This window comes from Shewanella piezotolerans WP3 (genome assembly GCF_000014885.1).
Classification (GTDB): Bacteria; Pseudomonadota; Gammaproteobacteria; order Enterobacterales; family Shewanellaceae; genus Shewanella; species Shewanella piezotolerans.
This window is the reverse complement of sequence record NC_011566.1, coordinates 2,625,857-2,741,199: the sequence shown is the minus strand read 5'-3', so window position 1 is coordinate 2,741,199 and position 115,343 is coordinate 2,625,857. Positions and strand designations below refer to the sequence as shown.

At 40.8% G+C, this 115,343-nt stretch carries 97 protein-coding genes, 5 tRNA genes and 2 pseudogenes (2 of these 104 running past the window's edge); 53 read left to right on the top strand and 51 right to left on the bottom strand.

Annotated features, from left to right (window positions below):
- Positions 1 to 124: the end of a replication initiation negative regulator SeqA gene (seqA, locus tag SWP_RS11770; RefSeq protein WP_020912703.1), read on the top strand. Its footprint begins 434 nt before the window's first position; the window shows 124 of its 558 coding nt (coding positions 435–558); its start codon lies beyond the left edge, outside the window; it ends in the stop codon at positions 122 to 124.
- Between the two features lie 35 nt (positions 125 to 159).
- The gene (gene pgm, locus SWP_RS11765; RefSeq protein ID WP_020912702.1) at positions 160 to 1,803 is read left to right on the top strand and encodes a phosphoglucomutase (alpha-D-glucose-1,6-bisphosphate-dependent); all 1,644 of its coding nucleotides are present in this window, start codon (positions 160 to 162) and stop codon (positions 1,801 to 1,803) included.
- Between the two features lie 378 nt (positions 1,804 to 2,181).
- Here the strand turns inward: pgm and msrA are convergent, their stop codons facing one another.
- The gene (msrA, locus tag SWP_RS11760; RefSeq protein WP_020912701.1) at positions 2,182 to 2,661 is read right to left on the bottom strand and encodes a peptide-methionine (S)-S-oxide reductase MsrA; all 480 of its coding nucleotides are present in this window, start codon (positions 2,659 to 2,661) and stop codon (positions 2,182 to 2,184) included.
- Positions 2,662 to 2,907: 246 nt separating this feature from the next.
- On the opposite strand from msrA, the gene astE reads away from it, so the two are divergent.
- The 7 genes from astE to SWP_RS11725 all read left to right on the top strand — a co-directional run bounded on the left by astE (position 2,908) and on the right by SWP_RS11725 (position 11,582).
- Entirely contained in the window at positions 2,908 to 3,945 is a 1,038-nt protein-coding gene (astE, locus tag SWP_RS11755; protein WP_020912700.1) for a succinylglutamate desuccinylase, read from the top strand.
- A gap of 183 nt (positions 3,946 to 4,128) precedes the next feature.
- Positions 4,129 to 5,307, top strand: coding sequence for a thiamine pyrophosphate-dependent dehydrogenase E1 component subunit alpha (locus SWP_RS11750; RefSeq protein ID WP_020912699.1), 1,179 nt, complete (start codon positions 4,129 to 4,131; stop codon positions 5,305 to 5,307).
- Positions 5,308 to 5,310: 3 nt separating this feature from the next.
- Positions 5,311 to 6,288, top strand: coding sequence for an alpha-ketoacid dehydrogenase subunit beta (locus SWP_RS11745; protein ID WP_044555875.1), 978 nt, complete (start codon positions 5,311 to 5,313; stop codon positions 6,286 to 6,288).
- 9 nt (positions 6,289 to 6,297) lie between these two features.
- Complete coding sequence (locus SWP_RS11740) at positions 6,298 to 7,839, top strand: dihydrolipoyllysine-residue acetyltransferase (protein ID WP_020912697.1); 1,542 nt, start codon at positions 6,298 to 6,300, stop codon at positions 7,837 to 7,839.
- A 240-nt stretch (positions 7,840 to 8,079) separates the two neighbouring features.
- Positions 8,080 to 9,147, top strand: coding sequence for a quinolinate synthase NadA (gene nadA, locus SWP_RS11735; protein ID WP_020912696.1), 1,068 nt, complete (start codon positions 8,080 to 8,082; stop codon positions 9,145 to 9,147).
- 184 nt (positions 9,148 to 9,331) lie between these two features.
- Positions 9,332 to 11,326, top strand: coding sequence for a methyl-accepting chemotaxis protein (locus tag SWP_RS11730; protein WP_020912695.1), 1,995 nt, complete (start codon positions 9,332 to 9,334; stop codon positions 11,324 to 11,326).
- A gap of 166 nt (positions 11,327 to 11,492) precedes the next feature.
- Positions 11,493 to 11,582 (top strand) — tRNA-Ser (locus tag SWP_RS11725).
- Between the two features lie 77 nt (positions 11,583 to 11,659).
- Here the strand turns inward: SWP_RS11725 and SWP_RS11720 are convergent.
- Together SWP_RS11720 and cls are read right to left on the bottom strand one after the other, a co-directional pair.
- The gene (locus tag SWP_RS11720) at positions 11,660 to 12,286 is read right to left on the bottom strand and encodes a sulfotransferase (protein WP_044555874.1); all 627 of its coding nucleotides are present in this window, start codon (positions 12,284 to 12,286) and stop codon (positions 11,660 to 11,662) included.
- 54 nt (positions 12,287 to 12,340) lie between these two features.
- Positions 12,341 to 13,798, bottom strand: a complete 1,458-nt coding sequence (gene cls / locus SWP_RS11715) for a cardiolipin synthase (RefSeq protein WP_020912693.1) — start codon at positions 13,796 to 13,798, stop codon at positions 12,341 to 12,343.
- Between the two features lie 164 nt (positions 13,799 to 13,962).
- On the opposite strand from cls, the gene SWP_RS11710 reads away from it, so the two are divergent.
- The 4 genes from SWP_RS11710 (at position 13,963) to SWP_RS11695 (ending at position 19,585) form a co-directional block, all read left to right on the top strand.
- Entirely contained in the window at positions 13,963 to 14,823 is an 861-nt protein-coding gene (locus SWP_RS11710; RefSeq protein ID WP_020912692.1) for an endonuclease/exonuclease/phosphatase family protein, read from the top strand.
- A 32-nt stretch (positions 14,824 to 14,855) separates the two neighbouring features.
- Positions 14,856 to 16,790: a RecQ family ATP-dependent DNA helicase gene (locus SWP_RS11705; protein WP_020912691.1), complete on the top strand. Its 1,935-nt coding sequence runs from the start codon at positions 14,856 to 14,858 to the stop codon at positions 16,788 to 16,790.
- Between the two features lie 164 nt (positions 16,791 to 16,954).
- Positions 16,955 to 18,727, top strand: a complete 1,773-nt coding sequence (locus SWP_RS11700; protein ID WP_020912690.1) for a DUF885 domain-containing protein — start codon at positions 16,955 to 16,957, stop codon at positions 18,725 to 18,727.
- Between the two features lie 177 nt (positions 18,728 to 18,904).
- A complete protein-coding gene (locus tag SWP_RS11695) occupies positions 18,905 to 19,585 on the top strand; it encodes a response regulator transcription factor (RefSeq protein ID WP_044555873.1) in 681 nt (226 codons plus the stop codon).
- Positions 19,586 to 20,156: 571 nt separating this feature from the next.
- Here SWP_RS11695 and ald read toward each other — a convergent pair.
- Positions 20,157 to 21,272 (bottom strand): alanine dehydrogenase, encoded by a 1,116-nt coding sequence (gene ald / locus SWP_RS11690; RefSeq protein ID WP_020912688.1) that lies wholly within the window; start codon positions 21,270 to 21,272, stop codon positions 20,157 to 20,159.
- A 180-nt stretch (positions 21,273 to 21,452) separates the two neighbouring features.
- On the opposite strand from ald, the gene lrp reads away from it, so the two are divergent.
- The 7 genes from lrp to SWP_RS11655 all read left to right on the top strand — a co-directional run bounded on the left by lrp (position 21,453) and on the right by SWP_RS11655 (position 29,817).
- Entirely contained in the window at positions 21,453 to 21,956 is a 504-nt protein-coding gene (gene lrp, locus SWP_RS11685; protein WP_044555872.1) for a leucine-responsive transcriptional regulator Lrp, read from the top strand.
- Positions 21,957 to 22,149: 193 nt separating this feature from the next.
- Entirely contained in the window at positions 22,150 to 24,639 is a 2,490-nt protein-coding gene (locus SWP_RS11680; protein WP_020912686.1) for a DNA translocase FtsK, read from the top strand.
- 88 nt (positions 24,640 to 24,727) lie between these two features.
- Positions 24,728 to 25,354 carry an outer membrane lipoprotein periplasmic chaperone LolA gene (lolA, locus tag SWP_RS11675; protein WP_020912685.1) on the top strand — a complete coding sequence of 209 codons (627 nt, stop codon included), beginning with the start codon at positions 24,728 to 24,730 and terminating at the stop codon, positions 25,352 to 25,354.
- Between the two features lie 9 nt (positions 25,355 to 25,363).
- Positions 25,364 to 26,695 carry a replication-associated recombination protein A gene (locus SWP_RS11670; protein WP_020912684.1) on the top strand — a complete coding sequence of 444 codons (1,332 nt, stop codon included), beginning with the start codon at positions 25,364 to 25,366 and terminating at the stop codon, positions 26,693 to 26,695.
- Positions 26,688 to 27,062: a fluoride efflux transporter CrcB gene (crcB, locus tag SWP_RS11665; protein ID WP_020912683.1), complete on the top strand. Its 375-nt coding sequence runs from the start codon at positions 26,688 to 26,690 to the stop codon at positions 27,060 to 27,062. Before SWP_RS11670 ends, crcB begins: the two co-directional genes overlap by 8 nt.
- A gap of 18 nt (positions 27,063 to 27,080) precedes the next feature.
- Entirely contained in the window at positions 27,081 to 28,367 is a 1,287-nt protein-coding gene (gene serS, locus SWP_RS11660; RefSeq protein WP_020912682.1) for a serine--tRNA ligase, read from the top strand.
- 256 nt (positions 28,368 to 28,623) lie between these two features.
- Positions 28,624 to 29,817 (top strand): amino acid aminotransferase, encoded by a 1,194-nt coding sequence (locus SWP_RS11655; protein ID WP_020912681.1) that lies wholly within the window; start codon positions 28,624 to 28,626, stop codon positions 29,815 to 29,817.
- Between the two features lie 43 nt (positions 29,818 to 29,860).
- Here the strand turns inward: SWP_RS11655 and yvcK are convergent, their stop codons facing one another.
- Positions 29,861 to 30,775: a uridine diphosphate-N-acetylglucosamine-binding protein YvcK gene (gene yvcK, locus SWP_RS11650; protein ID WP_020912680.1), complete on the bottom strand. Its 915-nt coding sequence runs from the start codon at positions 30,773 to 30,775 to the stop codon at positions 29,861 to 29,863.
- A gap of 156 nt (positions 30,776 to 30,931) precedes the next feature.
- Between yvcK and SWP_RS11645 the strand changes: the two genes are divergently transcribed.
- Both SWP_RS11645 and SWP_RS11640 read left to right on the top strand, forming a co-directional pair.
- Positions 30,932 to 31,759, top strand: coding sequence for a glucosaminidase domain-containing protein (locus SWP_RS11645; protein ID WP_020912679.1), 828 nt, complete (start codon positions 30,932 to 30,934; stop codon positions 31,757 to 31,759).
- Positions 31,737 to 32,358 (top strand): annotated as a pseudogene (locus SWP_RS11640) (DUF2987 domain-containing protein). Before SWP_RS11645 ends, SWP_RS11640 begins: the two are co-directional and overlap by 23 nt.
- 61 nt (positions 32,359 to 32,419) lie before the next feature.
- Here SWP_RS11640 and ttcA read toward each other — a convergent pair.
- The 11 genes from ttcA to ccoN all read right to left on the bottom strand — a co-directional run bounded on the left by ttcA (position 32,420) and on the right by ccoN (position 42,439).
- Positions 32,420 to 33,358, bottom strand: a complete 939-nt coding sequence (gene ttcA, locus SWP_RS11635; RefSeq protein ID WP_044555871.1) for a tRNA 2-thiocytidine(32) synthetase TtcA — start codon at positions 33,356 to 33,358, stop codon at positions 32,420 to 32,422.
- A gap of 79 nt (positions 33,359 to 33,437) precedes the next feature.
- Positions 33,438 to 34,370, bottom strand: a complete 933-nt coding sequence (uspE, locus tag SWP_RS11630; protein ID WP_020912676.1) for a universal stress protein UspE — start codon at positions 34,368 to 34,370, stop codon at positions 33,438 to 33,440.
- Positions 34,371 to 34,459: 89 nt separating this feature from the next.
- Entirely contained in the window at positions 34,460 to 35,212 is a 753-nt protein-coding gene (etrA, locus tag SWP_RS11625; RefSeq protein ID WP_044555870.1) for an electron transport transcriptional regulator EtrA, read from the bottom strand.
- Positions 35,213 to 35,267: 55 nt separating this feature from the next.
- Positions 35,268 to 35,960 carry a sulfite exporter TauE/SafE family protein gene (locus SWP_RS11620; protein WP_020912674.1) on the bottom strand — a complete coding sequence of 231 codons (693 nt, stop codon included), beginning with the start codon at positions 35,958 to 35,960 and terminating at the stop codon, positions 35,268 to 35,270.
- Positions 35,953 to 36,177 (bottom strand): cbb3-type cytochrome oxidase assembly protein CcoS, encoded by a 225-nt coding sequence (gene ccoS, locus SWP_RS11615; protein WP_020912673.1) that lies wholly within the window; start codon positions 36,175 to 36,177, stop codon positions 35,953 to 35,955. Before ccoS ends, SWP_RS11620 begins: the two co-directional genes overlap by 8 nt.
- Entirely contained in the window at positions 36,174 to 38,570 is a 2,397-nt protein-coding gene (locus tag SWP_RS11610; RefSeq protein WP_020912672.1) for a heavy metal translocating P-type ATPase, read from the bottom strand. Before SWP_RS11610 ends, ccoS begins: the two co-directional genes overlap by 4 nt.
- A 44-nt stretch (positions 38,571 to 38,614) precedes the next feature.
- Positions 38,615 to 39,094 (bottom strand): FixH family protein, encoded by a 480-nt coding sequence (locus tag SWP_RS11605; RefSeq protein ID WP_020912671.1) that lies wholly within the window; start codon positions 39,092 to 39,094, stop codon positions 38,615 to 38,617.
- A gap of 137 nt (positions 39,095 to 39,231) precedes the next feature.
- On the bottom strand, positions 39,232 to 40,188 hold the full coding sequence (ccoP, locus tag SWP_RS11600) for a cytochrome-c oxidase, cbb3-type subunit III (protein ID WP_020912670.1): 957 nt from the start codon (positions 40,186 to 40,188) through the stop codon (positions 39,232 to 39,234).
- Positions 40,188 to 40,364 (bottom strand): CcoQ/FixQ family Cbb3-type cytochrome c oxidase assembly chaperone, encoded by a 177-nt coding sequence (locus tag SWP_RS11595; RefSeq protein ID WP_020912669.1) that lies wholly within the window; start codon positions 40,362 to 40,364, stop codon positions 40,188 to 40,190. The genes ccoP and SWP_RS11595 overlap by 1 nt, the downstream gene beginning before the upstream one ends.
- 11 nt (positions 40,365 to 40,375) lie before the next feature.
- Positions 40,376 to 40,990, bottom strand: coding sequence for a cytochrome-c oxidase, cbb3-type subunit II (ccoO, locus tag SWP_RS11590; protein ID WP_020912668.1), 615 nt, complete (start codon positions 40,988 to 40,990; stop codon positions 40,376 to 40,378).
- Between the two features lie 12 nt (positions 40,991 to 41,002).
- Positions 41,003 to 42,439, bottom strand: coding sequence for a cytochrome-c oxidase, cbb3-type subunit I (ccoN, locus tag SWP_RS11585; RefSeq protein ID WP_020912667.1), 1,437 nt, complete (start codon positions 42,437 to 42,439; stop codon positions 41,003 to 41,005).
- 263 nt (positions 42,440 to 42,702) lie between these two features.
- Here ccoN and SWP_RS11580 point away from each other — a divergent pair, with 263 nt between their 5' ends.
- Entirely contained in the window at positions 42,703 to 43,173 is a 471-nt protein-coding gene (locus SWP_RS11580; protein ID WP_228371131.1) for a hypothetical protein, read from the top strand.
- A 792-nt stretch (positions 43,174 to 43,965) separates the two neighbouring features.
- A complete protein-coding gene (locus SWP_RS11575) occupies positions 43,966 to 45,258 on the top strand; it encodes a tyrosine-type recombinase/integrase (RefSeq protein WP_044555869.1) in 1,293 nt (430 codons plus the stop codon).
- Between the two features lie 1,306 nt (positions 45,259 to 46,564).
- Here SWP_RS11575 and SWP_RS11570 read toward each other — a convergent pair.
- From SWP_RS11570 to SWP_RS11540, 7 genes are all read right to left on the bottom strand, one after another.
- On the bottom strand, positions 46,565 to 47,713 hold the full coding sequence (locus SWP_RS11570; protein ID WP_020912663.1) for a zonular occludens toxin domain-containing protein: 1,149 nt from the start codon (positions 47,711 to 47,713) through the stop codon (positions 46,565 to 46,567).
- Positions 47,710 to 48,027, bottom strand: a complete 318-nt coding sequence (locus SWP_RS11565; RefSeq protein WP_020912662.1) for a DUF2523 family protein — start codon at positions 48,025 to 48,027, stop codon at positions 47,710 to 47,712. The genes SWP_RS11570 and SWP_RS11565 overlap by 4 nt, the downstream gene beginning before the upstream one ends.
- Before the next feature lie 2 nt (positions 48,028 to 48,029).
- Positions 48,030 to 49,613 carry a hypothetical protein gene (locus SWP_RS11560; protein ID WP_044555868.1) on the bottom strand — a complete coding sequence of 528 codons (1,584 nt, stop codon included), beginning with the start codon at positions 49,611 to 49,613 and terminating at the stop codon, positions 48,030 to 48,032.
- Between the two features lie 115 nt (positions 49,614 to 49,728).
- Positions 49,729 to 49,863 carry a Major coat protein precursor gene (locus tag SWP_RS24625; protein WP_020912660.1) on the bottom strand — a complete coding sequence of 45 codons (135 nt, stop codon included), beginning with the start codon at positions 49,861 to 49,863 and terminating at the stop codon, positions 49,729 to 49,731.
- A 39-nt stretch (positions 49,864 to 49,902) separates the two neighbouring features.
- The gene (locus tag SWP_RS11550; protein ID WP_020912659.1) at positions 49,903 to 50,142 is read right to left on the bottom strand and encodes a hypothetical protein; all 240 of its coding nucleotides are present in this window, start codon (positions 50,140 to 50,142) and stop codon (positions 49,903 to 49,905) included.
- Positions 50,143 to 50,558: 416 nt separating this feature from the next.
- A complete protein-coding gene (locus SWP_RS11545; RefSeq protein WP_020912658.1) occupies positions 50,559 to 50,873 on the bottom strand; it encodes a hypothetical protein in 315 nt (104 codons plus the stop codon).
- A 61-nt stretch (positions 50,874 to 50,934) separates the two neighbouring features.
- Positions 50,935 to 53,073, bottom strand: coding sequence for a replication endonuclease (locus SWP_RS11540; protein WP_052634174.1), 2,139 nt, complete (start codon positions 53,071 to 53,073; stop codon positions 50,935 to 50,937).
- Between the two features lie 108 nt (positions 53,074 to 53,181).
- On the opposite strand from SWP_RS11540, the gene SWP_RS11535 reads away from it, so the two are divergent.
- Entirely contained in the window at positions 53,182 to 53,532 is a 351-nt protein-coding gene (locus tag SWP_RS11535; RefSeq protein ID WP_020912656.1) for a helix-turn-helix domain-containing protein, read from the top strand.
- A 774-nt stretch (positions 53,533 to 54,306) separates the two neighbouring features.
- Here the strand turns inward: SWP_RS11535 and SWP_RS11530 are convergent.
- Together SWP_RS11530 and SWP_RS11525 are read right to left on the bottom strand one after the other, a co-directional pair.
- Positions 54,307 to 54,576, bottom strand: coding sequence for a hypothetical protein (locus SWP_RS11530; protein WP_020912655.1), 270 nt, complete (start codon positions 54,574 to 54,576; stop codon positions 54,307 to 54,309).
- Positions 54,577 to 54,747: 171 nt separating this feature from the next.
- Complete coding sequence (locus SWP_RS11525; RefSeq protein ID WP_020912654.1) at positions 54,748 to 55,641, bottom strand: LysR family transcriptional regulator; 894 nt, start codon at positions 55,639 to 55,641, stop codon at positions 54,748 to 54,750.
- 201 nt (positions 55,642 to 55,842) lie between these two features.
- Between SWP_RS11525 and SWP_RS11520 the strand changes: the two genes are divergently transcribed.
- The 3 genes from SWP_RS11520 to SWP_RS11510 all read left to right on the top strand — a co-directional run bounded on the left by SWP_RS11520 (position 55,843) and on the right by SWP_RS11510 (position 58,530).
- A complete protein-coding gene (locus tag SWP_RS11520; protein ID WP_020912653.1) occupies positions 55,843 to 56,481 on the top strand; it encodes an NAD(P)-dependent oxidoreductase in 639 nt (212 codons plus the stop codon).
- 255 nt (positions 56,482 to 56,736) lie between these two features.
- A complete protein-coding gene (locus SWP_RS11515; protein ID WP_020912652.1) occupies positions 56,737 to 57,558 on the top strand; it encodes a GNAT family N-acetyltransferase in 822 nt (273 codons plus the stop codon).
- 132 nt (positions 57,559 to 57,690) lie between these two features.
- Positions 57,691 to 58,530, top strand: a complete 840-nt coding sequence (locus tag SWP_RS11510; protein WP_020912651.1) for a helix-turn-helix domain-containing protein — start codon at positions 57,691 to 57,693, stop codon at positions 58,528 to 58,530.
- A gap of 34 nt (positions 58,531 to 58,564) precedes the next feature.
- Here the strand turns inward: SWP_RS11510 and SWP_RS11505 are convergent, their stop codons facing one another.
- Both SWP_RS11505 and SWP_RS11500 read right to left on the bottom strand, forming a co-directional pair.
- Positions 58,565 to 59,029, bottom strand: a complete 465-nt coding sequence (locus SWP_RS11505; RefSeq protein WP_020912650.1) for a GNAT family N-acetyltransferase — start codon at positions 59,027 to 59,029, stop codon at positions 58,565 to 58,567.
- 107 nt (positions 59,030 to 59,136) lie between these two features.
- Positions 59,137 to 59,772 (bottom strand): protein disulfide-isomerase, encoded by a 636-nt coding sequence (locus SWP_RS11500; RefSeq protein WP_020912649.1) that lies wholly within the window; start codon positions 59,770 to 59,772, stop codon positions 59,137 to 59,139.
- A gap of 426 nt (positions 59,773 to 60,198) precedes the next feature.
- Between SWP_RS11500 and SWP_RS11495 the strand changes: the two genes are divergently transcribed.
- Together SWP_RS11495 and SWP_RS11490 are read left to right on the top strand one after the other, a co-directional pair.
- Entirely contained in the window at positions 60,199 to 62,514 is a 2,316-nt protein-coding gene (locus SWP_RS11495; protein ID WP_020912648.1) for a peptidase U32 family protein, read from the top strand.
- Between the two features lie 248 nt (positions 62,515 to 62,762).
- Entirely contained in the window at positions 62,763 to 65,144 is a 2,382-nt protein-coding gene (locus tag SWP_RS11490) for a Lon protease family protein (protein ID WP_020912647.1), read from the top strand.
- A 61-nt stretch (positions 65,145 to 65,205) separates the two neighbouring features.
- Here the strand turns inward: SWP_RS11490 and SWP_RS11485 are convergent, their stop codons facing one another.
- Positions 65,206 to 66,126 (bottom strand): manganese-dependent inorganic pyrophosphatase, encoded by a 921-nt coding sequence (locus tag SWP_RS11485; RefSeq protein ID WP_020912646.1) that lies wholly within the window; start codon positions 66,124 to 66,126, stop codon positions 65,206 to 65,208.
- Between the two features lie 219 nt (positions 66,127 to 66,345).
- On the opposite strand from SWP_RS11485, the gene SWP_RS11480 reads away from it, so the two are divergent.
- The 3 genes from SWP_RS11480 to SWP_RS11470 all read left to right on the top strand — a co-directional run bounded on the left by SWP_RS11480 (position 66,346) and on the right by SWP_RS11470 (position 71,561).
- On the top strand, positions 66,346 to 66,681 hold the full coding sequence (locus SWP_RS11480; protein ID WP_044555866.1) for a PBPRA1643 family SWIM/SEC-C metal-binding motif protein: 336 nt from the start codon (positions 66,346 to 66,348) through the stop codon (positions 66,679 to 66,681).
- A 477-nt stretch (positions 66,682 to 67,158) separates the two neighbouring features.
- The gene (locus SWP_RS11475) at positions 67,159 to 68,355 is read left to right on the top strand and encodes an efflux RND transporter periplasmic adaptor subunit (RefSeq protein WP_044556407.1); all 1,197 of its coding nucleotides are present in this window, start codon (positions 67,159 to 67,161) and stop codon (positions 68,353 to 68,355) included.
- Complete coding sequence (locus SWP_RS11470) at positions 68,352 to 71,561, top strand: efflux RND transporter permease subunit (RefSeq protein ID WP_020912642.1); 3,210 nt, start codon at positions 68,352 to 68,354, stop codon at positions 71,559 to 71,561. Before SWP_RS11475 ends, SWP_RS11470 begins: the two co-directional genes overlap by 4 nt.
- A gap of 235 nt (positions 71,562 to 71,796) precedes the next feature.
- On the opposite strand, the gene SWP_RS11465 is transcribed toward SWP_RS11470, so the two are convergent.
- A tRNA-Ser gene (locus SWP_RS11465) sits at positions 71,797 to 71,887 on the bottom strand.
- 90 nt (positions 71,888 to 71,977) lie between these two features.
- Positions 71,978 to 73,222: a purine nucleoside transporter PunC gene (gene punC, locus SWP_RS11460; protein WP_044556406.1), complete on the bottom strand. Its 1,245-nt coding sequence runs from the start codon at positions 73,220 to 73,222 to the stop codon at positions 71,978 to 71,980.
- Between the two features lie 118 nt (positions 73,223 to 73,340).
- Between punC and punR the strand changes: the two genes are divergently transcribed.
- The 6 genes from punR (at position 73,341) to SWP_RS11430 (ending at position 76,534) form a co-directional block, all read left to right on the top strand.
- Positions 73,341 to 74,243 (top strand): DNA-binding transcriptional activator PunR, encoded by a 903-nt coding sequence (gene punR / locus SWP_RS11455; protein ID WP_020912640.1) that lies wholly within the window; start codon positions 73,341 to 73,343, stop codon positions 74,241 to 74,243.
- A 200-nt stretch (positions 74,244 to 74,443) separates the two neighbouring features.
- Positions 74,444 to 75,097 carry a Bax inhibitor-1/YccA family protein gene (locus SWP_RS11450; RefSeq protein WP_044556405.1) on the top strand — a complete coding sequence of 218 codons (654 nt, stop codon included), beginning with the start codon at positions 74,444 to 74,446 and terminating at the stop codon, positions 75,095 to 75,097.
- 57 nt (positions 75,098 to 75,154) lie between these two features.
- A complete protein-coding gene (tusD, locus tag SWP_RS11445; protein WP_020912638.1) occupies positions 75,155 to 75,544 on the top strand; it encodes a sulfurtransferase complex subunit TusD in 390 nt (129 codons plus the stop codon).
- Between the two features lie 20 nt (positions 75,545 to 75,564).
- On the top strand, positions 75,565 to 75,921 hold the full coding sequence (tusC, locus tag SWP_RS11440; protein ID WP_020912637.1) for a sulfurtransferase complex subunit TusC: 357 nt from the start codon (positions 75,565 to 75,567) through the stop codon (positions 75,919 to 75,921).
- Positions 75,921 to 76,202: a sulfurtransferase complex subunit TusB gene (gene tusB, locus SWP_RS11435; protein WP_020912636.1), complete on the top strand. Its 282-nt coding sequence runs from the start codon at positions 75,921 to 75,923 to the stop codon at positions 76,200 to 76,202. Before tusC ends, tusB begins: the two co-directional genes overlap by 1 nt.
- Positions 76,203 to 76,204: 2 nt before the next feature.
- Positions 76,205 to 76,534 (top strand): TusE/DsrC/DsvC family sulfur relay protein, encoded by a 330-nt coding sequence (locus tag SWP_RS11430; protein ID WP_044555865.1) that lies wholly within the window; start codon positions 76,205 to 76,207, stop codon positions 76,532 to 76,534.
- A 337-nt stretch (positions 76,535 to 76,871) separates the two neighbouring features.
- On the opposite strand, the gene SWP_RS11425 is transcribed toward SWP_RS11430, so the two are convergent.
- From SWP_RS11425 to SWP_RS11410, 4 genes and pseudogenes are all read right to left on the bottom strand, one after another.
- A tRNA-Leu gene (locus SWP_RS11425) sits at positions 76,872 to 76,957 on the bottom strand.
- An 82-nt stretch (positions 76,958 to 77,039) separates the two neighbouring features.
- Positions 77,040 to 77,113: transfer RNA gene (locus SWP_RS11420), tRNA-Cys, on the bottom strand.
- A gap of 9 nt (positions 77,114 to 77,122) precedes the next feature.
- Positions 77,123 to 77,198, bottom strand: a tRNA-Gly gene (locus tag SWP_RS11415).
- Positions 77,199 to 77,776: 578 nt separating this feature from the next.
- A pseudogene (locus SWP_RS11410) lies at positions 77,777 to 79,212 on the bottom strand (glyceraldehyde-3-phosphate dehydrogenase).
- A gap of 184 nt (positions 79,213 to 79,396) precedes the next feature.
- On the opposite strand from SWP_RS11410, the gene SWP_RS11405 reads away from it, so the two are divergent.
- Together SWP_RS11405 and gap are read left to right on the top strand one after the other, a co-directional pair.
- A complete protein-coding gene (locus SWP_RS11405) occupies positions 79,397 to 80,269 on the top strand; it encodes a DUF2989 domain-containing protein (RefSeq protein ID WP_338057173.1) in 873 nt (290 codons plus the stop codon).
- 216 nt (positions 80,270 to 80,485) lie between these two features.
- A complete protein-coding gene (gene gap / locus SWP_RS11400) occupies positions 80,486 to 81,496 on the top strand; it encodes a type I glyceraldehyde-3-phosphate dehydrogenase (protein WP_020912629.1) in 1,011 nt (336 codons plus the stop codon).
- Between the two features lie 384 nt (positions 81,497 to 81,880).
- Here the strand turns inward: gap and SWP_RS11395 are convergent, their stop codons facing one another.
- The 4 genes from SWP_RS11395 to SWP_RS11380 form a co-directional block, all read right to left on the bottom strand.
- On the bottom strand, positions 81,881 to 82,210 hold the full coding sequence (locus tag SWP_RS11395) for a hypothetical protein (protein WP_020912628.1): 330 nt from the start codon (positions 82,208 to 82,210) through the stop codon (positions 81,881 to 81,883).
- 132 nt (positions 82,211 to 82,342) lie between these two features.
- Complete coding sequence (locus tag SWP_RS11390; protein WP_020912627.1) at positions 82,343 to 82,618, bottom strand: hypothetical protein; 276 nt, start codon at positions 82,616 to 82,618, stop codon at positions 82,343 to 82,345.
- A 68-nt stretch (positions 82,619 to 82,686) separates the two neighbouring features.
- Entirely contained in the window at positions 82,687 to 84,027 is a 1,341-nt protein-coding gene (locus SWP_RS11385) for an NAD(P)/FAD-dependent oxidoreductase (protein ID WP_020912626.1), read from the bottom strand.
- Between the two features lie 15 nt (positions 84,028 to 84,042).
- Positions 84,043 to 84,597: a GNAT family N-acetyltransferase gene (locus SWP_RS11380; RefSeq protein ID WP_020912625.1), complete on the bottom strand. Its 555-nt coding sequence runs from the start codon at positions 84,595 to 84,597 to the stop codon at positions 84,043 to 84,045.
- A 293-nt stretch (positions 84,598 to 84,890) separates the two neighbouring features.
- Between SWP_RS11380 and SWP_RS11375 the strand changes: the two genes are divergently transcribed.
- From SWP_RS11375 to SWP_RS11365, 3 genes are all read left to right on the top strand, one after another.
- The gene (locus SWP_RS11375) at positions 84,891 to 85,934 is read left to right on the top strand and encodes a hypothetical protein (RefSeq protein ID WP_020912624.1); all 1,044 of its coding nucleotides are present in this window, start codon (positions 84,891 to 84,893) and stop codon (positions 85,932 to 85,934) included.
- 293 nt (positions 85,935 to 86,227) lie between these two features.
- On the top strand, positions 86,228 to 88,681 hold the full coding sequence (locus tag SWP_RS11370; RefSeq protein WP_228371130.1) for a M1 family metallopeptidase: 2,454 nt from the start codon (positions 86,228 to 86,230) through the stop codon (positions 88,679 to 88,681).
- 3 nt (positions 88,682 to 88,684) lie between these two features.
- On the top strand, positions 88,685 to 89,182 hold the full coding sequence (locus tag SWP_RS11365; protein ID WP_044555864.1) for a DUF6702 family protein: 498 nt from the start codon (positions 88,685 to 88,687) through the stop codon (positions 89,180 to 89,182).
- 61 nt (positions 89,183 to 89,243) lie between these two features.
- Here SWP_RS11365 and SWP_RS11360 read toward each other — a convergent pair whose 3' ends face one another.
- Complete coding sequence (locus tag SWP_RS11360) at positions 89,244 to 89,633, bottom strand: glycine zipper family protein (protein ID WP_020912621.1); 390 nt, start codon at positions 89,631 to 89,633, stop codon at positions 89,244 to 89,246.
- 127 nt (positions 89,634 to 89,760) lie between these two features.
- Here SWP_RS11360 and SWP_RS11355 point away from each other — a divergent pair, with 127 nt between their 5' ends.
- On the top strand, positions 89,761 to 90,786 hold the full coding sequence (locus SWP_RS11355) for a phosphotransferase (protein WP_020912620.1): 1,026 nt from the start codon (positions 89,761 to 89,763) through the stop codon (positions 90,784 to 90,786).
- 461 nt (positions 90,787 to 91,247) lie between these two features.
- Entirely contained in the window at positions 91,248 to 93,476 is a 2,229-nt protein-coding gene (locus SWP_RS23050) for a hypothetical protein (RefSeq protein ID WP_048908465.1), read from the top strand.
- A gap of 161 nt (positions 93,477 to 93,637) precedes the next feature.
- Here the strand turns inward: SWP_RS23050 and SWP_RS11345 are convergent, their stop codons facing one another.
- Complete coding sequence (locus SWP_RS11345) at positions 93,638 to 94,153, bottom strand: hypothetical protein (RefSeq protein ID WP_020912618.1); 516 nt, start codon at positions 94,151 to 94,153, stop codon at positions 93,638 to 93,640.
- 404 nt (positions 94,154 to 94,557) lie between these two features.
- Here SWP_RS11345 and SWP_RS11340 point away from each other — a divergent pair, with 404 nt between their 5' ends.
- Positions 94,558 to 95,601 (top strand): tyrosine-type recombinase/integrase, encoded by a 1,044-nt coding sequence (locus SWP_RS11340; RefSeq protein ID WP_020912617.1) that lies wholly within the window; start codon positions 94,558 to 94,560, stop codon positions 95,599 to 95,601.
- A 124-nt stretch (positions 95,602 to 95,725) separates the two neighbouring features.
- On the opposite strand, the gene SWP_RS11335 is transcribed toward SWP_RS11340, so the two are convergent.
- The 5 genes from SWP_RS11335 to SWP_RS11315 form a co-directional block, all read right to left on the bottom strand.
- Positions 95,726 to 97,720, bottom strand: coding sequence for a bifunctional metallophosphatase/5'-nucleotidase (locus tag SWP_RS11335; protein ID WP_020912616.1), 1,995 nt, complete (start codon positions 97,718 to 97,720; stop codon positions 95,726 to 95,728).
- 388 nt (positions 97,721 to 98,108) lie between these two features.
- Positions 98,109 to 100,688, bottom strand: a complete 2,580-nt coding sequence (locus SWP_RS11330) for a M1 family metallopeptidase (protein WP_020912615.1) — start codon at positions 100,686 to 100,688, stop codon at positions 98,109 to 98,111.
- A gap of 288 nt (positions 100,689 to 100,976) precedes the next feature.
- On the bottom strand, positions 100,977 to 101,726 hold the full coding sequence (locus SWP_RS11325; RefSeq protein WP_044555863.1) for an RluA family pseudouridine synthase: 750 nt from the start codon (positions 101,724 to 101,726) through the stop codon (positions 100,977 to 100,979).
- 312 nt (positions 101,727 to 102,038) lie between these two features.
- Entirely contained in the window at positions 102,039 to 103,079 is a 1,041-nt protein-coding gene (locus tag SWP_RS11320) for a porin (protein ID WP_020912613.1), read from the bottom strand.
- A 31-nt stretch (positions 103,080 to 103,110) separates the two neighbouring features.
- Positions 103,111 to 104,442 (bottom strand): FMN-binding protein, encoded by a 1,332-nt coding sequence (locus tag SWP_RS11315; RefSeq protein WP_020912612.1) that lies wholly within the window; start codon positions 104,440 to 104,442, stop codon positions 103,111 to 103,113.
- A 202-nt stretch (positions 104,443 to 104,644) separates the two neighbouring features.
- Between SWP_RS11315 and SWP_RS11310 the strand changes: the two genes are divergently transcribed.
- The 3 genes from SWP_RS11310 to SWP_RS11300 all read left to right on the top strand — a co-directional run bounded on the left by SWP_RS11310 (position 104,645) and on the right by SWP_RS11300 (position 108,234).
- Positions 104,645 to 105,811, top strand: a complete 1,167-nt coding sequence (locus tag SWP_RS11310; protein WP_020912611.1) for an FAD:protein FMN transferase — start codon at positions 104,645 to 104,647, stop codon at positions 105,809 to 105,811.
- 265 nt (positions 105,812 to 106,076) lie between these two features.
- On the top strand, positions 106,077 to 107,726 hold the full coding sequence (locus tag SWP_RS11305) for a sensor histidine kinase (protein ID WP_266197933.1): 1,650 nt from the start codon (positions 106,077 to 106,079) through the stop codon (positions 107,724 to 107,726).
- Positions 107,727 to 107,733: 7 nt separating this feature from the next.
- Positions 107,734 to 108,234, top strand: coding sequence for a response regulator transcription factor (locus SWP_RS11300; RefSeq protein ID WP_020912609.1), 501 nt, complete (start codon positions 107,734 to 107,736; stop codon positions 108,232 to 108,234).
- Here the strand turns inward: SWP_RS11300 and SWP_RS11295 are convergent.
- Positions 108,231 to 109,381, bottom strand: a protein-coding gene (locus SWP_RS11295) for an IS3-like element ISSpi1 family transposase (protein ID WP_143711153.1) whose coding sequence is annotated in 2 segments (ribosomal slippage) — positions 108,231 to 109,144 and positions 109,144 to 109,381 — 1,152 coding nt in all. Because the reading frame shifts where the segments join, the coding sequence is not laid out codon by codon here. The two genes, SWP_RS11300 and SWP_RS11295, sit on opposite strands and share 4 nt — an antisense overlap.
- Before the next feature lie 66 nt (positions 109,382 to 109,447).
- Between SWP_RS11295 and SWP_RS23470 the strand changes: the two genes are divergently transcribed.
- Positions 109,448 to 109,573, top strand: coding sequence for a LuxR C-terminal-related transcriptional regulator (locus SWP_RS23470; RefSeq protein ID WP_266197932.1), 126 nt, complete (start codon positions 109,448 to 109,450; stop codon positions 109,571 to 109,573).
- Positions 109,574 to 109,605: 32 nt separating this feature from the next.
- Here SWP_RS23470 and SWP_RS11285 read toward each other — a convergent pair whose 3' ends face one another.
- From SWP_RS11285 to SWP_RS11270, 4 genes are all read right to left on the bottom strand, one after another.
- Positions 109,606 to 109,875 carry a hypothetical protein gene (locus SWP_RS11285; RefSeq protein ID WP_020912607.1) on the bottom strand — a complete coding sequence of 90 codons (270 nt, stop codon included), beginning with the start codon at positions 109,873 to 109,875 and terminating at the stop codon, positions 109,606 to 109,608.
- 104 nt (positions 109,876 to 109,979) lie between these two features.
- A complete protein-coding gene (locus tag SWP_RS11280; protein WP_020912606.1) occupies positions 109,980 to 110,738 on the bottom strand; it encodes a tRNA-uridine aminocarboxypropyltransferase in 759 nt (252 codons plus the stop codon).
- Positions 110,739 to 110,825: 87 nt separating this feature from the next.
- Positions 110,826 to 112,139, bottom strand: coding sequence for a CDP-diacylglycerol--serine O-phosphatidyltransferase (gene pssA, locus SWP_RS11275; protein WP_020912605.1), 1,314 nt, complete (start codon positions 112,137 to 112,139; stop codon positions 110,826 to 110,828).
- Between the two features lie 10 nt (positions 112,140 to 112,149).
- A complete protein-coding gene (locus tag SWP_RS11270) occupies positions 112,150 to 112,482 on the bottom strand; it encodes a DUF1904 family protein (protein WP_020912604.1) in 333 nt (110 codons plus the stop codon).
- Positions 112,483 to 112,740: 258 nt separating this feature from the next.
- Between SWP_RS11270 and SWP_RS23890 the strand changes: the two genes are divergently transcribed.
- Entirely contained in the window at positions 112,741 to 112,920 is a 180-nt protein-coding gene (locus SWP_RS23890; RefSeq protein WP_020912603.1) for a hypothetical protein, read from the top strand.
- Positions 112,921 to 112,950: 30 nt separating this feature from the next.
- On the top strand, positions 112,951 to 114,342 hold the full coding sequence (gene dacB, locus SWP_RS11265; RefSeq protein WP_020912602.1) for a D-alanyl-D-alanine carboxypeptidase/D-alanyl-D-alanine endopeptidase: 1,392 nt from the start codon (positions 112,951 to 112,953) through the stop codon (positions 114,340 to 114,342).
- Positions 114,343 to 114,471: 129 nt separating this feature from the next.
- Here dacB and SWP_RS11260 read toward each other — a convergent pair whose 3' ends face one another.
- Positions 114,472 to 115,343 carry the final stretch of an acyl-CoA dehydrogenase family protein gene (locus SWP_RS11260; RefSeq protein ID WP_020912601.1) on the bottom strand. It continues 889 nt past the right edge of the window, so 872 of the gene's 1,761 nt are visible here — the last part of the coding sequence; the start codon falls outside the window, past its right edge; the stop codon is at positions 114,472 to 114,474.

Genomic DNA, 115,343 nt, shown 5'->3' with positions numbered 1-115,343 from the left:
TAAGAGTGGATTTTGGGTGACGACCAACAATAATACCGCTAAAAAACGCACTATCTTGTCAGAAGTATTAATGCAATTTGGTACTGATGAAGAGCAAGTTGCTGCTATTACCAGTAAGATTTAATTTCAAAATATAACAGTAACTAAAGGAGCTAGTTTTTGGCTATACATGAAAGAGCAGGGCAGATTGCTGAGCAAAAGGATTTGGTCAACACTTCGAAATTAATAAGCTTATATTATCGTTTAAGCCCAAATGTAGCTGAGGTGACTGAGCAAGTGACCTTTGGCACTTCAGGACATCGTGGTAGTGCGATTAAACGCAGTTTTAATGAGGCGCACCTTCTCGCTATTGCTCAGGCTGTGGCAGATTACCGCCTTCAAGCTGGAATTAGCGGCAAACTTATTTTAGGTATAGATACCCACGCTTTATCTCAACCAGCAGCGATATCTGTTATTGAAGTATTAGTGGCAAATAAGGTTACCGTCGCTGTACATCAAAATGATGGTTTTACCCCAACGCCTGTTGTATCCCATGCCATCGTTTGCGCGAATAAAAATAATAATAACGATTTAGTCGATGGACTGATTGTGACTCCGTCGCATAATCCACCTCAAGATGGCGGTATTAAGTACAATCCTCCCCATGGTGGACCCGCCGAGGGAGATATTACCCATTGGATCCAACATAGAGCCAACGAATACTTAGCTAATAGTTTAGAGGGCGTTCAACACTGCGATTATAGCCGAGCGCTGCAGTCTGAATTTGTTATTCAAGAAGATTTTATTACGCCTTATGTCGACGATCTGGCTAACGTTATAAACTTGTCTGCGATTGCCGATGCTAAGCTACGTATAGGCGTTGACCCACTTGGTGGTTCAGGTATTGACTATTGGCTACCTATCGCTAAGCAATATGGCTTAGACATATCAATTGTTAACAATAAAATTGATCCAAGTTTCAGTTTTATGCCGCTGGACAAAGATGGCAAAATCCGCATGGACTGTTCATCTCCATACGCTATGGCCGGCTTACTAGCGCACAAAGACAATTATGATCTCTGTTTTGGCAATGATCCTGATTACGATCGCCATGGTATTGTTTGCCCTGGCACAGGGTTAATGAATCCAAATCATTTTCTTGCTGTTGCTATCGATTACTTGGCAACGCATAGGCCTCATTGGAACGACAACATGCTAATTGGTAAAACATTAGTGTCGAGTGCCATGATTGATAAGGTATGTGACATGCACGACAAGCGTATGTCTGAAGTACCGGTTGGCTTTAAATGGTTTGTGGAAGGTCTTGCAAATAGTACATTTGCTTTTGGTGGAGAAGAGAGCGCTGGTGCAGCTTTTTTAAGGCTCGATGGTAGCACTTGGTGTACAGATAAAGACGGCTTTATTCTTTGTTTATTGGCAGCTGAAATATTAGCAGTTACCGGTAAAACGCCACAGCAACGTTACCTTGAACTTGAGGGCGAATTTGGTCAAAGTTATTACCAGAGGATTGATAGCCCAATTAGTTTAGAGAACAAGGCTAAACTGAGTCAGATCACTGTAGAGTCGATATCCGCGACATCACTTGCAGGCGATGTTATTACCCAAAGGCTCACCCATGCGCCAGGTAATAACGCAGCAATTGGGGGGATCAAAATCTCTACTCGTAACGGTTGGTTTGCTGCTCGCCCTTCAGGTACTGAGGCGCTATTTAAACTTTACGGAGAAAGCTTTGTTAGTGAAGAGCATTTGCAGCTTATATTAGCTGAAGCACAGCAGATAGTTGAGCAAGCTTTAGTTGGTTAGTATCAGACTCGTAAACAAAAAAGGCGCCAAATGGCGCCTTTTTTTTAAGATATTTTTGCTTAAAATATTAATACCAATTGCATTAAGTATTTGACCAGTTCAGAGCCCCCTCAGTCTTTTCAATTCAAAGCGCTTTGGTAAAGAAATGGTCATTCCCTTTTAAGACAATGCAAAGCAGAAGTGGAAAGACTGAGGTGCTCACGAAGTGCGGGTTTCAAAACGTTGTATGCTTCATTATAGGATTTGGATATAGAATAACTATTAACTCAAATCCCACTACTTGCCTACAGCATTTTGAATTCCCGCTGAATGGTCAAACTTTTAATGCAATTGGTATAACAGCTAATCTTAAAGGTAATCGAGTGAACTATACCCAGTTTAGAAGCTAATATGACAGCTAGGTAGGTTGTTCTTAGCGAGATAATCTTGATGATAACTTTCTGCCTCATGGAATTGCTCAATAGGCACAATTTCGGTGACTATTGGCTTCTTGCCCCACTTTTTACTGTCTATTATCGCTTGTTTTGCAAGCTGTGCTTGTTCCTGTTGTAACGTATCGTGAAAAAATATACTACTACGGTATTGATCGCCGATATCATCACCCTGCTGATTTACGGTTGTCGGGTTATGGTTTTGCCAGAATATTTCTAACAGAGTATTGAAAGAAACCTTGCTTGGATCGTATTCAACTTGAACGACTTCAGCGTGGCCAGTAATTCCAGCTTTCACGTCTACATATGATGAATATTGATTGTCTCCACCCATATAACCACAGACACAGTTAGCCACACCGTCTACTTGCTTGAAAAAATATTCAACACCCCAAAAACAACCTGCACCGAATGTAGCTAAAGCCATGTCGACTCCTAAAAATATTGTTAGCCGTTTGGATGGCTAGATGTCTTCATTGTGTTTTATGTTTAGTTGCAATGCAAGCACAAATTAATCTAGCTGATTACTTGTTGAACTAAGACTGTAAATTCGTTGCCTGCTAGAGGTATATTTCGTGCTAATATCCAGTGCATTAGCGCCGAGGTGGCTTGGTTTAAATGGATAATCAAACTTACGTACAGCGCACTGACAAGTATAAATAAGGAGTGATTTGTGTTTCATGAATTGAAGCAGTCTAAGGATTTTCTCGCACTAACGTTGGCTCATCCTCAGTATCTTTCTGAGAGCTTTGAATTTGACTTAGGTGAGCATACACATGTTGAAGTGTGGGATACCGGCGTTATTGTGTTTTCGCCAAAGCAGGCTAAGCACAGTAAAGATATAGTGCTGTCCTGTGCGGTGCATGGCAATGAGACTGCGCCGATCGAACTTTGTAATGCATTAATCACTCAGATCTTGTCCGAAGAGTTAACACTGGCGCAGCGGGTAATGTTTCTAATTGGTAATCCTGCAGCTATTCATAATGGTACCCGCTTTATTGATGAGAATTTAAATCGTTTGTTTAATGGCGCACATTCACGTGATGAAGGTTTGTGTAATCCAGAGCGCATTCGAGCCCATAAGTTAGAGCAATATGTCGATAGGTTTTACGCCTCACAGTCCGGTGAAAGGCAGCGTATACACTATGATCTGCATACAGCTATACGCGGCTCAAAGCATGAAAAGTTCGCTATATATCCTTATCGACCGGGTCGAAAGTACAGTCGAGAGCAGATAATGTTCCTTGAGTCTTGTGGCGTAAACACCATATTGTTCCATCATGAACCGACAACAACCTTTAGCTATTTCTCGTCTGAGAACTATCGAGCAGATGCCTTCACCATCGAATTAGGAAAAGTATTTCCGATGGGGCAGAACGATATGACGCGTTTTATCGCCATGAAAGAGATGTTGACTTTGTTGATGACGGGTAAAGATCTGCAACTGCCAGAGTTTGACCTTAAACGATTAAATCTTTATCAAGTCTGCCGTTCAGTTAACAAACATTTTGACGACTTTGAATTCAATTTTACTAATGACGTTGAAAACTTTACCGCGTTTCCTAAAGGTTATACGTTAGCGAAAGAGGGCGGTAAGGCGGTTAAGATTGAACATGAGTTTGAATCTATTGTATTCCCTAACGCCAAAGTGCCAGTGGGTCAACGTACAGTGCTGATGTTAAAGACTGCAGACGACAGCAATTTAGACTAAATTCAAACTGAATAACTGTGCATGTAAACCAATATATACATGCAAGGAAGCGCTTAGTTGTCTTTTGAGAGATGGGAAGTATTGAGAGTTAGTTTACGTTAACGTAATGTTCTTCCCGCGTATTAGAATAGATAGATGCTTCTTTTTGACATTTGGAAGCATCATAAATAACAAGAGCACATTATGAGCAACGCAACAACAAATGCTGAGACTGTCCATCGTGTAAGTTTTTTAGATAAAAATGCTATCGCGATCCCCATCCTTAAAGTATTACAAGCAGATGGTACCGCCTATGAGGGAGCAGTATTGCCTGTCATAGATGAAGATTTAGCTAATAAGATCCATGATACTTGCGTATTTACGCGGGTTATCGACGAGCGTATGTTGGGTGCGCAGCGTCAAGGGCGAATTAGTTTTTATATGACATGTACGGGTGAAGAAGCCTCAATTATTGGTAGTACCGCAGCGCTTGATGACGGTGATGTTATTTTAGCCCAATACCGTGAACATGCAGCGCTGCGCTATCGGGGATTCACGACTGAACAGTTTATGAACCAAATGTTCAGCAACGAAAAAGATTTGGGCAAAGGTCGTCAAATGCCGATTCATTACGGCAGCGAAGCACTTAACTACCAGACCATCTCTTCGCCGCTAGCGACGCAGATCCCACAGGCAACTGGTGTTGCTTATAGTTTGAAAATGCAAAAAAAGCGTAACATTGCTATTTGTTATTTTGGTGAAGGTGCAGCTTCAGAGGGAGACTTTCATGCCGGTCTTAATATGGCGGCAGTCCTTAACTCGCCAGTAATCTTTTTCTGCCGTAACAACGGTTACGCTATTTCCACGCCAACTGAAGAGCAGTTTTCTGGTAACGGTATAGCGAGTCGTGGTCCAGGCTACGGCATGCACACTATTCGTGTTGATGGCAACGATATGCTTGCGGTATTGGCAGCTACACAACAAGCGCGGGCTTATGCGTTAGATAACAATGCGCCAGTTCTTATTGAAGCGATGACTTATCGTTTAGGCGCACACTCTTCATCAGATGATCCGTCGGGCTATCGTTCAAAAGACGAAGAAGCAAAGTGGCAGCAGCATGATCCTGTAAAACGTTTTAAGTTATGGATGATCAACAAAGGATGGTTAAACGAGAAACAAGATGCTGATCTATATGTCAAATATCGTGAAGAAGTGTTAGCCGAACTTAAAGTTGCTGAAAAGGTGCCGTTACCGCACTTAGATGAACTTATTCAAGATGTGTATGACAAGCCAACGCCTATTCTTGAAAAACAGTTAGCTGATCTAAAGTCACATATCAAAAAGTATCCAGAAGCCTATCCAAAAAGCGCAGGGAGAATCTAAGCTGTGGCAGAGATGAATATGTTGCAAGCCATTAACGAAGCCCTGAGCTCGGAAATGGAAGCTGATAAAAAAATGATGGTATTTGGTGAAGACGTCGGTCATTTTGGCGGTGTTTTCAGAGCAACTTCGGGCCTACAAGAAAAGTTTGGTCGTGATCGCTGCTTTAATACCCCACTAACAGAACAAGGTATCGCTGGTTTTGCAAATGGACTCGCATCCAATGGTATGACTGCAGTCGCTGAAATACAATTTGCAGATTATATCTTTCCGGCAATCGATCAGATTGTCAACGAAAGCGCAAAATTCCGCTACCGCAGTGGCAATGAGTTTGATGTCGGTGGATTAACTTTCCGCACACCTTATGGCGGCGGTATCGCTGGCGGTCATTATCATTCTCAATCACCTGAAGCCTACTTCACCCAAACGCCAGGACTTAAAGTGGTTATTCCTCGTAACCCTGAGCAAGCCAAAGGTTTGTTGATTGCTTCTATACGAGATAAAAATCCAGTCATATTTTTCGAACCCAAACGACTTTACCGTGCCTCCGTAGGTGAAGTACCTGACGGTGATTTTGAAATCGAATTGGGTAAAGCTGAAGTTGTTCGGCAGGGTACAGATATCACCTTGTTAGGCTGGGGCGCACAGATGGAAATTCTTGAGAACGCTGCAGATATGGCAGCAAAGAAAGGCATTTCATGTGAGGTGATCGATCTGCGCACCTTATCACCGTGGGACGTTGATACAGTTGCGGCTTCAGTTAAAAAGACAGGCCGATTACTCATTAACCATGAAGCACCGTTAACCGGTGGGTTTGCCGGTGAAATAGCGGCTACGATTCAAGAGGAATGTTTCTTATACCTTGAATCACCGATCGCACGAGTTTGTGGTTTGGATACTCCCTATCCGTTGATCCATGAAAAAGAGTATATGCCGGATGCTTTGAAAACCTTTGAAGCGATTAAAGCATCGGTTAAATTTTAGGAGCTCGCCATGATTAAAGAATTTATTCTGCCTGATATCGGTGAAGGCGTAGTTGAATGCGAACTCGTTGAGTGGTTAGTGCAAGAGGGCGATGTTGTCACAGAAGATCAGCCAATTGCTGATGTAATGACAGACAAAGCGCTAGTACAAATTCCAGCGCCTTACGCTGGAACCATAGCAAAACTTCATTATGCTAAAGGTGAAATTGCAATCGTGCATCAACCTTTATACTCAGTTGACGTTGGTGGTTCTGCTCCAGTAGAGACTGCAGAGGTAACTGAGCAACCAGAAATCACTCAACCTGTTTCAGTAACATCTGCTGGCGTCACGATTGAAGAGTTTCTGTTACCAGATATTGGTGAAGGAATTGTAGAGTGTGAATTAGTTGAATGGTTAGTAAGCGAAGGTGACACCGTGGTTGAAGATCAGCCAATCGCTGATGTTATGACAGATAAAGCGTTGGTTCAAATCCCAGCAATTAAGAACGGTAAAATCGCCAAACTGCATTACCGTAAAGGCCAGTTAGCGAAAGTACATGCACCGCTATTTGCGATCGAAGTGGAGTCGCAAACGGCTGTTGTAGTCGAAAGTACCGCTACTACAGAATCGGAAAGTAAACAAGTTAGTCAGAAAGTTGAGCCTGCTTCACAAGGTAAAGCGCTTGCAAGTCCTGCAGTGCGCCGTTTAGCTCGTACTCTTGATATCGATATCGCTTCGGTTAAAGGTACTGGTAAGAATGGTCGTGTATTTAAAGAAGATATAGAACGTCATCAGTCGCCTGTTGCTGTTGTGAGCCAACAAGAGCAAGCTGCTTCGCCAACGTCAAACGATAAGCCAAATGTTACTACAGATCGCGTAGAGCCTATTAAAGGTGTACGCGCTGTAATGGCAAGAATGATGACAGAATCTGTGTCAACCATTCCGCATTTCACCTATTGTGAAGAGTTTGACCTGACTGAATTAGTTGCGCTGCGTGAAAGCATGAAGAAAAAGTATTCTACTGATGAGTTAAAGCTCACTATGATGCCATTCTTTATGAAATCTATGTCGCTAGCTCTCACTCAATTCCCTGATATGAATAGCCAAGTGAATGCTGACTGTAGCGAACAGACATTCCTAAGCAGTCATAACATAGGCATGGCAGTTGACTCTAAAGTAGGACTGTTAGTACCGAATGTAAAAGATGTACAAAATAAAACTATTTTGGAGATTGCAGCAGATATCACCCGTTTAACGACAGCTGCTCGTAGCGGACGTGTATCACCTAGCGACCTTAAAGGTGGCAGTATTTCAATTTCAAATATTGGGGCCTTAGGCGGAACAGTCGCAACACCTATTATCAATAAACCAGAAGTTGCCATTGTAGCGCTTGGTAAGTTGCAGGTATTGCCAAGATTTAATGCTGCTGGAGAAGTTGAAGCGCGTAAGATCATGCAAGTAAGTTGGTCTGGCGATCACAGAGTGATTGATGGCGGCACCATTGCGCGTTTCTGTAACTTGTGGAAGCTATACCTAGAGCAACCTCAAGAGATGCTACTGGCAATGCAGTAATCCTTGTCGTGTCTGTTAACCGTATAGAAGGTGCTTATTAAAGCACCTTTTTTATTTGCTTAAAGGCAATACTAAATTCATATTCGGATAAATATTTGGTCGTTTCGGGAGACCTTAGAGGTTTTGAAGTAAGTTAAATAGTGATTGGAATAATAGAAAAATAGAATAAGGATAAAGAGTTTTCAATTTGTGAACTATTCCGTATAATTCCGCTAATCTGTTATTGCCTTTGGTTGTTGTATGAGCGCGTTCGTCCCAAGTATTGAAACTATTGACTATCCATTCCCGCCTAAGCCTATGCCTTTATCTGATATAGAAAAAGAGCAATCGAAAGCACGTATAAAACAACTGCTAAAAGAGCGTAATGCGGTACTGGTTGCTCATTACTATACTGATCCAGAAATTCAAGCACTTGCTGAAGAAACTGGCGGCTGTGTTTCAGATTCCCTAGAGATGGCACGTTTTGGGCGAGATCACTCAGCAAAAACACTTATCGTTGCTGGCGTGAAATTTATGGGTGAGACTTCAAAAATTCTAAGTCCAGAAAAAACAGTGTTGATGCCAACACTTGATGCTACCTGTTCGTTAGATATCGGTTGCCCAATAGAAACCTTTAGCGAGTTTTGCGATGCACATCCAGATCACACTGTCGTGGTTTATGCCAATACATCCGCTGCAGTGAAAGCGCGTGCAGATTGGGTGGTCACTTCTAGCATTGCTCTGGAAATAGTTGAACACCTTGATAGTGAGGGAAAGAAAATAATCTGGGGGCCAGACCGTCATTTAGGCAGTTACATTGCCAAAGAAACTGGCGCAGAGATGTTGATGTGGCAAGGCGAATGTATTGTACATGACGAGTTTAAAGCGAAAGCATTAACCGAACTGAAGAAACTACATCCAACGGCCGCTGTTTTGGTTCATCCTGAATCTCCAGCAAGTGTGGTTGAATTAGCTGATGCTGTCGGCTCTACCAGTCAATTGATTAAAGCCGCTCAGACAATGGATAATGACAAGTTCATCGTTGCAACTGACAGAGGCATTTTCTATAAAATGCAGCAAGCGGCGCCTAATAAGGTGCTGATTGAAGCGCCAACAGGTGGTAATGGCGCAACGTGTAAAAGCTGTGCACATTGCCCATGGATGGCGATGAACGGCTTAAAAGCCATAGAAAGTTCATTAGAGATTGACGCACAACAGCATCATGAAATATTTGTTGATGAAAACCTTAGGCTTGATGCGTTAAAGCCGCTGGATCGTATGTTAAATTTCGCAAAAGAGTTGAATATGAAGGTAAAAGGCAATGCTTAATAATTGTTAAGTAATGTCAAAGTAATCATGTATTTTTGATCTAGATCACAACGGATTCGATGATGATTAAAAAGCCTGCAATAGCAGGCTTTTTTTGTGGGAATTTTATCAAACGACTGTTTACCTCCTGCTTGTATAGTTTATCCTAGCCACTAATTTGATTTAACAACTTAAAGGCTCACGAATGAAATGGAATTGGCTCGGCAACCTTTCGTTAAAGTATAAATTTTTTATTGTTATCGCCCCTTCTTTATTTGCATCAATTGTCTTTGGCGGGCTTTATGCCTTAGAACAATACAAATTAACCAAACAGTTAGATCAAGTATTAGTGTTAAGCGAACTCGCGGTCGCCAATAGTAGTATGGTACATGAAATCCAAAAGGAACGCGGTATGAGTGCCGGTTTTATTGGCTCTAACGGTAAGGCTTTTAACGCAACACTACCTGCGCAGCAACAAGATACTGACGAACTTATTCGCACTTTTGAGCTGTTTCTTGAAGGTAATACACTGCCAAATGAGTTTATTGCTGAGATCCGCAAAACTAACGCATTAATCGCGCAAATCCCTGATGTAAGAAGACAGGTACACGCTCTGTCTATTAGTGTCGCTGAAGAAGTTGCTTTCTATACTGAGTTAAATAAAGAGTTACTAAGTATTGTCGATCTAACCGCTAAGCAAGGTGCCAATCAGCAGATAGCAATAAAGGCTGCCGCTTTCTCAGCTTTCTTACAGATGAAAGAGCGCGCAGGTATTGAAAGAGCGGTACTCAGTTCAACGTTTGGTAATGACACCTTTAAAATGGGGACTTACCGCCGCTTTGTTACCCTAGTTTCTGAGCAAGAAGCGTATCAAGAACGTTTTCTAGCATTAACTGAACCGCAAAATTATACTGAGTACCATCAGCTATTAAACAATCCAGCATTCAAAGAAGTTACAGACTATAGAGCGATAGGTTTTAGTCAAAACCCGCAGCAGTTGAAGCAACAACAGCCTGAAAGGTGGTTTCAGACTTCTACACAACGAATAGAGCTGTTAAGCCAGTTTGAACAAGGTTTATCTAATGAATTGATGGCAGTGACAAAAGCTAGGCTCAATGTTGCAACTAAACATTTTTATATAACGTTAGCTGTTTTACTCTTGGTAGCAAGTTTGGTGATTTTTGTTTCGATGTCAGTGATACGCTTTATTCACAATAGTGTGGCAAACATCCAACGTAGTATGACTCTTGCGAGAGAGAATTTTGATTTAAGTGTCAGAATCGTTCAACACAGCGATGACGAATTTGGTGTCTTAGCAAAAGCTTTTAACGGAATGATGAACGACTTTGAAAAAGTGATAGCACACGTTCAAAACAACTCTAACGTTTTATTTAGGGCGATTGAGAAGTTAGAGCAACACTCTAACCAGCTAAAAAGTGATGTACAACTAGGGCATAGCGAAGCGGAGCAGGTCGCATCGGCAATGACAGAGATGAGTGCGACGGTTGCTGAAATTGCAGAGAATGCCGAAAATGCTTCAAACGCTTCAACTGAAGCGAATCTCGAAGCCCAAGAGGGTAATGAAGAGGTCGGTCGGTCGAGTGTCGCAATAGGTTTGTTAGCTAATGAAATCAATGATTCAGCAACTGCATTACAGGCGTTAGAGCAAGATATTCAGGGTATTGTTGCAGTTTCTGATGTAATTAGCGGTATTGCAGAACAAACCAACCTTTTAGCACTGAATGCTGCAATTGAAGCCGCTCGCGCTGGTGAAATGGGGCGTGGATTTGCGGTGGTTGCCGATGAAGTGAGAAACCTTGCGCAACGAGCTCAAACTGCAACAGGCGATATCAAAGAGATGACTGAGCGCTTAAGCTCTGGCGCTAATGTTGCGGTTAATGCGATGGACCGGGGCACAAAGCAGGCTGGAGAAAGTGTAGCAGAGGCGGAAAAGGTAAGCACTGAACTTAAAAAAATTGTAACTCATGTTGGTGTTATCGACAGTATGAATGAACAGATAGCTGCTGCCACCCATGAACAAAGCGCTGTGGCAGAAGAAGTGAACCAGAATGCATTGAAAATCAGTGAGATCTATGTGCAAACTCATGCCATTGCAGATGAGCTACAGGTCCTCACTAATGAGTTAGTCAACGGCTCAAACGATGTTGCGAAACAGGTCAGTAAGTTTACGCTTTCTTGATGTAATTTTGTACGCTTAGCGGGAATTTGGCTATCAAGTATGCAAACACATGAACTAGTCTCAAATACGCTTGACGCACATAAGGCTTTTGCGTAAAGTAGCGCTCCGTTGGCAGCATAAGTGCTTCTGGCTATTGTGATGATTAAACACGTAAAAATAATCAATTGGTGAGCTGGCTGAGTGGCTGAAGGCGCACGCCTGGAAAGTGTGTTTAGGTTTATCCCTAACGAGAGTTCGAATCTCTCGCTCACCGCCATATACTGAAAAGCCCGTTATCGAAAGATAACGGGCTTTTTGCTGTATTTTTTTGGCACTTCATCAATATTAAGAGTGTCAGTAACTAAAGAATTTTCGCTGTTCTTTACCTGCTGCATTTGAGTTGACTTTGTTTGGGTGCTTATACTCTTTCCAACAGGCAACTTTCTTACCTATATTCAAGTGCGGGAAACTCAATTCCTCATCAGAATCTACACCTATGAAGGCCAATAACTCACTCAAACTATTGGGTTTACTGACGTCGATGCTTAACAAGTCATCTCGCCCTTTAAAATAGGAGTGAACCGCTAGTTTATGTTGCTGATAACAATTTATAAGGTGTTGGTGATTGTCGGGGGTAGAAGTAGAAGATAATTTAAAGGTTTCATTAAAAGTACGTTTTAGTACTGGATTAAAGACCCCCGTTTTCAAATCTAAACTGGCTGCCATTTTATTAATTAACATCTGCATAGATGGCACCCAAAGAGAAAGCTCCCGCTCTAAATATACAAATTTGGAACCAGGGAATAAGGTGTCTAAATGCCGGTAATCGCAAAAGCAGGGCGAGTCTGACACTACGTCAGCTAATTCAAATGCTCTTTTTGTATAAGCAGTGTGAGCGACGTTAAATCCATAGTCTAACAGCGCTACACTAATACTGGTTGTTCCGGTTCGTGGAAGACCTATGATAAAAAGCTTGTTCATAATTTTAACCAACGACTAGGTAAACTGAAAGGGTAAGTTATTGTAGTTTTGACACTACAATAGAGGACTAAATAGGTAAAAAGTACGTTCTGCTATCCGGTTAGCAAGTGATCTTTTAGCCCACTGTTCAGGACAAACCTTGATTGAATCTGATAGGTAACTTTGTTGAACCTTCTGCAGATCTCGAGTAAAGCTAAGGTTGTCTACTGCTAATGTAACTTCAAAATTAAGCCATAAACTGCGCATATCTAAGTTAACGGTGCCGATCAAACAATGGTTTTCATCGATCACTACTGACTTTGTATGTAATAAGCCGCCAGTAAAGCGGTGGATCATCACGCCAGCATCAAGGAGTTGAGTGAAGAATGCACGACTGGCCCATTCAACCATGGTTGAGTCATTTTTATCAGGTACAATAATATCCACTTGTACCCCTCTTTGCGCAGCTATAACAAGTGCTAATTGCAGGTTTTCGCTGGGGACGAAATAGGGCGTAGTGATGACGATACTTTGTTGCGCTTGATAGATACTTTGTAATAAGACCTGATGAATTATTTCTTCTCGCATGCCTGGGCCAGAAGGGATCACTTGCACCAAATCTGTTATTTCATGTTCTTTGTGCGGTAAACATTCAGGCAATTCGGGCAGGGTACGATCGTTGGTTTCTACTTCCCAATCCCATGCGTGGATACTGTTTAACACGGGTACAGTTGTCCCTGTTATCCGAACCATTACATCGATCCACTCACCAACACCAGCATCTTGATTAAAATATTTTGGGTCTACGAGGTTCATCGAGCCTGTATAAGCAATGGTGTTGTCGATGACCACAATTTTTCTATGCAGCCGCAAGTCAAGTCGGCGGAAAAACATTCTTAACGGCGAAACTTCGAGTGCTTTAACAACGATAATTGAAGCATTGCTAAGGGTTTTAGGCCATTGGCTTTTGAAGAACGATCGACTTCCAGCGGCATCCAACAACAACTTAACTTTAATGCCTCTAGCTGCGGCATTAATTAATGCTTGTGCTACGTCATCTGCTTTTCCACCTGGTTGCCATATGTAAAACTCGAGATGGATAGATTCTTTTGCCTGATCTATATCTTCAATCAATTTAGTTAAGATTTCAGATGTTTGGTTCAGCAGGGTGAGTTGGTTATCGGCAAGTGCAGGGATCCCTATCTGCTTCTCGCATATAGCACTGATTGATTGGCCATACAGGCTTGATACATGGGGTGTATATTGGCGTACTTTATAAAGATTAGAGAACCATTTCTCGTAAGGTGTGAACATCGATTGTGCGCGCTCTGCACGTTTTTTCCCAAGATTTAGCTCACCAAATAATAGGTAGGCAAATGCCCCGCCCAATGGAACGATGTATATTATCATTAACCAGGCTAAAGACACGCCAATAGCGCGTCTTTTCACGACGACTCTGACTGTGATCCCTGCAATGACTAACCAATATACAAAAACGCCAGCGATGGTCAGCAATTGATAAAATTGGTACATATTTTCTTTGATAATTTAGGCCTTTGTAGAAATAGATTTACGGAGCTACCTTCATGACAGGTGACTTCGAAATTGATACTACCAATGTTTCTGCCACATGAGAGTAAAAGCTATTATAATGAAAAGATTACTGTAAATCTAAATTAGAAGCCGAATACATCACCATGTTTAGAATTCTCCGTAAACTGATATTGTTTTTGCTATTGATAGCAACATTGGTAGCCCTTTATGTGTACCAAAGTACAGTAATTCCGCAGCAAGATACATTGTTGTCAAACGAATCAAATAGTACTGACGCTGTTCAATGCTTCACCAACAAACCAATAGAGCCGCTTGATAGACACGGTAAACTGGATATTGCTATCTGGAATATTCATAAGCAAAAAAATAGCGGCTGGCAAAATGTGCTAAAAAAGCTAACCGAGAGAACAGATCTGTTACTGCTACAAGAAGCCAGTGCTACCGACGAATTTAGGTCATTGATAGATGAACAGTCTGAGGACTGGGTTATGGCAAAAGCCTTTCTATTTGCAAACCAACCTGTTGGAGTGATGAACCTTTCTAAAGGTTACCCCTCAAGCGTCTGTTCTTTTAGGTACAAAGAGCCATTGATTCAGTATCCTAAATCATTATTAATTTCCTATTATGAATTGTCAGACGATAGTGAGCTATTAGTGGTCAATATTCATAGTATTAATTTTGCTCTTGGTCTTGAAGAGTACCGTGCTCAATTGAATGTTGTGGCTGAAGCGCTGAAAGTGCATGCTGGGCCCATCATACTGGCGGGGGACCTGAATACTTGGAGTGATAGCCGTAATGAATATGTTTTAACTATCGCCAATAGCGCAGGATTAAAAGAGGCTGTACCTAGTATTGACTCTAGAACGCGTTTTTTCGGTAAAACTCCTGACCATATCTATTTCAGAGGATTAGAGCTTGTAAAAGCGGAGTCTATCGTTACTGATAGTTCAGATCACAATCCATTAAAAGCTTACTTTCGATTGATAAAAGTAATTCCTCAGTAATTTAGTACCAGCAAACATTGATAGGATAAAGCATGCATAATGCTCACGCATTACTTAAACAGTATTTCGGGTTTAACGCATTTAGAGAGGGGCAGGAGCAAGTCGTTAGTAATATACTTAACGGCTTAAGCGCGGCAGCAATTTTTCCTACAGGTTCAGGTAAATCACTTTGCTATCAATTACCAGCCACAGTGCTGCCTCACCTAACCTTAGTCGTGTCTCCGTTACTTGCGTTAATGCAAGATCAATTAGCGTTTTTAAAGACCCGTGGCATTTCTGCGGCCTCAATCGATTCTACTCAAACACCAGAGGAAGCAGCGTCGGTGCTTGACGGAGTATCGAATGGCAGTATAAAGGTGTTAATGATCTCTGTTGAGCGACTTAATAATGAGCGTTTCCGTCGTTTCATCGGTGGAATAGAAATATCATTATTAGTCGTCGATGAAGCGCATTGTATTTCAGAATGGGGGCATAATTTTAGGCCTGATTATTTGAAGCTTCCTAGTTATCAAAGAGAACTCAATATTTCGCAAGTATTATTACTTACAGCCACCGCGACCTCAAAAGTCATAGCGGATATGAGCAGTAAGTTTGCCATTGATGATAACTCTATCACTTTAACAGGGTTCTATAGGCCTAACCTGCATCTCAATGCGATAGGAATAGAGGAGGCCAGTAAGCAGCGGTACCTCACTGAATGGCTACAGACGAGGAAGCTAGTGAGCGGTATTATTTATGTTACGCTGCAAAAAAGCGCCGAATCGGTGGCAAGCCAGCTACAGCGCGCTGGATATAGCGTAATGGCCTACCACGCGGGAATGGATAGCGAACAGCGTAAAGCAATTCAAACTAAGTTCATGTCCGGTGAGGTACCAATTATTGTTGCTACTATCGCTTTTGGAATGGGGATAGATAAAAGTGATATTCGTTTTGTGGTGCATTATGACCTTCCTAAATCGATAGAAAACTATGCCCAGGAGATAGGAAGGGCTGGACGAGACGGCAGTGATTCTGAATGCTTAGTGTTAGCCAATAAAGATAACTTGAACGTGTTAGAGAATTTTGTCTATGGTGATACTCCAGAACTAAGCGCAATTTGCACTGTTATTGAACAGATTAAAGAACAAACTCAACAAAGTGACCAATGGGAGCTAATGTTGAATCAACTTTCTAGTACATCGAATATTAGGCCGTTGAGTTTGAAAACCCTGCTTGTTTATCTCGAAATGCAAGGCGTTATTAAAGCGAAATATAGTTATTTTGCCGAGTATAAGTACAAACTGCAAACTACTTTAGCAACGCTTATGAGCAAGTTTGACCCCGAAAGACAACAATTTATTAATGCCATTATTGATACTTCAGCAAAAGCAAAAATATGGTATAGCGCAGACCTTAAACAACTCGAAACATTTATTCCTAACAGCCGAGGTAGAGCGATTAAGGCGTTAGACTACTTGGACCAAAAACAGCTTATTGAATTACAGAGTAAACAACTCACCCAAGTATACGACGTCTACCAGGACAAATTGCAGGGACAAGGCTTAGCTGAAAGCCTCTTTAATCAATTCACGACTAAAGAGCGGAGCGAAATAGATCGAATTAATTTTCTAGTCAATTTTTTTGGCAGTAGCCATTGCCTAAGTCTCCAATTAGCGCAGTATTTTTCAGACCCTCATGCTGTTGCCGCTTGCGGCAGTTGCTCAGTTTGCCTAGGCCATCTCACTCAGTTACCAGAGCCCAAACAACTGCAAGAGCTAGATACTTATGATTTTGATGTGATCAGCGCTGATGCCATTTCAAAGCTTAAAACAAATGACTCTGCTGTTTTACTCACCCGGTTTTTATGTGGCCTAACTACGCCAATATTTACCAAACTTAAGATGAGGCAAACTTACGGCTTTGCCAAATTTGAACATTATCGTTTCAAAGATGTGTTTAATTGGGTAAACAAGCACAAAGAAAAGTAGCGCTTACTTAATTAGCTTATGCATAAAATGCATCTACTTATGCATTATGTGTAACGAAAACTTTCAGAAAAGAGTTTGTTAATGTAAAACATTTTAGAACATGCTTTACTTACTTCGAATTTATCGCGACACAGATCGCGAGAAACAATAATTAAGGGATATTAATGAAAAAAGCGGCACTTACACTTGCTATCGCATTATCAATTACTGGCTTAACAGCTTGTCAAAGCCAAACGACGATAGAAGCTAGCTCAGTCGAGTTAACTGAACAGAGTTTAAATTTTCAGGCGTTCAGTCAACAATTTATTGATGATTTATGGGTTGAATCACCAACCTGGGCTTTGTACAGCGGTTTCCATAAATATGATGGAGTACTTAAAGTCCCTAATGAGCAGGCTCGTCAAGCAAGCTTAAACTTTGTTAACAAGCAGTCGGCTTTATTAGCCAGTTTTGACAAAGCAAGCTTACCCGCGAGTTTGCTTACTGATTATCGCTTAATTGAAAACCTAATTGGCGAAATGCGCTGGAACATTGAGACATTTAAGTCATGGCAATGGAACCCGGCTAGCTACAATGTCGCCGGTGGATTTGCTCAAATTATTAATGAAGATTTCGCTCCACTTGATGAGCGTCTTATTTCAATATTGTCAAGAATGCAGAATGTCCCCGCTTATTATGCAGCAGCCAGAGAAAACATAAACAACCCAACTATTGAGCATACTCAACTTGCGATAATGCAAAATGAAGGTGCTTTTTCTGTATTTAATAATGATTTGTTAGACAAAGTCATCGCATCTAATTTATCAAATGCTCAAAAAGCCCTGTTTGTAACGCGCTTTAACAAAGTAACTATCGCTATCAATGAACATATAGATTGGTTAAAGACACTTGAAACCAAGCTAAGTAGGGAGGGGGCACGCAGCTTTAGGATTGGAGAAGAGCTGTATGAGCAAAAGTTTGCTTTTGACATACAAGCAGGGATGAGTGGAAAAGCGTTATACAAAAAGGCGCTTGCGGATAAAAGTCGCGTCCAAGCAGAAATGAGCAAAATAACTGAAAAGTTATGGCCAACTTATTTCGATACGCCCATGCCGACAGATAGCAAGGTTGCAATTAAACAACTTATCGATAAATTGTCAGCCAAGCATGTCAAACGTGATGATTTTGTCGATGAAGTAAGGGCTCAAATCCCCGAGTTAGTCGCTTTTGTTAATGAAAAGCAACTAGTCACACTTGATCCAAATAAACCTCTAGTTGTGCGTGAGACACCCGCATACATGCGCGGTTATGCTGGGGCGTCTATTAGTGCTCCAGGGCCTTATGAAAAGTCAGGCAATACTTATTATAACGTTACTCCACTAGATGGGATGAGTGAAGAGTCTGCAGAAAGTTACCTTAGAGAATACAACCATTGGATTTTACAAGTACTCAATATTCACGAAGCAATACCAGGCCATTACACTCAATTAGTCTATTCAAATGAATCTCCAAGTTTAATTAAAAGCCTATTTGGTAACGGTGCAATGGTGGAAGGTTGGGCTGTGTATACTGAGCGCATGATGTTGGAAGAGGGATATGGTAATTTCGAACCAGAAATGTGGCTGATGTATTACAAGTGGAATTTGCGCGTTATCTGTAACACTATTCTTGACTACAGTATTCAAGTAAATGGTATGACTGAAGAGCAAGCTCTGGACTTGATGATGAATGAAGCCTTCCAGCAAAAAGCAGAAGCCCAAGGTAAATGGCGTCGAGCAACGCTAAGCCAAGTACAACTAACCAGCTACTACTCTGGTTATCGTGAAATATATGATTTTAGAGAAGAGTATAAAGCGTTGAAAGGTGATAAATTCGACCTTAAAGCTTTCCATGAGGAGTTTTTGAGTTACGGTAGTGCTCCTGTAAAATATATTAGAGAACTCATGCTAGCAAAGTAGCAGTTTTACAGGGCCATTTTGGACTACATTTTTGTTATAAAGCCAGTAACTAAACGTTACTGGTTTTTTTGCCTAAAGTAATTGAATTAATGTGACGAAAGCAAAGAATTTGTACTAGCAAAATAAGCTGACCTAGTGTAATCTCAATGATAATTGTTCGCATTTAGATTCTTAGAAATGAAAAATGTACTAGTTGTTGATGATGATCTTGTTTTACAAAGCCTTTTAAAGAGTGGTTTAGAAGCTGAAGGCTACGTTGTATCGTTGGCCTCAAATGGCTTTGAAGCACTTGAAAAGTTGAAGTGCTCGTCAGTAGATGTCATCATTTTGGACATAAATATGCCGACTTTGGATGGCATTGAAATGCTCAAACTCCGTAAAGATAAAACGCCCGTTATTGTTATTTCATCATTAGATACAGAGCAAGATCGGGTTAATGTATTCGAATTGGGCGCCGATGACTTCCTGAGTAAACCGTTTAGTCAACGAGAGCTTCTAGTCAGAATAAATGCTATTAAGCGCAGAATTGCTTTAGTTAGAAATGAAAGCCATCTCACTGATGAGTTAGCGATGGATGTGTTATTTGATGATAGTAGTTACAGTGTCTCAATATCTGCCAAAGAAGTTTCCTTCACTCAAACCGAGTTTAAGCTATTTAAGTACCTATTTGAACGTAAGGGCAATGTAGTCGCTAAAGATGAACTACAACTCAGAGTATTGCAAAAAGAGTTAGGGCAATTTGACCGTAACCTCGATATGCATATTAGTAATACACGAAGGAAACTCGCAGCTACTCAGTTACCTAAATCTTTAATTAATACTGTAAGAGGCAAAGGCTACAGTTTTGCAGAACAGTAATACTAATCAATATAAAGATTTGCTCGCTCTGCGATAATTTAGCAGCTTTGAGGTAATGTCATTAAATGCTCCTCGATAACTACTCCTGCGTGACTCTCGATAATCACTGCTGCATTATTCTAACTTTGAGCATCCTTACTCTCGTAACTCCTATATCTGATCTCTAAGGAGGCAGGGAATGCCTAATTTTGTATGGAACAAAATAGACCATATAGTCGAGTATCAATGACATTCACCACATCTTATCTCCAGCGATTGAGGGAATGCCCTAAGCATGTCTGCAACATGCTAGGCTATGTGGTTTGAAATGAAGAACATAGTTATCCTACATTCAAGTTCATTAAAACAGCATCAAAGCCGCTAAAACTCGCCTAAAAGGAGTGTTTTTGGCAGCCTACTTCGGCAACGAATAAACTCATAAGGGAATAACTAAAGTATCATTTACCCGTCTTGAATTAGTCGCTATAAAAAATGCTGAGTAGACCAATTTCTTATACTGATTGGCATAAGAGAGTCATAGAATCAAAAAAGGGAGCAATTAGCTCCCTTTTTGAACACTGAATTTGATTGATTATTTTAGCAAGATAGTTGGGTCAACAAACTCAAGGTTTAGTGCTTCAGCAACTTCAGCGCAAGTGATCTTCCCGTGCATAACGTTCAAGCCGTTTAGCAGGTGCTTATCTTGCAGTAATGCTTCGCGGTAACCTAGCTGTGCGAGTTTGATAATGTAAGGCAACGTTGCATTGTTCAAAGCAAATGTAGAAGTACGTGCTACGGCGCCAGGCATGTTTGCCACACAGTAGTGAACCACTTCGTCTACGATATACGTTGGCTCTTGGTGTGTAGTTGCGTGTGACGTTTCAATACAGCCACCTTGGTCAATAGCAACGTCTACGATTGCAGAACCAGGCTTCATTGCAGCAATATGTTCCTTGGTAACTAATTTAGGTGCCGCAGCACCTGGAACCAATACACCACCAATAACAAGATCTGCTTCAAGCACATGCTTTTCGATTGCATCAGCAGTAGAGTAGATAGCTTTAACTTTATTGTCGAACTGAGCATTAAGACGACGAAGCGCATCAATACTACGATCAAGAATGACTACGTCCGCTCCAAGACCCACAGCCATTTGTGCTGCGTTTGTTCCAACCATACCGCCACCGATAATGACGACTTTTGCTGGCTCAACGCCCGGAACGCCACCTAGTAGCATGCCGCGTCCGCCCATTGACTTCTCAAGTGCCATAGCACCGGCCTGAATTGACATACGACCAGCGACTTCTGACATTGGCGCAAGTAGTGGTAGAGCACCGCGGTCATCGGTAACAGTTTCATAAGCAATACAAACAGAACCACTTTTAACAAGGTCTTCTGTTTGTGGTAAGTCTGGCGCTAAGTGTAGGTAGGTAAATAGAAGTTGATCTTCTCTTAACATAGCGCGTTCAACGGCTTGAGGTTCTTTTACTTTAACAATCATCTCTGACTGAGCAAAAACTTCAGCTGCAGTTTCTAGGATTTTAGCGCCAACATTAACGTAATCTTTGTCTGAAAAACCAATGCCGGAGCCAGCATTTGTCTCAATAAAAACCTCATGACCACGTAAGGTCAGTTCACGAACACTAGAAGGTACCATGCCTACACGATATTCGTGGTTTTTGATTTCTTTTGGAACGCCAATAATCATCTTAGAGCCTCAATTTCGCATAAAAACCCATTTACTATGGGTGTAATTGTTATTTTGAATTGCCTGAACGTGAATGTTTCAGGGAAATCTAGTATAGTATTCCTTCGGCAGTTTATGCTGCTGAAGTTTATCTAAACACAGTGTTTTATTTGGTTATAGATGCAATTCAAGGTTAAAAATATGGTTAATAATAAAAAGAGTCCTATAAAAGACTTAGATCGTATAGATCGAAATATACTCAACGAGTTACAAATTGATGGACGTATTTCGAATGTCGAGCTATCGAAGCGTGTAGGGCTGAGTCCCACTCCTTGTCTAGAAAGAGTTAAAAGGCTTGAAAAACAAGGGTATATCAAAGGATATACAGCATTAGTTAATCCCCACTATTTGGGTGCATCTTTACTCGTGTTTGTTGAAATTACACTAAATCGAGACACTGCAGAAGTTTTCGATAAGTTTAATAATGCCGTGCAACTACTTGATGATATACAAGAATGTCATTTAGTTTCAGGCGATTTTGACTACTTATTGAAAACTCGTGTTTCTGATATGTCTGCTTACAGACGTTTATTAGGGGAAACCTTACTAAAATTACCTTCAGTCTCTGACACGCGCACATATGTGGTGATGGAAGAGGTTAAGCAAACTAATCGTGTAGCTATCAATACTATCTCAGATATGTAGTTTCGTTGTTTTATCGTACAAGAAGGGAGTCAGCCGACTCCCTTTTTTTATACAAAATACAATTGATACAAAATGATGCAAAGTATTCATGTGAATACTTATTCACTATTCTGTTCTGCTTCCAAACGCTGCAAAACAAACTCATTTCTGGTATCTTACTGACATTATCGTCTTTTTTATTGTAGGTTTGCGATTGTCTAAGGCAAATAGTGTAAAAACCCTTTCCGGCGTACAAAGGCTATTAGAAGGTAGTCTGATCATATGTTGCATGATTGCAACTTACATACTTATCGCGTTGAGCAGTTTTAATGCATCCGATCCCGGTTGGAGTCAATCCAATTTCGATGGAGACATACAAAATCTAACTGGTGCAGTAGGCGCATGGTTAGCAGATGTTTTGTTTTATATCTTTGGATACACGGCTTATATCATTCCGATCATTATCGCGCTAACCGGCTGGCTGTTATTTAAACGAACCCATAAACTATTAGAGATTGATTATTTTTCAGTCGGTCTTAGGCTAATAGGATTTCTTCTAATTGTATTTAGCTTAGCAGCTCTAGGAAGCATGAATGCCAATGGGTTATATGAATTCTCGGCAGGTGGCGTAGCTGGTGATGTTATTGGCCAAGCGATGCTACCGTACTTCAATCAGTTAGGCACAACCTTACTTTTACTGTGTTTCGTTGGAGCTGGCTTTACCTTACTTACCGGCATCAGCTGGTTAACTGTTATCGACATGACTGGGTTCGCTACCTTGTGGTGCTTGAAAGCACTACGAGAACTCCCTGCAAGATTAACCCCTGAAAAAGAGGAGACCGAAGACACTCGAGGGTTTTTGTCGGTTGTGGAGCGCTTTAGAGAAAAGCGCAGTAAAGAGCAGGCAGAAGATGAGTATCAACAAGATGAAGAGCATCTTGAAGTTATAAACGAACAAGTTGAACCCCACACTGAGTCCCGAATTGAACCGCAGTTGACACCATCTGAGCCGCTTAAAGAGCCAACCATACAGGCGCCTTGGGTTAGCGAAAATATAGATGAACTCGAAACAATTGATTTTGGTTCAAAAGAATCAACTGGCGCAGTCAATGCCAGTAAGCGTATTAAAGAAGATAAGGCCAAAATTGTAGACGGTATTGTTATTCTACCTGGACAAGAAGAGCAAGCACTGTCAGCTCCGATGGACCCGTTACCAAGTATCTCTTTACTCGATGTACCTAATCGCCAAAGTAATCCAATCAGCCAAGAAGAGTTAGAACAGGTCGGTAAGCTAGTAGAAGTTAAGCTTGCCGATTTTAACATTACTGCCAAAGTTGTTGGCGTATTTCCAGGTCCAGTCATTACTCGCTTTGAGCTAGAGTTAGCGCCGGGAGTCAAAGCATCAAAAATTACTAACTTATCGAAAGACTTAGCACGCTCATTACTTGCTGAGAATGTTCGAGTCGTTGAAGTTATCCCTGGTAAAGCTTACGTCGGCTTGGAGTTACCGAATAAATTCCGCGAAACCGTATTTATGCGTGACGTACTCGACTGCAAAGAGTTCAGAGATAACCCATCCCATTTGAGCATGGTTTTGGGCGCAGACATTGGTGGCAAACCCGTTATTGTCGATTTGGGTAAAATGCCGCATCTATTAGTTGCTGGTACAACAGGCTCTGGTAAGTCAGTCGGCGTGAACGTAATGATCACCAGCTTACTGTATAAATCAGGACCTGACGATGTACGGTTCATTATGATTGATCCGAAGATGTTGGAACTTTCAGTCTATGAAGGGATCCCACATCTTTTATGTGAAGTTGTTACCGATATGAAAGAAGCAGCCAACTCTCTGCGTTGGTGCGTCGGTGAAATGGAGCGCCGTTATAAACTTATGTCTGCATTAGGTGTTCGTAACTTGAAAGGCTATAACGCCAAAATCAAGCTGGCAAAAGAGGCTGGAGAGCCTATCTTTGACCCACTTTGGAAATCGTCAGACAGTATGGAACCTGAAGCTCCTGAGCTGGATAAGCTTCCTTCGATTGTGGTTGTAGTTGATGAGTTTGCTGACATGATGATGATAGTCGGTAAAAAAGTTGAAGAATTGATTGCCCGAATTGCACAAAAAGCACGAGCAGCTGGGATACATTTAATACTTGCAACACAAAGACCATCAGTCGATGTCATTACAGGCTTGATTAAAGCTAACATCCCGACTCGTATGGCATTCCAAGTATCATCTCGAATTGACTCTCGAACCATTCTTGATCAGCAGGGTGCGGAGACATTACTGGGTATGGGTGATATGCTTTATCTGCCTCCAGGTACCAGTGTTCCTAGCCGTGTTCACGGGGCATTTATTGACGATCATGAAGTCCATAAAGTTGTTGCTGATTGGCACGCTCGTGGTAAGCCTCAATATATTGACGATATTCTTCAAGGCTCCGCTGAAGGAGAGCAGGTTCTGCTTCCTGGTGAAGCGAGTGAGTCTGATGAAGATACCGATGCACTCTATGACGAAGCAGTTGCGTTTGTCACTCAAACTCGTCGAGGCTCAATTTCAAGCGTACAACGCAAATTTAAAATTGGATATAACCGAGCCGCTAGGATTATTGAACAGATGGAACTTCAAGGTGTGGTAAGTGCCCAAGGACATAACGGTAATCGAGAAGTATTAGCACCGCCACCGCCAAAAGTCTTTGATTAAAGCGTGATATATAATGATGCTGTTGTTGGTAGAACAAATAGCAAAGTCAAAATCAGTGTTGGTAAGTAGCCAACCCGGAGAAACAGATATGAATAAACTGATCGCGATAGCGATTGTAAGCTTGCCTCTTTTAACCCACTTTTCGGCTCAAGCAGATGCGTCAGAGCAGTTAAAAGTTAAGCTTGCTGAAATAGACAACTTAAAGGCCAATTTCAGCCAGACTGTCACAGATATAAACGATAAAGTCATCCAGACTGGCGAAGGTGTTTTTGCACTTGCTCAACCAAACCAATTCTACTGGCACCTTACTGCCCCTGATGAATCTTTGATTGTTGCCGATGGCACCGACGTATGGATCTATAATCCATTTAACGAAGAGGTGTCTGTAATGGATGTGAACCAAGCCATCAGTGCCTCGCCTATCGCTTTACTGGTGCATGATGATGCTAAAACCTGGGCGCAGTACCAAGTGACTAATACCGACCAGTGTTTTGCAATTAGCCCAATCGATAAAGATGCAGGTGTATCAGAAGTTGAAGTTTGTTTTAACGAAACAACCTTAACGGAAATGGTCTTAAAGGATCAGCAGGGTAATACCAGTAGCTTCTTGCTTTCTGAACAGACTACACTGGATAAAAGTGAGAAGAATTTGTTTAAATTTGTCGTTCCTGAAGACGTTGATATTGATGACCAACGTTTAAAGTCACCTAATTAAGAGTATTTCGTGAGCAGTTTTAGTTTTGATTTCGCTCCAGATTTTCGGCCGCTTGCGGCAAGAATGCGACCTGAAACATTATCGCAATATATAGGGCAACAGCATTTATTGGGAGAAGGGCAGCCATTAAGGCAAGCTTTAGAGGCCGGTAGAGCCCACTCTATGATGTTTTGGGGGCCACCAGGTACTGGAAAGACAACCTTAGCAGAACTTGTTGCCAGTTACGCTAACGCCCACGTCGAGCGGATTTCTGCCGTGACCTCCGGCGTAAAAGAGATCCGCAGTGCTATTGAGCACGCAAAAAGCGTGGCTCAATCTAGAGGCCAACGAACGTTACTTTTTGTCGATGAGGTGCATCGATTTAATAAGAGTCAACAAGATGCTTTCTTGCCATTTATAGAAGATGGCACAGTGATTTTTATCGGGGCGACGACTGAAAACCCTTCATTTGAAATAAACAATGCTTTGTTATCTCGTGCACGAGTTTATCTTATCAAGCAACTCACTATCGAGGAAATATGTCAGATTACTCAGCAAGCTTTACTGGATGAAGAGCGTGGTTTAGGCAAACGTAAGCTGATTTTACCGCCGGATGTAGCCATAAAGTTGGCCAAAGTGTGTGATGGTGACGCCCGAAAAGCACTTAACCTTATTGAGCTCATTAGTGACATGCTCAAAGATGGTGAAGTTTTTACCGAAGAGATGATCGTACAGGTTGCTGGACAACAACTTGCGGGTTTTGATAAAAATGGCGATCAATATTACGACCTAATTTCTGCAGTACACAAATCAATACGAGGCTCAGATCCTGATGCTGCGCTGTATTGGTATTGTCGAATGCTTGAAGGTGGCTGCGATCCGCTTTATATCGGCAGACGCTTATTAGCCATTGCGTCTGAAGATATCGGGAATGCGGATCCAAATGCAATGACCGTAGCAGTTAATGCGTGGGAATGCTTTCACAGAGTTGGGCCCGCAGAAGGTGAGCGAGCAATAGCACAAGCTGTACTTTATTTAGCGAGTGCTCCTAAAAGCAATGCTGTTTACACAGCCTTTAAAGCAGCACGCCAGTTAGCGAGAGAGACTGCGAATGAAAGTGTGCCTGAACATTTACGCAATGCTCCAACTAAACTGATGCAAGACATTGGTTATGGTGAAGGCTATCGCTATGCGCATGATGAACCAAATGCTTACGCAGATGGCGAAGTTTATTTGCCTAAATCAATCGCTGGAAGCCAGTTTTATTTCCCAACCGAACGTGGATTTGAAAAACGTATAAAAGAGAAACTGGCTAATTTGTCCGAGCTAGATCTTAAAAGTAAGGTGAAAAGATATGAATAATGTCCTTTTTGTTGCGCTAGGTGGCTCTATTGGCGCAGTTTTACGCTATCTTATCTCAATATTGATGCTTCAGGTGTTTGGTAGTGGTTTCCCTTTTGGTACACTTATGGTCAATATTTTGGGTTCCTTTTTAATGGGCGTAGTTTACGCTCTTGGACAAGTCAGTGAAGTGAGCCCAGAAATAAAAGCATTTATTGGTGTGGGTATGTTAGGTGCCCTAACTACGTTTTCTACTTTTTCCAATGAGTCACTGTTGTTGATGCAGGAAGGTTATTTGGTCAAAGCGATTTTGAATGTTGTTGTCAATGTTGGCGTTTGCATATTCGTCGTCTATTTAGGGCAGCAATTGGTATTTTCTCGTTATTAACTATTAAGATAATAAGACATGTTAGATCCAAAATTTTTGCGTAATGAATTAGAAGTAACCGCTGAACGTTTAGCCACTCGTGGTTTTATTTTAGATGTCGAACGTTTAGGCAAATTAGAAGAGAAACGTAAGTCACTGCAAGTCAGTACTGAAGAGTTACAAGCATCTCGTAACGCTATCTCTAAATCTATCGGTCAAGCAAAAGCTAAAGGTGAAGATGTTGCACCGATTATGGCAAAAGTTGGAACGTTAGGTGCTGAGCTCGATGCTAAAAAAGTTGAGTTGGCAGCACTTTTAGATGAGCTTAATGCTATCGCTATGAGTGTGCCCAACCTACCGGATGAATCTGCGCCTATTGGTGCTGATGAGTCTGAGAATGTCGAAATTCGTCGCTGGGGTACACCAAAAGAGTTTAACTTTGAAGTTAAAGACCACGTTGAACTTGGCGAAACTCTCGGTGGGCTTGATTTTAAAAACGCGGTAAAACTTACCGGTTCTCGATTTATCATTATGAAAGGCCAAATTGCACGCATGCACCGCGCTCTAGCGCAGTTTATGCTAGACCTTCATACTACGGAGCACGGTTACACTGAAGCTTATGTACCATTGTTGGTAAACGAAGATAGTTTACTTGGCACTGGCCAACTTCCAAAGTTTGGTGAAGATTTATTCCATACCAAACCAGCCACAGAAGAAGGGCAAGGGTTAAGTCTTATTCCGACTGCAGAAGTACCATTGACTAATATCGCCCGTGATTCAATTATTGATGAAGATGACTTGCCTGTCATGATGACTGCGCATACGCCATGTTTCCGTAGCGAAGCGGGCTCTTATGGCCGTGATACCCGTGGCCTTATTCGCCAACATCAGTTTGATAAAGTAGAGCTAGTACAGTTAGTTAAGCCTGAAGACTCTATGCAAGCACTTGAAGAGTTAACTGGCCATGCGGAAACTGTATTACAGAAGCTAGGCTTACCATATCGTACGGTAGTACTATGTACTGGCGATATGGGCTTTGGCGCGGCTAAAACGTTTGATATTGAAGTTTGGCTTCCAGCCCAAGATACGTTCAGAGAGATCTCTTCATGTAGTAACATGCAGGATTTCCAGTCTCGTCGTATGCAAGCGCGTTTTAAAGCTAAATCTGCTAAGAAGCCAAGCTTACTTCATACATTAAATGGTTCTGGTCTTGCTGTTGGGCGTACTTTAGTCGCCGTGTTAGAAAACTATCAAAATGAAGACGGCTCAATCACAGTACCAGAAGTGTTACGTGGTTACATGGGTGGTTTAGAAAAAATAGGCTAGAGTGTTAGTCATCAAAAAAGCCTCTACTTAGTAGAGGTTTTTTTATATCTCATATCCAGCGAAACCTTGTTGCGACTAATTTAATAATTTGGCGTTCACTTTAGATTTTATTTAAAATTAGTGGATGATTATTAGATATTCATAGCTATATAGATAAATTTTGTTTTTAGTCAATAAAACTCGCTTTCTACCTAGCTACTTCAGTGGTATAAATACAGCCAAATTCCCCTACAAATCTCTATTTAGGAAAGCAGTTATGATATTTTCCCAGGTTGAACTTGCCCCAGCCGATCCAATTTTAGGCCTTACCGATGCATTCAAGGCTGATCCACGTGATGAGAAAGTAAACTTAGGTGTTGGGATCTATAAAGACGAGTCTGGAAAAACACCCATCCTAAAAGCGGTTAAATTAGCGGAAGAAAAGTTGCTCGCGACAGAAATGAGCAAAAGCTATTTAGGTATGGAAGGCGTTCAGGCTTATAACCGCGCAGTGCAATCTTTACTGTTTGGAGCGGATCACACCGTGGTTAACAATGCTCGCGCGTTAACGGCACAAGCTCCAGGTGGCACAGGTTCTCTTCGTGTAGCCGCAGAGTTTCTAGTTCGCCATACGAAATCCGATACGATTTGGGTCAGTAACCCAACATGGGCTAATCACCATAATATTTTCAATTCTGCTGGCTTGAAAACAAAGTCTTACGGTTATTATAAAGCAGAAACTCATGGTCTGGACTTTGATGCAATGAAAGCCGACCTTGAAGGTGCTAAAGAGGGCGACTTAGTGTTATTGCACGGATGTTGTCATAACCCAACTGGCATCGATTTAAATGAAGTGCAATGGCAGGAAATAGCCGAACTTTGCTTAAGCAAATCATTGGTGCCGCTATTCGACTTCGCATACCAAGGTTTTGGTGCTGGTGTAGAGGAAGATGCTGAAGGGCTGCGTATAGTTGCCAGTATTGTCCCTGAGTTAATTGTTGCTAACTCTTTCTCTAAAAACTTCGGGCTTTACAATGAGCGCATTGGCGCTATTACTGTCGTTGCTGGTAATGATGCAGAAGCGGTGAATGCGTTTAGCCAGATAAAAAGTACTATTCGTGCATCATACTCAAACCCACCTGCTCATGGTGCGCTAATCGTTAGCACGATTTTAGAAGATGAATCGTTAAAACTGATGTGGCAGCAAGAGCTGCAAGAGATGAGAGAGCGTATCGCAGAGATGCGAGCTTTATTTGTTCAATCTTTAAAAGAGAGTGGCGTAAGTCAGGACTTTAGCTTTATCTCTACTCAGAATGGAATGTTTAGTTTTTCTGGATTAAACAAAGAGCAAGTATCCCGATTGAAAAATGAGTTTGGGGTCTATATTGTCGGTTCTGGACGCATTAGTGTTGCAGGTATGACAAAAACCAATATGCCTAACATATGTAAGGCTATTGCAGCAGTGCTATAAAGAATTTTGACTGTAGTAAAAAAGGACCCTTAGGGTCCTTTTTTTATGTATTTTCTAGCTGTGTAAGTTTGTCGGGGATCATTTCAGCTAATGCAGTAGCTAAGGCTCTTTTGTCATGTAAACCACGGTGATGGCTACTTCTTAACGGGTAGTAGCTGATATATCCGTCTTGTGATGGTGTATCCCCATGGCGCAATACTTTATCTACGATCTTCAGGCCCAACACTTGATGACACCAGTCAAGTTTTTGCGCTAAACCACAATTGGCTATCGGTGACGGTTCTTCGGTTAAATTATCGATTAATATCACTTCAGCATTTGACTCAGCTAGGGCCTTGGCTATTTTTGGTAGTAGCAACGGCGGCATAATACTGGTTAAGAAACTACCAGGCCCGAGAATAATGATGTCAGCTTCTCTTATCGCTTCACAAGCTTCACAGGTGGCTTGAACTATAGGATCAAGTGACAGAGCAATCGGGGTATCTTCCATTTTGTCAACATTGATCTCACCAAAAACACTTCGTCCACACGCTTCCATGGCGACTAGGTGAGTGGGCTCTTCAGACATTGGTATTAATCGTGTTTCAATGTTTAAAAATTGGCGAACTAAATTGATTGCTTCGAGAGGCCTGACACAAAGCTCATCTAATGCTGTCAGCATCAAATTGCCAAGATTGTGACCATTAAGCTCACTTTCACCATTAAAACGGTATTCAAACATCAGTGAACCGACAGATGGTTTTTTAGAAAGTTGAGTAAGGCAGTTACGCAGGTCGCCCCAAGCGATACAGTCTTTTTCTGCGCGCAATCTTCCCGTCGAACCGCCATTATCCGTCGTAGCGACAATCCCTGTTAATTTCGGACCAAGAAACGACAGTGTTGATAATACACGCCCTAAACCATGTCCTCCACCAATGGCGACAACATGTTGATATTGATTGAGTGCATTGTTTTTCAAAAGGGCCTCCTTCCTGAATACCCAAGTATTTTAATTCTTATTGGCATTATAACGACTTAAACAGAATTTTTCGCGATGAAATCTGATCCTAGCTGTCATATAATACAAAATTAGATAATAAGACTTAACATATTTTGTATTTTTAGAGGGCGTGCAGTGAAGACAGGTAAAGTAGGTTTGTTTACCATCGCTTTTGGCGTTGTTATAGGTGGTTTTTTACTTGTTAGGCTAACACTGATCCCCGAACAAGAAAGTGAGAACTTGCGATTAGGTAAAGCAATTAAGAACTCTGCTATCGAGAGTAAGGTGCCTAATTTTAGTGAGATTAAAGATATTAAAGCGAAAAAGAAGGCATTTTTCGATTTTCTGCGTCCATCAGTCAAGCACCAAAATGCAGTTATCAAAGCTGAACGAGAGTTTCTACTTGGCATTAAGAGCCAAATAGAAAGTGATAAACAATTGACTGATGCGGACGAATTTCGTCTACAACAGATAGCCGAAAAGTATCAATATACCTCAAGGCGCATCAACAGTAACACAATTGATAAGCTATTAGTTCGGGTTGATGTGGTTCCAGAACAAATGGTATTGATTCAAGCTGCCAATGAAACCGGGTGGGGCAGTTCTCGTTTTGCTAGGGAAGGTCTAAATTTCTTCGGTCAATGGTGCTTTAGAAAGGGTTGTGGATTAGTACCACAATCGCGTACAACAGGTTTATCGCATGAAGTCGCTGTTTTCAAAACAGTAGAAGACTCAGTCGCTTCTTATATGCGCAACTTAAACTCAAACGCTGCTTACTCCGTGTTTAGGTCTATTCGAGCGGATATGCGTGCAGATAACCAAGTGCCTACGGCAGAAAAACTAGTGTATGGCTTAGTTAATTATTCAGAAAGACAAGAAGCTTATATTGATGAGTTGCTTGAAATGTTACGTCAAAATCAACCGTATTTAGTGGACAAAAATGAAAAAACACCTGCTGCTTAGCCTTATTATTCTAAGTTGTTCAGCGGTACACGCTGAACCTATATCACTAGAGTACCAAGGGTTCTATCAACGCCTTAAACAAGTTAACAAGGGGAATTATCAACTCGTTGAAGTTGCTTTTTCTGTGTCGAAAGCAAATGACTGTAAAGTGATTGATGGCACTATCACCACAGAGAAAGAATCTTACCCTCTAACAATAACGAAAGAGCAAAGAATATTTTTACCCTACGATGTGAAGTTAAAATCTGATCGGGCATTGGTCAATCTTAATGTCGATGGCGATGCGAACTCTTGTGCTATCGCCATGCAGGTTAGAGCCAAGAATACCAAGCTAGCCTATGAGGCATCAGAGTTATTGCAAATACAGTCCGAGATGGACGCCTTATTAAACCAAATGCAGGGATTTCCTATGCGTTACTTCTCATCAGACATCGCGGGTCTAAACCTAGAGTTTGGTACTGAAGTAATCATGACGTTAGATGGCAAGCAAATACCGGTAAGTGGTACTTATCGTTTAGCCAAGGGACGTCATTGAACAATTAAAGTCTATTGAGTTTACTCAGTCACCCAAGGTCATTAGCCCCTGGACGGCTCACTAGTAACTGATAGCGTAACAAAAAGCCCTCTTAATAGAGGGCTTTTTTAATGGCTTTAATCAGTCTAGCTATGTGGACTATAAGTACTGACAACATCGATACGGGCAGCTTTATCTAAATCAATGTGGCCATTATTAGCGATATCTACAAAATCAAAAGCGGGTAGGTCGGATTCTGCTACATCACCTTTTAAAGGGGCGTCAGCATTTCTCTCTAACGCTAGGAAATCAAACTTTTCTCTGTCAACACCCTGAGACGGAGCTGTGTGTTGCATCGCTGTAAAGATTGTTTCTATACGGCCTGGGAAATCTCTATCCCACTGAACTAACATCTCTTTTACTGCTGCGCGTTTAAGGTTTTCCTGGGAGCCACAAAGGTTACAAGGGATAATAGGAAACTGCTTTAACTCTGCATATTCTGCAATATCTTTCTCGCGACTATAGGCAAGAGGGCGTATGACCATGTTGGCACCATCGTCAGACAACAGCTTTGGCGGCATAGCTTTCATTTTACCGGCAAAGAACATGTTCAAAAATAGGGTCTCAATGATGTCATCTCTATGGTGGCCAAGAGCTATTTTGGTTGCGCCAATTTTTTGAGCAAAACCATAAAGAGTACCACGACGTAAGCGTGAGCATAACGAACAGGTTGTCTTACCTTCTGGAATTTTGTCTCTTACGATCGAATAGGTATCTTTCTCTAAGATATGATAAGCGACACCGAGCTTATCAAGATAAGCTGGTAAAATCTCTTCAGGAAAGCCTGGTTGTTTTTGATCGAGGTTAACTGCGACTATCTCAAATTTAATCGGTGCACGTTGCTGAAGGTTAACCAGAATGTCGAGCATAGCATAACTATCTTTACCACCGGATAAGCAGCACATGACACGATCGCCTTCTTCGATCATGTTGTAATCGCCTATTGCTTTACCAACTTCAGAGCGCAAACGCTTTTGCAGCTTATTGGTTCGAGAGATCTGTTCTGGTGTTAATTCTTCGGACATAAAAAAACGCGCCTAGTACACAAATGTTCAGGGCGCGTATTATTCCAGCTAATCAGCTCTGGGTAAAGTCTATTAGTGGTTATGCTTCATCTAGTGGAGATTTATACCCGTCTGGTTTAACGGCTAGTAGATCACAGTTGATGCTGTCAATGACATGCTCAGCAGTATTGCCGATTAAAGCCGCTGAAATCCCAGTTCTACCTACGGTACCCAAAATAACAAGTTCTGCATCGAGCTTTTCTGCGAGTTCAGGAATAACATCTTCAGGCAAACCTTCTCTTACATGACAGAAATCTGAGGAGATATCATAGGCGTTGGCAAGGTAGGTAATACGTTCCTCGTGCTGATAACGAATGGTCTCACTGTAAGAGTGTGAATCAAAGTCTGGTAGCTCAATCGCAAGATTAACAGGCGTACCTGGATAACCATTTACAAGGTGAACCTGTGCATCAAATTGTTTAGCTAGCTTTTTAGCATGCTTAATTATTTTGACATTAAGAGATTGGTTAGTTTCATCTTCAGAACTTACATTGATTGCACAAACTATTTTTCCTGCAACCGGCCAGTCATGATCTTTGACGAGTAATACAGGCACTGGTGCTTTTCTTAAAAGGTGCCAATCAGTAGGGGTAAATATAACCGATTTTAGCTTATCGTGCTCATGAGTCCCTTTAACAATAACATCATATTGGCCATTAATAGCGTGTTGAATGATGCTCTCAAAAGGGCGGTTGTGCCAAATAACTTCAGTTTCAATCGCTACATTATCAGTCTTAAATGGCTCAACGATGTCATCCAACCAAGCCTTACGCTGCGCAACTACGCCTTCGCGCATGGCTTCACGTTCTTGTCCGGATAAGATTGATGTCATTTCATAAGAGAAATCGAAGATAGATAAAAAGACGGTAATACTCGCATTGTTTGCAGAAGCGAGCTTAACAGCGCGAGCCAATGCAGCTTGTCTATCTGTGGTCGGATCAACCACAACAAGGAGTTTTTGATAGTCCATCATAACTTTATCCTTATCTAATGTTATATTACCATCTTGCACCAAAACGATGGATATTCATTGTTTTAGATCAACTGATTAGTCGATATTCACTATCTTGCAATATTACTATTTCCCGCTAAATTACTCAAAGCATCAATATCAAGAATAGTAATATATTTACCTTTCACTTCAATCAGTTCGGCTTTTTGGAAACGACCTAATAAACGGCTGATGGTTTCAACTGTGAGCCCAAGGTAATTGCCGATATCCCCACGGGTCATGGTCAAACGAAACTCTCTTGGAGAAAAGCCTCGGCTGCCAAATCGCTTTGCAAGGTTGCTAATAAATGCTGCTAATCTTTCTTCAGCATTTTTCTTACTTAACAATAGAATCATCTCTTGATCACTTTGGATCTCGTTACTCATCAAACGCATCACTTGCTGCCTTAGCTTTGGCATTTTACCAGTAAGATCATCAAGCGTTGTGTAAGGAATTTCGCAAACCATTGAGGTTTCTAAAGCTTGGGCAAAGCTTTGATGGAATTGTGAATGAATTCCATCAAATCCTATAACGTCACCCGCTAAATGAAAGCCTGTGATCTGCTCATCACCTTGCTCGGTGATGGTATAGCTTTTTATCGTGCCAGAGCGAATGGCAAACAGAGATTTAAGTGGATCACCTGACTTAAAAATAGCTTCGCCTTTTTGAATAGGTTTTTTACGTTCAATTATTTCGTCTAATTGATCTAATTCATTAGCATTCAGCGTGAAAGGGATACACAAGGTACCCATGCTGCAATCATGACAATGAATTGCACAGCCTGAAGCCATTTGACGACGATTTTTGTTGTTATCTACGCTCATTCTCTATCTCAGTTCTGTATCCACTTGCTATGTTAAACTAATTTAATAATCGGGGCTAGTTTAGCTGCCCTATAGCCACATATAAGGTTTGTATGCCGAAGGCAATAAGTAGCATGCCGCTCACTTTTTTTACGGTACTTTTTTGAACCCAGCGGCTAAAGGTACTTGCAGCTACGCCAGCACTAAGTAGTGCCGGAAGTGTACCTAAACCAAACGCAGCCATAATTAACGCACCGTCCAGCGCATTACCTGCAGCGACAGCCCAAGTAAGCATGCTGTAGACTAATCCACAAGGTAACCAACCCCACAATCCACCGGCAATGAAAGCCTGTGGTATGCTTTTGATGGGGATAAAGCGATTAGCTAAAGGTGATACTAATTTCCACAGACCTTTACCTAAGCGTTCTATCTGTACGACGCCAGACCAAATTTGTGCAATGTACAAGCCAGTAATCATCATCATCAGACCTGCGATAATCCGCAGTACTAATAAGTATAGGTCAACGTCAAACAGTAACCCTAGTGCATTGGTACTTAGCCCAACAAGAGCGCCTGCCGTGGTATAGCTAATGATGCGCCCACTGTTATAGCTGAAAAGGTAACCGAGTTGTTTTACCAGTGTGTTACTACCATTTGTTTGGGGAATATTTGCTGATAATGCACCGACAAGGCCGCCACACATACCTATGCAATGGCCAGCGCCCATGATACCAACAAGAAATGCGCCGACTAAGCTGTAATCATTCACTCGGCGTGTTTTTCCGTTTATCTTGTGAGTCTGTTACATTCCGAGAGTCTAGAGAGCGAGTCGACTCGGCTTGATTGCTATCTTCTTCAAACAAAATAGAGACACTTTGCTTCTCTAAGTCATCAAATTGATCTGAACGAACAGCCCAAAAGAAAATGCCTACTGCAACGAGTACAAATAACATGGCGATGGGGATCAAGACATAAATAATGCTCATACACGTACCTTGAGTAGTCTTAAGCTATTGCTTACGACAATGAGTGAACTGGCTGACATGCCAATTGCGGCAATATAAGGAGCAACATGACCGCTAACTGCTAGAGGGATTATAAACAGGTTGTATGCCAGCGCCCAGAACAAATTTTGCTTGATGATAAGCCCGGTTTTCTTAGCGACTTTTACCGCATCAGAAAAACGAGACAAATTATCACCAAGTAGTATGATATCTGCACTGTTTTTACTGATAGCCGCACCGCTTCCCATTGCGACAGAGAGGTTGGCACCTGCGAGGACGGGAGCATCGTTAATGCCGTCACCAAACATAGCCACTTGGTTGGTTTGTTGCAGTTTACCAATCAACGCCAGCTTGTCTTCAGGCATAAGACCATTGTGCCAGTTCTTAATATCGAGCCGTTTGGCCAGTGATGCAACTTCGCCTGATTTATCGCCGCTTGCGATACTAATATTACAGCCTAACGCTTTAAGTGCGGTAACTGCTTGCTCAGTATATGGCCTAATTTCATCGGCGAGCGTTATCTTTGCTTGAACAACATCATCAATGCTTAACCAAACAATGACCTCTTTTTCTTCTGCATTGCTGCCATTGATAAATGATTGACTGCCGATTTTAACTAAATGACCATCAATAACACCTTGTAGCCCGTTACCAACAAAGCTTTTTTTATCTAACACTTTGATTGTTTGGTTTAAATACGGTTGAAAAGCGCGAGCGATAGGGTGTAATGAACTTGCCTCCAGCGCCGCCGCATATTGCATTACTTTCTCTTGTGGCAGGCTTTCTTTGCCGGCTAGTATCATTTCTACATCTGTTATAGATAACGATCCTAAGGTGAGTGTGCCAGTTTTATCAAATACGATATGGTTGAGCTTAGGAAGCTTTTCAAAAACACCAGCCTTGCGAGTGATAATCCCAAGCTTTGTTAAAATTGCTGTACCACATGTTACTGCCGTAGGTGTTGCGAGTGCTAATGCACAAGGGCAGGTCGCAACTAACACCGAAAGTGTTACCCAAAAAGCATCTTCAGGTGAGTAAAAATACCAAAATATATAAGTGGCTGTCGCAATCAACAAAATTGCAGCAGTAAAGTAATTAGAAAATCGATCAGCATAAAGAGCAATCTTAGGTTTACTATTAGACGCTATCTCTTGCAGCCTAATAATCTCGGCAACCAGCTGTTCTTGCCCTAACGCGGTGACTTGGATGGTAATCGGTTGTTCAATATTGATCGTGCCAGCAAACACTTGTGCCTCTAATGACTTAGCAACTGGCATCTGCTCACCGGTTAACATGGCTTCGTTTATGGAGGAATTTCCCTCAATAATAATACCGTCAGCTGCAATTACATCGCCAGGTTTCACCACGATAGTATCGCCAATCACTAGCCTTTTAGCTGGTACTTCTTCAATACCTTTGTCGGTTTTTAAAAGAGCGGTTAATGGCACCAGTTTATGTAAATTACTGGAGCTAACAGAAGCTTTTTGACGAGCATTTTGTTCAAAGTAACGTCCAAGCAATAGGAAAAAAGTAAACATCGATACCGATTCGAAATAGACCTCCCCAGTGCCGTTAATGGTTTCAACACAACTGGCGATATAAGCGCCGCATATTGCGATACTCACTGAAACGTCCATATTCAAACGCCCCATTAACAAGGAACGTATGGCACTGAAATAAAAGGGCTGAGCAGAGTAAAACACAACAGGCGCGGTAAAAAGCATGCTAACCCAGCGGAAGTAATCCCTAAATTCTGTGTCTAGATCGGTAAAGTATCCAGAGTAAAGGGCGAGGGCAAACATCATTACTTGCATGGTAGCAAAACCCGCTAGCCCAAGACGGACTAAAAACTTTCTACTGTCTTTTTTACTCTTTGTTTCTTGTTCATCGATTTGAAATGGCGCAGCCTGATAACCAATCGCACCAATTTTATTCAGAATTTCACTCAACTTAACTTGATCGGCTTGCCATGCAATGAGTGCTCGCTGAGTGGTTGAGTTAACTTGAACACTGACTACGCCATTGAGCTTTTTGACTTGATGTTCAATCAGCCAAGCACAAGCTGCGCAGGTGATCCCATCAATAGTTAGCGAGACTTCATTGAGTTCATCTCTATGATGAATAAAGTCCTGTTGCACTTCTGGCAGGTCATAAGCACTAACGCTGTTTAACTCTTCGGGTACTAAAGCGGTTTGCTTACTACCGGGTTCAGTACGAAATTTATAATAATTAGTTAAACCCGCATCGATAATAGCCTGTGAAACTGCCTGGCACCCCGGACAACACATGGGTTGATCTTCATTTTGGATTTGAGTGGTGAATTGAGTACCGGTGAGTACGGGTTCACTGCAATGATAGCAACTGATCTGGCTCATAGATTTGGGTTCATACTAATTATTAGACTAATTTATAGTGCTTGTTAGTTTAGCCAGTACTGCTGGTCGTCTACTAAAGTTACGCGCTGCTGAATGCGCCAAGTTTGATCGAAACCTTCAATACGTACTTCCCAAGGTCCCGAAATAGGCTGGTCGATTTCGATACGGTAGACACCGTTTGCATCTGCGGTCACTATTTCATTGAAATCCTTTTCAGCCATTGTTGGGTGAAAAAAACCAACACTTAATGCTGCTTGATAGTTTTCACCACCTTGCTGTGAAAGCTCAACGTATTCGTCATCAAACTCAAGTAGGTAGTTCATTCCTAACTGTTTTGCGTGTTTAATCTTGCGAAGGTCCATGTTAATGCCTTTACCTTCTTTATAGTAATCTTCTGACACCAGTGAATCTTTGTTTGAAACAGCAAGATATAACAAGTTAATACTTGCAACGACTGCACAAAGAGGAAGAATGATTAAAAACCAAGGCCAGAATTGTTTATACCAGGGTTGAGAAGTGGACATTTTTTACACCTATTATTAGCAGAGAATGATGTTTTTGAAGCCATTATTTTACAGTTAAATCTGTGATTTAGCACTTAAAAAAAAGGCCTCGTAAGTGACGAGGCCTTAATATTTCGCTTATTGTTACACTAGTGTAACTACTTGTTTGACAAGCTATAAACGTATGCTGAGATTACGTGAACTTTCTCTTCACCTAATACATCTTTCCATGCAGGCATTACGCCACTTCGACCATTCTTAATAGACTGCTGAATCGCACCACGGCTTCCGCCATATAGCCACGCATTGTCAGTTAAGTTAGGTGCACCCATGAATTTGTTACCTGTACCGTCCATACCATGACAAGCAAAACAGCCTTTCATGAATGAACCTTGACCTTGAGCTGCAAGTGCAGCGTCATGTTCACGACCAGACAACTTAACAACGTATTCAGCTAGACCTGGTAATTCACTATCTTCGATAGGTAGACCACCTTTAGGCGGCATCATACCGTGACGGCCATTCATAATGGATGTCTTAATCGTTTCTAGTTCACCACCATATAACCAAGCACCATCGGTGAGGTTAGGGAAGCCCTTGCTACCGCGAGCATCACTGCCATGACACATTGCACAGTTTTGTAAGAACAAACGACCACCAACTTTCAGTGCTTCTTTGTTATTAACTAACTCTTCCAATGGCGTGTCAGCGTATGCTTTAAAGATAGGACCAAACTTTTCGTTAGCATGGATGACTTCTTGGTCATACTGAACCCAACGGCCTTCTTTTAAAGCATCTTCAACAGCAATCTTAGATTCTTCAAGTGTACGAACGCTTTGGTTCGAACTTGTCCAACCTAATAAGCCCTTAAAGCTACCCATACCTGGATAAAGTGCAAGATAGATGACACTAAATACGATAGTAATGTAGAACATATAACTCCACCATTTTGGCAGTGGGTTATTTAATTCTTCAATACCGTCGAAGCTATGGCCCATTGATTCGCCTTCTTCTACACCAGTGTCGTTCTTAGAACATGCACGTAGTAGAAAAATACAACCAATGATTACCACAGACGAGAGTACGATAATCCATATACTCCAGAAGTTTGTCATTACTTTGGCTCTCCTGAGTTATTCGCAATCGCGCTTTGCTCTTCATCAGAGAAAACAAGATTAGCTGCATCGTCGAATTGCTTTTTGCGACTCGAGCTATATGCCCAAGCAAATATACCGACGAAGGTCACCATTACTACGATGGTTATAATTCCTCGTAATGTGCCGTAATCCATAATTTGCCTCCTTATTTTAGCGCGTGGCCAAGTGATTGAAGATAAGCGATCAATGCTTCCATTTCCGTCTTATCTTTCACAGCGTCTTTAGCTCCAGCAATCTCTTCATCGGTATACAGCTTATGTGTAGGGTGAAGATTGCGTAAGATGTCCATTTTCTTGCCAGTTAACTCGCCATCTAGCTTGTTTTCTGCCAACCATGGGAAACCAGGCATATTAGACTGTGGTACTACAGCGCGAGGATCAATTAAATGAACTTCATGCCATTTATCACTGTAACGACCGCCAACACGAGCCAAATCAGGACCTGTACGCTTAGAACCCCACTGGAATGGGTGATCCCATACAGACTCACCGGCAACAGAATAATGTCCGTAGCGTTCAGTTTCTGCACGTAAAGGACGGATCATCTGGCTGTGACAGTTATAACAACCTTCACGAACATAGATATCACGGCCTTCAATCTGCAAAGCAGTGTAAGGGATCTGACCTTCTAGCGGCTCAGTCGTGTCTTTTTGGAAAAGTAGGGGAGTGATCTCAACCAAGCTACCAAAGCTGATTGCGATAACCGTAAATATCCCTAATAGACCGATGTTTTTCTCAACTAACTCATGATTAAATTTCATCGAATCTACTCCTTAAGCTGCTTTTGCTTCAGCAATTGCTGGCAAAGAATCTTTAGGGGCCTTAACAGTACGGAACACGTTGTATGCCATTAAGAACATACCTGTCAGGAAGAAAACACCACCTAAGAAACGTACAAAGTAGAACGGGTAAGAGGCTTCTAAGCTTTCAACGAAGCTATAAGTCAATGTACCGTCAGAGTTAACTGCGCGCCACATCAGACCTTGCATTACACCAGAGATCCACATTGAAACGATATAAAGAACAGTACCGATTGTTGCCAACCAGAAATGAACGTTAATTAAGTTTGTGCTGTACATACGGCCATGGTTAAACAGAACTGGTATCAAGTGATACAAAGAACCGATAGAAACCATCGCTACCCAACCCAAAGCACCAGAGTGAACATGTCCAACAGTCCAATCAGTGTAATGAGAAAGTGCGTTAACAGTCTTAATTGCCATCATTGGGCCTTCAAAGGTAGACATACCGTAGAATGACAATGAAACAACAAGGAAACGCAGGATAGGGTCTGTACGAAGTTTGTGCCAAGCACCTGATAACGTCATGATACCGTTAATCATGCCACCCCATGAAGGAGCGAATAGAATAAGCGACATCACCATACCAAGTGATTGAGTCCAATCTGGAAGCGCAGTGTAATGTAGGTGGTGAGGACCAGCCCAGATGTACAAAGCAATCAATGCCCAGAAATGAACAATAGATAAACGGTACGAATAAACAGGGCGACCCGCTTGCTTCGGTACGAAGTAATACATCATACCCAAGAAACCAGCTGTTAGTAAGAAACCAACCGCATTATGGCCATACCACCACTGAACCATAGCATCGACAGCGCCACTATAAAGTGAGTACGACTTGGTCAGCGTTAGCGGGACTGCCATAGAGTTAACTATGTGCAACACTGCTACGGTGATAATGAAGGCACCAAAGAACCAGTTCGCCACATAAATGTGAGAAGTTGTTCGTTTAACGATGGTACCGAAGAACACCACTGCATACGCAACCCAAACTATGGTTATTGCGATATCAATTGGCCATTCTAGCTCAGCATATTCCTTACCACTTGTGATACCAAGAGGCAGGCTTATTGCTGCTGATAGAATAATGGCTTGCCAACCCCAAAACGTAAATGCGGCTAACTTAGGCGCAAATAGCTTGGTTTGACAGGTGCGTTGAACGATATAATAGGATGTGGCAAAAAGGGCTGAAGTACCAAACGCGAAAATCACAGCATTCGTATGTAGAGGTCTAAGACGACTATACGTTAACCATGGAGTTTCAAAGTTTAGTTGCGGCCAGATTAACTGGGCTGCGATCAATACACCTACTGACATTCCAACAATACCCCATAACACAGTTGTTAAGGCGAATTGACGGACAATAGTGTAGTTGTAATCAGCGCCTTGAGGCTGGGAATGGTTCATCATATTGCTTCCACTGCTTATTACTTATACTTATTATTAAGTAGAGTTAGACTCTACCCGGCAAAATGACACAATTTAACGCAATCCCTACAGGGAAGAAGTCGTGTGTGTCAATGTGTAACCTAGCATTTCATGAAGTAAACGCTAAGCAATGCAATGATACTTGAGCTATGTCAAAAAAGATAGGAATTAGGGCTATAGAAAAGTTGATCTAGATCAAGCTACTCAATAGAATGTTAACAGAGTTAGTTAAAAGGTTATTTATTGTGCAATATACTCACAAATCAGTAGTATTGAGAGTCTTATCAAGCTGTTTAATAGCGTTATTTTTTAGCGGTTGCGAACCAAATAGCAACAAAAATACAACCCCATTTAAGGCTGACCCTGGTTTATGTGATTTTCAAATTGGAGCATGTACAAAATCGGTAGGTGCCACTGACTTAGCCTTGAGCATATCTCCTTGGAACACCCCAAGTGAAAAGACTCTTTCGCTGAATTTGACCAGTTCCCAAACATTGGAAAACGTTAAGGTCCGTATCGAAGGTAGAGATATGTTTATGGGTATTATCCCTGTTAATTTGACTGAGATAGGTAAAAATAGCTATCAAGCCCCATTAATCTACGGTTCATGCAGTAGTGGTTACATGGTTTGGCAAGCTATCGTAAGTTTTGAGGTCAATGGTGTCGAGAAATTCACCATTTTTGAGTTTTTAGCTGACAGTGATAAATCTCACTAATCTAAAAATACTATTTGTACACATACTAGGGGCTGTTGATCTTTCACGGTTGTTTTTGCCGCAGTTTATTGGCTATTTTGACAAGGCGGAGGCTATGCCGTTTAGTTATTCTCCACAAATAGTCTACAACACAGTAAAAATAGCCAAGAAACGCGGCCCTTTGGGTTCGATTCAATGCTTCTATTCTTTTATGACTAGAATGTGTTATGAGCTTTTCACTTAGCCGGCTAAGCTTTATCGCTCAAGCCTTGTACTAGAAACATTGAATTCGAACAAAAACTAAGCTCGAAAGATCAACAGCCCCTAGGAGGTTATATAAATGCAAAGTACCGAACTCTCCAAGGTGATAGCCCAATCCTCTTAAAAAGGGGGATAGATCTAACTACCGTAAAAGCGTGATTGATAATTATTCTCATTTAGGTATATTGGGTTTACAGTCATATTATATGGGTATAAAACCTCATGGAAGCCAGTAACAAACACCTCAATATTAGTATCCCACAACAAAAGATCGCGCAATTAATCCAGCAAGGGCATCTATGTGCTGCTGATTTTAGGTGCTTAGATTCGGAATCAAAAAATACTGTTTGGCAACTTTGCCTCTGGTGTTGTGAGAAACGCATAAGCTGCAACCAGCAGTGTGCAAGCGAATGTACAGCCAGTGCTCATCAAAAATTAGGGTTACCAACAGTTAAATCAAAAAAAATATCCTTTAATAGAAAACAACACTACTCAGGGATCTTCTAACTGATTAATATAGTGTTATTAATTAGTTTTCCAAGCGACTCGTCAATGCAACAACCAATTGTAATGCCACTCTTCGACTCTATAGAATACCTTGAAAATGGCAATCCAATAATCAATCAGCGTATTACTCAGCTCTCTTTAAGCGGAATACAAGATGCCAGTGTGGTATATGAACATGCCACCGATTGGCTAGCAGAACAAAAGTACAGTGAAAATAACTATAAGGCCTACCGTAGCGAGTTAACCACTTTTCTCCATTGGTGTTTTGACGTTGCTAAACTTGATCTGCTTAGGATAGGCCGTAAAGAGGTTGGAAAATATGTAGAGTATTGTCAGTCTCCGCCTCTAAACCTAATTGGCTATTATAATGTCGCGCAGTTTAAAGCGGAGAAGGGGAGTTCACTGCGAACGCCAAACCCGCAATGGTTGCCTTTTCGTGGTAAGAAGACTGCCAATATAATCCAGCCCTATGCATTAAGCGAAAGTGCCTTAAAAACCAAGATCGCCATTTTGTCTTCTTTTTATGCCTATTTAATGAGTGAAGATTACGTCGAGAAAAACCCAGCGCAGATGTGGCTTAATAAAAGTCGATTTGCTTCAAGTAAGAAGTATCGCCTTGATAACGACGGCGACAATCAACTCGCTTTTACCGAGTTGCAATGGTCTTACGTGATTTCAACAGTCACCAAGTTAGCCAAAGAACAACCTGAAACTCATCAACGCAGCTTGTTCTTAATTAAACTTATTTATTGCTGTTATTTACGGGTATCAGAGGTTGCTGCAAGAGCGGGGTACACGCCAGTTATGGCGCAATTTAAACGTAATCCGCAAACTGGTATTTGGAGCTTTCATATTCCTTCAAGTAAAGGAGGCAAGCGGCGTACCGTATCTATGTCTAATGCACTGCTAGAAGCATTAGTGGAGTACAGACAATATTTAGGTTTAGCTGATTATCCGAAATCAACTGAACAGCATCCACTTATTATTAGGCAAAGAGCAGCTGGACGCGGCAGGGAAGTCGGCTGTATTAATGCCAACCTTGGGATCCGTCAAATAAGAGAAGAAGTAGATAAGATCATCGTTCTTGCAGCTATAAGTGCCGAAAATGACGGCTTTGTAGAAGATGGCGCACAGATGAGACAATTGAGTATCCACAATATACGCCATACAGGGATCACTCATGACATCAATATTCATGGCAGGCCGTTGTCTCACGTGCAAGCGGACGCGGGACATGAAAGCATTGATACGACATCGCAATATTTGCACACAACACAGATTGAGCGTCATCAAAGTGGCCAAAATAAACCGTTAGATAATCTGCAAGGTATCGAGTAAGTCCTAGGCTTGTATATAAAAAGCATAAATATTTCTGATCGCTTAATGCCGATAAGTGACATTATCGGCATCGAATTAAAAACACCAATTCACACTTATAAAGCGCGAATTTAAATACCGTAATCCAGGAATTATCTACGTGCGACTAACTTGTTTCGTCTCAAATACTTGCAAGTCACCACGGTCTGATCATCAGTAGTTTAGATTGATTTGGGATATCTAACCAACAGTAGCGACTATGACTATTTGATCTGTTGCGAAACTTAAAGGTTTGCATAACAGGACCTATGCCTGATATAGATAAACTAAGAACGCCGAAACGGTAAGCTGAGTATGTATTTATTAAACTCCAAACATGAGTTAAAACCTGTTTAAACAAGATAACAATATGCATAGGCTTGAGTATTGCTGATAGAAATTATAGCCAGTACGATTTACAATCGTTTTCGAATCTACATTAGAGAAGTAATAAAGTGGACTTTTTAGACGTCAATCTGTTAATCATAATTGACGTTTAGTGTTCTGAATCTGCGCAGCCAAGTATAGTCACCAATTATTTCAAATGTTTAGATTAAAAGGAATGACTATAAAAGCCAGGCTCTGTTCGTTAAATTTTCTTACTGCTAGGTTTAAGGGATGCTAATCAGCTATCTGTTTCAAACTCGTCGCGACTAACTACAGTTAAGTATCGCTTACAAGTTAGCGATAGCAAAAGTCGAGAATACAAAATACCTAAGGGCACCATTTTATTTAGCTTAAATGTAGCGTGCGCTGTGTGGCTGCTTTTAAAGTTTGCTAGGCTTACTACTGCAGAATCAACACAGCAACGCTTCAATTGGCGCTAGATTTTTGGTTTAGGTAGCAGTAAAGGTACATGTAAACAAAGAGCTAGTGATGATACTTACAAAGAGCAGGTTGCGGCTTCTACTACAATAGTTCATTTACCTCTAAACTCTATTTAACATAATATACATTGTGCGCATTCTTAAAAAAATGTCAAAGAAAGCCCTAGAGACTCATTAACGTATGGCGTGATAAACCATAGAATCACAATACAAACTAGTCCTAAAACATCTAGCGGCCTAACCAGACCAACAAAAAAAGTAATACATTTAATCATTCGCTAGCCTCAATCTCTTCTAATGTCGTAATCCATTGTATATCTGAATAAACCATTCCTACTGTAAAACTAAACACTGGCAAGACGATCAGGAAGACAAAAACGGTAAACTTTCTTTTCATTTTAAACTCCATTTTCAATAGGTCTTATTCGATTAGGTAACCCTCCCGCAAGCGGGAACCCTCCCTAATCTTCTGCGACCTCTGGTAAATTGGCTGCTAAAGATACTTGAGGCGAATCACACGTTAACCAGTCTTCATAGTCGTCATAAGTGATCAAGACAGCGCAATCACCAAAGACTTGAACGTCATAACCTGCCAGCCTTAAATCACGCGTTGAAATGGTAAACATAGATTGACCATTTTGAGCAGCAACAAAATAAACCTCTTTAACTAAATACTGCTTTAACGTGAATTCAGCCACGCTATCAATATGCAAGCTCACCTTATAAAACGGATGTTTATTATCGACTGATTTTTGAGGCTTTAAGGGCTGGACGTTAGAAGGCACACCGCTTGTAACGACCTGCTGATTAACTGCAGTAGACCCTGTTTCTGACGATTTCTGAGAAGCCTCAACCTCTACAACTTCACTATCATCGATACCCAACGAATCAGGCACTAGAAGCTTTTTACCTGTATAAAGCACAAACAAAACCCCGATAATAATTAAAGCTATCGATAACTTTTTATGCGGTATTAGGTCTGCTTTTATGTCTTTTGTCTTCGCTTCATCAACTGGCGAGCTTGATTGCGTGTGACTCTGGTAGAACTGAAAATATTGCTTTTTGTACTCGCGTTCCTCTTCATGCACAAAATCAGCATTACGACCCGAGACGCCGTGATAAGTCTTTTTAATGTAGTGAGTATCATCACCAAAAACAGACTTCTTAATGCAGCGCCAACAAACCTCAATCATATCTTTAAGGTCTTTGTGTAACTTCCTTGCATTTTGGGTCAAAATAATAATGTCGTGGCCGTAGTGACCATGCATTGAGAGATATTCTAAAACTTCTATCTTGGCGTCACGGCCTATAGACAAATGCGCTTCATCAACAACAAATAAAACGCCTTGACCGTTCTCAGCCTTCCAATCGTGCTTGGTAAAATCCTCTGGTACTGAAAACGGCCTAATCATGCCGTACTGGTTAAATTTAGCTTCGATAACCGTAATGTTATCCGCTGCTTCTTGACCGTAATACTGGGCTATCTTTTCCTTGTTAACAGGAATGTTTGTTACGACCTTACGCCCATCTTTAGCCGCTGGAATAATGTGATAAACAACGCTTTCGTAACTTTTACCCGCTCTAGGGCGCCCAAAAATACCGTTAATCATGAGCCTAACCTCACAAACGGGATAAGCTGCAATGTCATTCTGATAATCAACGCTGTAACGATTGATGACATAGAGGTACTGATACCGCAAACCCCCATAAAATATTGCGTTTCAGGTGGTATTGCAGAGATATACTGCAACGGATTCAAGCCTTGAAATAGACTGGTTAAACCATCCAATAGAAACACCACCGCACCAAATAGCATATCGAGTACCCACCAAAGAAAATCCTTTAGAAACTCAACAGCACTTGTAAAAATCTGATAAAGGTAATCAACAAACTGATTCCATTTATTTGCAAACCAATCCAACATAACTAACCCCCAAAGATAATTTTACGAACTGCAAACGCCGTGCAAATCATGTTGATAGCGAACAGGAAACCCAACACCCTTGAATCAAGCTCAATGCTGCTACAGCCGTAATTCATCAGTGAGCCAAGATTGAAACAAAACTCCATGGGTGGGGCCGCACCATTAACAACAATGTCATCAAACTGCTTAACGAACTCAAACGGCGCACTACTTTGCAAAGCTGATGAATTCTTGTTCCAAACATCTTGGAAGCCATTCGGGTATTCAGGTTCATAAAACGATTCTATACCCGCGCTAGGCTCTGAATCAGTTTCAACGTCTGTTTCCCCTAGCCCATCACCCAAACCATTAATAGCATCAATAACACCTTGATTAGAACCACCACCGCCACCAGTACCACCCGTTTCAATAGCTTGCCTAATGCCGTCTAACTGAGTAATCATTTGATTAGCATCACTTGACCTTGCTGTTTCTCTTTCACCTGCTTTGCGCTCTACATAATCACTAATCTCTTTTTGTTGCTCGACTAGCTTATTGTGACGTTCAGCAGCTGCTTTCTTATCCGCCTCAGTTTGAGCCTCTAAAGCATCAGTAATATTTTTGTTGAAACAAACCTCTTTATCATCGACAAGGCCGCAATCTTGAGGCACAAAAGGCGTATCATTTTCGTTTTCTTCTACTAAATTATCTTCATGGTCGGTGCCAGGTTCTTCACCGCCGCCGTTGTTGTCACCAGTACCATCACCGGGAACGGTAACATTTGAGCAATCTTGATAAAGCTGGCCATTAGAAAGCGTATGAGTTGTACAATCGCCCTCTTTATCTTGAGGCGTGAAACCTGCATTACTGGCAACTTTACCATTACCACAAACCGCGCCATTAGATACGCCAGTAGCCCATTTAGAACCAGCATGAGAAACAGAGTCACCGTTGACAGAATAAGAACAAGTACCGTCGCAATAGGTGCCAGAACCACCGACAGGTATTTTACCAAACGCGGAAATTGAACTGCTCGCACTACCCTTTGCAGGGCATTCAACAGGAACGCAACCATAAGGCTCTACAGCGTATTTATGATAACCAAGAGGGCAAATTGGCGAGATTGGAAAACACTGATCAATATTACCATCTAAATCAGAATCGACACCTTTTTTATAATCTAGATAATCATCGGGCGGACAGGAATAGATATACTCAGGAGCATAAGGGCGATAAGTTGACATGGTTCTTACATTTAAAGAGTTAGTATCACCAGATACGCAATTAACAAGCCATCTTTGAGTCATATTACCAACAACAACAAACGAATATTTATTAGCTTGATAGCCTGGCCTTGCATAACACTTTTCATCAAGATAAGGAGCTGTAAGGTTGGCATCATAACGCGCCCTACCTAAAGCTTCACAAGCATCCTTTGACACTTCAAAAATATCTTCAGTAGGATAAAGAAGACTACAAGTACCATCACTCATATCTTCTACTTTAGCAGGAACCCAGTCAGGCATATTTTCATTAAACTCTGCATGACTAAAAAAAGAAAAGGCCGATAACGCAAGCATTAACGACCCTGTTAAAAGCTTGAACATATATCAGCCTCCAAATAAATTTTGACTTACTACGTATCCGCAGATTGCCCCTATCAATGCGATAATCGTAAAGATAAGGGCTAGTATTAAACTAGCCACATATCCACCTTACAAATTACGCTTTGTTAACTGCACGCTTTGCAATCGTAATACCCTTAAGCGCAAGGTTAATACCAACAATCAGAACACCTGTACCAGCAATGAAAGTTGCAACACTTGCTAAATCTACCGCAGCGAAAATATCAGCCATTTTTAAATCCCTCTATTACATTTATTTGAATGCGCCTAACTAGACGCGATTGATTAACACCTTAGCTATTTTCACTTTGTATGAAATAAAGCTAAGGAAAACGACCCAACCAAAGACAAGCCCAAAGACCTGCAAAACATCGGCGGGGTCTATTTCAATCGACTGAATAGCTAAATTGTATTCAGTCGGTGAAACCAGTATGTAACCCGTACAATCATCAACAGATTGCGTGGATTGCACTAAATAACCTTCTTGAGTAAAAGCAACACATTGAGACATGGTTATTTGTTCCTAACTGCGTAATGAAGCAGTACAAACGTAGCTAAACCACCACAGCCGAAACCACCTAAAAAAATCATCAATGTATTCATGTTATGAGCCTTTCCTCATTTGGCCTGTTGAGAGACTACGAAGCATAAAAGGGATCAAGTCTTTATCTTCACAACAGGATTGAGCCATCAACCTAAATTCATTTTCACAATGACAAGGAACCCAAAGAGTTACCTTTCTTAAACCCTTAGATTTCTGTCTTGCTTCATATTCAGAGTTGCGACTCATAAGATCCCTTTATAGCGTCACCAGTGACAGTGCGCCCTAGCCCCGATTTAAAAGCCAATGAATGTAAGCGCGTTGTATTGAAAACGACAAAACGCCAAACTCAATAGGGGTAATAACACGCTTAAATTCAGTCATAGTTAAGAAGCCTTAACGTGTGGCAATTCAAACAAGTGAAAGCCATTAATAGCAACGTGCTTGCCATCGCTATTAGCAAAGCTCATTTCTTTATACTCAACCGATAACTGAGTACGAGTGCCCACAACGCCATTAAGAACCTGTAGCGTTTTAGGGTCTTTCATAAGCTCTACTGAAACATGAACATCTACCGTTTGGGTCGGGTAAGTTGTAATTAACTTAATCAAACCAACGTCATTCACTTCACCTGTATTGAAGTTAGTTTTCTGTTTTGTTTGAATATCCGATTTATCTAAAATTAAGCCTTCAAGTTTCATTTTATGTATTCCTATTTATTTAAAAAAACCAATTACGACACTTATTGACACGAGTCCAAGGCTAGTGCGTCATGACGTCGGTCGCTTCGCTCCCACGCCATGCACTAGCTTCAAAAAGCAAAGCTTGCATCTCTTCACATTCGAACATGTGATTTTCATATTCTTGGTATTGCTGTTCGGCCATGCGCTCGTACTCTTTCTCACGCTCAAGCACATCGAAAATATCAACAACGCCCGACATGACTTTCTTCTGGCCACGTATGTAAGCCTCTTTATTCATCACGACCCAGTTTTTAAAACGAGTCGCTTTGAACACGCCTTGAAAGAGAATGCCGTTGATTCTTGCGTTAGCTTTATCACCGAAGCGAGTTGTCGCGTACTCGTGAGACTCAAAGAGTTTTTCAACGACCGCAGGGACTGCATAATGAGTTCTAACAGTTTGGTCAGTACGCTTAACAAACACGCCACCCATAGCAATACAGAACGCCGCCCAATCACCTTCATCAGCAGACTTTCGCACCTTTTCAAGCAAATAATGCTCAGTACCTTCTAGATTGTTGAACACTGCATCACCTTCTTGGATTTCATCCTTTAAGCGGCGCATTTCACGCCATACGGTAACGCTAGGGCCACCAAAAAATTGAAACTGTCTAATGTTTTCAATACGTGCCCAAGTCACAATCCTTTCAGCAGATTTAGCTGCATCAGCATCAGTTGTCAGGTCTTTCTCGATGTGTTTACCGTCTGTGCTTTTGCTAATGTACTTAGCGATATAACCCACAGCAGAACCTTTAGAGCCGTCTTTTTTGGTGTAGTTGGGGTCGATATCTTCACACTTAAAACGATGCTCTTTAGCACCCTTTTCATTTGGTGAGTCAAGCAATGCCAAGCGCTTTAGCTCTTTTTTTACAAAGGCTAAATCAGTAGGTAGGCCAAAAATTAATTGGTGGTGATGCGGTGTTCCGTCATGATGCGGCTCAACAACACGCATCCCGTAGATTTTGATTTTCTTTTTATCGAGAGACTTTCTTAATGCCGTCCAAACCTCGACTAGATAGTCATTCGCTTGAACTGGCGTAGGTTTCCCCGCTGCTAGCCATTTCTTATTTGTCACTCGATTAGCGACAGAATGAAAGCGACTAGGCGCGGTAACCGTTGTAAAAATAGCGCTATGGCCTAAAGACTGAGAAACCGCTTCAAACCCTTTTAAGCGAATGAACATTTCAGCATTACGATTATCAACATTAGAAACAGATTTATCAGACAATTCAGCAAGTGAGAAAACATTGCTTGCATCATCTTCATCATAAGCAACGGTATTCTCTAAAGCCGCCCTATTGTCTTCTGTTCGTGCTCTATAGCGATTGACTGAAAAGTCAGAGCAGTAAACCTGTTTATGCTTTTGAACCAATGCCAAATCACGAGCGACATGCTCTACAGATTGCGCGAAGCGGCGGCGAAGTTGACGCCTCAACCAGTATTCATCAGCAGCACGGTTAACCATTGAAAATAGCTCACCAGCTTCTTGCTTTCGCTTAACCGTAGCAGCATCAAAAGACAAACCAAGAAATGATAGCGAGCGCTCAGCAAGTCTGAATCGCTCAGCATCGTCATCAACAGTTGCAAGCTGCTTAGTGAGTTGTTGCGCCTTTTCCTTAGCTAAATCTTTGATGTCACCTTCTGCCATTGTAGCGTTGTGGCCTAGTTCGGTAAGTCGAGCGGACGCAGACTCAACCGACTGTAAAGCCTCAAAATAAGAACGCTTATCGCAGATAGAAATAAAAGAGTGAAGCATTGCCGGTGCAAAATCGCGGTGTTTGCGTAAAACATTAAACAAGGGGGCTTGCCAATTGGTTTTGGCAACCGCCCTTTCTTTTGCTGTTCTAACTGGCAATGAGTAAGAAGAGATCTTATCTAAAAGTGTTGGAACCAAACCCAAATCAAGCGGGTTAGCCGTGGCTTCGCCAACTATGCTAAAAGTTGCTTTCTTTGTGTCAGGTAAAAAAGAATCTTCTGAATAAGTGAGTTTAGAAGCACAGACGGGGCAAGTGACTACAGAGTCCGATTCATATTCATGACCGCAAGACAAGCAAACCTGAACGGCAAGTTCGAACTTTTCAGCAGTAGTACAAGACCGAACACCAGTAAAACTAGTTAAAGGTGTCGGTAAATCCTGTAAATAATATCTTTTTCTAGACATCAAATATATAATCCATGCAATCAATATGACGCAAGCGTACAACCTAAAGATCAAACATGCAAGAAAATAGTTTAAATAAGTCATACATGCCCCCACAAAGGTTCAAAAATGACAATTGGTGAAAATATAAAGCTCAAGCGTAAAAGCCTTGGAATGACACGTTCAGAGCTTATAGATAGGTCTGGTGTATCCACGGCACAACTATCTAGAATGGAAAGGGGCGAACAAAACAATCCAAACCTAGAAACACTTGTCGCTATATCCACAGCACTGAATACTTCAATAGATGAAATTGTTTTTGGAGAGCAAAGTACAAGTTCTATTTATCTAAGCAAAACAATTGACACCTTACCTATCGACAAGAAAACTTTTATAAAAGAAGTTATAAAAATGGCAGTAATGATCAGCAGCTCAGAAAATCTAGAAAACGGTTTAAAAGAAAAGAAAAAACAGGGTTAAAGAAGCAATCGATTAAACCGAAGTACACCCAAGGTAAAATCAAAAGATGCCTAGCAGGACGAAGGCTTTTTTAAAGAAGGGGCGTATCGCTCCGCTCACATCAAGGGGATAAATCCCCTCAATACTCCCCAAAATTGTTAGTATGGTTACACCATTTAATAAACATTAAGATACCCGAACATATTAATTATTATGCTCGGTCATTAAAATGGTGTAACCATTTAATAGATTTGATTGCGTAACAAAACCAAATGAAGTTAGTCCTGGTCAAACATTAGATTTTTCTAACGTTTGACCAGGAACAAATAAATCGAGAGGAATTCGCACAATGTATGTTATGTGTAAATATCTGCTGTGCATCCCCTCCGCTGCTGCGCAGTTTAGCGGACGGCCAGTATTCAACATAACATTAGTAAATTGTGCGCATTCATGTGTGGGTGTGATTGGCTATAGATATAAAGATGCCGATAATGTGATTATCGGCATTTGTTCGTCATTCCTTCTGCGCTCAGACTTCGCTCGTCGTTCTTAGCAATACATGAAGCATTCTATGTTTTTCAACAACAGTCTGATCAGGCTGTTGTGACTAGACAAGTATTTAGTCATGTTCATCGAGCAACGCACATAGGCTAGTCGTTAGTCCTAATTGCGTTAAGATCTGCTTTGATAAAAACATAAGTTCTTCTTTAACTCACCGTTTATAAAGCAAAACCCCAATAACTGCAGTTATTGGGGTTTTAGTAAAACTAAGTAAATAGATCAATGTTGCTACGGTTAATCTTCCATCCAATCTAAATTTGGTAATGCATCTAAATGTTGGGTATAACGTACATGGTTGAAAGACGCATTATTTTGCATAACGTCACTGACTTCTATTGCCAATGCACAGGCCATCCACTCTATCGCTTCTTCACGTTGTGTGCCGGTCATCACTAAACGCATTAAGGTCTCTTTGACTTTTCTAGGCTCGCCATCGGCAATCTGATTCTCGACTGTTTCAATTAAAGTTTCTTCAGTCATGTAACTGTCTTGTTGTGTGTCCATTAAAACGACTCTCTATAACGACTCAAAGTAAAAATTGGCGCCATTATGCCGTAAGTATGGTTTAAGCAGTAGAATTAACGTTGATTAACTTGACCTAAAAATGCAACGGTCACTCCAATCAGGCTTTGATTTAATGGGTTAAACGCCCTATTAAGCTCAATCTTGCGTAGCTCACTTCAAGGTTTTGATATCTTTGGACCAGTGCTCAGCTAAGAAATCGATAAACTGACGGACTACAGGAAGCTGGTAGCTACGGGACAGATAGACTGCCCATAAGGTGCTACTTGGAATTTCATATTCGCTCAATATCATTTGCAAAGAACCATCTGAAATAAGTGGATTTGCAAGATCACATGGCAGCAAAACAATGCCTTTTCCGTGCTGGGCGGCCTTAACTAACACTCCGAGATCATTGGCTTTTATGGAACCTGACACTGTAATCGCGCTACGACTATTATCTCTTATAAATTCCCAGCTGGTCTTTTCAAGGTGCAAAAAACAATTATGCTCCTTAAGCTCTTCGATCTCTTTGGGCTCTCCAAATTGCTCGAGGTACGCAGCTGAAGCGCAAATGACTGAGTCAATGTTCATTAGCCTGCGCGCGATTAAATTGTCTGCTGGTTGCTCGGTATAACGCAGCGCAATATCTATCCTCTCATCAACCAATTCTGCAAACTGGTCAGAAGCAAATAACTGTACGTTTACGCCAGCGTGGGCACCGGTAAACTTTTCAACAGCATCGATAAGCATATTTTGGGTTAAACCAATTGGCGCAGCAATACGAATCGTGCCTGACAAACTGGGCGTATGATGCTTTGCGGCAACTTCTAGCGCTAGAGTTTCATGTAATATCATCTCACAACGCAGTAACGCCGCTTCTCCTGCTGTTGTTAAGCTAACTTTTCGAGTCGTGCGGTGTAATAGTCGCTGCTCAAGCCAAGCTTCTATTTCATTAACATGGCGAGAGACTTGTAGGCGACTTAAATCAAGCCGTTCAGCAGCTTTAGTAAAACTTGCACAATGGGCCACTTCAACAAAACTGCGCATAGCGGTGAGTCTATCCATGATATTCCTTTAGCTTTATGACTAACCTATTAAACAGGGTTATACAGACCGGTTTGCGACTGAAATCGTAATACTAATCGCACTTCAATTAGTAACCTAAACAGATACAAACTACATCATTTTCGCATATTTATCTCGAGTCAGTGCTCAATTAGACTGCATGGGTTATCAATTAACAAGTAATTCTATGGAGAAATTAATATGAAAATAGCAGTATTGGGTGCAACAGGTTGGATTGGCAGTCACATAGTTAATGAGGCAACACAACGTGGACATCAAGTGGTCGCTTTAGTGCGGGACACAAGTAAAGTTAAACGTACCGACATTGAAGTTCGCAAAGTCGATCTGTTATCTACTGCTAACGAATTAGCTAATGCGATTGCAGGCGTTGATGCGGTTATCGCTTCAATTGGTGGCCGAGCGTTAGGAAACCATGACATTGTAAAAACAACCGCCGAGCGATTAATGAATACACTCCCCCAAGTAAGTGTTAATCGTATGCTCTGGGTAGGCGGCGCAGGCTCTTTAGAGGTCGAACCGGGTATTAGACTGATTTCAACCGCCCAATTCCCGAACGAGTATAAGGCTGAAGCAATAGCTCAAAGTGAAGCGTTAGAGGTTTTTAAACAAAATACAACCACTGTCGATTGGACTTTTGTGTCACCAGCAGCTGAAATAATTCCCGGAGAAAAGTTATCTAGGTACCGCGTAGGTGCTGACCAACTGCTCGTTGATGATAATGGCGACAGTAAAATCTCGGTTAGCGATTACGCAATAGCGATGATTGATGAGCTAGAGTCGAATAATCACCCTTGCCAGCGTATTGGTGTTGCGTACTAACAAAGAGACTTAGTTGGCTGGGTTTTACAATCTAGGGCAGTTAAACAGTTACAGGCGAATTCATTGCCGCCTGTAACTGTTTATCGCGCTGAGCATGTACTTAAATATCTACGCCAATTTTATGCGGTAACCTAACTCTGTCGTATTTGTTCAATCAATTTCCCTACAGCACCGCTAATATTTTCCCATCACGGCGGCGCTGCATTAATAGAATAGCTCTGGCCTAAAACAATCCTCAATTTACGGTATAGAAACTTGTTAGAAATTCAAAAAATTACGGACCTTAGTGCATTAGCAACGTTAAAGCAGCAGTATTTTAGCCGAACAAGTGCCCCGCTAGATGGTATGTGGCAATTCGGCTTTATACCAATAGCAGAACATTTTGCCTTTGTTGAAAAGCAACATATTGTCGGTTATTGCTGTGTCAACGAAGAAAGCTATATGTTGCAGTTTTACCTGTCACCTACAGCTAAAACAAATGCTAAAGATCTGTTCACGCTAATTGTTCAGCAAAATAGCAGTGAGATAGGCCCTGTTGAAGGTGCATTTGTCAGCACAGCAGAGCCTGCATACCTATCACTATGCCTGGATAACTCAAGTTCAGTATCGGTAAACAGCTTTATGTATCAGCATGCTAAACATGCAGCTAAAAGCAGTGACGACGCAATTGAATTACAGCTTGCCACAAAAATGATGCACAAATCTTTAGTCGATTTTGCAGTGGAAACTATCGGCGCGCCAACACAGTGGCTTAGTGATTATTACGGTAATTTAATTAGCCGTAAAGAGCTTTGGTACTATCAAAAAGACCAGCAGGTGTTAGCAACTGGTGAATGTCGTACTAATGACCAGTACCAAACGAATACTGCCGATCTAGGAATGATTGTCGCTAAGGCGTACCGTGGTAAAGGTATTGCCCGTGAAGTGCTTAAGTTTTTAGTCAGTATATCTACCCAAAAGGGGTTGCTTCCAATATGTTCCACTGAAAGCACTAATATAGCGGCGCAAAAAGCGATTGCGAAGGCCGATCTAGTATCCAATCACCGGATCATTAAAGTTGATTTTGAAGTGATTTAATCGAATGAGTGCTGCCGAGTGCTCATTCGGGCTCAATACACGCCATTTTTACAGTATTGCATGCGCCCTTCACTGCAGTTTTTAGCGGTTTAGCTTATACTAGACAGCAGAACTGAACATTAGGTTTGAATCATGCAGAGTTGGGTCACAGCCCCAAAAGATCAGCGAATAGCTAAGTATGTCGAATTTTACTGGTTAATAGAAAAAAGCTCGACTCAGGATATTAATAACTACCCTAAGTTAAACCCCGATCCTGCAGCTCATTTCATTCTCTGCCCTAAAGAGCAGTGTTTCCATTATCAAACTTCTCCAACTAAGAGTGTTGGTAAAGGTAGTCACTGGCTATACCCGCAACAGCAAACATTACAACTAGACCACAGCAAATGCTTTATCTATCTTGGCATTAAATTCCGCGTTGGAGCACTCTATTCGCTCAATATCCCAGGTTACAAGCACCCTACTCTGAATAAAGCTGTTGAAATGGAGTTTAAGGAGCTACTAGGAGTTAGCAGTTTTGCCATGGATGATATTTTGCACATAGGCCGAACGGACTCTGACAGATGTATAGACATGCTAGATGTGCTTTTGTCACCGCTGTTCAACTCAACCACAGAAGATCAGCATAGTGCTCTTACCCGTAAGGTGTTGCCTCTATTAGAAAACAGTCTAATTTCAGAGTTGGGTGATAAACTTCACTGCTCACAACGTACACTAGAACGTAGTTTTTACCGCGTTACAGGCTTAACAATGAAGCAGTGTAAATCGATGAATAAATTGGAGGCGATGCTTGAATACTTATATCAGCGTGAAGCTGTTGATATTGATTGGGCGGAGGTGGCGTTTAAATTTGGTTTTAGCGACCAACCACACTTAATACGGCAGCTAAAAAAACAGATTGGGCTCACTCCCAAAAACTACGCAGAGCAGCGCGGTTTAACGATTGATATCTATGGCGGCGTAGAGTCTCGCTGATCCTAAATAGCAAAATTAGATATAAGACTTAACGTTATTTCGCTGCTCTAATCATATATAAACAATGATCAATGGGTATAGATTCTGGGTAGGTGCTTTCAACAAACCCCAGCTTTAGGTAGCTATTGATTGCAGCTTGATTATCTTTGAGTACAAATAGAGAGCTTTGTTGTAAACACAGTTGTTTGAGGCCACAAGCATTTAGCAGCTCTACCAAGGTTTTAGATATCCCCTTTCCTCGCCAACTTGGATTGACCACTATTCGGCCTAAATGGCACTTTTCTAAACGCGGGTAATACTGGCCAAAGCCTAATAACTCATATTTATCAGACACGAGTGCGAAGGAAGCAAGTCTTTGTAGAGCAAGATCTTCGGTGAATGTAGCAACATCGTAGGGGTATCTAAAATGGGGGCCTGCCCATTGAAAGACCTCATGCTGAGTGTTAAACCACGTCATCATCTGTTTCAAATGCTCAGTTGTCGGCGTTACAAGCTGCATTTGGAATCCCTTTATTTAGGTTTATCTCAAGCGATAATTTTCAGCGGTTGCCCATTCATTTAGACAAAGCCTGCACGTAGACTTTGTCTAAACTGGATAATGCTATCTTAATCTAGGTTCTGCATCTCTTGCAGAACACTTTCAACTACAGATTCTGGCTTTGCTAGGTATTTAGAGTGATCGATGAAGATACCTTGATCATCGACAGTGATAAGTAGTGCTGGAAATGATGTTGTACCAAGAACTTCATAGATCTCGGCGATGCCCGCCAATATTTGCTCTGCGTCATTGATCAATCCATCTCTAAATATCTTATTAGATGGCGATAATTTATGCGTCGAAATCAACTCACTAAAGTCATGTTTGTTGGTTAACGGATTACCATCAATAAAATGCGCTTTTTGGATTGCATTAAGGACGCTAAGCATCTTATCCGGTTGTTTCGTTTCTAGCCAAGCCATAAGGTTTGCAACTTTTGTGGCATCCTTTGGACTATTAGCGTAGCGAATATGTTCTCGCCCAAACTTTACTTCTGCAAGATCTCTTACTGCGTTGACTTGGTCAAGCCCTGCACTATCGCTGCCATCGAAATGGCTACAATGTAACAAGTGCAGTTGCATTTTCGGGAATGCTTCACTGAGAGCATTCACTAAAGGAGTTGCGGCGTAACTCCATGGACAATGACTGTCATAGATAAAATACAGTGCAAGCTGGGCTTTGTTGATATTGGTGTCGGTGTTCATCTACTTCAGTCTTAACTTTTGATAAATAATTGGTGATCCTAAGAGGTTTTAAACCTTTAATCAATTAGCTGTTGAGTATAAATGCCAGATAGATACCGACTTTAACGCGCTTCAAATCAAATATATGTTGTATGCGCACTTTCTTGAGGCGATTTATGCGTGATGGGCCAACTAACCGGTACAGTAAGGCGATCAACCTCATGGTTTAGCAATAAGTTAACTATACGCAGTAGCCACTATATAGACGAGTCTTTAAAATTAACTGCTTATTATAGCAATCAGTATAAAGATTTGATCGCTCAGCGAGAGTAGCAACTTCTTATACTGATTGGAATTACACTTAAATTCAGGTTGAGTGGTTGGCAGCTGGAATTATCAAATCTTGATTAGTGCATCGAGGTTTAGATTGATTGAGAGACAAAAATTGTGAGAAATATTGAGTTACTAGCGCCTGGTGGAGACATCGAATCAATTAAAGCCGCTATTATAGCTGGTGCAGATGCGGTTTACTGCGGGCTTGATAATTTCAATGCTAGAAAACGGGCAGAAAACTTAAACTTCGAACAGCTTTGTGGACTCCTAAGAGTCGCTCATCAACATGACTGTCAGCTATTTCTAACCTTAAACATTATCGTGTTAGAACATGAGTTGCCGGCGCTGTTTAAATTGTTAAATCAACTGGTTAATACCGATATAGACGGGGTAATTGTACAAGATCTCGGTGTATTTGAGATCTTAAAACATTATTACCCAACACTTGAAGTCCATGCTTCTACTCAGCTAACAACCCACAATACCGGCCAACTGTCATTTCTTCAGCAAATGGGGGCTAACCGTGCAAACCTATCTAGAGAACTCAATTTAGATGAAATAAGGACTATGTCAGCAAAAGCGCATCAGTTGGAGATGCTAACAGAAGTATTTGTTCATGGTTCTAACTGCATTGGCTTTTCGGGTTTGTGCTATTTCAGTTCAGCTCATGGCGGTAATTCAGGTAACCGCGGTCGTTGTAGTCAGCCTTGTCGCGATCAATACCAACCCACTGAGATTGGCGCTGAATATCCACTCAACATGAAAGATAACTCAGCCTTTGATGATCTAGAAGCGTTAGTCGATGCGGGAGTAGATTCTTTAAAAGTGGAAGGTAGGATTAAGAAATACCACTACGTGCACAGTGTGGTAACGACTTGGCGAAAGCAAATTAAGCGACTACAACAAAAACAAGCACTGTCAAACGACAAAACTGAGTTATATACCGTCTTTAATCGTGACTTTACCAATGGTTACTTAGCTGGGAAAGTCGGTAAAGAGATGTATATCGATAATCCCCGAGACAATGCAGTACAGCACTTCAGTGCGATAGAGCAAAGTAAGCCTCAAGTATCTGCAGATATTGTACAAGTAGTTAAACAGCGTTTATATGATAAAAAAACATTGATTATTGATTCAGTTGGCGAGCAAATTAAATCGCTAAATATCAGCAAACCGCTTATCAAACTGGCAATTAGTGGGCAATTACGGACTGTTTTAACCATTGATGTTTTTATTGCTACGGACAAACAACCGAGCTTTAGTGTGCAATCAACGAGCCTGTTATCAACTGCAAACAAGTATCAATTGTCAAAAGATGAGCTCACTAGCCGCTTTGCAAGCCTTAACTCTTACAAGCATCAATTACACAATATCGATTTTTCACAGTATTTTGGTGATGTTTACCTTTCGTTTAAAGAGTTAACTCAGATGAAGATAGCGATAATGCGTTTTCTAAACGGTAACAAGACTCCTATCAAACCTGTTGAATTTAGTGAAATAAAAAAAGCGCGTTTAGCTGAAAATCCGGCTCCAAGTACTGCAGAATCAGCGCGTAGCAAATCGACTTGTGCGATATTAATTGGAAATCGAAAAGATCTCGCTTTATATAGAGCACTTAAACTGCAAAACAAATCGAAAACGCTAAATGTTTACTATGCGGTTCCCGATTCAATTTCCTGTGAATCTGATAAATTAATCGCACTTTTTAAAGCTGAACCTGAGCTCACACCTTGGTTTGGTCCGATTGTGCTGCAGCAAGAGTTTGAAGCCGTTGCACATATCTTAAAGTCGATACCACAAACACAGATTGTCAGTAATAACACTGGTGTCGGCTTTATCTCGAAACAGTTAGGTATTAAATGGATCGCGGGACCACATCTTAATACCAGTAACTCCTTCAGTTTAACTAGCTTACAAAAACAGGGTTGCAATGGTGCTTTCATTTCTAATGAGTTGAACAGAAAACAGATAAAATCGATTCACGCTCCACATGGGTTTAGCTTGCACTACAGTGCATTGCACCCCATTTTGCTGATGACCAGTCGTCAGTGTTTATTCTTACAGTCTGCAGTCTGTGATAAACAAGTGATGGATGACGAGTGTCTATCTATTTGTAAAAAGCACACCACCATTACCAATGTAAAACAGATCGATTTTGTGATTGATAAAAAGCGTCGAGATCATAATAACCTGATAGGCGCTGAACTGTTTTTTAATCCTAGTATTGTGAATGAGATCCCTAACAAGTTTGACTCTATGCTGTTAGATCTGCGGACAATAAAAACTAAAACTGATTTTGTTTGGCCGCAACTCGATTTAATTAATGCCTTTCAAGACTATTTACAACAGCTGGCTGATTGCAAAAGTGAGGAGCAGCTTTACCAAGCATTATCAGTTTCAACACGTGCTCAATATTTGAAAGGTTTATAGGCTTCAAACTTATCATAGGCGACTTAATAGCTGGAAATATTCTAAGATTAAGTCGCAAAGCTCGTTAAATGCGCCACACTAACTCTTCATTCGCACCGCTTTGTTCCTTTTCAACCATCCTACTTGGCTACTTATACAGCAGTTAAAAGCTTATCGAGGTGATTTTGCTCATTTAGCCTAAATTTTTGCGGATAAATGCTATCTAACTGTATAAAGTAGAATTATTAACCGTCATAAGAGGAACAACTATGCCAATAACACCTCTCAGTAGTGACCAACTATACCGAACTTCGGGGCTTAAACAGCTGCCTACTAGCTGTAAGTCAACTAAACATTTAGAACCGCTTGACAAGATTGTCGGCCAAGAACGTGCGCAACAAGCGGTAGAGTTCGCCCTTTCCATGAAAGAAAAGGGCTATAACATTTATGCATTAGGTCGCAATGGCCTAGGTAAACGTACTATGGTGCTGCGCCACCTAAGCCGCCAAAAAGAGAACTCAAATGGCCGTACGCTTTATGATTGGTGCTATGTGGTTAACTTTGACGATACCCGCAGCCCAAAAGTATTAACTCTACCTGCTGGAACCGGCCTAAAATTTAAAAAACAGATTGAAAAATTAATGCTTAAATTGTCAAAGGGGCTGCCGTTGGCTTTTGACAACGAGATGTATTATACCCGCGCTGACAAACTCAAAAATCAATTAGCAGCAAAACAAGAAGAAGCATTGGTTCAACTAACAGAGGAAGCAAAAACTCACAGTATTGGCCTGTCTATTTCTCCTCAGGGCAATTACGAGTTGGTTGCACTAAATGGCGAAGAACCGCACTCAGAAGAAAGTTATTTGATGTTGTCGCCTGAAGAGCAGGACTCAATGCAGGCAGCAATTAGCTCGCTTGAAGCAAAGTTACGCGGCATTGTCAGAAAGATCACTGAATGGGAAGATGAATATTCTGAAAAGCAACAGAAACATGACGAAGAAGTTGCTGAAGAAGTCTTATCACTGGCCTTTGCGAAACTAAAAGAGAACTATAAAGATCAGGCCAATGTAAAAGCCTATATCAAGGCGATGCATAAGGATATTCTCGATAACCTCGACATATTCCTTGAAGAAAGCGAAGAGCAAGCTGCCCTAGCCTACGCCTCAATGAGTAAGAAAATGCCAAGACGCTACCAGATCAATGTTTTGGTGGCACAAGACTCGCCTTATCAACCCATTATTGTTGAAGAAACGCCTAATTATCACACCATATTTGGCTACGTCGAGACGGCGACCTATAAAGGCACTGTTTTTACCGACTTTTCACTGATCCGCCCTGGTAGTTTACATAAAGCCAACGGCGGGGTGTTAATGATAGATGCCGTTAAAGTGTTAGAGCACCCGTACGTATGGGACGGTTTGAAGCGCGCGTTGCGCTCAAGAAAGCTCAGCTTAACTTCACTGGAAAGAGAAGTAACCCTTTCAGGGGCTATCTCTCTTGATCCTGAAGCCATTCCGCTTGATGTGAAGATCATTCTGTTTGGTGATTTTGCCACTTATAAACTGTTACAGCAGTATGACGCAGAGTTTACTGAGTTATTTAGGGTGACTGCTGACTTTGAAGACAGAATGCCGCGAACCGATGAGTCTGAAGCACATTATGCACAGTTCATCTCGAGTATTATTCACAGTAATAAGATGCTGCACTGCGATAGGAAAGCGATAGCTCGCATTATTGAGTTTAGCTCTCGTCAAGCTGATGATCAGAATATGCTGTCACTGCACTCTGTCGATACTGCTAATTTACTGCGTGAAGCCAACTATTGTGCCCGCGCAGTGAACGCAAATATGATCCGCGTAAGTCATGTAGAACAAGCGTTAGCCAATAAAGAGAATAGAATTTGCCGTGCTAAAGATGATTATATGCAGTCTTTTGTTAATGGCACTACATTAATCTCCACTGAAGGAAAACGAACCGGGCAAGTTAATGCCCTGTCAGTGATGTCGACAACCGACTACCAATTTGGTGCACCAAGCCGTATCACCGCAACCACTTCGTTTGGTGATGGACAAGTGTTCGATATTGAGCGTACTGTTGACTTAAGTGGCAGTATTCACTCTAAAGGTGTGATGATTCTAACCGCTTATATTGCCTCAGTTCTGGGTAAAACCGATAAGATCCCTCTGTCGACTCACCTGACATTCGAGCAATCTTATGGTGGTGTTGACGGTGATAGCGCAACCATGGCTGAGCTTTGCGCTATGTTGTCTTCATTTGCTGACCAGCCATTACGGCAAGATATTGCGATCACAGGCTCTATGAATCAGTTTGGCGAATCTCAGCCAATTGGTGGCGTAAACGAAAAAATTGAAGGCTTCTTCGATGTTTGCAATATTAAAGGACGCAAAAATAGCCAAGGGGTTATTATCCCTGTTTCGAACATCCATAATCTAATGCTTCGACCGGACATTGTAGAAGCGGTAAGAAAAGGTCGTTTTAATATTTGGGCTATAAGCCATGTTAATGAAGCGATTGAATTGCTGACAGGCATTGAAGTGGGTAAGGCTGATAAGAAAGGCGTGTATAACCCTAAGAGCTTACTTGGTAAAGCGCAGCTAAGATTGAAACCACTCTACAAAGAAAAGTCTTAGTATTAATACTAAATAAAAAAAGCCGAACTGATGTTCGGCTTTTTAGAGCATAAGCTAAGGTTTAAGCGAATACTGCTTGTAAAGGTGGTACTACTTGCTTCTTGCGGCTAAGCACACCATCTAACCACACTTTTCCGTCGCTAACTGGCTTATCATAAGCAGATTCGATAATAGCTGCATCGTCACTAACGATAAGCATTTCCGAGCCCTCTTTCATAATGTCAGTAAGTAGCAACAACACGCTATGGCGATTACCTTCTGCTTTTAACGCTGCGATATCAGCAACTAAACTTGCTTTAATGTCGTCAAATACTGATAGATCAATCACTTCAAGTTGACCAATGCCAACTAAGTTGCCATTCATATTGAAATCTTTAAAGTCACGCAGCACTAAATCACGAGCAGGCGTACCTTCTACTGCTGATTTAACTTTAAACATATCCATACCAAGCTCTTTAAAGTCAGCTATACCAGCAATTTCTGCTAGCGCTTCAACACACTTGATATCAGCTGTTGTACAAGTTGGTGATTTAAAGATAACCGTGTCACTTAAAATTGCACACATCATAATGCCAGCAATCTCTTTCGGGATCTCTACATTATAAAAATCATACATCATCTTGATAATGGTGTTACTACAGCCAACTGGACGGATCCAACACTCTAGTGGGGTAGAAGTTGTAATATCACCTAGCTTGTGATGATCAACAATACCTACAATAGTTGCTTCTGCAATGTCATCAGGTGCTTGAGTCAACTCCGAGTGATCAACAATGTAAACTTCTTCACCAGCGTAGCTCATCTTTAGCTCTGGTGCGTCAAAACCAAATTTGTCGAGAATAAACGCCGTTTCAGGCGAAAGTTCACCTAAACGAGAAGCAACAGAAGCTTCTCCAATTTGGTTTCTAAGATGTGCTAGTGCGATTGCACCACAAATTGAATCAGAATCTGGGATTTTGTGGCCCACAACATAAACTGGCATAGATAACGCTCTCCTTTAATTTTCACTAATTTTAACAAACTTTTTGCCAATGCGGAAATAACTAAAAGGTCGAATGGTACGGCTTTGTAGGAAGATCCTAAGTTTATGCCGTTTTTTTGGCTAAATTCCCCCTCAACTAGGGGGATGGCGTATCAAATTGTTCGGTTTTGCTGTATAAAGCTTCGTCCTATTACATTTTCACTCTAGAGCTTGGTACTGATGTCAGATAAATTTTTCTTTAAAGGCCGTAAAACCCCAAAACCAAAACATGAAAGTTATGGTTACAACACAAAACGAGCGGCTAAACTCGGTACCGAAGTAAACCCACTAATGCTGTCGGTACAAACCGAAGACCGTCGCGTAGAGATCATTAAACTACTTGAAGATAATCAACTGCTTGGTCAGGTCACTATCGATGCGACTACAGAAGAGAATATTATTGATTTAATGGGGATCCTCAATAAGCCTGTAACAACTCGATTTGAAAAGCAGCCAAACAGAAATGATCCTTGCACCTGCGGTAGTGGCAAGAAGTATAAGAAATGTTGTGGCTAATAGCTGTTTAACGAGTTTACAGATGAGAGTTGCTAACTTCTCTCATCTGTTCTTTCTAAGTCCTTTTACCCCCTATCAGCGACCTTCGTACCCGAGTAAAAATACTTAACTTCAGTGCTAATTGTTATATTTTTAGCCTGACGCTCATGCCTTATAAGATATGAAACCAGTTGATTGTAGTCCTTTCAAGCAATAGTACTCTAGCTGCCCTATATTGTGCATCTAACTGTAATATATTAACAATTACTTAAGTTATATTGTTTTTCAGATTAGATTATCAGCATAGATAACATCAAGTGGCTTTCAAATGTAAATCTATGAAACACAAGTTTACACAATCCAGCTGTTACAATTCCTCATATCTATTAACATACACTCAAAATAATAATTGAATTGCGTTTGGCATTGGCGTTATCGGCCAATTGTTTTATACGCAATAAATGAGTGTTGTGTTTGCTTCAACAAGAGGATGTGTTCGTGGCTACGAAAAAACAGATAATTTTACCTTTGGTCGTGATTGTAATTGGTATCGCAGGCTTTGCTGGTATGGCGGCATTAAAAAAACCACCTGAAGAAAAAGAAGAGCTGGACACCACTCCATTGGTTTCAGTTCAAGCAGTAGAAATCAGACCAATGGATTTTTCGGTAAGTTCTTACGGTGTGGTTGCTGCAAAGTATGAAACAGAGCTGGTTTCTCAAGTAAACGGTGAAATTGTATACCTGTCAGAGAAGTTCGTTCGTGGAGGCTTTGTTAAAAAAGGAGATATTTTAGCAAAGATTGATCCTAGCGATTACGACGCAGCATTGATTGATGCACAAGCAACCATGGCTTCTGCGCGTGCCACACTGGTGCAAGAAAAAGCCTTTGGAAAGGTAGCTGAAGAAGAATGGAAACGTATTAAAGACGGCGTACCGACTGAACTTAGTTTACGTAAACCACAGCTTGCACAAGAATTAGCAAAGCTAAACTCTTCAGAAGCAGGCCTTAAACGTGCAAAAAGAAATGTAGAACGTACCGTGATTAAAGCGCCATACGATTCTCTGATTGAAGCACGCAATATTGGCTTAGGCTCTTATGTGAGTATGGGGACAAATTTGGGTAAAGTATTAAGCACTGATAATGCAGAGATCCGCTTACCCATCGCCGATAAAGAGATCCAGTTTTTAACTAACAAGGGCAACAACGCTGATGTTATTTTAAAAGGCAATTTTGCTGGCCAACCACAAGAGTGGAAAGCAAAAATCGTTCGTAGCGAAGGGGTTATTGATAGCCGCAGCCGAATGACTTACTTAGTCGCTGAAGTTTCTGATCCCTATGGACTTAAATCAAACAATAATGAATTACGCTACGGCACTTATGTGACAGCAAGTATCGGCGGTGTCCATGCAGGTGAAGTGACAAAAGTCGCTAGACACTTAGTGATTAATGGTCAAGTTGCCGTGCTCGATGATGAATCTAAGCTTAAATATGTAGATGTTAATGTTGTACGTCAAATAGGTTCACAAGTGATCATTACCGATGGCTTAAACTCTGGCATGAACCTTATAACTTCTGCACTTGATTATCCTATTGAAGGGATGCAACTTGCACTACCAAAAGACAAATCATTAGACAATGACGATTCCGAAACACAGCCAACGCAAATAGCGATGGAAGATAAGGATAAATCATGATTGATACACATAAAGGTATCATTGCTTGGTTTGCCCGCAATAGCGTAGCAGCAAACCTGCTAATGATCATTATTTTGCTTGGTGGACTGTTGACTGCCAATACCATCCGAAAACAATTCTTTCCTGCCGTTGAGATCAACTGGCTTGAGTTTAATGCTGTCTATCCAGGCGCTGCACCTCAAGAAGTAGAAGAAGGGATCACCATTAAGATTGAAGAAGCACTTGAAAGTGTTCAAGGTCTTAAGCGTGTTATTACCTATTCTAACCGTAATGCATCATCAGGTTACTTTAGAATTGAAGACTCCTATGACCCGCAAGTTGTGTTGGATGAAGTTAAATCTGAAATAGATTCGATTTCAAGCTTTCCTGATGGTATGGAACGACCAAAAGTCGAACGTATTAAGCTAAGACAAGAAGTTATGTACGTTAGTCTCTACGGCGACCTCAACAAGAGACAGCTTAAAGACTTAGGTGAGAAGATCCACGATGAGTTAATGCAACTGCCGTTGGTCAATATTACCGAATTTTACGGCGGACTTGGCTACGAGATTGCAATTGAAGTCAGTAAAGATAGGCTTAGAGAGTTTGGTCTTACTTTTAATGACGTTGCAGCTGCAGTTCGTGGTTACTCGCGTAATATGTCTGCAGGTCAAATACGAGCGGAAAATGGCTATATTAACCTTCGAGTTCAAAACCAAGCTTATGTTGGTTATGAGTTTGAAAGCTTGCCACTAATTACCCTGCAAGATGGTTCTACTTTGCTTCTTGGTGATGTCGCCACCGTTATTGATGGTTTCCAAGAAGGTATTCAGTACTCTAAATTTAACGGCAAAAACTCGGTTACCTTCTTTATTGGTGCTGCCAATGATCAAAGCTTGACCGATGTTGCGAAAGTCGTAAAAAGCTATATCGCTGACAAGCAACAAGCCTTACCAGAAGGCGTAAAGCTTGAGCCTTGGGTTGATATGACCTATTACCTCGAAGGCCGCCTAAACCTGATGCTCGATAGCATGAAAAGTGGAGCAGTATTAGTATTTATTCTGCTCGCTCTATTCTTACGCGTTAGATTAGCATTTTGGGTAATGATGGGATTACCTGTTTGTTTCTTAGGTACCTTGTTGTTTATGCCAATGGGCATGATAGACGTCACGATTAACGTAATCAGTTTATTTGCCTTTATTCTGGTGCTTGGTATTGTCGTCGATGATGCCATTGTAATGGGCGAAAGTGCCCATGCTGAGTGCGAAGAGAAAGGTCAAAACATTGATAACGTTATAAGAGGTGTTAAACGGGTAGCAATGCCAGCAACCTTTGGTGTTTTGACTACTATAGCAGCCTTCTTACCGATTACACTCGATGACGGCCCCTCCTCCGCCTTTGGTCAAGCAATTGGCTTTGTGGTTATCTTATGTTTGTTGTTTTCATTGGTTGAGTCGAAACTGATTCTACCTGCACATTTAGCGCGAATGAAACAACCTAAAGTGGTCCAACCTGGTTCAAAAAACCCGTTAGATTGGCTACGTAATGTGGTTAACTTTTTACAATCAAAAGTGGATAGCGGACTTAAAGTCTTAATCACAAAGTACTACCGTCCATCTTTAGAGCTTGCAGTAAAATACCGTTATACCGTAATCATGATATTTATAAGTCTAATCATGATCTGCGCTGGTTTATACGCTGGAGGTTTAGTCCGCTTTATCGGCCAACCAAAGATCCCTCATGATTTTCCTCGGATCGAGTTTGAAATGAACATCGATGCTTCAGAAAACGCGACGTTAAGTGCTGCACTTGAGATCGAAAAAGCGTTACGCACTGTAGATGCTGAACTTGAAGCTGAGTATGGCCAAAAGATGATCTCAGATATGCAAGTGGAGCTTCGTGGCCGAACGTCAGCTCAGGTAATGACAAAGTTAGTTGACCCAGAGTTACGCCCTATGGACACTTTCGCAGTTGCTGAATTGTGGCGTCAAAGCATGCCGCTTATTCCGGGAATGAAGTCATTTAGCATACAGGATAATTTATTTGGTGGTGGCCGCGACGATGGTGACATTAGCTTTAGATTAGAAGGGAAAGATGACCTTCAGTTAGTAGCAGCAGCTAAAGAGTTAAAAGCCAAGCTCAATACCTTAAAAGGCGTCGGCGATGTTAACGATAGCCGTCAATCGAGTGCCAAAGAGGTTCAGTTTGAGCTTAAACCTTTAGCGAACAGCTTAGGGTTAACCTTGGCTGATATTGCAAGCCAGGTAGGTAATGGTTTCTATGGTCTTGAAGCACAGCGTATATTGCGCAATGGTGAAGAGATCAAAGTGATGTTGCGCTACCCTGAAGAGCAACGAAACTCAATTGCACAAGTGTCTGACGTACTAATCAAGACTCCTCAAGGTGCTGAGATCCCACTGTCAGAGGTCGCAACGATCATTATTACTGATGGTGTAAACAGTATACGTCGTGAAAATGGTAACCGAACAATTAATGTTTGGGGCTCTGTCGATGCTGATCAAGCTGAACCATTTAAGCTTGCTAAAGATATCAGAGATAACTTCTTACCAGAGTTACTGACCAAGTACCCAAGAGTGAAAAGTGAAGTTTCAGGCAACATTCAAGAGCAACTAGATAGTGCTGATACCCAACTAAGAGATTTCCTTATCTCTATGCTAGTTATCTATAGCTTACTTGCAGTACCGCTCAAGTCTTATGCACAACCAATAATGATCATGTCGGTGATCCCATTTGGCGTAATTGGTTCAGTGTTAGGACATATGCTGTTAGGCCTAGATCTGAGTGCCCTTTCAGTATTTGGTATTATTGCAGCGGCCGGTGTTGTGGTTAACGATTCCTTGGTGATGGTTGATTACATCAATAAATCGCGAGAATCTGGTATTCCGATGAAGCGCTCAGTACTCGAAGCGGGTTGCAGACGCTTTAGAGCGATTTTGCTCACCTCGTTAACTACCTTTATCGGACTGGTACCGATTATGGCTGAAACGAGTATGCAGGCCCAGATGGTCATTCCAATGGCTGTTTCTCTCGCCTTTGGTGTCTTGTTTGCGACTGTAGTGACATTAGTGCTGATCCCTTGTCTTTATGTCACTATTGAAGACATTAAACGCTTAGTTGGTAGTAAATCTCGGGTTGAGGAGCCAACTGAGTCGGATACTTTCTCTGACCCCGTGTTACAAAATAAGTTAGTTCCCGAACAGAGCTAAACCAACCTAATTGTTGAAGAAGCTTTCAAAAGTCAGTTGTTATCGCAGCTGGCTTTTTTGTTGAATTAGTAAAAGAAGGTGCTAAAGAAAAGTACTGTGTATCGATGTAGATAATTGAAAGGTTTTGAGTGCTTTCGCTACAGGTAAGCAAATGATTGTTTTATCATTATAAGCTTAGAGGCTAATCCTCTATACGAAAAAGGGCTACCATTTCTGGTAGCCCTTCATCTTAATGTGGCGGAGAGATAGGGATTTGAACCCTAGATGGGCTACAAACCCATGCCGGTTTTCAAGACCGGTGCATTCGACCACTCTGCCATCTCTCCGAACGCCGCGAATAATATAGCGCCCTATTAATCTTGTAAAGACTTAATCGTAAAATTTTTACCTAGTTGGTTAAATAGAGCTCAAACAGGTTACTTTTCCTCTTTACTGGCACCGATACGGGCAGGATCTGGGAATACAAAGTTTTCATTTACTTCATTCCAGTTTTTGAAATTACGCAGCTTAAATCCAGCGAACACGATAAATGAACACAGCATAATGCCCCAACCTATCGCCATCTCGCCTTTAGTGACCCATATCGCAACTAGGCTTGATGCACCAAATGATAAACTAATTTGGATAAAGTTCTGTAAACCTGCTGCTTTTGCAGCATTTTTCGGGAATTGCTGCAGGGCGCTGTTAACGACTATTGGATAAATAGCACCATTACAAGCCGCGAGTATCGAAAAAGCTGTTAGCAGCGGGAATATCGACAAACCTTTAACTAAGATAGTCACGATAACAATAGCCAAAACGCACAAGCCAAACAGACTCAACAGCACTTTCAGTGCAGTTTCAGTACCTGTCTTACGAATAAGCGTTTTACTTGCATAGCCACCAAGAATGAACATGATTGTTTGCGGGATAAAGCTTAAGCCAATCGCCGTTGCATCATAGCCATGTTGTTCCATAACCATTGGCCAAACTGTTAGGTATGAGAAAAAAGCACCAGAACATGCTCCAAAAATAATCACGTTTCCTAAATAGCCCGTGTTTTTTAGTATAGAGAGGTAACTAATATCACTTTTTTCAACATTAGTTTGTTTAGCTTCTTTCGGAACAAAGCTAAAAGTAAACGCAATCATAGCAACCGCTAAACAGGTCAAGGTAATAAAAATACTTTGCCAGCCGTACGACTCGAGTATTAATGCACCTAAGATAGGTGCTAGCGCAGGTGATAGTGCGACTAAAGGCATAATATTAGAAAATACACTCTGCGCTTTTGTTGCGTCATACTTTTCAATGACGATAGCTTGCCAAATTACACCCGCTGAACAAGCACCAATCGCCTGCATAAAGCGCGATATATTGAAAACTAACATTGAGTCGCTCGTTGCTAGAGAGATACTAGCCAATGTGAAAACCGTAAGACCAAAGATTAGCGCATTACGCTTACCAAAACGTTCTACAATAGGACCATAAATTAATTGTCCTAGCGCTAGGCCAGCTAAGAAAAATGTTAACGACATCGCCACTTTTGAAGGTGATGTTGCCATTGTGTCTTCAATTGCTTTGAACGCAGGCAAATACATATCCGTTGCAATGAAGCCAAGCATACTTAGCAATGCTAGATAGGTAAGAAATAGATAGTATTTAACATTCATTAGAGATTTCATAAGTAGTAAAAATAGAATTAGATAAATTAGGATGCGGAGTGTAAACACTTGCCAAATGGCTGTGAAACGTTTATTTTTCACATTAGCCATCAAAAATAATCACAGCAGGATGTGAGCTATGCTATCAGAACAATCTATGCAGCTAATTGATATGGTCGCCCGCGTGGGCAGCTTTACCGCTGCCGCCAATAAATTGCATAAAGTACCTTCAGCAGTCAGCTATGCAGTTAAACAAATTGAAGAAGAACTTGGTGTCGTTCTGTTTATTCGCCACCATCGAAGCGTAAGCTTGACCCCTGCAGGCGAGCATTTCGTTAAGCAATCCCGCACTTTACTGACCGAGATGGAGGCGATGCGCTCTGATACCGTTAGAGTCGCTAATGGCTGGCAACCTACCCTCGCTATTGCGTTAGATAATATTGTTCGCGCTGACAAAATCAGTAACCTGATCGCAGATTTCTACCGTACTTTCGACAATGTAGAGCTTATTATCCGCATCGAAGTCTTTAATGGTGTATGGGAGTCGATTGCAACTGGGCGTAGCGATATTGCCATCGGGGCGACAACCGCCATTCCAGTTGGTGGAGAATATCATTTTAGGGATATGGGGGAGATTGATTGGTGTTTCTTGGTCGGTAAGAACCACCCACTTGCCAGTATTGATAGACCATTGACCGATGATGAAGTACGCAAATATCCCTCAATTTGTTTAGAAGATACTTCCCGCGAGATCCCCAAGCGTATGACTTGGTTACTCGAGAACCAAAGGCGCTTAGTGGTACCCGATTGGATCCGGGCGATAAATTGTTTTCGTGAAGGACTTGGTATTGGTTATATGCCAGCTCACTTTGCTTCACCGTTTATCAAAACTGGTGCATTGATCGAAAAGCAACTTGAACATTCTAAGAAAAAAAGTCCCTGCTGTTTAGCTTGGAACGCATCAAATAAGTCACCAGCAATGGCGTGGGTGCTCGATTATTTAGGTGATACAGCGAAGCTTCAAAAGGACTGGTTAGACTAAAATTAGTCTACTTGAGGTTTGTATCGTTGCATATGACACAGATATACCTGCCATTAGCTTTATCACACGCTAAAGCTAATGTATGATTCAATAACTTAACGAGCAATTTGAGGCTTATTAAGAAAATCGGGAACTACCTGGTTAATTAAGGCTCAAATATACAGCTTGAGCATTTGTCTTCGGAGAAAGAAATGAGAGATATGACACAACAAACCACTTACGGTCAATCGACTGTAGAGGTTAATAAACTACTTAAAAACACGTACATGCTACTTTCAATGACTTTGGCATTCTCTGCAGTATGTGCAGGCTTAGCCATGGCATTAGCAATTAGCCCTATGATGTCTTTAGGTTTATCAATTGGTAGCTTGGTACTGTTGTTCGTGACATTACGCAAAGCCGAGTCAAGTGCAGGGATCTTCTGGGTATTTGCTTTCACTGGCATGCAGGGTGCATCGCTGGGTTATATCCTCAACCATTATGCAGGTATGGCTAACGGCCCACAGCTTATTATGCAGGCGTTAGGCTTAACATCAGTAATCTTCGTTGCCCTTTCAGGCTACGCAGTTACCACTAAGAAAGATTTCTCTTTCATGCGTGGTTTCTTAATTGCTGGTTTAGTGATTATGGTTGTCGGCCTTCTCGTTAACTTGTTCCTAGGTAACGGCATGGTCTTCATGGCACTTAATGCAGGTATTGCATTATTGATGACCGGGTTTATTCTTTATGATACGAGCAAAATCGTAAATGGTGGCGAGACCAACTATATTCGTGCAACCATCTCTTTGTACTTAGATTTCCTAAACCTATTCGTAGCACTGCTACATTTAATGGGTATGGGCAGCGATGACTAATTCCAATTAATTTTAATTGAGTTAAAATGGTCCTACTTAAGGGCCATTTTTTTTATCATGAGCAAATTTATTATTCAGGTTAACTCCCCTGCTTACGGTAGCGGATCGAGTTATAATGCCTATCGCTTTGCCGAAGCCGCCGTACAAAACGGTCACCTTATTGATAAAGTCTTTTTCTATCAAGACGGCGTTCTCAATACTAATAGTTTTAACAGTCCTGCAAGTGACGAGTTTGATCTTCAAAGCGCTTGGCTATCTCTCAGTCAACAATACAAGTTCCCATTAGTTAACTGTGTCTCTGCTGCGCTGCGTCGTGGCGTGCTGTCCGTTAGTGAAGCACAAGAAAACAACACTAAGCATTGGAACATGGAAGCTCCATTTATAATGGGTGGCTTGGGTGAACTTGTTACGGGTATTGAGTCTGCTGATCGATTAGTTAGCTTTTAAAGGCTGTAAAGGAGTAAAAGTTGAAGAAACTTTGTATTGTATTCAGTCAAGGTCCCCATGGTAACGCCAAAGGTCGCGAAGCACTCGATCTCGCTTTGCTCAGCGCTAGCTTTGAGCAACAAGTTAGCTTAGTTTTTACTGATGAAGGGATCTTAAACTTGCTAAAGAACCAAGCTCCAGAAACCGTAGGAGCTAAAGACTACATTGCCACTTTTGGCGCGCTTCCCCTTTATGATATTGAGACTATTCTCGTCTGCGAGGCCGCTATGAAAGAATTAGCGCTTACAGAGCACGATATAAAGCTAGAGGTTCAATTCTGCTCTTCACAAGCGATTGCAGAGCATTTCAACCATGTAGATGAGGTCTTAGTATTCTAATGATATTGCATCATATACAATCGTCTCCTACACAAAGCGCTGCACTGAAACTTTGCTTACGCTACATAAACACTACTGATAGCATTTTGCTATCGTCTAATGCGGTTAATTGTTTATTAATCAAAGAGTGGCAATCACGCTTAAACGATTACAACGTGCTAGTACTGGAAGATGATGTTATTGCACGTGGATTACAATCACGCTTGAGTGCATTTAAAATGATTGGTTACGCAGATTTTGTTGCGCTGACCCTAACCCATAACAAAGTGATTTGCTGGTAGAAATGATTGAATTTAACGGAAAGAAAATAGAGACAGACCACCAAGGCTACTTAAAAGTTGTGAGTGACTGGAGCCCAGAACTCGCGCTCATAATTGCTAAAGAGGAAGAGATAGAACTTACAGATGCACATTGGGAAGTCATTAATTTTGTGCGTAACTTTTATCTAGAGTTTAAAACAAGCCCTGCCATTCGTGTGCTCGTAAAAGCGATTGGACAAAGCTTAGGTGCAGACAAAGGCAATTCAAAATATCTCTATACTTTGTTTCCTGTAGGGCCTGCCAAGCAAGCGACAAAAATTGCGGGTTTACCCAAGCCTGCAAAATGTATCTAACAGCCTGAAACTGACCAGTGTAAAACTTTTAAGCCCAATGATTTGGGCTTTTTTAGGCCTAAACCTTATGACTGCGATAACTTTCAGAGTATTTAAAACCAGTCAGTATAAAGATTTGATCGCTCAGGGAGACTTTAGCGGTTTTGAGGTAATGTCATTACTCACTTTGAATTAGCCAGCCTTGAATTTACGTACCCAAAACGCTCTGAGTCGCTCAATTTCTTATACAGATTGGCATAACTCAAGGTTTTAAGGCAATTCTTCTATAGAGGAATTTTTGATACAAAAAAGCCCCAACTTTCGTTGAGGCTTATTGTAATTCTCTCGCGAGAATATTTGGTACCCGAGGCCGGACTTGAACCGGCACGCCTATTAAGCGAGGGATTTTAAATCCCTTGTGTCTACCGATTCCACCACTCGGGCAAACTCTTTGATTTTGATGATACGTGTTATCGGTAGAAACACTGTAGTTAATTACTTAACCACTCATCAAATTCTTAAACTGTGGAGGCGCGACCCGGAGTCGAACCGAGATCGACGGATTTGCAATCCGCAGCATAGCCATTCTGCCATCGCGCCATATTAAATTGGAGCGACATATCGGGTTCGAACCGATGACCTATACCTTGGCAAGGTATCGCTCTACCAACTGAGCTAATGTCGCATTTCAATTTAACTTGTAATCAAGTTCTTGCTTAGTTCGCTTCCCCTTGACTACGGAATGGCATTCTACCGATTTACTCTGCATAGTCAATCGAGAAAAATGCTTTTTATAACTGTTTGACGTTAAAAGCATCAAAGATAACGTTTTTTGTTCTCATTGATCGTTAGTTGCACAATATCAATGCCCTGCCTTGTTATTGGATGCTTATAAATAATACAAAAAATGAAAATGTTTAGCTTAGTAACGATACACATCGTCAAGTAATGACTAAGCCTTAGTCAACTAGTATTAAATAGTTTGCTTTGGTTAAGTGGAATGTCTTCAATGGCCCATGACACTTTTTTTGAACAACTAGCTCCAATGGCCGGAATTTATGGGACTGGCATTAATAGTGTTGGCTATTGAGCCGTGAAGACAAGTTAGCGCTTTCAAATTATTTAGAGGCAGATTTAAGTGTTTGAAGGCGTTCTATGAGCTTGTGTAACTAACAGAGCGCGCTAATGAAACCAGAGCTAACCTATAAATAAAAAACGCCTCTATGAAAGAGGCGTTTTTCTCGGTATTAACTCTATTCAGGCTTAGCCAAGTGGCAATGACTGGTAGTTAAGACCTAGCATTTTTTGCATCACGCCGACTACCTGGCAGCTATAACCAAATTCGTTGTCATACCAAACATAAAGAATAGTACGGTTACCATCAGCAATAGTTGCTTGAGAATCAACAACACCTGCATAGCGAGAACCAACCAAATCACTAGATACAATCTCAGTAGATTCAGTGAAATCGATTTGATTTTGCAACTCAGACTGCAGCGCCATATCTTTTAAATATTCATTCATTTCATGCTTATTCGTTTCACCATTAAGGTTCAGACTAATAATTGCCATTGAAACGTTTGGTGTAGGAACACGAATTGCGTTACCTGTTAACTTACCTTCAAGCACTGGTAAGGCTTTAGAAACAGCTTTAGCAGCACCTGTTTCAGTAATTACCATATTCAAAGGTGCACTGCGACCGCGACGATCAGCTGAATGGTAGTTATCGATAAGGTTTTGGTCATTTGTGTAGGAGTGAATAGTCTCAACGTGACCATTTACAATGCCATATTTATCATTAACTGCTTTAAGCACAGGTGTAATGGCGTTAGTCGTACAGCTTGCTGCAGATACAATCGTATCTTCATCAAGTATGTCAGACTCGTTAACACCATAAACGATGTTCTTAATTGCCCCTTTTGCTGGAGCTGTTAATAGAACTTTGGTCGCGCCCTTTGATTTAAGGTGCAAACCAAGCCCTGCTTCATCTTTCCAAATACCCGTATTATCTACCACTAGTGCGTTAGATATACCGTACTTTGTGTAATCAACTTCATCTGGAGAGTTTGCGTAGATGACCTGAATATAAGTGCCGTTAGCAATGATTGCATTGTTTTCTTCGTCAACTTCAACAGAACCATTAAATGGTCCATGTACAGAGTCGCGACGAAGTAGGCTTGCGCGTTTTTCAAGGTCGCCTTTACGGCCACCACGAAGGACGATAGCACGGAGTCTAAGCTTGTTGCTCACACCCGTTCTTTCAATTAATAAACGAGCGAGTAGGCGTCCGATACGGCCAAAACCGTAAAGCACAACATCTCTTGCTTCTTCTGTATCTTCTTGTGTGATAGCTGCTGACAATTCGCTGCTCATGTAAGCTTCGATTTGGCTAGCATCTTTGTATTCACGCCAGTAATTAACAGCCAATTTCCCGATATCGACTTTGCACTGTTTTACCGCTAACTTGCTTAAAGCTTCGATAAATGGAAAGCTTTCACGTAGTCTTAGTTTTTCACCGACATGACGGCGCACTAAGCGATGTGATTTAATGATTTCAATGGTAGAAGCGTTCAGTAGTGGTTTACCGTATACGACAACCTCTACACCTGGTTACGATATAATTTACCAAGTAAAGGCTGCATAGCCTCGGCCATTTCGAAACGTTCTTGCCAGCTTTGTAGGTGTTTATCAGCGCTCATTAACAGATCCTTTATCTCACTTTTCTGATTTTCTATCAGAAATGTTTGAGTAACAAAAAGAAAAGACCAATAATCTAGGTTATGTAGGGTGTCTTTCCCCGTTTGGTCGGCGCTATTGTAATGAAAACTGGCCTTTCAGGCTAGTCAGATATTTTATATAACGATGTAATTTAATTAGATAAAAATGCGCGTGGAGCCTATTTTGAGTAGAAAATTTGTAATGTTTACATCACTTCTAGGAATTACGGCCTTTTTTGGACTATTTGGCTGCGAACCAACCTCAAATACCCAGAAGATATGTAACAAAAATCCTGAACTTTGTTCAGATCTACATAAAGATAGTTGGTGTAGGTTCGAAAAAGGCGACCTAATTCGTAACCGGTACCAGTTAAAGATGACTGAAGCACCAAAGGGTGAACAGATCTTCGACCAATTATTGTACTTAGAAGATTACAACAAGTGCATTGAACTTGCTGCTGGAGTGCAGCATATTTTGCATCCTGAGCGCACCAACGATCGTGCTCGAGCTTTTGGCTTAAGTTCCCAGACATTGGCTCAACTACAAGAAACAACCAAAAACAGCCAAGACCCACACTTAGCTTATTATCATTGGTCTAGGTTTAACGATATAGAAGCTGGAAAAGTACTATTCGACGCTGAGAAGAATGGATTAATTAAAGATATTAGGCTCAAAGCGCAACTTGCGGCTCATTACCTTAAGATCGACCCGAATAAATCAAAGCAATTGTATGCAGCAACATTATCTGGCGCCGACAAAGACTCATTTGATCCAGACTGGTTGTTAGCTTTAGCTACCATTTATAGAAATGAAAATCGTCCAGAGATGCATTATTTGTTATCAAGAACAAATATCATCATGACAGATGCTAATTTTGTAGAGGAACAGATGTTAGCAATGCTCCAAGGGAATAAGATATTGCAAGAAAAGTTAGATAAAGAAGCTGAAAATTTGGCTAATGTACTAGAATCTGGAATGTATGCGCAAAGTAAGCTAAAAATAGTCTTGGAGCAAGATTTAGACCAAGCAGTTAACTAAAAAGGTTCGTGTAATTTGTATTCGGCAATATGTTTGCCAACTTACAAACATTTTCTTCATTTAGCTGAAAAATAACCTAATACGCGATCCATGTAAAAAAATTACCTAAATTGTTAAGGGAATCGCGCCTATTTGGTCGATATTGCTTGACGGTAGCTGTCAGTTTGGTAATTTTACTACCAGATTCTATTTAAACTTTTACCTGAGGGATATGAGATGACTATCCGAGTTGCAATTAACGGCTATGGCCGTATCGGCCGCAATGTTCTACGTGCTTTATATGAAAGCGAAAAGAACTACCCTATCAAAATTGTTGCGTTAAATGATCTAGGCGACGCTTCAATCAACGCTCACCTAACAAAGTATGACTCTGTTCATGGTCGCTTCAATGCAAAAGTAGAGCACGCTGACGATGCTATTTTTGTTAATGAAGATAAGATCCTTACATTCCAGGAGCGCGACCCATCGAAACTTCCGTGGGATGAACTTAACGTTGACGTTGTTTTCGAGTGTACCGGTATATTCACTTCTAAAGAGTCTGTTCAACCGCACCTAACAGCAGGCGCAAAGAAAGTTATTATCTCTGCACCAGGCAAGAATGTTGATGCAACGGTTGTTTACGGTGTTAACAATGACGAAATTACTGGCGACATGACGGTGATTTCTAATGCTTCTTGTACTACCAACTGCCTAGCACCATTTGCTAAGCCGTTAAATGATGAGATTGGCATTGAATCAGGTCTAATGACAACAATTCATGCTTACACGAACGATCAACGTTTATCTGATGTTTACCATACTGATTTGCGCCGCGCTCGTGCTGCTGCAATGTCAATGATCCCAACACGCACCGGCGCAGCTGCTGCAGTAGGTCTAGTTGTGCCTGAACTTGCTGGTAAGTTTGACGGTTTAGCTGTACGTGTACCTACAGTCAACGTATCGCTGGTCGATCTATCATTCGTAGCAGCTCGCGACACAACTGTCGAAGAGATTAACGCTATCATTGAAAAAGCAGCTTCTGTAGCGCCACTGAGTGAAGTGTTAGCTGTAAACCATGAGCCTTTGGTTTCTATCGACTTTAACCATAACCCTTACTCATCTAACTTTGACGCGACTCAAACCCGCGTTAATGGCCGTCTAGTTAAAGTTATGGCTTGGTATGACAACGAATGGGGTTTCAGCAACCGCATGCTAGATAACGCTGTTGCGTTAATGTCTGCAAAGTAAATTCGCTAATACCTTAATATATAAAAGCCCAGCAATGCTGGGCTTTTTTGTATCTAGTTATAAAGCAGTCTGGAGCACTATTAAACAAGGTAGTGCCATTCACAGTATTTGTAGTTGGCCATAATGCCAGCTGACGTAGAGGCTCGGAAAGAGATAAAATAACTGTGTTATTAAAAATAAGTTAACACAATATGGCTAGATAAAGAGTAAATATCGCTGCGTCTTATTAGCGGTTGTTGGTCTTTCGTGCTTAGTTTTTGTTCGAATCCAATTATTTTAGCATGAGACTTAGCTGGTTAAGCAAAAAGCTCGTAACGCATTCTAATCATAAAAGAATAAAACATTGAAACCAACCCGAAGGGACGCACTCCTTGAACCATCGGATTAGTGTTTTGATCCCACATTAGGATTCATGCAAAGGTAGTCGTCTATCATTTCAATATTTTGGTCAATATAACCCAATAATATTTTTTGTTCTACTTCACCTAGTTCAGCATTCAAAATCGCTCTATGTAGTTCAAGCGCTTCAGATTTGTGACTTAATAATGTCATTGAAGAGATAAGATTACTCTCTAGACATCGCTTGAGTAATGCTCGTTGTGTAAGCTTAATTGATGTTTGGACCGAATCAAATAAAACAGATAATTTTTCATCAATGATAATCTGCGCAGCAAGACCTGCATGTTGCCTGTTTAGTTGTCTACTTGAATACATCTAACACCTCCCTAAAATAGGACTGTCCAATATCGATGGAAGTCACTTTCTATAAGAGATTATATTTCTTGTTAGCTGTACCTAGGCTTAATCAGTCAAGTGTGATTAACGGCATGTATCTACGTTATTATTTTAGCTTCGCTTTATACGAACCACTTTGAACACATCAATTTCAAAACCCGCTATGCCTTCTGTTGCGCTATAGTATGTCATATTGACTCGTGCCCCTTTTAAACACTTATATTTTTTGCGGCGTTTGAACTTAAAAGGGGTATCGCAATCTTCTATCATGACGGTATGCAGTACCCAGTCTTCTTTCTCTCGTTGAACATGAGATAAAACGGAAACGTTTTCAGAGTGAACGAGTTGCTGGTGTTGATTTAGCATCTTGTCTACAGGTGTTTTCACGTACTTCGTCCTAATAAAAAAATCAGTCTATAAAGGTAGCACAACCAGCGAGAACTGTATTGAGATCACTAAAGAAATCGATCTCTTAACCATCCATAATGGTAATAGCCCCACTGACCTACCCGTCTTAGTTGTGGTAAAGGAAATTTAGGCAGTGGCAGTTGATAAAGTGGTAAAGCTGGAACTTGCTTTCCCGCAATTTGTTCGGCTAGTCTAAACGCCGCTTGTGAGCTGAACGAGACGCCAGAACCACAGTACCCTATACTGTAACCTACACCGTTTGAGGCATATACATGTGGCATATCGTCCAGAGCTGCAGCAATCCAACCCGTCCAATTATACGCAACAGCCTTTTGCTGTAATGGTGGAAAACACTTATCAAGCGCAAATTTCAATCGTTTTTGATAAATAGGCTTGTTTGCATCTTTGCCCTGTATTGCCCCTCTACCACCAAAAAGTAGTCTGTTGTCTGGCAACAAGCGATAATAATATTTTAGTATTCGGGTATCCATTGTCACTTGATGAGTATTGAGGCCACAGCTAAGCAACTCTTGTTCTGATAATGGCTCGGTAACAATCACATTGCTGAGTATAGGTAAGTAACGATTATCAATATTTGAACTGAACGACTTTGGTGTGTAGGCATTTCCTGCTGTGATGACCTTATTGGCCCGGATTTCACCCCTAGAGGTTATTAGGCGGTGTTGATTACCTTCAGTAAGCCAGTCGGTCACGCAGGTGTTTTCATATAGATCAACACTCTTTCCTTGCAGTATTGATTTATAACCAAGCAATAGTTTTAACGGGTTCACACCAAAGCCATCAGCTAATCTTAGCGCGCCAAAGGCTTGTTGATGGTTCATAAACTCAGTTTTAAAACGGTTAGCCGTTATAAACTCCGCATCTTCTCCAAGTTCTCTCCTTATAAACCCCGCTGCGCTCTGCAGTTGCTCTAATGCTTTTTTATTATGCGCTACTTTTAAATAACCTTTTTGTTGCGGTTCGCAATCGATATTAAATTCGTTGATCAGGCCATCAACTCGAGATACCGCTTCACTAAACTCATGATAAATCCCCTTTGCAGTATCGAGATCCCATCTCGCTGCCATCTGCTTATAGCCCAGTCTTCCTGACCCCTTTAATACAAAACCTGCATTTCTTGCTGATGCACCAAAGCCAATTTGGTTGGCTTCTAATACACAGACATCAATGTTGTGTTCAGTTGCCAAATAATAAGCACTCAACAACCCAGTATAGCCACCGCCTATTACAGCAACATCAACACTTCGATTACCAGACAATACTGGGCTAGCTTGTCCAAGCGAGGTGGTGCTTGCCCAGTATGAACGACAAGGTGCTAAGTTTGCAGGACTGCTGTTATAAAGGGGATCAAAAAGTTCACTATTCATAAAAAGCTAATTCAGTTAGTTAAAAGTCAGTAACATTTCACTTGCGGTACATCTACAGTTTGAACCGCAGATCACGCAAATATAATCGGGGTGCTCACTTGTATTGTTCCAACGGTTAGGATGCTCTTTAATAAGCTTGCCACCCGCTTTACTGAAATAACGAACAGCTGAATTATTTGGGCTTTGTTTCCATAGATGGCTAATACCCGCTTGAGCGCCCTGCTGCTTTAACGCTGCCACAGAAGATTGCAACAGTAATCCGCCTAAGCCTTTACCTCTAGCCTCTTCTGCAACTGTGTTGCATTTAAAATAGCCAACATATTCAGTTGCTACCGACCATTTGCTTGGCGTGCACCATTTATCTATATCCCATTGTTCGGCGGCATAGGTTAGCCGAAACCCAAGTAATTTGTCTGCTTCCAATGCCACAAAGCAGCTATTAATCCCGTTCTTGTAACCCTTTTCAACAATCATCGACAAAGAACTATGGTCTAAATAACCCTCCCCATGAACAAGGTTACCTAACTCAATCACTTCATCGAAGTAAGCATCTGTAATTTCAATAATCATATTTTATTATTTTTATCCTATTAAGGTTAGTCGGCACAATAGCATACCCATAACCAAATCCTGAATTGATAAAAACCGATGGGGTCATTTTTTTAAAACTGTTAGTGCAATAGAAGTTTTACTAACGACTAAGCGTTCGATGGCTTTTATTGGTCTTTGTCAGTAAAGTTAAACTAATATTTTTTAGCCCACTGTGCTGCTAAGTTTGTACTTTTATGTTCAATTCTATTATGTTATCAGCTTAAAACTTTAGTAATAAAACAAAAAAATGATAGTGAACAGGGATAAGTTAAGTGTTTAAAAATAAGCTTTTACCACCGGCTTTCAGTCTGGCGCGTTATATTATAAACATCAATAACCGAGTATATGATGGTTTACTTGCTTTTGTTGGTAAGCTTAGCTTTGTTCAAAAACTTTATCTTTTTGCGTTTATTTTATTATGTTTTAACAAAAGTTTAGCCATTGTCGCAGCGATCACCGTCGTTGGTTTGCTCGCTGAATTCTGGCCACTATTTACGCGGGTTTGGCACTCTCTAGCAGGTAAAGCAGTACTGCTACTATTCTATGCCGTCATCGCTAACTTTGCGTTAGCAGGGGCCGCCTCCGTAGTGAATGAGGTCGTTGGTGTCTCTTCGAGTCACTTTAGCTATACACATAACTTCGCCATTTTGCTTTACTTACCCGCATGGACATTGGCAATCAGCATTATCGCGCTGCTAGTTTTACAGGTTTTTGTTCCCTTTTACTTATTTACTCTATTGTTACTAAAACCCTTCGGTATCGACGGATTTAATCTTACTAATTTACAACATTATCAAAAATGGACGATGTTTTTTCGCCTCGTTCTATCCAGTATTTTGCTGTATCACTTAGCACTTCTAAGCGATGTAGATTCAGTTATAGAAGAAAATCTTGATAATCCAAAATTGCTAAGTATCCAAAGCCCAGCTGCTGAGCAATCTGAACTTAAAAAAGTTATTCAAATCTCTGTTGATGAGCTAGAGCAGGCAAAAAAAGACCAGGAGATCACTAATAGTAAAAAACCAAAGGAGAACTCAGATAACTCAACGTTAAACACTTTGGAGCAGGAAATAACGACGAGTGTCAATAAATCAAAGCAGCTACGGGCGCTCTACGCTCAAAAAACACGGGAATTCATTGCTCATTTTGCTTATCAGCTAGAAGCTGATGGCAAGTCGCGCTGCGCTATCTCTAATAACGCTCATATTGTTGAACTAAATGATTATGAAATTCTAGAGATTAGTCCCGATATGTCTAAGCCATACGGATATCATTTTGAGGTAAAGGTTTGTCAGTCGCCAGCGTTCCCGCTTTAACCACTGTCAAAAAACATTAAATTGTAACCCTTTGTTAACCTTCGGGATAATAGGGCCGATATAAATGCTAACTAATGACCTTGCGGCGATACAATCTACCGCAACAGTTGATATCAATGCTCATTTTCACACTAAGTTAAACGTATAGCGCTAGATTATATTATTGTAAACCAGCAATCATTAGTAATAACATGATTAACTTGATGTATCAGGTCTATTGTATAATTTCTTGAAACTACTAATAAATAATAAGCAATGGCGCAATGTTATTGTGATAATAAGAGATGTATCCAGTGAATAAAAATAAGAACTCAACACTAATACTGTGCGCAGTAATTACTGGTTTAGCTTTGCCAGTACAAGCATCAGTGATAAAGCAATCAAAAGGTGATTTTGAAGATAAGTTCCGTCAGTTAGATGTGGATTTGCCAACGCCAAACGCATATCGCAATGCAGCGGGAGAACCTGGGCACCAATATTGGCAACAGCAAGTAGATTATCAAATTAAGGCATCTCTAAATGAAGATAAAAGGCGTCTTAAAGCTGAGCAAACCGTTACTTACACTAACAACTCTCCCGATACCCTCAAATACCTTTGGCTTCAGTTAGATCAGAACTACTATAAAGCAGACTCTATCGCCACTCGGACTCGCACTTTCTCAAGTCCATCAGAACTAGCTAGCAGCGTTAATGGTAAGCCGACTAAAATCAGTTTAAAAACATTACGTGGCCAACAGTTTTTAGCAGACAATGAAGTCGGATATGAAATAGGTGAAGTGACAGTCAACGGCACTCCTCTTCGGGTAACTATTGTTGGTACAAATATGAGAATCGATCTTCTCGAACCACTGAAGCCCGGAAAAGAAGTAGAATTCGAATTCAATTATACTTTTAACATTACCGAACAAAAAGCCGTTGGTGGTCGCAGTGGTTACGAGCATTTCCCTGACGATAAACGCGATGGCGGCAACGACATATTTCAGCTTGCGCAGTGGTTTCCTAGATTACACGCATACACAGATTATGAGGCTTGGACAAATAAAGCCTTTTTAGGCAGTGGTGAATTCACCTTGGAGTTTGGTGACTACGACGTTGAATTAACTGTACCAGCCGATCATATTGTCGCGGCAACGGGTGAATTGGCCAATGCCAGTTCGGTATTAAACAAAACCCAGCGCAAGCGTTTTGAAACAGCCAAAACAAGCAAAAGACCAGTTTTCATCGTGACCGAAGCTGAAGCTTTAGAAAATGAATTAACAGCAACAACTAACACCAAAACATGGCATTTTGAAGCTGAAAATGTGCGTGATTTTGCCTGGGCTTCCTCTAGAAAATTTATGTGGGATGCTAAAGGTTACCAACAGCAGTCTTCTGAACGCCCTTTAGTCATGGCGATGTCTTTTTATCCAAAGGAAGGTGGTGATCTTTGGAAAAAATATTCTACAGAATCCATCATTCATACCATGGAAGTATATTCAAAGTATTCTTTTGATTACCCATACCCAACTGCTCAATCTATTAATGGACCTGTAGGTGGGATGGAATATCCAATGATCACCTTCAACGGACCTCGCACCGTATTACAAGAAGATGGTAGTCGAACTTATACATTATCTGAGAAGCGTTTCCTGATAGGGGTTGTAATCCATGAGATTAGCCACATTTACTTTCCGATGATAGTCAACTCAGACGAAAGGCAGTGGACATGGATGGACGAAGGGCTAAATAGCTTTTTAGACTCCGTAGCAAAAAGAGAATGGGAAACTGAATCTCATTGGGCAAGAGAGCCGCGCGACATCGTTGAATATATGAAATCGACAGTACAGGTTCCCGTTATGACTCAGTCTGATAGCGTATTGAAACTAGGCCCTAATGCTTACACCAAGCCCGCAGTAGCTCTAGATATTTTACGAGAAGTTGTCCTTGGGCGAGAGCTTTTTGATTTTGCATTTAAAGAGTATGCCACTCGTTGGAAGTATAAGCGCCCTACTCCATCCGACTTTTTTAGAACAATGGAAGAAGCTTCAGGTGTCGATCTTGATTGGTTTTGGAGAGGCTGGTTTTACAGCACGGATCATGTTGATATTTCAATCGACAAAATCTACAAACTTAGAATGAATACAAAAAATCCAGATATTGATTTTGCTCGTGAACGCCAAATAGAGCAAGATAAGCCGACCCCTATCGCAATAGATAGAAACAAAGAGGAAGGCCTCAAAACCTGGATAGATCTCAACCCAGATGTGACTGATTTTTACGAATCTAACGATGAATATACTGTTACTAATAAAGAGAGAAATAAATACAATAAATTTATTAAGAAGTTAGAGCCGTGGGAACGTGACGTAATAAAAAGAGCGATTAAAGAAGATAAAAACTATTACGTGCTTGAATTTTCAAACCTCGGCGGACTTGTGATGCCGATCTTGCTGCAAATGACTTATGAAGATGGCAGTGTAGAAGCACTAAACATTCCTGCAGAGATCTGGCGCAGAAACCCAAAATCAGTCAATAAACTCATCGTGTCTGACAAAATTCTAAAAGAAGTTGAAATCGATCCAAGCTGGCAAACAGCGGATGTTGATTTGAACAACAACTACTTCCCGCGCAGGATTATTCCATCAAGAATTGAAGCCTATAAAAAAGAGAAAAGTAAGGCAAAAGTGAAACGCGACATTATGCAGGATATTAAAACAGAACTTAATACTGACGAAGATGAAGAATCTAATTCAGGTAAGGCTGGCTAAGACATGAGATTGAAGTTAATCATCGCAGTTTTTATTGGGTTAACCTGCCATTCAGTATTCGCACATCAGCAAAAGATGGCTACCACTACCGTTAGTTTTAACCATAGAGTTGCTAATATAGAAGTGATGCACAAGTTTTATCTTCACGATGCTGAGCATGCAGTAAAGGAGCTTTTTGCTCCCAGTGCAGATATTTTAAACAGTAAAGCCACCCAAAACAGCTTCGCAGAATATGTACAAGCACAGTTTGCAATAGAAACTGATGATTCTAAAAAGCTACCACTTAAGTTTGTTGGATTAGAGCTTGATGGTAAGTACATTTGGGTCTACCAAGAAACGGCTATACCAAACCAGGTCACTGAACTCTCCATTTCTAACGGAGCGCTACAAGAACTATGGCCATCACAGTTAAATTTGGTCAATATTGAGGGTAAAGGCAAGTTACAATCTTTGCTATTCAACGATAGCGATCAATGGCTTAACGTATCATTGCTTGAATAGCATATTAAAGGGCTAACTCAATTAAGAGTTAGCCCTTTTGTTAACTAGCTGCAAATTAGATTTAATTCAGCACCACATAGCCACGATTTACCATACAGTTTTTAACTACATTTTGTTGTTCTGCTTCAAATTTTTCTGCATCATTGCGCCTACTTCTACCATTAGAAAGCACACCGAGTCCTAGCCCGATCGCTGCACCTTGTTTGGCACCGTCAGTCCCTGAGCCACCGGCGATTGCTTTACCCGCAGAACCAATAGCAGCTCCTTTGGCAGCACTACCAACTGCGCTACTACTCGTATCTTTTTTCTGAACCTGGGTAGATAATTCAGTACATTGGTGCAGATCATAGATATAATCTTTTTCATCCACTCCGGTTTTATCAACAATAATATTTGCTGTAACATTTGATGAAACCAGCAATAAAATAATCATGAGCATGCTTTTATTCATAGGGCGCACCTTCGCTGTTCTAATTCAATAATTGACAAGTACGCTAACAGAATGCAATAACACATCACATTCGTAAAAGTACCAGTATTATCAATTATGGTACAAAGGCTTAAATTAGGTTTTTAAATTGACAAAAAACGTAGCGCAACTCGAAAAAAAACTGGCTGCTCTTTTGGGAACAACTGAATTTATAAAAATTGAAACAATCCAATCGCTTTGGTCAGGCTATGGAGAAATTGGTCGCTACGAAAATAAAGATAAGTCCAATCCCTTTTATGGGCGCTTTATTGTAAAACACATCTCGCCCCCGACTAGCCAACAACACCCACGAGGATGGAATGGAGCACTAGCACATCAACGAAAGCTAACCTCCTATAATGTTGAAGCGGAGTTTTACCAACACTGGGCGAATAGTATAAAACCAACTTGTGCGCTTCCTCAATTTATTGCCCAAGAAAACCTCGATGATACGTGTCCAAATTCGCGAATAATTGTTATGTCTGATTTAGATACTGAGGGATATCCAATAAGACTTTCAAATGCATCACTTAGTGTAGCTGGTACTTGTTTACAATGGCTGGCGAGATTTCATGCGCTTAATTTGCAGGCTAAAGTTACCGAGGATTGGCCTAAAAACTTATGGTCGATTGGCACTTATTGGTACTTGGGCACACGCCTTACTGAGTATAATGCGATGGAGGAAAATGAGCTTAAACGCTCAGCAGTTCTTCTCGATGCTAAGCTAAATAATGGTAAGTTTAAGACCTTAGTCCATGGTGATGCGAAAATCGCAAACTTCTGTTTTTCAGCCGATTTATCTAAGGTCGCTGCCGTAGATTTTCAATATGTAGGCGCGGGATGCGGCATGAAAGACGTCATTTATTTTCTAGGTAGTTGTCTTGATAATGCAACTCTTGAACAAAATTTTGATGATTTAATCGATGTTTATTTTAGTGCCCTAAAGGCAAGTTTAGCAGAGATAAACAGCAAACATAGTTTTAAAGAAGTTGAGCAAGAATGGCGTGGTTTAATTAATATCGCTTGGGCCGATTTTGAACGGTTTCTCGCGGGTTGGGCACCAGACCATACTAAACGTACTCTCTTTAGCCACAAACTAACCCAAATCGCTATAACACAAATAACAAAAGTATGACCTTTAGCAACAGATTAAACTAGCTGATGCAAAACTGATTAATAACAATCTGTATGAAGATTTTATTGCTCTGAGGCGGGGTTAGTTTGATAGACCCGTGAGTAGCACAACTTCGTATACAGAAGCCACAAAGGAATGTAATGTCGCAAACTTTATAATCCTATACTCTGATGCGGTAACGCGCTGCTCCTTCCAATAAATTCTCACATTCGTGAGACCAAGATTAAAAAGTCGATATTACAATAGTTTACTCCAAAATTAACAAACCTAGTATTTTTTTGGTTATTTTATATGCATTTTAATTTGGTTTAAATTAAACCAAATTAATTGACAGTATATTGTATGCAAACTAGTTTTAGCGCGACCCAAATGTTAAATATTTGTAAAAATAAGTATTACCAGATACCCACAAACGACATTTGAGGACAAACAATAGTCAATAAATATAACCGGAGGATACGATGAGAGACCCCTCATCTAACATAGCAAAAACGCTTTTTGCTAGTTTGTTACTTTTTAGCCATACCGTGTATGCCGAGGAGATCGCAGACATGTGCTCAACTCAGGGCGCATCGACTTCAATAACTGATGGACAGCCTATTTGCGTTAGTAATAATGGAACCGCCTATTTGAGTTTGGCTGGTGCAAACGCCCATAATAGCATCGCAATTACCACCGCTCATGGTAGTGGTGATTTAAGTTTATATGTCGGTCAAGGTAATTGGCCAAGTACAGCTACAAATAGTAACGCTAGTAAGTCACTAAATTCTGGTACTAATAGCGAATGCGTTATTATCAATAATCCGAGCCAATATTGGTTAATGATAGCAATTACGGGTAGCCGAACTGGCGCATCCTTATCTGTAGATTATGGCGCATCGTCTTGTAGAACTTCTAGTGGTAACGGTGGTGGTAATACTGGATATGTAACAGCACCAAATAATCTAACTGCGGTCGCCGCTGCAAATTCAGTCAATTTAACTTGGAGTGATAATTCAAACAACGAAGATAGTTTTGTAATCCAGCGCTCAGCGCCAGGCGCCTCTTGGGCTACTATTGCAACACTTACGGCGAATACTACCCGTTATACCGACACCGGTGTAAGTGCAAATTCAACCTACTATTACACTATGCACGCAAAAAATAGCACTAATCAGTCAGGTTGGAGTCGAACTATAACCGCCATTACAAACGACTCAACGACCACGCCCCCAGATCCTGATCCTGATCCAACACCAAATCCAGGCAGTTTAGCCGATGTTTGTGCAACCGAAACTGAAACAACAGTCACGTCATTAACTGATGGTGTCCCTGTTTGTGTGCCTGGAGCATCGCAAGGCTTTGGTTTTAGTGTTTCAACATTTAATCAGAATGTCAGCAGCATAGCATTTAGTACTCAGCATGGCTTAGGTAACTTAACTTTAGCAGCCAGCGCTAATGGCTGGCCGAAGGCGGGTGACGATAGTATTCGCTCATCAAGTGTGGGTAATACAGAGTGTGTAGTGCTAACTCAACCCAAAAATGGTTGGAATAATGTTCGCTTAGAAGGATTGTTCAAAGGTGTTAGCCTAGTCGCCGACTTTAACGCCACGAGTTGTAGAGTAACACCGGGAGCAGCAGACCCAGGTAATGACGGTTACGACTACAATGGTGTTCATGTTTTGGTTTATCCGTTCCGTTTTCCTGACCAAGATTTGGAATTTACTACCGCTCAAATTAATGCAGAAATGCAGAAAACTAAAGAGTACTTTACTGAACAATCTTACGGTAATTTCAACTTTACCTGGGAAATTAAACCAAAAATAACCATGCCAAATAATCACAATTACTACAATAGTGATAAAACGAAGTGGAACCCCGATTATAAAGAGCAATTAGTTAATGCTGGCACAGATCCAAATTTCCCAGGTGAAGGTACTATCATTATGGTAACGGCTCCGCCAATTGGAACCGAATCTACATACTTTATTAACTCACAGGCTGGCCCGCCTTTGATGGAAATTTATACCTACAAAGCGGGAACAATTGCACATGAAACTGGACATGCGTTAGGGTTGCATCACTCTATGTCAATAGAGGGTGGCAATAGTACCTTAAATGGTAATAGCAATGATAAAGTGACTAACTATGGAAATGTGTTTGGGTTAATGGGAATGGGAGCACATTCACTTGAAGAAATGAACTTGATGTATAAAGCGTATTTCAACAATTGGATAGATGCTGCAGATGTACCTACAGTGACTCAATCAGGGACTTATCGTATATATTCCTTTAACCATGGCACCGCATCAGGACATAATGCACCAGGTAATATCGGCCTAAAAATTAAATCGGGAGACGGAGATAAGACCTACTGGGTAGAGTATCGCACGATGCAGAAAAGCGAGATAAACACTAACCCTGATAATCAACTGAGAACACCGTTACTGCAAAATGGCATTCTAATCAATTTACAAAATTATATGGATGAAAATGCAGCGCCTTGGTATAACCATAACTCACTATTGTTAGATTCAACGCCGAATTCGCGCAGTTCAAATTGGGCACTAGAAGATTTCAACGATTCACCTTTACAGATAAATCAAACCTTTACCGATCCTTGGAATGGTTTTTCTATCTACCCTGTCGATAAAGGTGGAACCTTAGGAACTGCAGATGCTTGGATAGAAGTGCAAGTTACCATTTTCTAATTGGTAAGAGCGTTATTTGTAAATCTAACTTATTAAAATTTATTACTACCTGTGTTCAAAACGCTATGACATACGTCATAGCGTTTTCTGTTTATGGCAAAGTCGTATTATGACAATGAGGTCAGCTCAATGCCAGCATCCCCTTTTCAAATGTAACCCTGTTAACTATCAGCTAACTCAAACTTATGCTCTACATTGGTCTCAATATGTTCAACCTCACTCAGCAGAAAATCTAACGCTTGATCAAAACTGTCTAGTTGCTTTAATGACATAAATGCTTTGAGTCTATAAACAAGGTCATTGCTTAACTCTATGTGGGATTTTTTCTTACGCTTTTTGATCTGGGCCAGTTCCTTTCGCACCATACGCCATCCGTAGTCGCTAAAATATTGGTTTAAAAATAGATTCAGCTGCTCTAATTCCACACTGAAATCCATTTTTTGTTTTCGCTTTCGAGTCACTAAGGAAAGTAATTTGGATATTTCTAGGAATTGTGATTCTGAACCTGCGCTACTTTCAAACCAAGCTAATCTTTTTAAAATTTGTTCTTTAGGGATGAGTCTAAAGATTAGTGGTAATGCTAAAACAAGTTCACTTTGTTGAAGCAGTAACAGTTTACGGCCCTTTATCGGTTTATTGCCATGGTATTGCCACTCTTGCTTTGTATCATCCATCATATTAATCACTCATTTTATAAGAATGGTTAAACCATTTTAATAAGTAGAATATTAAATTAGTGACGGTTAAACAAGTGTTTATTGCTTGCCTTTGTCATAAACTTAAAATGGTATAACCATAGTAATGTTTTACCGAGTCCGTTGATAGTTATGGCCTAAGTCAGGCAATCTAGTGAACAATACAGTTATAGTGTTATACGGGCTAACGCCTTTATTCCTATAGCTTTTACAGTTCATTATTCCCGCTAAATCTACTTATTGTGATCGTATTTGTTTGTAACTTAACCACTACCAGTGATAATGACGATTATCACTGGTAGCTACGCTAATAAATAGATAAACTATCCTGCCTATATTGGTGCTAAATCCATAAATTAACGATATATAAAGAGGTAAGTTAGGAAATGAGTCGAAAGCATATTAGCCCCATTTCCAATAAAGTATCGAGCACTAGCAGTAACAATGACTTTTACCAAGAAGCTGAACTACCAATTTCGATGCTTAATGATTTTGAAAGTGCAGCCAAAGAAACCCGTTATGAAATTTCTAACAACACTCGGCGAGTCTATCGTTCAAGCTTTGGCATTTTTAAAGCTTATTGTGACGCTCATGGGCGTAGCTCAATCCCAGCCGATCCAAGAACTGTCATTTCATTTATCGGTCATCAAAAAGATTTTTATCAAGCGAAGAGTGGCCACCAGCTATCGACTCAAACTATCAATAGTCGATTAGCCGCAATTCGTTTTTATCATATTCAATCAGGTACACCATCTCCAACTGAGCATCCTTTAGTGACTCGAGTTATGCGCGGACTTATGCGTAATCACACTCGAATAGTTTCAGACTACGATCAACAACCGATCATGTATGAAGAATTAGAAATATTAATTCAAGCAATTGAAAACCAAAGTCAGCCTCTGACCCAAAAACGTGATAAAGCAATTATCCTGTTAGGTTTTCAAGGAGGATTTAGGCGGTCCGAATTAGCGAATATAAAAGTCAATCATTTAAGTTTTTTAAGAGACAAGCTCAAAGTTCGGCTGCCCTACTCTAAAAGTAATCAGCAAGGTCAAAGGGAGTGGAAAGTGCTACCTAAAGGTGAAACATTTTCTGCTTATGAACCTATAAAAGACTGGCTCAATGCGGCAAAAATAAAAGAAGGTCACTTATTTAGATCACTAACTAGAGATGGAAGATATATTAGAGACTATCAAGTACTAGATGCTAACTCAGGTAAAGGTTTCTTACGCGGTGATGACATTTACCAATTGATAAAACGCTACTGTAATAAGGCTGATTTAGATCCTAAGTTTTATGGCGCTCACAGTTTAAGAAGCGGTTGTGTTACACAACTACATGAAAACAATAAAGATCACCTTTACATCATGGGGCGTACTGGCCATACCGATCCAAGATCGTTAAATCATTATTTGAAACCTAATGATTAGCAACTTATCAAGTATTATTATTGTTGAATACAGAAAGCTATTATTATCTTAAATAGAAGGGGCACTCTAACAAGAGTGCCCCTTTATAATTTATCAAACTATACTTTTACAATATATAATGTATTTAGTCTTTATAGATCACTGTTGTAGATTCAAATGGTAACGATTCTAAAACAACTTTTTCTTCAGCATAATCTATGAACGAAAGTGCATCTGTATTACAGATATCAGTGCCATTATCATCACAACTAGGTGCACTATCAGCGTATACAACGCTATAAGTATTCTCGGTTGAATTATAGGTTAAGTGATCAACTTTATAAGCTTTATAACCCGTTGAAGTTTTAACAAGATCAACTCGGTCCGTTGCTTGCAATTGAGCATCACCTAATGCATTCCATCCATCATTACCACTAGCATTATAGTTATTAACTATGACTACGTAGTCGGTGGCACTACTAATTGGTTCCCAACGAGGCTCTGTTTCTGTTCCAGTATTGATGTCAATAGAACTAATGTTGCCACTGGTATTCTTAACCTCTTCAGTAAAGGTATAACGCATACCGCCTACATAAGGGAATTTACCGGCATGGCTACCGACTGGAAGTGTCGCATCAATCGTTGAAGTTAATAGCTCAGTTAATACCTCACCATTGATCGTCAACACTGATAGATAATTAGAAAATGGCAGTAGTTCTAGGCTTGCATGCCCTTCCCTAAATTCGCCCGATGCAATGTCAGTCCGTACACCACCAGCACCGACTAAACCGATCTGCACCTTCTTACCGATTACAGAGTTAACATCAGTTTGATTTGCCCAATAGACCATACCTTCCGCAATTAATGGCGCTACATCAGAACCGTGTTTGTCTGTTCCTCCGTCACCAGGGCGGCGCTCATGATTTATCTCCTGTGGAGCATTTGCCACTACTTCACCGTATGCTTCTTCTAGTGCAGGTTTATAGGTAGCATCAATATGAACACGCATATCGTTATTTTCTTCGACATCATCGATAAGTACGTTTTCATCAATGAAGCTTGCTACTTTTTCGTGATCGGCGCCAGTAAGCAGATCACTTTCTTCACGTTTACCATCATTGTAAAACTCTTCGTTGGTCAGCAGTGTGTTTTGGCCTGCACAAGACAAAAGCTCACCTTCACTGTCAAACTTTACATCTACCTTACCAATAGCTTGTGCATATTGTCCTGCTTGGACAATACATGTTTGCCCTACTTCATCTTTCTGTTTTACCAGCTGAGCATATACACCATTATCACCATGACCTAAGTCAGTAAAATCGCCCAATAATGTATGAGAATGACCACCAACAATAACATCTATGTCAGTAGTACCTTCAGCCAATGCGATATCTCGCGCATTACCAATATGAGATAACACTACAATTTTATTTACGCCTTGGGCTTTCAGTGCGTTAACTGTTACTTGGGTGAAGGCGATTTCATTTTCAAATTTAACGTCACCAGTACCCGTTGCAATAGTGGGCATATCTTCTAAAACAACACCAATAACAGCAACGATTTGCTCATTGTCATTAGCTTCAGTCACTTCACTAATAGTACGTTTTGTAGCACCATCAAATGCAAATAGCTGATAAGGTTTTAGGTTTGTAGAGCCACTCAATGCAGAGTCTAAACCTGCATCCATGTTGTTAGCTAGTAGCGGGAAGTTAACGCTATCGATAAAGCTAGCAAGTTTACTCGTATCTAAATCAAACTCGTGATTACCCAATGCCATTGCATCTAATCCCATTTGGGAAAGTAAATCTGCGTTTGCCGTACCTTCGTTTAGTTTAAAGTACGCGGTGCCCTGCCATGCATCACCACCATGTAAAAATAGTAACGGCTGGCTAGTCTCTTCTTTAATCTCATTTGCTGCTTCAAGTAGTCTTGGATATCCACCAAATTCATTAAAGACAACCTCGCCATCTTTCCCCATTGTAAAGCTAGATTTCACTGGATCAAAGTTTGAGTGAGTATCATTGATATGAGCAATAGTGAGGTTAAACCCTTTATCCCCCTGGTTTGTATCATCATCGTTTGAACAAGCAGATAACGCCGCTAGTAAGGCTACTGCTATAACTGTTTTTTGTAGTTTCATTTTATTTTCTTCTTTATATAGGACCCGCCGACAAAATAGCAGAAGTCCATATGAGAAACCACTCTAGTTAACGCCCTGTAAAATCAACATATACAACAAGTTAGCTACATACTGTAGGGCTTCAATAGTTGCAATAAGTATAAAGAGCTAGCAATTAAATACCTTTGGGAATATAAGAGCTGACAATCGCAGAAGTTGATTCATTTAGTCGATTAACTCGAGGCTTTGAAGTGTTAAAAACCGTCCGGCTGTTGAGGTATTGTTTTGAGAGGTGCTGTAGTAGGTTGCTTATTTGTGAGCGATAAAATGACAACTAAATCCAAACACTGGTGTAAATGTTAAATAAAAAAGCCAGCATTTAAGCTGGCTTTATTCGAAACGTTTTACTTTAGAATTGCTTAAGGTAAGTGGCTACACTTGCTTGTTCACGTTGCTTTAGACTTACGCAATTACGAACGCTCTCATCTAACTTGGCCAGCGTGCGTTTAAACTCTGGATTAGCCTTCAACTTAGGCGCAAAAAACTTATCGGTCGTTTCAAGTGAGCTTAACTCACAGCCCGAACCGGTATAATACGGAATGTTTGCTACCGCAAATGGAGGCAGTTTTTGTTTTATCGTTGAGTAATTAGCATAAACCCAATTTCTAAAGCGTAATCGGCGCGCTTCAGTATATGACTGCCCAGACAAAACATATCTCAAATCTGGAGCATTGATCTTATCTGTCAGTGAATAAGCTAACATATCATCTTGCAGTTTCTCTGTAGGAGCATAACCTAAGGCGCTCATTAAACGAGTACGTTTTTGTGGATCTTTAGTCTTCTCAAACTCACTCTTTACGAGATTTAGCAACTGCTCATCACCGTAAAACACTGCCACGGTAAGATAAGTACCGATAAGGTATGGGTCTACTTTATTGTTTCCTGCAATATACGCCTTAGCTTGCTTAGTCGCTGTTGCAATAATGTCTTTGTCTTTCGCTTCAAACGCCAATAAGTTGATCAAAGTAGGACGAAGCTTACTAATTGCGGTTTTTTCATTGGCTTTTGCTTCTACGCCGTATTTTTCAATAGCACTACTCGCACGCTGAGAGATAAAGTTTGCCCACTGTGCTTTGTTGCTTTCATCAATAAATGTACGTTTTTGAGACTGAAGATAGCCTAATGCAGTAGAAACTATCTCTGGATGTTGGTCGTCAATGAACTCACCAAGGATATTAAGCAACTCGCCACCAGAAACGAAACCTGCATCAAGTAATGCGTCTGCAGATGAGATTAATGCTTTACGCTCTCGTGGTGTTAACTGTGTTTTAGCATTGGCGAGTAGAGATTGCATCTGCGCTTCTTCTAATAACCAGCGATAGTAACCCATTGCATCTGAATCTGGGTAAATCCAATCTGGTGCGAAAGCTAGCGCTACAGTCTGGCTCTCTTTCGTTAGCAAAACCGTTTTGTGTTCAACCTTGTCACCTTTACCAAACTTGATAGAAACAGGCACTGTCCAAGTCTGGTCTTTAGCCTCTGTTCCAGCGGTAACAAATCGGCTTTGTGTTAGTGTTAGCTTATTGTCTTTAAGATCGACTTTTATTAAAGGATAAGAAGACTGCTCAATGAAAGTGCCTAATACAGCACCGACATCCTTACCAGAAGATTTTGAAAGCGCATTCCATAAATCGTCCGCTTGAGTATTCTCAAAAGCATGATCTTTAATGTACTGACGAATACCAGCTTTAAACTCTTGCTCACCAATATAGTTTTCCACCATATCAAGTACAGCTTCACCCTTACTATAAGCTAGGCCTAAACCATCCATTATGTCTGCTTCAGTTTTAATAGGCTTACGGATAGGTTTTGTCGAAACCCTTGCATCCATAGCCATCACATAGTTTTTTGAAAGAGAAAGGTCAGATTCAAACTCAGGGTGAATTTGATGGGTAATTTTTGCTGCCATCCAGCTAGCAAATGCTTCGTTCAACCAGAGATCATTCCACCATTGCATGGTAACTAAGTTGCCATACCATTGGTGTGCTAGCTCATGAGCGATGATCGATACTGCTCGCTCTTTACTATTTTGGCTGGCATTTTTTTCATCGATTAGCAGAATGTCTTCTCTGTAGGTCACTAGGCCTGCATTTTCCATTGCACCGAAAGGAAACTCAGGCACCGCAACAGTATCTAGCTTTTCATAAGGGTAATCAACACCAAAATAATCTTCCAAAGCCGACAATACCTCTGGCATTTTCTTAGCAGCGTATTGGGCTAACTCAATTTTCCCTTTAGTCGTAATCACTCGACCTGGAACTTTCATACCTTTGACTTCTATTTCTTCAAATTGCCCTATAGCAAATGCAACAAGGTAAGACGACAAAGGTTTAGTTTGTTTAAAAACATGAGTGGTTAAACCATTCTCTTCTTTAACGGATAGCTCCGGAGTGTTGCTATAAACTTTTTCAGTGCTCGGTGCTGTAATAGTCACTTGATACGGGATTTTATAGCCTGGCTCATCAAAGCTTGGAAAGGCTCGGCGTGCATCACTCATTTCAAACTGAGTAAATAGGTAGGGGTGCCCACCATCAATAGTCTTATAAAGACCAACTGATTGCCTATTATAGGGCGCTGTGAAATCCATGGAAAGATGGTATTTACCAGGTTCAATGACATGCTTACAATCAAACAAAACAACACCAGTGTCTTGCATTGTTGCAGCCATTTGGCAGTCTTTGGCACCTGCTAACAAAATATTGCTGGCGGTATATGCTAAACCGTTTAACTGCAGTTGCTGAGTAGGCTCTTTAACAATGAGTTCTATTGAGGTGCTACCTGAAAAATTGTCTTTTTGCGGGTCTAAATTAAGCTTCACCGACTGCGTGATAGGTTCGGCAACTTTACTTAATACGTATTCGTTAGAATAAGTATTAAAGCTAGTTACACAAGAAAGTGTGACCAAAGAGGCCGTGACGACTCTATACATGTAAATTCCTATTTTCTTGTTTTGCACTAAATCGAGCTTCCATGCTTTAGTCGGCATCGATTTTTGGCTAAGAGAGTAGCGATAATCACGTAAAACTGGCTAGAAGTTTTACAGGAAGTAACGCTTTACCCAGATAAGATAACAAATATTTAACAGCAGAGGGAGCGACAACATACTGTGAGCCAAAGCATGTTGTAACAATTCATGACTAGCACAAAGGGAGTTGTATAAAGTCATTCACTATTGATTAAGTTGAGAACAATTAATACTAAAAGGCCAAAATACAGGTTAAAAGGGGCATGGGCTGTAACCAAGCACTCTTACGCCCGTAACCGGATGATCGAACTCTAGCCTAGTAGCATGCAGCATCAGTCTTGATGCAAGCTGACGTGAATAAGCCGAGCCATAAAGATCACAACCTATTATAGGGTGGCCAATATACTGGCTATGGATCCTAAGTTGATGCGTTCTGCCTGTTTCAGGAGTCAATTCAACTCTTGTCACACTAACTTCATCAAGGGCTCTTTCCGCAGCCGAATTTGCACTTCCTAAATACTCTTTCGATAAAACCTGATAGAGCGAGCGCGCAGCTTTGCCCTCCAGCTCACATAGCTTCATCAATGGAAAATTAGGCTTATCTTTAGCGATTGCCGCACAAATCACGCCTTTATCTTCTTTGAGCTCACCGAGTAATATTGCCGTATAGCGTTTTAGCACGCTTCGTTCACTAAATTGACGACATAGTAACGCATTGATGTCCTTGTTAAGCGCGATAACCATTATTCCAGACGTACCGAAATCTAGCCGATGCACCAAAGAGCAGCCTGGAAACAGCTTAACTAAACGGTAATGTACAGAGTCAAGATTTGCTGGATTTTTACCTGATAATGACAGCAATCCAGATGGTTTGTTAATAAGAAGCATCACCTCATCTTGGTAGAGAATGGTTATCTCTTCATAACAAGGAGGCGCAATAAAATCATCAACCACTTGGGACATATGTGAAACCGTTTGTACAATAAAATAGGCAACAATCATACAGCATGCTTGGCGATTCAACGACTGAAGTTACAGTTTATCGGGTGAATAGTCATTACGATAACGGACTTTAACAATAACAAAAATATATATAAGGCCAACATTACAACTAGTCACAATGCTGAGTAAAAAGTCATTATTAGAAATGTAATCCCGAGATATTTTCAACCTAGATGCATAGCTATGCGGCAATCTGAATAAACCGACTTAGGGCCTTAAGTAAAAGATATGAAGAAAAGAGAATAAATAGCAAATTACTCAGTCGAAAGCGCTTCCCTGCGCCTTCTATGGGGTTAATTTATTTCCAGTGCTTTAGAAGTCTATTCTAAAGCCAATACTTGCAATGGTATCGTCAAAATCTGAATACTGTTTTACATCAAACTGACCAATTTCTGTGTGAATACGTGTCGATTTGCTCAAACGATACTCTGCGCCTATTGCCCACTGTGAAACTTCTGGAACATCGGTTGCGGCTTCGCCCAGAGCGTCATAAACTCGACCAGCGATTTTACCAGTACCTGAATCGTCATGACCATATTGCGCTTTTAGTAATAGCTTGTCGATTTGATATTTTGCGCTAATAATAAAGCCGTCGCCATCTCTTTGTTCCCAGTTAGTCTTGTTAGGGTTAACCAATTCAGAGCTTTGGTAGATAGTACCCAGCATTAAGTTACCCGCTTTATATTGAGCAACGGCTCGAACGCCTTTGATATCTTCTATGCCATCGTTATAGGCAGCAGCTAAGTACAAATTGCTACTCTTAAAGTGCTTATCACCATAAGTCACTGCCACTTGGTAATTGCCATTGTCGCGTCGAATGTCATCTTCAGCGTAATAGTTATCTTCCATAATATAGCTAGCGCCAAACTGTATATTGTTCCATTTTTGAGTTCTATATAGCAGTGAATCCCCCCAGCGCTTGTCGCCAGCAAACAAACGGTCATGTTTCATCGAGTACATATCCATGGCATCTGCTGTTCCTTTGACCATTTTGAATACAGGATCAATTCTACCAGCCGCTAGCTGTCCATAAGAACTGTGTTTTATCCCTAGGAACGTCGGGCGAGCAGAGAAAGGATTGCTGCCTTTATCTTGTGACGCACCATTAACCCCTACTTCAATCTGATAGAAAACACTAAAGTCTTGAGTCAGTGCAGCATCACCTTTAATCCCTAAACGACTCCAGTTATTTTCTAACACAGTGCCGCTCTTGCCATTGTGGGTAGCACTACCACTATCAGAATTGGTAATCGAATAATCTATGCTGCCATAGAATTTATATGCATCAGCCATTACGCTTGGTGAGGTTAGAACAGCAACGGCAACCAAAGCTATTTTCATTGTTTTCATCATTGTATCTCTTTACTTATTTAATTTTATTAATCTAGATTTTTTTATGTTCTACAATTACGTTGTCTTGGCGCATCTGTTGGTAAAGAATGTTCGCTTGCTTTAGATAGTGCTCCCAAGCATCAGAACGCTTAGTAAATCCAGTCGACGCGTAACTTCCGCTATCACCCGTTGCAGGAAGATCATCAATGAGGAACAGTGAACCACCTTGCTGTAGGTGATCATTTAGCGCATCAATCATGACGTTAAAGCCAATTCTTGCTGGCTCAGCATAATTAATAGATTCATATTTAGACTGACGATAGAATTTCTTTAATGAGGCGTCGCTGATCAATTTTTTCTCATCAGCAAAAATCTCGTCGTAATGGGCTTTAGTGATCTGCTTACTATTCTTGTCTACCACTAAACGAAGTAATGCAGTCACTCCAGTCCACTTACCTTTTTCATCAAGCAGCTTTTCTGCATGTTGATAAAATAACTGCTCTGTGCCCTCTCCATATATTTGAGCATGAATTTTAGCGGTGAGCGGTACCATTGATTGCTGAATACTATTGGATGCACCCGCTACAACGTCAATGCCGGCATACTTTAAGCGATTAGGTTCTTTTAATTTATTAGCTAAGGCAGGATCAAAATCAGGATTCAATTCAAAAGTTAACTTGTCTTGTTCAACCATTAACTTTTCCATGGTAAGCGCTGACTGCACCCAAGCAGTGCCCTTTTTCTTCCCCATAGAAAAGTTGTATTCAGACATGCGTTTAGGCACATCTTGGTACAGGCGAGTGTAATAGTTAGGACGGCCACTCTCATTAAATTCAGCAAATATCACGTCTTTGGCATTACTAGTGTCAGTTACGATCGCAACACTCCCCATATGTCCCTGACGGAAGCGTGCTTCTTGATAATAATAATCACCTTTTAGTAAGCCTAATTGTGGTTGAATAGACCATTTCAACTTAAAGGCGTCATCTCCTGAGGCTTCTTTAGAGCCTACTGGTACATATTCTGGTGTCGTACCGTCTACTCTTGGGAGGGTATTAATCGCTTTTAATATGCCATTGGAAGAGTAAGTTGCTCCTGATACAGCGTCGATACCTTCCTGGCCATTATTGGAAACCACTTTTGACAATAACCGCTCAGCATTCAAATACAGTGATTCAGTCTCTTTCTGTGATTTAGTTTTAATATCAACTATGTGGCCATTCTTCACTTCTACGGTGAGCGTAATAATGCTCTTCTTACCTTTCGCAGATACATCATGTATTCCATCGACATATTTTCCATGGGGCGTTGTATTGCTACATCCCGCTAAAGTCATTGTCATAATAGTAGCGGCACTAAATACAAGCTTACGATTAAATTTCATATTAAAACCTTTAAATGTTATTTCATTGCTAACAGCATAAAAGGTTAAATGTTTTCGACAATTGCGGAAAACCGCAATAAAGAAAGGTTTATTCTATTTGTTTGACAGAGATAACATTTGGCGCATTGTTTTTTTAAATTTTAATAATCACATGTTAATAATTAAAAGATAAAGTCAGCCACTTAAAGTCAAAGGTTGTTACGTGAAGAAATATATATTACCCCTATTACTATTATCTACATATACACAAGCTGCGTTACTACCACAGCCTGAAGCACCAGAATTCAAAGTCATTACTGTCGATACGCACGGTGAACCGTACCGCTGCGAAGGCAACGCAATAATAACAAAGACTGATTATGGGAAAAACTTGACGACTCTAAAATATTTTGGAACCTCAATAAGCATCAATATATATGGAGAGAATAGTTCGGAAAAAATTATGTGCAATGCTCTGCATGTCATACAAAAATATCATTACCTTGCATCAAATTATAGTACCTATCCTCATGTGACGAATGTAAAAACAATCAACAACACCCCGGCTGAAAAGCATATAATTTCGCCAGAATTAACTGCAATGATACAAGAAAGTATTGAGTGGTATAAAAAATCGGATGGCTACTTTAACATAGCTCTCTCTCCCGTGATTGATCTTTGGCGAGGTTATAGAGCCCAGTGCAAAGGTGAAACCAAGCGACTACAACAATGTGGAACGCCGACAGAAATAGAGCTCATAAACGCTGCTAAACTGGTAAATATTAATAACATACAGTTAGATAAAAAAGAAAATACAATACAAATGAAAACAGGGATGAGTATAGATTTAGGCGGCATTGCTAAAGGCTGGATGGCTGAAATGGTATACCGACAGCTTAAAAAAGATGGGGTTAAAAACTTTATGATTAATGCTGGTGGTAACATAAGACATTATGGTTTCCATCCACAAGGAAGAGAGTTCACAACCGCAATAGAAAACCCTATATGCAAAAAATATAACAACGAGTTAGCACGTTGCCAAACGTTAACAGAGCAATATCATGAAATTATTACTGGTAAGGATTTAACCTTAGTGTCTAGCGGTAATTATCTACGATATTACCTTGCTAACGGTAAAGAGTATCATCATTTGATCAACCCAAAAACACTAAAGCCTAAGCGTACTGGTATATCAACGACAGTAATTATGAATAACAACCAGATATATGCTGACATTATATCAACTATGTTGTTTCTAATGCCTTATCAACAATCTCTTGATTATGTTAATAGCAATCCAGGCATTGAAGCTGTTTGGTATTTGACTGAAGATGGAATAAAAATGGAAAGTAATGGATTTGATCGCTATCGACTTAAAGTTGCTGACTAAAAACAATAAATATACCGTTTATTCATTGGCATGATATAAATATTAATTTATATAGTGGTTTTCCGCATAATTATAATAGATGTGAGTTTTTTCACTTAATAGCATTATATTTAGCAAAAAAGCCATTATTGCGCCATAATGCAGTTACCACCCCATGCTAACTATTTTAATGGATTTCCGATTTTGCCTCATCGCTATCATTGCATATTTTTGTTTTTCCACGTTTAGCTATGCTAGCGATACAAAAACCTTACGGATAGGTGTATTGGCATTTGCACACACTGAAGCAGTCCTCTCGCGTTGGCAACCAACAATTACCCGTTTGGAAACAGATCTAGACACCCCGGTCCAATTGGTTGTTTTAACCCCTACAGAGCTAGATGAAGCCGTAGAACAAAAAACAGTAGATTTCATTATCACTAATGCGTTAACAGCGGTCAGTTATAAAAAAGACCACGGTACTAGTAGCCTACTAACACTGGTACCTTTGATGTCCAGTAACCCCGCATTTGCAGTAGGTTCAGCACTAGTCACTCATCAGGAACTTGAAGTAAACAGCGTTACTGATCTTAGTCAGTTAAAAGTAGTTTCTACTGATCGAAAAGCATTTGGTGGCTTTCAAATATTTGCAGGGCAAATGGCGCAACAAGGTCTTAATCCATTTGATGACTTTAAGCAGTTAGATTTTGTCGGTTTTCCGCAAAATAAACTACTTTCAATGATCGAAGCTGGTGATACTGATATCGCTATTTTGCCTACCTGTGTATTAGAGAATGCCATTAAGCACCGTGAAATCTCAGCGACGACACTAAAAGTGGTGTTAACCAAACCATCAACGGAACTTAAATGTCAGAGTTCAAGCAAGCTATACCCCTATTACTCTTTTTCAAAATTAGGTAAAACGGATCATCGACTCGCGACTAAAGTGATTAAATCCTTACTTTCTATTCATGCAACGGACGATGCCGCGTTTTATGGCCGATATGATTCCTGGTCAGCGACTGTAAATGATAGCAGTGTATTTAAGCTATTAAGGCAATTGCAGCAATGGCCATTTGTAACAAACTGGACCTCAATTTTTAAAACTGCTCTTCCATGGGTTATTGCAGGTTTTATTTTTCTGTTTCTCGGTTATTTACATCATTTAAGAGTTAAGAGACTAGTGGTTTTGCGGACTCACGACTTAAAATCTGAAATCTATCAGCATAAAATGACCCAAGACGCGCTATTTACCCAAACTGAACAGTTTTATAAAGCACAAAGAGTGCTTTTAACCGGAGAGATGGCATCTGGTATTGCTCATGAACTCAATCAACCTCTAGCCGGGATCCGTTATCTAACACAAGGTTGTATCTACCGCTTGTCTGCAGAACAGACTGAGCTTAAAGAAGCAATGACTAAAGCAATCCAGCAAGTAGATCGCGCCCAAGAAACAATTCAACGCTTCAGAAATTTTTGCCATCAACCAAGTGTTATGAGCCACTGCAATATTAACATGATCCTTGACGATACATTAACGCTAATGGCTGCAGAATTCTCAAGAGTTAAACTAAATCCGCAGTTAACATTAGAAAACATCGGCATCACTGGTGATGCGAGTCTACTGCAACAGGTTTTTGTCAATATAATACGTAATGCTCTCGATGCAATGGAGGACGTTGCAAAGCCTCAATTATTTATAACGATGGCGTTAGTTGGAGATCAAGTAAAAATTGAATTTACTGATAACGGTAAAGGTCTGTTACCGCAAGAATTAGAACGCCTTTTCTTTCCATTTGAAACATCAAAGAAGAATGGATTAGGCCTAGGTATGATAATTTGTAAACGCATAATAGAAGAGCATCATGGCGAGATCAGTGCCTGTAATAATCGAGATATAGGTTTAACTTTAACTATCACCCTACCACTGGAGTAACACAACATTGTGCAGATTATATTTGGTCGATGATGATCAAGATGTACTCGACTCGTTGACTTGGATGTTAACCGGACTCGGCTATGATCCTTTAGGCTTTTTGTCCGCCGATGCTTTTTTAAGTAGCGCGGATATTACCCAAGCAGGTATTGCTATTTTAGATGTACAAATGCCTGGAATGGATGGAAGTGCCTTACTAAGCCACTTAACAACACTGCAAAGTCCAATCGCCGTGATAATGTTAACTGGCCATGGAAATATAGCCATGGCTGTACAAGCAATCCAAAAAGGTGCTATTGATTTCCTCGAGAAGCCTGTTGATGGAGATAAACTCCTATCATTACTGGAAAAAGCAAAAATACAAACGATGCAGTACACGCAACGAAACTTAGCTCGAGAAGCCTTGGAAACTAAACTCGCAACACTGACTCCAAGAGAATATGAGGTAATGGAAAAGGTATTGGAAGGAAAACTGAATAAAGTGGTTGGTAAGCCCCTAGTTTTCTAGACACTTTCTAAGTTCTCATAATACTGCTTTTCAAAATTCATTGGAGACAGTCCGTTATTACTACCATGATGCCGCACTGGATTGTAGAAATATTCGATATAGTTAAATATTTCAGCACGCGCTTCATCTCTGGTTTTGTAGACTTTTCGCTTAATCCTGTCTTTTTTCAGTAATGAGAAAAAGCTTTCAGCAACTGCATTATCATGACAGTTTCCTCTTCGACTCATACTCGCTTCCAGGTTGTGCTCTTTAAGAAAGCTGCGCCAATCAGAGCAAGTATATTGCACGCCTTGATCGGAATGGATAAGCACCTTTTCTGTTGGAGTGCGTCTCCATACCGCCATCAGTAGCGCATCAATAACTAGGTCAGCTCTAGCTGTACTTTTCATTGTCCAACCGACAACTTGTCGAGAGAATAGATCGATAACAACAGTGAGATATAGCCAACCTTCATGAGTCCGAATATAGGTAAAGTCGGTCACCCAAACTTTATTGGGCTCAGCGATGTCAAACCCTCTATTTAACGTATTTGGTGCTGTATGACTAACATCGCCTCTGCCAAAACTTGGATTGCGCTTATAGCCACGTACAGCCTTAATATCAGCTGTTCTCATGATCCGATATACCCGATTTTTTCCAACAGCCTCACCATCATCTTTAAGGTCTAAAGTGATATTTCGGTAGCCATACACACAACCGCTTTCTAGCCAATACTGTTTAATTTTACCTAGTAGTCGCTTATCTTCAGTAGCTCTGCGACTCAGAGGCTCCTTAAGCCAGGCATAGAAGCCGCTGCGGTGAACGCCAAGTATTTCGCATAGGGTTTTTACTGGGTAGTGCTTGAGCCTAGACTTTATGAACGTGTACTTTTCTTTGACTCGCTTGCAAAGTACACGGCGGCCTCCTTTAGGATATTTCGCTCTTCGGTTACGCGACGTAGTTCAGCCTTGAGTTTACGTATTTCGTCTTGTTGATTATCAATGGTGATGTGTTGCTTTTCCGGCTTATCAAACTTATTAATCCAGTTGTGCAAACTTTTGGAAGTGACGCCTAATCTATCAGCAACATCTGCGATTTGATAACCACGCTCAGTGACTTGTTTAACAGCTTCTATTTTGAACTCATCTGGATATCGTTTTCCGCGCATGTAACACCTCATATTTTTGGTTAAGTATAACTCTATGAAGTGTCTACTGTTCTAGGGGCTTACCAGGTGGCCGCTGAATTAAACGTAGCACAAAGAACTTTAGAGTTACATAGACAAAAAGTAATGCAAAAAATGCAGGTAAGTAATATCGCTGAGCTTGCTTATTTAATGGGGAAAAGCTCTGAGTACTAGTTTATAACAGCTTAAAGCGAAGAGGCTTATTTTTAAGCTATGCGGCTACCTGGAATTCGCTTTATATTCGCCCATGAAGCACAAAACTCCCAACCTCTGTCTTTACATATCAACCCAGCACTGTAACGGCTTTTGGCGATTAAGCTTGGATTTTCTTTAGCAGTAACGCCCTGTTGGTTTACGCCGCCAAAAGCGCTTGAATAGATCATATTTAACACTACTACCGAAACCAAAATAGAAAAACTACACGGTGCATGTGTATTGGAGGTTTGGTTGAAAAATGTACGGTTACGTTGTGCCATAATCTGCCTCCAATTTGAACATCGAACTTAGAGCATATCGTAAACCACAATAAATTCAATATTTTGATTTTAGCTCAAGTAGATCTTTATACCTTTGATAACTATCAAGCGTTTACTAATGACAAAGCATGAGCCTCTTGGAAACGGTGCTGAAGTTCACCAATTATAGCGCTATCTCGACTATTGCGACTTCTTCCATGAAGTGAGGATTCAACAAACAACTCAAACCAAGCTTCTAATACAAGGCCATTAGCAGGCTCTCCGGCGACATTTAATGCAAGCGCAGCAACCTCAGCAGTACCGAGTTGGAATTCTCTGGCTCCTTTTCTTAATGCATAACTCGCTGCGAATTCTGGCGAAAACGAAAGTAGTGGTAACTGGTGCAAATAGCTGCTTTTACGAAACATTTTTATCGCTTCACGCCAACTACCGTCGAGTACGACAAACAGTGGATGTTTGCCATTTGGTAGTTTAGATTTATCAACTCGGTTAATTACCGTTTGATTTTCAACGGCATATTCTGATGGGAAGATAACGAAAGCTTGATATTTAGGATCGTTTATTATCGATAACATTTTTTTATTCGGCTCATTTCTCGACCATATGAACGCATGGGTATCAGGGATAATGTCGGCGATTAATCGCCCACTATTACTCGGTTTTAATACTTCATCATCATACATGATTAGCATAAAAGATAGCTCACTACTAACTTGTTTACGCTGGCAACAAGTACAAAATTGCTCAGCCAACAGACATGATTGACAGCGCACAACATTCTTACCTCTAGCAGTAAAAGGCTTAGAGGAGATCGCTTTTCTGTATTCATATAAATGATGAATCGCATGTTTTGGCAAAGTCATGTGTAAAGATCTATCCGGTTATCGTTGGTGCCCAAAAGAAAAAAGCCTACTCATAGGCAGGCTTTTATCAGTGTAAATGCATCTTAATTAGAGTATACGTCTTAACAAAAAATCTGCTTTTAAACGTTTAATACGTTTCATTATTTTCCTAACTGGAGCAGGATAGTTATGCAGCGTTTCGATTTGAGAATAATGGTACAACCTTTCAGTGTGTTCCAGAATATGGGTTTGTTCCTCTTCGAATTTTTGTTTCCAACTTTCATTGTCATCTTGAATTAACAGACCATTCTCTAAATCTAATGCCCAAGCTCTAGGGTTAAGATTGCTACCGGTAATGAGGTGACGTTTACCATCTGCACTCACCCCTTTTAAATGGTAACTATTACGACCATCTTTCCAGAGGTGAATATTTAATTGACCATTTTCAATCGCCCATTGCTGTCGTTTAGCAAATTTTCGGAGTGATTGCTCATACATGTATGGCAATGCGCCAATAGTCGAAAATTCCTCTTCAGGCGGTATATAAAAATCGTTAGAGGTTTTGTCCCCGACAACGATATCAATACGCTTACCATTACGTAAATGCTTAGCAAGTGCCCTCACTAATATGTAGGGAGGATTAAAGTAAGGCGTGCAGATAAACAGTGCTTCTTCTGACTCCTCCACCATCGCTACTACGACTTTATTTAGCAGGTTTTTCTTTCGTCCCAAGCCAACAAGGGGCGTTACACGGTTACCTATCTTTGTCGAAGCAAACTTATACTCTGCTTTGGACAAACGATGTTTTAAACTACTGACTTCAACTTTAGTCGGTAAACGTTCTGCATCTTTCGGTTGAGTCAATGAACTCACGGCGACATCGTTGACTAAGTACGTCAAGATCATTTCACGCATACTGCGTGCAAGCTCACTTGACTCAATGATATGGTAACGGTCAAAACGATACTTGTCGTTTTGATGCAGGTAGATATTATTGAGACTAGCACCACTAAAGATAACGGCGTCGTCAATAATGAAGCCTTTCAAGTGAAGCACGCCCATAAACTCGCGAGATTTCACCGGTACGCCAAGTATATCGATTTGGTGCTCTGCAGCTTCATTGACTTTGCGATACATGAAGTAGTTACCGCTATCACCTTTGTGACCGATCAATCCACGTCTAGCGCGATGAAAATCAACCAGCACTTTAATATCAAGCTCGGGATTAAGTTGTTTAGCAGCCATTAAAGCATTCAGTACTTCCCTGCCCGCCTCATCATCTTCAAGATAAAGTGCTGCGATGTAAACTGAATGCGTGGCGCTTTCTATACGCTTTAACAGCTCAGCTCTTAACGCTTTAGGCGTCAACAACCACTGTAAGGATTCAGATTGTAGCGGTATACCACCTAGCTTACTCAGCAAGGCTCTCTCCTTAATAATGCTTACCATCTTTATAATAAGTGCTAGGCGTTAACTCTCTAAACATAACAACGGTATGTTTAAGCTCCGGGTAAGCACAAATAACGGCTTCTCGAATAGCCCTTTCGGCACGATGGTGTGTTTCGGGATCTTTAGGGAACCATAACACTTCGATTTGAGCTGTATCGTTTACGCTTTGTCCACGTCTATAGCTTTGACTATTAATCCAATCGATAATGAATGATTCAGCCTTTGCCTGACAAATTTCAGCTAGAATGTCGATCAGTGTGTCGCTTAAGTTAGCAACAATGCTTTGCGACATTCCATAAACTCTAATATGTGGCATCAAGAATCCTCTTAGATAAGGGCATAGAAATTACCGATTTAAGCTGCTTTCGGCAAGTATTTTCTACTGAATAGCGCTGTAGCACGCATAAAACTGCATATAGATGGCGGTTTAGCTATATTTTTAGCCAAAGCTAATACTTAAAGGTGATGCGCTGTAGCCTTAAAAGCGGTCTATCAATGACGAATTAACTCAGTGATCACAGCATTTATAATGTTCATTTGATACCATCGAAACTTACTTTCAATCATCGAGAACATGATGAATTTTAAATCTTTATTGACTCTTTTAGGCGTTTTGTTAGGCGCTTGGGCTATATTTCACTTTAAAGCGCAGCTAGGGTTGCTCATGTTGCCACTTTTCTTTGGTTTAGTGCTGTTTGTAACGTTAAAGCTTTATCGTTTAATGGAAAAAGATGATTCAGATAAGCCCGACTAAACCTTTTCACTTTTAGCCAAGGATCCCCAATTGAACCTTAGAAAAATTTTAGCGTCGGCCATACTGCTAACGTTTTCAAGTAACGTTGCAGCCAATGATATCAAGCTTATATTGCCAGATACCAGCGCCCTTACTGCAATTAAGTACAGCAATCATCAAAACAGCACCAAGCTGGATCAGAATTCAGACAAAATGTTTATCCCAGCTAGTACGATGAAACTGCTAACAGCCATCGCAGCGACCGCTTCGCTCGGTGATCAGTTTAAGTATCAAACTAAAGTGCTTGCCAAAACGCCGATTGAAAATGGCAAGATAGACGGCGACGTTTATATTCTATTCTCAGGCGATCCAACACTAACATCCCTAGATATTGAGAGCTTGTTTGCTCAATTGCAACAACAGGGTTTGGCCCTTATTACCGGTAATATTTACCTTGTCGGTGAAGAGTATGAGTTGCAACATGCTCCGGGCCGAGTATGGGATGATTTGGGGATTTGTTACTCAGCCCCAGTATCTAGTTTTATTATTAATGAAAATTGCTTTAAAGCGGAATTTGTACCAAGGCTTGCTGATGATGCTGGAGAGGTTAAAATTGTTGGCAGCGAACCTGTGAGCATAGAAAGCAGGGCCGTATTTGATAAAAGCTTACAACAACCGATATGCGATTTGACCTTGGCTCGTCTTGAAAATAACCATTTTAGGTTAGATGGCTGTTATCCAGGTAGCAAACCTTTAAAGCTAAACATAGCCATTACAGATCCCGCTCGCTTTGCTAAAGATAAACTCACTCAAATCGTCAAAAACACTAAAATTGTCCTTCGCGGTCAGGTATTAATCGCTAGTCAGTTTCCTGCTTATTCGCTATCAGTCGCTGAGCATCAATCTGAGCCATTAACAGATTTAATAGCTACTATGTTGTTAAAGTCAGATAACTTAATCGCTGACAGCCTTTTGAAGCGCTTAGGGCAGCAAGTCTACGGTGCGCCTGGTACTTTTGCTAGTGGAAGTGCAGCGATGAAACTTATTCTCACACAACAAGGAATTGATTTATCAAACGCTCACATAGTCGATGGCTCTGGTTTGTCTCGCTATAACCTATTAAGTGCAAATCAAATCGCTGAAGGATTAGCCCTAGTTAGAGATAATCCTGCCTATACAAACATTATAAACTCACTGCCTGTTGCAGGAGAAAGCGGCACACTGAAATATCGAAAAGGTTACGCAAACGTTTCCCTAAAAGGAAAAGTTTTGGCAAAAACGGGCTCGATGTTAGGCGTATCAAATATGGCGGGCTTCATTAAGAATGGCGATAAAATAACGGCGACATTCGTTGTTTTACAAAATGGTGTCAGCCCTGAAAAAGAGCCGTCAGCAAAACCAAGCTTTGATGTATCTATACTACAACAGCTTACCGAGCAGTAATTTCAACAATCGTTCTTCTCTTGATTAAATCCTAGCTCATTCATTAGATACTAGATACTAAAAAACCAGCGTTCAATTAATTTGAATGCTGGTTATTTTAGGTTCTTACCCTACCTTTTTAGCTTCTGCTTAAAATAAAGTCTCATCAATCTCCATGATAGAGGCATCGCCTGCCGCAACTTGCGATAGATGGTAGTCAGCTTTTGCGATCAATTTATCGAAATAGAAGCGGCTTAAATGTTGCTTTTGTTGCTTAAAGCGACTGTCTTCATGATCATGTGCAGCATATGTCATCGCCATCCAGAAATAGCCGTATAAGCTATATCCAAAGGCATCGAGAAAATCCACAGCGCAAGCATTGATTAATGCCGGTTGCTTAAGCTTTGCCTCGTTAACATCGCTTGCAACTTTAATGAGCTTTTCAAATAGACCCAATACTGTTGTTTTATCTTCACTTGATACGTGATCAAATTGTGCAATATTTGCGGTGTGCTCTTCAACAAATTCAGTCAATGTACTGAGGTTATCCCCAGTGACTTTACGGCCTAAGAAATCAATTGCTTGGATGCCATTTGTGCCTTCATAAATCTGTGCTATTCGAGTGTCACGCACAAGTTGTTCTATACCAGTTTCACGAATGTAACCGTGACCGCCAAACACTTGTTGCGCCATGATCGCTGCGTCTAAACCACGATCACTTAAAAAGGCTTTAGACACTGGCGTTAGTAAGCCGACATAGCGGCTCGCTTTGGCTTTTGCTTCACCATTGTCTGAATACTTTGCTAGATCTAACTGCTGGCCTGTGTAAACTGATAGTGCGCGTCCCGCTTCAGTTAACGTTCTTACCGTTAACAACATACGTCTGACATCACCATGTACTAAGATAGGATCGCTCGTGGCACCTGTTGGTGAGCCCCCAGCAGCCACGCCCTGTACACGCTCTTTAGCATAGTCAGCGGCCATTTGATAAGCAGCTTGAGAAGTCCCTAGACCTTGAATAC

Bases quoted from the DNA above. Each gene is read 5' to 3' on its own strand.
- msrA (WP_020912701.1), bottom strand. From the start codon at position 2,661: ATGGCTTTAGCTACATTCGGTGCAGGTTGTTTTTGGGGTGTTGAATAT.
- SWP_RS11750 (WP_020912699.1), top strand. From the start codon at position 4,129: ATGAGCAACGCAACAACAAATGCTGAGACTGTCCATCGTGTAAGTTTT.
- SWP_RS11740 (WP_020912697.1), top strand. From the start codon at position 6,298: ATGATTAAAGAATTTATTCTGCCTGATATCGGTGAAGGCGTAGTTGAA.
- nadA (WP_020912696.1), top strand. From the start codon at position 8,080: ATGAGCGCGTTCGTCCCAAGTATTGAAACTATTGACTATCCATTCCCG.
- SWP_RS11730 (WP_020912695.1), top strand. From the start codon at position 9,332: ATGAAATGGAATTGGCTCGGCAACCTTTCGTTAAAGTATAAATTTTTT.
- SWP_RS11720 (WP_044555874.1), bottom strand. From the start codon at position 12,286: ATGAACAAGCTTTTTATCATAGGTCTTCCACGAACCGGAACAACCAGT.
- cls (WP_020912693.1), bottom strand. From the start codon at position 13,798: ATGTACCAATTTTATCAATTGCTGACCATCGCTGGCGTTTTTGTATAT.
- SWP_RS11710 (WP_020912692.1), top strand. From the start codon at position 13,963: ATGTTTAGAATTCTCCGTAAACTGATATTGTTTTTGCTATTGATAGCA.
- SWP_RS11705 (WP_020912691.1), top strand. From the start codon at position 14,856: ATGCATAATGCTCACGCATTACTTAAACAGTATTTCGGGTTTAACGCA.
- SWP_RS11700 (WP_020912690.1), top strand. From the start codon at position 16,955: ATGAAAAAAGCGGCACTTACACTTGCTATCGCATTATCAATTACTGGC.
- SWP_RS11695 (WP_044555873.1), top strand. From the start codon at position 18,905: ATGAAAAATGTACTAGTTGTTGATGATGATCTTGTTTTACAAAGCCTT.
- ald (WP_020912688.1), bottom strand. From the start codon at position 21,272: ATGATTATTGGCGTTCCAAAAGAAATCAAAAACCACGAATATCGTGTA.
- lrp (WP_044555872.1), top strand. From the start codon at position 21,453: ATGGTTAATAATAAAAAGAGTCCTATAAAAGACTTAGATCGTATAGAT.
- lolA (WP_020912685.1), top strand. From the start codon at position 24,728: ATGAATAAACTGATCGCGATAGCGATTGTAAGCTTGCCTCTTTTAACC.
- crcB (WP_020912683.1), top strand. From the start codon at position 26,688: ATGAATAATGTCCTTTTTGTTGCGCTAGGTGGCTCTATTGGCGCAGTT.
- serS (WP_020912682.1), top strand. From the start codon at position 27,081: ATGTTAGATCCAAAATTTTTGCGTAATGAATTAGAAGTAACCGCTGAA.
- SWP_RS11655 (WP_020912681.1), top strand. From the start codon at position 28,624: ATGATATTTTCCCAGGTTGAACTTGCCCCAGCCGATCCAATTTTAGGC.
- ttcA (WP_044555871.1), bottom strand. From the start codon at position 33,358: ATGTCCGAAGAATTAACACCAGAACAGATCTCTCGAACCAATAAGCTG.
- uspE (WP_020912676.1), bottom strand. From the start codon at position 34,370: ATGATGGACTATCAAAAACTCCTTGTTGTGGTTGATCCGACCACAGAT.
- etrA (WP_044555870.1), bottom strand. From the start codon at position 35,212: ATGAGCGTAGATAACAACAAAAATCGTCGTCAAATGGCTTCAGGCTGT.
- ccoS (WP_020912673.1), bottom strand. From the start codon at position 36,177: ATGAGCATTATTTATGTCTTGATCCCCATCGCCATGTTATTTGTACTC.
- SWP_RS11610 (WP_020912672.1), bottom strand. From the start codon at position 38,570: ATGAGCCAGATCAGTTGCTATCATTGCAGTGAACCCGTACTCACCGGT.
- SWP_RS11605 (WP_020912671.1), bottom strand. From the start codon at position 39,094: ATGTCCACTTCTCAACCCTGGTATAAACAATTCTGGCCTTGGTTTTTA.
- ccoP (WP_020912670.1), bottom strand. From the start codon at position 40,188: ATGACAAACTTCTGGAGTATATGGATTATCGTACTCTCGTCTGTGGTA.
- SWP_RS11595 (WP_020912669.1), bottom strand. From the start codon at position 40,364: ATGGATTACGGCACATTACGAGGAATTATAACCATCGTAGTAATGGTG.
- ccoO (WP_020912668.1), bottom strand. From the start codon at position 40,990: ATGAAATTTAATCATGAGTTAGTTGAGAAAAACATCGGTCTATTAGGG.
- ccoN (WP_020912667.1), bottom strand. From the start codon at position 42,439: ATGATGAACCATTCCCAGCCTCAAGGCGCTGATTACAACTACACTATT.
- SWP_RS11575 (WP_044555869.1), top strand. From the start codon at position 43,966: ATGCAACAACCAATTGTAATGCCACTCTTCGACTCTATAGAATACCTT.
- SWP_RS11570 (WP_020912663.1), bottom strand. From the start codon at position 47,713: ATGATTAACGGTATTTTTGGGCGCCCTAGAGCGGGTAAAAGTTACGAA.
- SWP_RS11565 (WP_020912662.1), bottom strand. From the start codon at position 48,027: ATGTTGGATTGGTTTGCAAATAAATGGAATCAGTTTGTTGATTACCTT.
- SWP_RS11560 (WP_044555868.1), bottom strand. From the start codon at position 49,613: ATGTTCAAGCTTTTAACAGGGTCGTTAATGCTTGCGTTATCGGCCTTT.
- SWP_RS24625 (WP_020912660.1), bottom strand. From the start codon at position 49,863: ATGGCTGATATTTTCGCTGCGGTAGATTTAGCAAGTGTTGCAACTTTC.
- SWP_RS11550 (WP_020912659.1), bottom strand. From the start codon at position 50,142: ATGTCTCAATGTGTTGCTTTTACTCAAGAAGGTTATTTAGTGCAATCC.
- SWP_RS11545 (WP_020912658.1), bottom strand. From the start codon at position 50,873: ATGAAACTTGAAGGCTTAATTTTAGATAAATCGGATATTCAAACAAAA.
- SWP_RS11540 (WP_052634174.1), bottom strand. From the start codon at position 53,073: ATGTCTAGAAAAAGATATTATTTACAGGATTTACCGACACCTTTAACT.
- SWP_RS11535 (WP_020912656.1), top strand. From the start codon at position 53,182: ATGACAATTGGTGAAAATATAAAGCTCAAGCGTAAAAGCCTTGGAATG.
- SWP_RS11530 (WP_020912655.1), bottom strand. From the start codon at position 54,576: ATGGACACACAACAAGACAGTTACATGACTGAAGAAACTTTAATTGAA.
- SWP_RS11525 (WP_020912654.1), bottom strand. From the start codon at position 55,641: ATGGATAGACTCACCGCTATGCGCAGTTTTGTTGAAGTGGCCCATTGT.
- SWP_RS11520 (WP_020912653.1), top strand. From the start codon at position 55,843: ATGAAAATAGCAGTATTGGGTGCAACAGGTTGGATTGGCAGTCACATA.
- SWP_RS11510 (WP_020912651.1), top strand. From the start codon at position 57,691: ATGCAGAGTTGGGTCACAGCCCCAAAAGATCAGCGAATAGCTAAGTAT.
- SWP_RS11505 (WP_020912650.1), bottom strand. From the start codon at position 59,029: ATGCAGCTTGTAACGCCGACAACTGAGCATTTGAAACAGATGATGACG.
- SWP_RS11500 (WP_020912649.1), bottom strand. From the start codon at position 59,772: ATGAACACCGACACCAATATCAACAAAGCCCAGCTTGCACTGTATTTT.
- SWP_RS11490 (WP_020912647.1), top strand. From the start codon at position 62,763: ATGCCAATAACACCTCTCAGTAGTGACCAACTATACCGAACTTCGGGG.
- SWP_RS11485 (WP_020912646.1), bottom strand. From the start codon at position 66,126: ATGCCAGTTTATGTTGTGGGCCACAAAATCCCAGATTCTGATTCAATT.
- SWP_RS11480 (WP_044555866.1), top strand. From the start codon at position 66,346: ATGTCAGATAAATTTTTCTTTAAAGGCCGTAAAACCCCAAAACCAAAA.
- SWP_RS11470 (WP_020912642.1), top strand. From the start codon at position 68,352: ATGATTGATACACATAAAGGTATCATTGCTTGGTTTGCCCGCAATAGC.
- punC (WP_044556406.1), bottom strand. From the start codon at position 73,222: ATGAAATCTCTAATGAATGTTAAATACTATCTATTTCTTACCTATCTA.
- punR (WP_020912640.1), top strand. From the start codon at position 73,341: ATGCTATCAGAACAATCTATGCAGCTAATTGATATGGTCGCCCGCGTG.
- SWP_RS11450 (WP_044556405.1), top strand. From the start codon at position 74,444: ATGACACAACAAACCACTTACGGTCAATCGACTGTAGAGGTTAATAAA.
- tusD (WP_020912638.1), top strand. From the start codon at position 75,155: ATGAGCAAATTTATTATTCAGGTTAACTCCCCTGCTTACGGTAGCGGA.
- tusB (WP_020912636.1), top strand. From the start codon at position 75,921: ATGATATTGCATCATATACAATCGTCTCCTACACAAAGCGCTGCACTG.
- SWP_RS11430 (WP_044555865.1), top strand. From the start codon at position 76,205: ATGATTGAATTTAACGGAAAGAAAATAGAGACAGACCACCAAGGCTAC.
- SWP_RS11405 (WP_338057173.1), top strand. From the start codon at position 79,397: ATGCGCGTGGAGCCTATTTTGAGTAGAAAATTTGTAATGTTTACATCA.
- gap (WP_020912629.1), top strand. From the start codon at position 80,486: ATGACTATCCGAGTTGCAATTAACGGCTATGGCCGTATCGGCCGCAAT.
- SWP_RS11395 (WP_020912628.1), bottom strand. From the start codon at position 82,210: ATGTATTCAAGTAGACAACTAAACAGGCAACATGCAGGTCTTGCTGCG.
- SWP_RS11385 (WP_020912626.1), bottom strand. From the start codon at position 84,027: ATGAATAGTGAACTTTTTGATCCCCTTTATAACAGCAGTCCTGCAAAC.
- SWP_RS11380 (WP_020912625.1), bottom strand. From the start codon at position 84,597: ATGATTATTGAAATTACAGATGCTTACTTCGATGAAGTGATTGAGTTA.
- SWP_RS11365 (WP_044555864.1), top strand. From the start codon at position 88,685: ATGAGATTGAAGTTAATCATCGCAGTTTTTATTGGGTTAACCTGCCAT.
- SWP_RS11360 (WP_020912621.1), bottom strand. From the start codon at position 89,633: ATGAATAAAAGCATGCTCATGATTATTTTATTGCTGGTTTCATCAAAT.
- SWP_RS23050 (WP_048908465.1), top strand. From the start codon at position 91,248: ATGAGAGACCCCTCATCTAACATAGCAAAAACGCTTTTTGCTAGTTTG.
- SWP_RS11345 (WP_020912618.1), bottom strand. From the start codon at position 94,153: ATGATGGATGATACAAAGCAAGAGTGGCAATACCATGGCAATAAACCG.
- SWP_RS11340 (WP_020912617.1), top strand. From the start codon at position 94,558: ATGAGTCGAAAGCATATTAGCCCCATTTCCAATAAAGTATCGAGCACT.
- SWP_RS11335 (WP_020912616.1), bottom strand. From the start codon at position 97,720: ATGAAACTACAAAAAACAGTTATAGCAGTAGCCTTACTAGCGGCGTTA.
- SWP_RS11330 (WP_020912615.1), bottom strand. From the start codon at position 100,688: ATGTATAGAGTCGTCACGGCCTCTTTGGTCACACTTTCTTGTGTAACT.
- SWP_RS11325 (WP_044555863.1), bottom strand. From the start codon at position 101,726: ATGATTGTTGCCTATTTTATTGTACAAACGGTTTCACATATGTCCCAA.
- SWP_RS11320 (WP_020912613.1), bottom strand. From the start codon at position 103,079: ATGATGAAAACAATGAAAATAGCTTTGGTTGCCGTTGCTGTTCTAACC.
- SWP_RS11315 (WP_020912612.1), bottom strand. From the start codon at position 104,442: ATGAAATTTAATCGTAAGCTTGTATTTAGTGCCGCTACTATTATGACA.
- SWP_RS11285 (WP_020912607.1), bottom strand. From the start codon at position 109,875: ATGGCACAACGTAACCGTACATTTTTCAACCAAACCTCCAATACACAT.
- SWP_RS11280 (WP_020912606.1), bottom strand. From the start codon at position 110,738: ATGACTTTGCCAAAACATGCGATTCATCATTTATATGAATACAGAAAA.
- SWP_RS11270 (WP_020912604.1), bottom strand. From the start codon at position 112,482: ATGCCACATATTAGAGTTTATGGAATGTCGCAAAGCATTGTTGCTAAC.
- SWP_RS23890 (WP_020912603.1), top strand. From the start codon at position 112,741: ATGATGAATTTTAAATCTTTATTGACTCTTTTAGGCGTTTTGTTAGGC.